The sequence below is a fragment of the Streptomyces griseus subsp. griseus genome (genome assembly GCF_003610995.1).
Classification (GTDB): Bacteria; Actinomycetota; Actinomycetes; order Streptomycetales; family Streptomycetaceae; genus Streptomyces.
In genome coordinates this window covers 3,557,246-3,672,588 of sequence record NZ_CP032543.1, presented here as the reverse complement: position 1 = coordinate 3,672,588, position 115,343 = coordinate 3,557,246, and the positions used below count along the sequence as shown (strand labels likewise).

General features: G+C 72.3%; 87 protein-coding genes and 11 pseudogenes (2 of these 98 running past the window's edge). 36 read left to right on the top strand and 62 right to left on the bottom strand.

What is annotated here, in order from left to right; translation table 11 throughout:
• Window positions 1-865 (bottom strand): annotated as a pseudogene (locus D6270_RS16330) (alkyl/aryl-sulfatase); it reaches 591 nt to the left of the window's first position.
• A 158-nt stretch (window positions 866-1,023) separates the two neighbouring features.
• Between D6270_RS16330 and D6270_RS33135 the strand changes: the two are divergent.
• Together D6270_RS33135 and trpS are read left to right on the top strand one after the other, a co-directional pair.
• A complete protein-coding gene (locus D6270_RS33135) occupies window positions 1,024-1,170 on the top strand; it encodes a DUF6126 family protein (protein WP_202418689.1) in 147 nt (48 codons plus the stop codon).
• A gap of 239 nt (window positions 1,171-1,409) precedes the next feature.
• Entirely contained in the window at window positions 1,410-2,462 is a 1,053-nt protein-coding gene (gene trpS, locus D6270_RS16325; RefSeq protein ID WP_109167410.1) for a tryptophan--tRNA ligase, read from the top strand.
• Between the two features lie 90 nt (window positions 2,463-2,552).
• Here the strand turns inward: trpS and D6270_RS16320 are convergent, their stop codons facing one another.
• The 4 genes from D6270_RS16320 to D6270_RS16305 form a co-directional block, all read right to left on the bottom strand.
• Window positions 2,553-4,562, bottom strand: a complete 2,010-nt coding sequence (locus tag D6270_RS16320) for an NAD-binding protein (protein ID WP_109164750.1) — start codon at window positions 4,560-4,562, stop codon at window positions 2,553-2,555.
• 30 nt (window positions 4,563-4,592) lie between these two features.
• Window positions 4,593-9,773: a DNA repair ATPase gene (locus tag D6270_RS16315; RefSeq protein ID WP_109164751.1), complete on the bottom strand. Its 5,181-nt coding sequence runs from the start codon at window positions 9,771-9,773 to the stop codon at window positions 4,593-4,595.
• Between the two features lie 315 nt (window positions 9,774-10,088).
• Window positions 10,089-12,215 (bottom strand): hypothetical protein, encoded by a 2,127-nt coding sequence (locus D6270_RS16310; protein ID WP_109164752.1) that lies wholly within the window; start codon window positions 12,213-12,215, stop codon window positions 10,089-10,091.
• Between the two features lie 275 nt (window positions 12,216-12,490).
• Entirely contained in the window at window positions 12,491-13,171 is a 681-nt protein-coding gene (locus D6270_RS16305; RefSeq protein ID WP_109164753.1) for a hypothetical protein, read from the bottom strand.
• Between the two features lie 466 nt (window positions 13,172-13,637).
• On the opposite strand from D6270_RS16305, the gene D6270_RS16300 reads away from it, so the two are divergent.
• Window positions 13,638-14,711: a PucR family transcriptional regulator gene (locus tag D6270_RS16300; RefSeq protein ID WP_109164754.1), complete on the top strand. Its 1,074-nt coding sequence runs from the start codon at window positions 13,638-13,640 to the stop codon at window positions 14,709-14,711.
• A 50-nt stretch (window positions 14,712-14,761) separates the two neighbouring features.
• Here D6270_RS16300 and D6270_RS16295 read toward each other — a convergent pair whose 3' ends face one another.
• The 7 genes from D6270_RS16295 to D6270_RS16260 all read right to left on the bottom strand — a co-directional run bounded on the left by D6270_RS16295 (window position 14,762) and on the right by D6270_RS16260 (window position 20,107).
• Window positions 14,762-15,217 carry a tellurite resistance TerB family protein gene (locus tag D6270_RS16295; protein WP_084747439.1) on the bottom strand — a complete coding sequence of 152 codons (456 nt, stop codon included), beginning with the start codon at window positions 15,215-15,217 and terminating at the stop codon, window positions 14,762-14,764.
• Between the two features lie 210 nt (window positions 15,218-15,427).
• Window positions 15,428-16,696, bottom strand: a complete 1,269-nt coding sequence (locus D6270_RS16290; protein WP_109164755.1) for a cation:proton antiporter — start codon at window positions 16,694-16,696, stop codon at window positions 15,428-15,430.
• 2 nt (window positions 16,697-16,698) lie between these two features.
• Window positions 16,699-17,169, bottom strand: coding sequence for a cation:proton antiporter regulatory subunit (locus tag D6270_RS16285; protein ID WP_109164756.1), 471 nt, complete (start codon window positions 17,167-17,169; stop codon window positions 16,699-16,701).
• A 194-nt stretch (window positions 17,170-17,363) separates the two neighbouring features.
• Window positions 17,364-17,927, bottom strand: a complete 564-nt coding sequence (locus D6270_RS16280) for a hypothetical protein (protein ID WP_109164757.1) — start codon at window positions 17,925-17,927, stop codon at window positions 17,364-17,366.
• 188 nt (window positions 17,928-18,115) lie between these two features.
• Window positions 18,116-18,439 (bottom strand): hypothetical protein, encoded by a 324-nt coding sequence (locus tag D6270_RS16275; protein ID WP_109164758.1) that lies wholly within the window; start codon window positions 18,437-18,439, stop codon window positions 18,116-18,118.
• Between the two features lie 301 nt (window positions 18,440-18,740).
• Window positions 18,741-19,298, bottom strand: coding sequence for a flavoprotein (locus D6270_RS16270; RefSeq protein ID WP_109164759.1), 558 nt, complete (start codon window positions 19,296-19,298; stop codon window positions 18,741-18,743).
• A 374-nt stretch (window positions 19,299-19,672) separates the two neighbouring features.
• Window positions 19,673-20,107, bottom strand: coding sequence for a pentapeptide repeat-containing protein (locus D6270_RS16260; protein WP_109164760.1), 435 nt, complete (start codon window positions 20,105-20,107; stop codon window positions 19,673-19,675).
• 281 nt (window positions 20,108-20,388) lie between these two features.
• Here D6270_RS16260 and D6270_RS16255 point away from each other — a divergent pair, with 281 nt between their 5' ends.
• Window positions 20,389-21,447 (top strand): hypothetical protein, encoded by a 1,059-nt coding sequence (locus tag D6270_RS16255; RefSeq protein ID WP_109164761.1) that lies wholly within the window; start codon window positions 20,389-20,391, stop codon window positions 21,445-21,447.
• 136 nt (window positions 21,448-21,583) lie between these two features.
• Here the strand turns inward: D6270_RS16255 and D6270_RS16250 are convergent, their stop codons facing one another.
• From D6270_RS16250 to D6270_RS16240, 3 genes are all read right to left on the bottom strand, one after another.
• Window positions 21,584-23,035: a flotillin family protein gene (locus D6270_RS16250; protein ID WP_109164762.1), complete on the bottom strand. Its 1,452-nt coding sequence runs from the start codon at window positions 23,033-23,035 to the stop codon at window positions 21,584-21,586.
• Between the two features lie 175 nt (window positions 23,036-23,210).
• Complete coding sequence (locus tag D6270_RS16245) at window positions 23,211-23,720, bottom strand: NfeD C-terminal domain-containing protein (RefSeq protein WP_109164763.1); 510 nt, start codon at window positions 23,718-23,720, stop codon at window positions 23,211-23,213.
• Between the two features lie 105 nt (window positions 23,721-23,825).
• Window positions 23,826-24,326 carry a peroxiredoxin gene (locus D6270_RS16240; protein ID WP_109164764.1) on the bottom strand — a complete coding sequence of 167 codons (501 nt, stop codon included), beginning with the start codon at window positions 24,324-24,326 and terminating at the stop codon, window positions 23,826-23,828.
• 168 nt (window positions 24,327-24,494) lie between these two features.
• Here D6270_RS16240 and D6270_RS16235 point away from each other — a divergent pair, with 168 nt between their 5' ends.
• Both D6270_RS16235 and D6270_RS16230 read left to right on the top strand, forming a co-directional pair.
• Window positions 24,495-25,244 (top strand): alpha/beta fold hydrolase, encoded by a 750-nt coding sequence (locus D6270_RS16235; protein WP_109164765.1) that lies wholly within the window; start codon window positions 24,495-24,497, stop codon window positions 25,242-25,244.
• A gap of 268 nt (window positions 25,245-25,512) precedes the next feature.
• Window positions 25,513-27,210, top strand: coding sequence for a SpoIIE family protein phosphatase (locus D6270_RS16230; RefSeq protein WP_109167411.1), 1,698 nt, complete (start codon window positions 25,513-25,515; stop codon window positions 27,208-27,210).
• A gap of 135 nt (window positions 27,211-27,345) precedes the next feature.
• Here D6270_RS16230 and D6270_RS16225 read toward each other — a convergent pair whose 3' ends face one another.
• Together D6270_RS16225 and D6270_RS16220 are read right to left on the bottom strand one after the other, a co-directional pair.
• Window positions 27,346-27,597: a hypothetical protein gene (locus D6270_RS16225; RefSeq protein WP_109164766.1), complete on the bottom strand. Its 252-nt coding sequence runs from the start codon at window positions 27,595-27,597 to the stop codon at window positions 27,346-27,348.
• Window positions 27,598-27,780: 183 nt separating this feature from the next.
• The gene (locus D6270_RS16220) at window positions 27,781-29,220 is read right to left on the bottom strand and encodes a hypothetical protein (protein WP_109164767.1); all 1,440 of its coding nucleotides are present in this window, start codon (window positions 29,218-29,220) and stop codon (window positions 27,781-27,783) included.
• Window positions 29,221-29,466: 246 nt separating this feature from the next.
• Here D6270_RS16220 and D6270_RS16215 point away from each other — a divergent pair, with 246 nt between their 5' ends.
• Window positions 29,467-30,762 carry a molybdopterin-dependent oxidoreductase gene (locus D6270_RS16215; protein WP_109164768.1) on the top strand — a complete coding sequence of 432 codons (1,296 nt, stop codon included), beginning with the start codon at window positions 29,467-29,469 and terminating at the stop codon, window positions 30,760-30,762.
• A 388-nt stretch (window positions 30,763-31,150) separates the two neighbouring features.
• On the opposite strand, the gene D6270_RS33825 is transcribed toward D6270_RS16215, so the two are convergent.
• Genes D6270_RS33825 through D6270_RS16195 form a run of 3 tightly spaced genes read right to left on the bottom strand, consistent with a single transcriptional unit; the run spans window position 31,151 to window position 33,512 of the window.
• Entirely contained in the window at window positions 31,151-32,053 is a 903-nt protein-coding gene (locus D6270_RS33825) for a methyltransferase domain-containing protein (protein WP_318780021.1), read from the bottom strand.
• Window positions 32,050-32,751 (bottom strand): TIGR04282 family arsenosugar biosynthesis glycosyltransferase, encoded by a 702-nt coding sequence (locus D6270_RS16200; RefSeq protein WP_109164770.1) that lies wholly within the window; start codon window positions 32,749-32,751, stop codon window positions 32,050-32,052. The genes D6270_RS33825 and D6270_RS16200 overlap by 4 nt, the downstream gene beginning before the upstream one ends.
• Window positions 32,748-33,512, bottom strand: a complete 765-nt coding sequence (locus D6270_RS16195) for a glycosyltransferase family 2 protein (RefSeq protein ID WP_109164771.1) — start codon at window positions 33,510-33,512, stop codon at window positions 32,748-32,750. The genes D6270_RS16200 and D6270_RS16195 overlap by 4 nt, the downstream gene beginning before the upstream one ends.
• A gap of 124 nt (window positions 33,513-33,636) precedes the next feature.
• Here D6270_RS16195 and D6270_RS16190 point away from each other — a divergent pair, with 124 nt between their 5' ends.
• From D6270_RS16190 to D6270_RS16180, 3 genes are all read left to right on the top strand, one after another.
• Window positions 33,637-34,530: a response regulator transcription factor gene (locus tag D6270_RS16190; RefSeq protein WP_225976876.1), complete on the top strand. Its 894-nt coding sequence runs from the start codon at window positions 33,637-33,639 to the stop codon at window positions 34,528-34,530.
• Window positions 34,531-34,535: 5 nt separating this feature from the next.
• Window positions 34,536-35,642 carry a sensor histidine kinase gene (locus D6270_RS16185; protein WP_109164772.1) on the top strand — a complete coding sequence of 369 codons (1,107 nt, stop codon included), beginning with the start codon at window positions 34,536-34,538 and terminating at the stop codon, window positions 35,640-35,642.
• Window positions 35,643-35,857: 215 nt separating this feature from the next.
• A complete protein-coding gene (locus D6270_RS16180) occupies window positions 35,858-37,384 on the top strand; it encodes a ParB/Srx family N-terminal domain-containing protein (RefSeq protein WP_109164773.1) in 1,527 nt (508 codons plus the stop codon).
• A gap of 32 nt (window positions 37,385-37,416) precedes the next feature.
• Here the strand turns inward: D6270_RS16180 and D6270_RS16175 are convergent, their stop codons facing one another.
• Window positions 37,417-38,511, bottom strand: coding sequence for an NAD-dependent epimerase/dehydratase family protein (locus tag D6270_RS16175; RefSeq protein ID WP_109164774.1), 1,095 nt, complete (start codon window positions 38,509-38,511; stop codon window positions 37,417-37,419).
• A 134-nt stretch (window positions 38,512-38,645) separates the two neighbouring features.
• Window positions 38,646-39,248, bottom strand: a complete 603-nt coding sequence (locus tag D6270_RS16170; protein WP_109164775.1) for a hypothetical protein — start codon at window positions 39,246-39,248, stop codon at window positions 38,646-38,648.
• 355 nt (window positions 39,249-39,603) lie between these two features.
• Between D6270_RS16170 and D6270_RS16165 the strand changes: the two genes are divergently transcribed.
• From D6270_RS16165 to D6270_RS16150, 4 genes are all read left to right on the top strand, one after another.
• On the top strand, window positions 39,604-39,930 hold the full coding sequence (locus tag D6270_RS16165; RefSeq protein WP_109164776.1) for a MerR family transcriptional regulator: 327 nt from the start codon (window positions 39,604-39,606) through the stop codon (window positions 39,928-39,930).
• 333 nt (window positions 39,931-40,263) lie between these two features.
• On the top strand, window positions 40,264-40,467 hold the full coding sequence (locus tag D6270_RS16160) for a cold-shock protein (RefSeq protein ID WP_015609674.1): 204 nt from the start codon (window positions 40,264-40,266) through the stop codon (window positions 40,465-40,467).
• A 245-nt stretch (window positions 40,468-40,712) separates the two neighbouring features.
• Window positions 40,713-42,281 (top strand): DEAD/DEAH box helicase, encoded by a 1,569-nt coding sequence (locus tag D6270_RS16155; RefSeq protein ID WP_109164777.1) that lies wholly within the window; start codon window positions 40,713-40,715, stop codon window positions 42,279-42,281.
• A gap of 92 nt (window positions 42,282-42,373) precedes the next feature.
• Complete coding sequence (locus D6270_RS16150; RefSeq protein WP_109164778.1) at window positions 42,374-42,724, top strand: SCO5918 family protein; 351 nt, start codon at window positions 42,374-42,376, stop codon at window positions 42,722-42,724.
• 79 nt (window positions 42,725-42,803) lie between these two features.
• On the opposite strand, the gene D6270_RS16145 is transcribed toward D6270_RS16150, so the two are convergent.
• Entirely contained in the window at window positions 42,804-43,889 is a 1,086-nt protein-coding gene (locus D6270_RS16145) for an acyltransferase family protein (RefSeq protein ID WP_109164779.1), read from the bottom strand.
• Window positions 43,890-44,063: 174 nt separating this feature from the next.
• Between D6270_RS16145 and D6270_RS16140 the strand changes: the two genes are divergently transcribed.
• Entirely contained in the window at window positions 44,064-45,290 is a 1,227-nt protein-coding gene (locus D6270_RS16140) for a cation:proton antiporter (protein WP_109164780.1), read from the top strand.
• 84 nt (window positions 45,291-45,374) lie between these two features.
• On the opposite strand, the pseudogene D6270_RS34015 reads toward D6270_RS16140, so the two are convergent.
• Window positions 45,375-45,476: pseudogene (locus tag D6270_RS34015) on the bottom strand (ATP-binding cassette domain-containing protein); the annotation flags it as partial.
• A gap of 375 nt (window positions 45,477-45,851) precedes the next feature.
• Here D6270_RS34015 and D6270_RS16130 point away from each other — a divergent pair.
• Window positions 45,852-48,824: a glycine--tRNA ligase gene (locus tag D6270_RS16130; RefSeq protein WP_109164781.1), complete on the top strand. Its 2,973-nt coding sequence runs from the start codon at window positions 45,852-45,854 to the stop codon at window positions 48,822-48,824.
• Window positions 48,825-48,903: 79 nt separating this feature from the next.
• Here D6270_RS16130 and D6270_RS16125 read toward each other — a convergent pair whose 3' ends face one another.
• Together D6270_RS16125 and D6270_RS16120 are read right to left on the bottom strand one after the other, a co-directional pair.
• A complete protein-coding gene (locus D6270_RS16125; protein WP_109164782.1) occupies window positions 48,904-49,338 on the bottom strand; it encodes a universal stress protein in 435 nt (144 codons plus the stop codon).
• A gap of 1 nt (window position 49,339) precedes the next feature.
• A complete protein-coding gene (locus D6270_RS16120) occupies window positions 49,340-50,878 on the bottom strand; it encodes an APC family permease (protein ID WP_109164783.1) in 1,539 nt (512 codons plus the stop codon).
• Between the two features lie 170 nt (window positions 50,879-51,048).
• Here D6270_RS16120 and D6270_RS16115 point away from each other — a divergent pair, with 170 nt between their 5' ends.
• Entirely contained in the window at window positions 51,049-51,822 is a 774-nt protein-coding gene (locus D6270_RS16115; RefSeq protein WP_109164784.1) for a peptidoglycan recognition protein family protein, read from the top strand.
• Window positions 51,823-51,834: 12 nt separating this feature from the next.
• Here the strand turns inward: D6270_RS16115 and D6270_RS16110 are convergent, their stop codons facing one another.
• From D6270_RS16110 to D6270_RS16050, 13 genes and pseudogenes are all read right to left on the bottom strand, one after another.
• The gene (locus D6270_RS16110; RefSeq protein WP_109164785.1) at window positions 51,835-52,200 is read right to left on the bottom strand and encodes a PH domain-containing protein; all 366 of its coding nucleotides are present in this window, start codon (window positions 52,198-52,200) and stop codon (window positions 51,835-51,837) included.
• Window positions 52,201-52,318: 118 nt separating this feature from the next.
• Window positions 52,319-54,267, bottom strand: a pseudogene (locus D6270_RS16105) (ABC transporter permease).
• 72 nt (window positions 54,268-54,339) lie between these two features.
• Window positions 54,340-55,161 carry a molybdate ABC transporter substrate-binding protein gene (modA, locus tag D6270_RS16100; protein WP_109164787.1) on the bottom strand — a complete coding sequence of 274 codons (822 nt, stop codon included), beginning with the start codon at window positions 55,159-55,161 and terminating at the stop codon, window positions 54,340-54,342.
• A 189-nt stretch (window positions 55,162-55,350) separates the two neighbouring features.
• Window positions 55,351-55,746, bottom strand: a complete 396-nt coding sequence (locus D6270_RS16095; RefSeq protein ID WP_109167413.1) for a TOBE domain-containing protein — start codon at window positions 55,744-55,746, stop codon at window positions 55,351-55,353.
• A gap of 108 nt (window positions 55,747-55,854) precedes the next feature.
• A pseudogene (locus tag D6270_RS33125) lies at window positions 55,855-56,089 on the bottom strand (VOC family protein); the annotation flags it as partial.
• A 186-nt stretch (window positions 56,090-56,275) separates the two neighbouring features.
• Window positions 56,276-57,280, bottom strand: coding sequence for a TerC family protein (locus tag D6270_RS16085; RefSeq protein ID WP_109164788.1), 1,005 nt, complete (start codon window positions 57,278-57,280; stop codon window positions 56,276-56,278).
• A 24-nt stretch (window positions 57,281-57,304) separates the two neighbouring features.
• Window positions 57,305-58,129, bottom strand: a complete 825-nt coding sequence (locus tag D6270_RS16080) for an enoyl-CoA hydratase/isomerase family protein (protein ID WP_109164789.1) — start codon at window positions 58,127-58,129, stop codon at window positions 57,305-57,307.
• The gene (locus D6270_RS16075; RefSeq protein ID WP_109164790.1) at window positions 58,126-59,256 is read right to left on the bottom strand and encodes a cytochrome P450; all 1,131 of its coding nucleotides are present in this window, start codon (window positions 59,254-59,256) and stop codon (window positions 58,126-58,128) included. Before D6270_RS16075 ends, D6270_RS16080 begins: the two co-directional genes overlap by 4 nt.
• Window positions 59,257-59,545: 289 nt before the next feature.
• Window positions 59,546-60,955, bottom strand: a complete 1,410-nt coding sequence (locus D6270_RS16070; RefSeq protein WP_109164791.1) for a cytochrome P450 family protein — start codon at window positions 60,953-60,955, stop codon at window positions 59,546-59,548.
• A gap of 82 nt (window positions 60,956-61,037) precedes the next feature.
• Window positions 61,038-61,628 carry a GTP-binding protein gene (locus D6270_RS16065; RefSeq protein WP_109164792.1) on the bottom strand — a complete coding sequence of 197 codons (591 nt, stop codon included), beginning with the start codon at window positions 61,626-61,628 and terminating at the stop codon, window positions 61,038-61,040.
• On the bottom strand, window positions 61,603-61,977 hold the full coding sequence (locus tag D6270_RS16060; RefSeq protein WP_109164793.1) for a DUF742 domain-containing protein: 375 nt from the start codon (window positions 61,975-61,977) through the stop codon (window positions 61,603-61,605). Before D6270_RS16060 ends, D6270_RS16065 begins: the two co-directional genes overlap by 26 nt.
• Window positions 61,974-62,378: a roadblock/LC7 domain-containing protein gene (locus D6270_RS16055; RefSeq protein ID WP_018514044.1), complete on the bottom strand. Its 405-nt coding sequence runs from the start codon at window positions 62,376-62,378 to the stop codon at window positions 61,974-61,976. The genes D6270_RS16060 and D6270_RS16055 overlap by 4 nt, the downstream gene beginning before the upstream one ends.
• Entirely contained in the window at window positions 62,375-63,643 is a 1,269-nt protein-coding gene (locus tag D6270_RS16050) for an ATP-binding protein (RefSeq protein ID WP_109164794.1), read from the bottom strand. The genes D6270_RS16055 and D6270_RS16050 overlap by 4 nt, the downstream gene beginning before the upstream one ends.
• Window positions 63,644-64,173: 530 nt before the next feature.
• On the opposite strand from D6270_RS16050, the gene D6270_RS16045 reads away from it, so the two are divergent.
• The 4 genes from D6270_RS16045 to D6270_RS16035 are packed head-to-tail and all read left to right on the top strand — an operon-like array spanning window position 64,174 to window position 67,221.
• Window positions 64,174-64,602 carry a hypothetical protein gene (locus D6270_RS16045; RefSeq protein ID WP_109167414.1) on the top strand — a complete coding sequence of 143 codons (429 nt, stop codon included), beginning with the start codon at window positions 64,174-64,176 and terminating at the stop codon, window positions 64,600-64,602.
• Window positions 64,602-66,311 carry a hypothetical protein gene (locus D6270_RS33120; RefSeq protein ID WP_225976875.1) on the top strand — a complete coding sequence of 570 codons (1,710 nt, stop codon included), beginning with the start codon at window positions 64,602-64,604 and terminating at the stop codon, window positions 66,309-66,311. Before D6270_RS16045 ends, D6270_RS33120 begins: the two co-directional genes overlap by 1 nt.
• Window positions 66,308-66,682 carry a hypothetical protein gene (locus D6270_RS32540; protein WP_225976874.1) on the top strand — a complete coding sequence of 125 codons (375 nt, stop codon included), beginning with the start codon at window positions 66,308-66,310 and terminating at the stop codon, window positions 66,680-66,682. Before D6270_RS33120 ends, D6270_RS32540 begins: the two co-directional genes overlap by 4 nt.
• A gap of 26 nt (window positions 66,683-66,708) precedes the next feature.
• The gene (locus D6270_RS16035) at window positions 66,709-67,221 is read left to right on the top strand and encodes a hypothetical protein (RefSeq protein ID WP_158650526.1); all 513 of its coding nucleotides are present in this window, start codon (window positions 66,709-66,711) and stop codon (window positions 67,219-67,221) included.
• Between the two features lie 205 nt (window positions 67,222-67,426).
• Here the strand turns inward: D6270_RS16035 and D6270_RS33115 are convergent.
• Both D6270_RS33115 and D6270_RS16025 read right to left on the bottom strand, forming a co-directional pair.
• Window positions 67,427-67,705 (bottom strand): annotated as a pseudogene (locus D6270_RS33115) (cytochrome P450); the annotation flags it as partial.
• Between the two features lie 21 nt (window positions 67,706-67,726).
• Entirely contained in the window at window positions 67,727-68,854 is a 1,128-nt protein-coding gene (locus tag D6270_RS16025) for a LacI family DNA-binding transcriptional regulator (RefSeq protein ID WP_109164797.1), read from the bottom strand.
• A 140-nt stretch (window positions 68,855-68,994) separates the two neighbouring features.
• Here D6270_RS16025 and D6270_RS16020 point away from each other — a divergent pair.
• Together D6270_RS16020 and D6270_RS16015 are read left to right on the top strand one after the other, a co-directional pair.
• A pseudogene (locus D6270_RS16020) lies at window positions 68,995-69,938 on the top strand (carbon-nitrogen hydrolase).
• Between the two features lie 248 nt (window positions 69,939-70,186).
• Complete coding sequence (locus D6270_RS16015; RefSeq protein ID WP_109164799.1) at window positions 70,187-71,125, top strand: oxidoreductase; 939 nt, start codon at window positions 70,187-70,189, stop codon at window positions 71,123-71,125.
• A gap of 79 nt (window positions 71,126-71,204) precedes the next feature.
• On the opposite strand, the pseudogene D6270_RS16010 reads toward D6270_RS16015, so the two are convergent.
• The 12 genes and pseudogenes from D6270_RS16010 to D6270_RS15955 all read right to left on the bottom strand — a co-directional run bounded on the left by D6270_RS16010 (window position 71,205) and on the right by D6270_RS15955 (window position 84,050).
• Window positions 71,205-72,514 (bottom strand): annotated as a pseudogene (locus D6270_RS16010) (LLM class flavin-dependent oxidoreductase).
• Complete coding sequence (locus D6270_RS16005) at window positions 72,511-73,953, bottom strand: NtaA/DmoA family FMN-dependent monooxygenase (protein WP_225976873.1); 1,443 nt, start codon at window positions 73,951-73,953, stop codon at window positions 72,511-72,513. The pseudogene D6270_RS16010 and the gene D6270_RS16005 overlap by 4 nt, the downstream one beginning before the upstream one ends.
• A gap of 134 nt (window positions 73,954-74,087) precedes the next feature.
• Window positions 74,088-75,038 (bottom strand): fumarylacetoacetate (FAA) hydrolase, encoded by a 951-nt coding sequence (locus D6270_RS16000; RefSeq protein WP_109164800.1) that lies wholly within the window; start codon window positions 75,036-75,038, stop codon window positions 74,088-74,090.
• Between the two features lie 66 nt (window positions 75,039-75,104).
• Window positions 75,105-76,415, bottom strand: coding sequence for a pyridoxal phosphate-dependent aminotransferase (locus tag D6270_RS15995; protein WP_109164801.1), 1,311 nt, complete (start codon window positions 76,413-76,415; stop codon window positions 75,105-75,107).
• Window positions 76,416-76,472: 57 nt separating this feature from the next.
• Window positions 76,473-78,206 (bottom strand): AMP-binding protein, encoded by a 1,734-nt coding sequence (locus D6270_RS15990; RefSeq protein WP_109164802.1) that lies wholly within the window; start codon window positions 78,204-78,206, stop codon window positions 76,473-76,475.
• Window positions 78,206-79,342 (bottom strand): Glu/Leu/Phe/Val dehydrogenase dimerization domain-containing protein, encoded by a 1,137-nt coding sequence (locus tag D6270_RS15985; RefSeq protein ID WP_109164803.1) that lies wholly within the window; start codon window positions 79,340-79,342, stop codon window positions 78,206-78,208. Before D6270_RS15985 ends, D6270_RS15990 begins: the two co-directional genes overlap by 1 nt.
• Before the next feature lie 43 nt (window positions 79,343-79,385).
• Entirely contained in the window at window positions 79,386-79,949 is a 564-nt protein-coding gene (locus D6270_RS15980; protein ID WP_109164804.1) for a type 1 glutamine amidotransferase, read from the bottom strand.
• On the bottom strand, window positions 79,946-80,767 hold the full coding sequence (locus tag D6270_RS15975; RefSeq protein ID WP_109164805.1) for an amino acid kinase family protein: 822 nt from the start codon (window positions 80,765-80,767) through the stop codon (window positions 79,946-79,948). Before D6270_RS15975 ends, D6270_RS15980 begins: the two co-directional genes overlap by 4 nt.
• Window positions 80,764-81,819, bottom strand: coding sequence for an N-acetyl-gamma-glutamyl-phosphate reductase (gene argC, locus D6270_RS15970; RefSeq protein WP_109164806.1), 1,056 nt, complete (start codon window positions 81,817-81,819; stop codon window positions 80,764-80,766). The genes D6270_RS15975 and argC overlap by 4 nt, the downstream gene beginning before the upstream one ends.
• Window positions 81,816-82,670 carry an ATP-grasp domain-containing protein gene (locus D6270_RS15965; protein ID WP_109164807.1) on the bottom strand — a complete coding sequence of 285 codons (855 nt, stop codon included), beginning with the start codon at window positions 82,668-82,670 and terminating at the stop codon, window positions 81,816-81,818. The genes argC and D6270_RS15965 overlap by 4 nt, the downstream gene beginning before the upstream one ends.
• Window position 82,671: 1 nt before the next feature.
• Complete coding sequence (locus D6270_RS15960; RefSeq protein WP_093689889.1) at window positions 82,672-82,857, bottom strand: lysine biosynthesis protein LysW; 186 nt, start codon at window positions 82,855-82,857, stop codon at window positions 82,672-82,674.
• A 38-nt stretch (window positions 82,858-82,895) separates the two neighbouring features.
• Complete coding sequence (locus D6270_RS15955) at window positions 82,896-84,050, bottom strand: hydroxymethylglutaryl-CoA lyase-like TIM-barrel protein (protein WP_109164808.1); 1,155 nt, start codon at window positions 84,048-84,050, stop codon at window positions 82,896-82,898.
• A 227-nt stretch (window positions 84,051-84,277) separates the two neighbouring features.
• Between D6270_RS15955 and D6270_RS15950 the strand changes: the two genes are divergently transcribed.
• On the top strand, window positions 84,278-85,036 hold the full coding sequence (locus D6270_RS15950) for a maleate cis-trans isomerase family protein (RefSeq protein ID WP_109167416.1): 759 nt from the start codon (window positions 84,278-84,280) through the stop codon (window positions 85,034-85,036).
• A 128-nt stretch (window positions 85,037-85,164) separates the two neighbouring features.
• On the opposite strand, the gene D6270_RS34010 is transcribed toward D6270_RS15950, so the two are convergent.
• From D6270_RS34010 to D6270_RS33665, 4 genes and pseudogenes are all read right to left on the bottom strand, one after another.
• Window positions 85,165-85,854 (bottom strand): response regulator transcription factor, encoded by a 690-nt coding sequence (locus tag D6270_RS34010; RefSeq protein ID WP_109164809.1) that lies wholly within the window; start codon window positions 85,852-85,854, stop codon window positions 85,165-85,167.
• Between the two features lie 600 nt (window positions 85,855-86,454).
• Window positions 86,455-87,105 (bottom strand): annotated as a pseudogene (locus D6270_RS34005) (transposase); the annotation flags it as partial.
• A gap of 335 nt (window positions 87,106-87,440) precedes the next feature.
• Window positions 87,441-88,736 carry an MFS transporter gene (locus tag D6270_RS15935; RefSeq protein ID WP_109164811.1) on the bottom strand — a complete coding sequence of 432 codons (1,296 nt, stop codon included), beginning with the start codon at window positions 88,734-88,736 and terminating at the stop codon, window positions 87,441-87,443.
• A 55-nt stretch (window positions 88,737-88,791) separates the two neighbouring features.
• A complete protein-coding gene (locus D6270_RS33665) occupies window positions 88,792-89,556 on the bottom strand; it encodes an SDR family oxidoreductase (RefSeq protein ID WP_264081512.1) in 765 nt (254 codons plus the stop codon).
• Window positions 89,557-89,723: 167 nt separating this feature from the next.
• On the opposite strand from D6270_RS33665, the pseudogene D6270_RS33660 reads away from it, so the two are divergent.
• The 6 genes and pseudogenes from D6270_RS33660 (at window position 89,724) to D6270_RS15895 (ending at window position 98,926) form a co-directional block, all read left to right on the top strand.
• Window positions 89,724-93,025 (top strand): annotated as a pseudogene (locus D6270_RS33660) (BTAD domain-containing putative transcriptional regulator).
• A gap of 409 nt (window positions 93,026-93,434) precedes the next feature.
• Window positions 93,435-94,310 (top strand): endonuclease/exonuclease/phosphatase family protein, encoded by an 876-nt coding sequence (locus D6270_RS15915; protein ID WP_318780034.1) that lies wholly within the window; start codon window positions 93,435-93,437, stop codon window positions 94,308-94,310.
• 17 nt (window positions 94,311-94,327) lie between these two features.
• Complete coding sequence (gene cseB, locus D6270_RS15910) at window positions 94,328-95,083, top strand: two-component system response regulator CseB (protein WP_109164812.1); 756 nt, start codon at window positions 94,328-94,330, stop codon at window positions 95,081-95,083.
• Window positions 95,084-95,174: 91 nt separating this feature from the next.
• On the top strand, window positions 95,175-96,440 hold the full coding sequence (locus D6270_RS15905; protein ID WP_109164813.1) for a sensor histidine kinase: 1,266 nt from the start codon (window positions 95,175-95,177) through the stop codon (window positions 96,438-96,440).
• A 73-nt stretch (window positions 96,441-96,513) separates the two neighbouring features.
• Window positions 96,514-97,270 (top strand): annotated as a pseudogene (locus tag D6270_RS15900) (S8 family serine peptidase).
• Between the two features lie 429 nt (window positions 97,271-97,699).
• The gene (locus tag D6270_RS15895) at window positions 97,700-98,926 is read left to right on the top strand and encodes an IS701 family transposase (RefSeq protein ID WP_109164814.1); all 1,227 of its coding nucleotides are present in this window, start codon (window positions 97,700-97,702) and stop codon (window positions 98,924-98,926) included.
• A 40-nt stretch (window positions 98,927-98,966) separates the two neighbouring features.
• On the opposite strand, the gene D6270_RS15890 is transcribed toward D6270_RS15895, so the two are convergent.
• Complete coding sequence (locus D6270_RS15890; RefSeq protein WP_225976869.1) at window positions 98,967-100,787, bottom strand: helix-turn-helix domain-containing protein; 1,821 nt, start codon at window positions 100,785-100,787, stop codon at window positions 98,967-98,969.
• 482 nt (window positions 100,788-101,269) lie between these two features.
• Entirely contained in the window at window positions 101,270-103,963 is a 2,694-nt protein-coding gene (locus tag D6270_RS15885; RefSeq protein ID WP_109164816.1) for a helix-turn-helix transcriptional regulator, read from the bottom strand.
• A 179-nt stretch (window positions 103,964-104,142) separates the two neighbouring features.
• Between D6270_RS15885 and D6270_RS15880 the strand changes: the two are divergent.
• A pseudogene (locus tag D6270_RS15880) lies at window positions 104,143-105,215 on the top strand (alkene reductase).
• A 95-nt stretch (window positions 105,216-105,310) separates the two neighbouring features.
• A complete protein-coding gene (locus D6270_RS15875; protein WP_109164818.1) occupies window positions 105,311-106,534 on the top strand; it encodes an MFS transporter in 1,224 nt (407 codons plus the stop codon).
• 71 nt (window positions 106,535-106,605) lie between these two features.
• Here D6270_RS15875 and D6270_RS15870 read toward each other — a convergent pair whose 3' ends face one another.
• The 3 genes from D6270_RS15870 to D6270_RS15860 all read right to left on the bottom strand — a co-directional run bounded on the left by D6270_RS15870 (window position 106,606) and on the right by D6270_RS15860 (window position 111,158).
• Window positions 106,606-107,490: an arylamine N-acetyltransferase family protein gene (locus D6270_RS15870; protein WP_109164819.1), complete on the bottom strand. Its 885-nt coding sequence runs from the start codon at window positions 107,488-107,490 to the stop codon at window positions 106,606-106,608.
• A 54-nt stretch (window positions 107,491-107,544) separates the two neighbouring features.
• Window positions 107,545-109,401, bottom strand: coding sequence for an asparagine synthase (glutamine-hydrolyzing) (gene asnB / locus D6270_RS15865; RefSeq protein WP_109164820.1), 1,857 nt, complete (start codon window positions 109,399-109,401; stop codon window positions 107,545-107,547).
• Window positions 109,402-109,469: 68 nt separating this feature from the next.
• Complete coding sequence (locus D6270_RS15860; RefSeq protein WP_109164821.1) at window positions 109,470-111,158, bottom strand: carboxylesterase/lipase family protein; 1,689 nt, start codon at window positions 111,156-111,158, stop codon at window positions 109,470-109,472.
• Between the two features lie 498 nt (window positions 111,159-111,656).
• Between D6270_RS15860 and D6270_RS15855 the strand changes: the two genes are divergently transcribed.
• From D6270_RS15855 to D6270_RS15840, 4 genes are all read left to right on the top strand, one after another.
• Window positions 111,657-112,835 carry a 3-deoxy-7-phosphoheptulonate synthase gene (locus tag D6270_RS15855; RefSeq protein ID WP_109164822.1) on the top strand — a complete coding sequence of 393 codons (1,179 nt, stop codon included), beginning with the start codon at window positions 111,657-111,659 and terminating at the stop codon, window positions 112,833-112,835.
• Window positions 112,836-112,920: 85 nt separating this feature from the next.
• Complete coding sequence (locus D6270_RS15850) at window positions 112,921-113,691, top strand: 2,3-dihydro-2,3-dihydroxybenzoate dehydrogenase (RefSeq protein WP_109164823.1); 771 nt, start codon at window positions 112,921-112,923, stop codon at window positions 113,689-113,691.
• Window positions 113,692-113,764: 73 nt separating this feature from the next.
• Window positions 113,765-114,388: an isochorismatase family protein gene (locus D6270_RS15845; RefSeq protein WP_109164824.1), complete on the top strand. Its 624-nt coding sequence runs from the start codon at window positions 113,765-113,767 to the stop codon at window positions 114,386-114,388.
• On the top strand, window positions 114,388-115,343 hold the 5' portion of the coding sequence (locus D6270_RS15840; RefSeq protein WP_109164825.1) for an anthranilate synthase family protein. 934 nt of this gene lie beyond the right edge of the window; the window shows 956 of its 1,890 coding nt (coding positions 1-956); its start codon is at window positions 114,388-114,390; its stop codon lies beyond the right edge, outside the window. Before D6270_RS15845 ends, D6270_RS15840 begins: the two co-directional genes overlap by 1 nt.

Genomic DNA, 115,343 nt, shown 5'->3' with positions numbered 1-115,343 from the left:
CCTCGTCGAGATAGCGCGACCAGATCCGCGCGTCGCGGACGACGGCCCCGCGCAGGGTCACGATGTTGTGCATGTTGTGCGTCGCGTTCTCGGCCAGGCAGAGCGCGCGGCGGTCCGGGAAGAGGAAGTTCATCTCGGCCGGCGCCTCGGTGCCCGGGGTGAGCTGGAAGACGATCCGTACGCCGTCGAGTACCTCCTCCTGGCCCGTGTGCGTGATGTCCACGGTCGGCGGGATCAGCGTCATCGTGCCGGTGGAGGTGGTCATGCCGAGCCCGGCGCCGATCTGTCCGTCGGGGGCCTTGGCGAGCCGGTCGCCGTACATGTACATGGCCCGCCGCGTCATGGCGTTGCCCGCGTAGACGTTCTCGCTGACCGCGTGCTCCAGGAAGCCGGCGGGGGCGAGCACCGGAACGCCGTCCTCCGTCCCGCGCGGCAGCACCCCGCGCGCGCCGCCGAAGTGGTCGCCGTGGGAGTGGGTGTAGATCAGCGCCGTGACGGGCCGGTCGCCGCGGTGGCCCCGGTAGAGCGCGAGCGCGGCGGCGGCGGTCTCGGCCGAGATCAGTGGGTCGATGACGATGATCCCGCGCTCGCCCTCGACGACGGTCATGTTCGACAGATCGAGTCCACGCACCTGGTAGATGCCCTCGGTGACCTCGTACAGCCCCTGCCGCGCACAGAGCTGGGCCTGCCGCCAGAGGCTCGGGTGGGCGGTGTCCGGGCACGCTGCGTCGAGGAAGGCGTAACCGTCGTTGTCCCAGATCACCCGGCCGTCGTCCGAGGTGATCACGGCGGGGTTGAGGGCGGTGACGAACCCGCGGTCGGCGTTCGTGAAGTCGGTCGTGTCGTCGAACGGAAGGTGGCTCATGAAATCTCAGTAGAGCCGAAGGCGCTGACCGGTGCATGTCGTCACATTCCGCCGGTACGGGCGGGGGTCCGGCGTACGCTGTCGGGGCCGTTCCGCGCGGTGCCGGGCACGGATCGGTACCGGCCGGGACGTGCGGGGGAGGGGGAGGGACGCGGATCATGAGCGAGAGAGACAGCGGCAGCGACAGCGAGAGCTGGAAGGCGCGGGGCGTCGCCCTGCGCGTCTTCGTCTACATCTTCGCGACGCACCTCTTCGCGGGCTTCATCTGGATCCTCTTCTACGTGGGCGGGCACGCGGACAAATAGCCGCCGCGTGAGCCCATGGTGGATACACTGACCATATGAACTCCGTACCGTGCCGAAACTGGTGGCGCTCCTCCTAGGAGCGGCCGCAGCATCTGTCTGCACGGAAATCAGGGCCGTTCACCATGGACGGCCCTTTTCGCTGCCTTCTTCCGAGCGCGATGTACGGGAACGGGGCACCGCACGCCCCCACCGCCCGGGCCGTCCTCCACGCACCCACCACCCGCGAGGAGACCCCCGCCATGACCGCGACCGTGACCACCGCCCCCGCCGAACTCCGCAGCGCCGGCCTGGAGCATCGCATCGCCCAGGACCCCGGCCGCTTCCGGGTCCTTACCGGCGACCGCCCCACCGGCCCCCTCCACCTCGGCCACTACTTCGGCACCCTGCGCAACCGGGTCCGCCTCCAGGACCTCGGCGTCGACGTCATGATCCTCATCCCCGACTACCAGGTCCTCACCGACCGGGACACCGCCGAGCGACTGGGGGAGTACACCGACGGGCTGCTCCTCGATCATCTGGCCCTCGGTATCGACCCCGCCCGGTCCACCGTCTTCAACCACAGCGCCGTCCCCGCGCTCAACCAGCTCCTGCTGCCCTTCCTGAGCCTCGTCTCGGTCGCGGAGCTGAGCCGGAACCCCACGGTCAAGGACGAGATCGCGCACTCCCGGCAGTCGGCGGTCAGCGGGCTGATGCTCACCTACCCGGTCCACCAGGCGGCCGACATCCTCTCCTGCAAGGGCAACGTGGTCCCGGTCGGCCAGGACCAGCTGCCCCACCTCGAACTCACCCGGACCATCGCCCGCCGCTTCAACGAGCGGTACGGGAACCTCTTCCCGGAACCCGACGCCCTGCTCTCCGCCGCGCCCCTCCTCCTCGGCACCGACGGCACCAAGATGAGCAAGAGCCGCGCCAACTCCATCCCCCTCGGCGCCACCGCCGACGAGACGGCCCGCCTGATCAAGGGCGCGACCACGGACGCCGACCGGCACATCACCTACGACCCCGACACCCGCCCCGGCGTCTCCTCCCTGGTCCTGCTGGCCGCGCTCTGCCTGGAGCGGGACCCGCACGAGGTGGCGGCGGAGATCGGCAGCGGCGGAGCTGCCGCCCTCAAGCGGACGGTGACCGACGCGGTCAACAGCCACCTGGCGCCCTACCGGGCCCGGCGGGCGGCGTACACGGCGGACCTCACGTACGTACGGTCCGTCCTGCGCACCGGCAACGAGCGGGCGAACGCGCTCGCGGAGACCACGCTGGAGGAGGTACGGGAGGCGATGAGCACGTTCAGGTAGGCACATGCGCAAGCCCTCACGAGGTGACGGGCCCGCTCCGGCAGGCGCCCGGCCCCGGAAACGGACCTTGCCCCACCGAACCGTCCGCCTCTACTGCCTCGGCAGCACCGACCGCTGCCGTCGCAGCAACTCCGCCAGTCCCCGCCGGGTGGCCGCGATCACCACCCGGTCCTGGGCGCGCAGCACATACCCGGGGTGCAGGTCCCAGACCAGGCCGGAGGGCGGCGGGGTGCCGCCTTCCGGGGGGTACGGGGGGAGTGCGGCGAGGTCCGGGTTGCGGTCGGCGGGCGGGGTCGCGTCGATGGCCAAGACCCGCCACGCGCCCGCCCGGAACGCCTGCTCCACCGTGCGCCCCTCCAGCTGCGGATGGCCCGCGACCTCCAGGGCGGCGAAGAGCATCACCTTCCGCTCCACCGGGACCGCGCCGATGATCTGACGGCCCATCATGGCGACCGCGAAGGAGGGCGCGGCCAGGTGGGAGACGGACCGCGAGCGGGTCAGGGCCTGGGGGTGCGCGGTGCGCAGGGTGCGGTAGACGGCGGTGGCGAACTCGTCGTCGTACAGCCGCAACGCCACCCTCAGGTCCGGCTTCACCGAGCGCGCGTACAGCGTCGCCTCCAGGTTCGTCGTGTCGATGCTGGTGAGCGCGAGGAGGGCGTGGGCGCGGCGGATCTTGGCCGCTTCCAGGACGCCTTCCTGCGTCACATCGCCGATGACGGTCGGCACGTGCATGGAGCGGGCCAGCGGGATGCCCCGCGCCTCGGGGTCCTCCTCCACGACGACCACCGGTATGTCCAGCTCGCGGAGGCGTACGAGGACGCGCGTACCGATCTTGCCGAGTCCGAGCAGCACCACATGCCCGGACAGACCGCGCGGCGGGCGGCGCAGCGAGGAGGCGGTGCGCAGGGTGCCGAACGCCTCCAGGACGGCGGCGATCAGCAGCGGGAGCAGGAGGATTCCGGCGACCCCGGAGAAGATCTGGATGATCTTCCGGGCCGTCGTGCCGTCCTCCGACGGGTCGTTCATGCTCAGCAGGTCCAGCAGGATGAGGTAGGCGGAGTGCAGCAGGCTGTCCTCGGTGGTGAGGACCGAGACGACCACCAGGGCGACCGCGGCCAGCACGAACCCTAAGGCGGACCAGCGCAGCCGCCGGGAGAAGATCTTGGCGAGCGGGGCGCCCCGGCCGCCCATCCGGGTCGCGGGACGGTCCGGGCCCGCCTGGCTGATCGCCTCCAGGACGACGGTCCCGCGCCCTTCGGCCGCGGCCACGGACTCCTCGTCGGGCAGGAGCTGGGGCGCCTCGTCGCCGCTGGTCTCCGAACCCTCCGCCCCTGCCGGGTCGTTGGTGGTGGAGGAGAGCAGCGCGAGCGTGCACAGGCCCGGGTCGGACGTCTGGCCGGGGCGCGGCGGCGGGCGTTCGGCGGCGCGCAGGAGCAGCCCCTCGGCCTGGACGACCTTGCTGCTGCCGGTGAGCGCGGTGGCGGCGAGGGCGGGGGCCGCCGTGTCGGCGTCGGACAGGACGGTGGTGGAGGCGTCCAGGGTGGCCGGGTCGATGCCGGGCATGGCGACGGCGGCCGCCTGGTCCAGCAGCTCCTCCAGGTGGAGGCCGAGCTTGCGGTTGTAGAGCCGGATCACCAGCCGAAGGCGGGGGTTGAGGCGCCGGGCGGTGAGGGCGGCGCGGATGTTGCGCTCGTCGTCGTCGTAGACGAGGGCGAGGGCGGCCGCCCGGTCGACGCCCGCCTCCTCCAGCACGTCGTCGGAGGGCTCGGGCGCCTCCATGATCCGGACGGCCTCGACTCCGGCGTTGGTGTCGTTGCCGCCCCCGTTCCCCGTGGCTGCGGTGCGGTTCATCGCCGCCGACATCCGCCCGAACAGGGCCGCCGCGCGCCCCCGTTGGGTCAGCGGCGTCTCGGGGCTGTTGGCGTCGCGGCCGGGTGGCAGGAGCAGGGTGACCCGCTCCCCGTAGACGAAGCGCAGCTCCACGGCGAGCCGGCGCGCCAGCGCGTCGTCACCGCAGACGATCATGTGGCCGGTGGGAGAGGGCCGCCCTGGCTGCGGACGTCCTGGCTGCTGAGGAAGTGGGGGCACGAAACCCAGCATGCCGCGCTCCTTCCGGCTCGGTCTTCCTGCTCAGTGTGGAGTGTTTGTGATCTTCGCACGGTGGTTCTGGAGCGCTGGCCGGTTCTGATCCCCAGGAGGCTGGTTCATCGCCCCTTCCTGACTCCGTTCCCCGGGAGGCCGGTTCATGGCCCCCTGCTGACTCGCGGGCCCTGGGGTCTGGTTCACCACGCCCTGCTGACTCGGACTCGGCTGCCCCGCCAGCAGATGGCGTGGGTCCGCCGCCCGCTGGATCGCCGTCTCCACCGCCGCGATCCGGTCCGCGAGCAGCCCCAGCGCGGCCACGGCCCGGGTCATCGGGTCGCCGTCCGGGCCGCCGAGCGCCTGCGTGCGGACGTACGAGGCGGTGATCGCCGCCCACCGCTCGGCCTGCTCGACGGTGAGCGTGCCCCGCAGGGCGCCCAGCTTCAGCAGGTTGGCCTCGGCGCCCGTGGTGAGCGTCTGGGCCTCGCCCGCGTAGTGGTCGCCGACGACGGCGGAGAGCTCGGCACCGTTCATGACGGGCACGATCCGCTCCGCGATCTTGTTCATGTTGCGGTACGAACCCTGGAGCCGGAACGGTGGCTCGGTGCGCGTCGCGTCCGTCTGCGCGGCCGATGCGATGTACGCCGCGTTCACCGCGAGGACGGTGTCACGGGCGGTGAGGAGATGACGCAGTACGGCGAGGATGGCTTCCAACTCGCTCGCCGAGTAGGGGTGTTCCAGGTGTTCGGCGCGGGCCGCCGGATCGCTGCCGCCGGCCAGCCGGACCAGCAGCGCCAGGTCGTCGCGTGAGCGGGCGGCGAGCGGGGCGAGGACCGGGTTGGCGGTCAGCGCGTTCTCCACGAAGCTCAGCGCGAAGACGTCCTCGCGCCCGCTGAGCACCTCGCCCAGGTTCCACACATCGGCCCGGTTGGCCAGCATGTCCGGGATCCGGAACTGCTCGCCGGACTCGGTGTACGGGTTGCCCGCCATGCAGACCGCGAACCGCTTGCCCCGCAGGTCGTAGCTGCGCGGCTCCCCGTCCCGTACGCCCTCGATCCGGCGCGTGGCGTCGCACAACGGAATGAACTTCTGGAGGAGTTCGGGCGAGGTGTGCTGGATGTCGTCCAGATACAGCAGCGTGTTGTTGCCCGCCTCCAGCGCGAAGTTGATCTTCTCGATCTCCTGCCGGGCGGTCGCGCTCGGTGCCTGGGCGGGGTCGAGGGAGGTCACGTCGTGCCCCAGGTTCGGCCCGCTGATCTTGACGAGGACCATCCCGAGCCGGTCGGCGACGTACTCCATCAGCGTCGTCTTCCCGTAGCCGGGCGGTGAGACGAGCAGGAGCAGCCCCTGCGAGTCGGTGCGCCGGTCGGCGTCGGCGGTGCCGAGCTGCTTGGCCAGGCTGTCGCCGATCAGCGGCAGGTACACCTCGTCCAGCAGCCGGTTGCGGACGAACGCCGACATCACGCGCGGCCGGTGGTCGTCCAGCCGCAGCCGCCCGCGCTCGGCGGCCACCAGCGAGGTGCGCAGCCGCTGGTACGCGCGGAAGGCGGGCACGGTCCGCCTTCGGAACTCCCCCGCACGGGCCAGGAGTTCATCGATCCGTACGGTGAGGGCTCCGCCGCCTCCGATGCGCGGGTGGTCCCCGAGGAGGCCCTCCACCCGCTCCGTGAGCGGCGCGTCGCACCCGTACCGCTCCAGCTCCGGGCAGAGCTCGACCGCCACGGCCTCCGCGAGGTCCCCGGGTTCGACGGCGGCGCCGGTGGCCTCCGCGTACGGGGTGAGCCAGCCCTCCACGAGCTGCTTCCGGGCGGCCAGGTCACCGCCGAGAGCGGCGAGGTCGTCCCCGTACGCACCGGGCCCGGCGGCCCGGTGGAACGCGTCCAGGAACGCGCGGATCGAGGACCCCACGACGAACCCGGCGGGCCCGCCGGTCAGCTCCTCGAAGAGGTACGCGGCCACGGCGTCGGGCCGCACGACGTCCCCGGACTCGCCCATGGCGCAGGCCCACTCCTCCTGGAGTACGGCGATGGCCGGGGCAAGGCCGAAGGTGTCACGGGCCCGGGCCAGGGAGACCGCGCGCCGGGTCCAGGAAGCACGCAGCTCCTCCTGCGTCCCGTACGCCCAGAAGAGCTGGGCGGCCGCGCGGACGGCGGGCTCGTGGCGCAGCAGCCCCGCGTCCGTGTGCAGGCGCAGCAGGGCGCGGAGGATGGCGGTGGCGTCCTCGTCGTGGACGCCTCGGGTGTACCCCTCGTCGTACGCTTCGGCAGCCGACTCCCGTACCAGCAGAGCCAGTTCGCTGTCGTCCAGCGCGGCGAGACGGGCGACGCCCCGCTCCTCCAGCAGCCGGGTCGCCAGATACTCGCCCCGGTAGACGGCCGCCGACTCCGAGGGCAGCAGCTGCTCCCAGTACGGGCGGGTCGCCTCGAAGGCCGGGTCGGTGACCGGGGCCCGGTAGTCGGTCCCGGTCAGCGCGAAGGCGAGGCGGTCCCCGGAGGGCACCAGCGTCAGGTCGAACGGCTGGGTGTTGACGGCGAACCGGTGCCGCCCCAGCTTGATGACGGAGCCGCCGTCCGCGTACAGCTCACTGCGGTCCCGCAGCGCCCGCCCGGCCTCCTGGCGGGCCGCCTTGAGTCGCCCGTCCAGCTCCTCCGCCCGTACCGGATCGCCCAGCTCGCGCAACTCGTCGGCGGTCCGCCGAACTTTGGCGACCATCGGGTCGGAGGCGAAGTACGTGTGGACGGCGTCCAGATCCGCGAGCGCGGCCACACGCCGGCCGATGGTCTCCAGCACCCGCTGCGCCGACCCGGCCAGCCGCTCGGCCCGCCGCGCCCGCTCGTCCTGGAGCGTCTGCTTACGGGCCGAGAAGGCGTCGTACACCTCACTCCGCCGCTCGGCCAGCTCGGCGAGGAAGTCGTCGAACTCCGCGAACCGCGACTCCAGGTTCTCCAACTGGAGAAGCAACCGCGCCAGTTGGTCGTCACACGCCTCCGGCGAGTCGGCGGCGGCCAGCGCCCCCGTCACCGCCTGCCCGAGCAGCGCGAACTCGGCGGCGAACTCGGCCCGCCCCTCCTTCGACAGCAGCTCCCGCCGCCGCGCCTCCAGCGTGGCGCGGGCCCGGTTGGCCCCGCCCAGCACCTCCGCGATCCGCTCCAGGATCGACGTACGCACGGTGGCGTCACCGATCTCCAGCCCGGCCACCACATCGGTGACCGTGGCCAGCCCGTCCGTCATGGCGGCGAGCCGGTCGGTGACGGCGGAGGCGTCCCGCACGGTCGCGAGCGCACCCGCATCGGCCACGAGCCCCGAGATGTCCTCGTGGTACCCGTCGAAGGCGTCCTCCCGGGCGAGGAACGACACGGCCCGCTGGGCGGCGGAGTCGATGTCGTCCTCGGTCCGGGCGGACAGCTCCGCGATGCGCTCGGTGTCGGCGTACCGCATCTCGCTGATGGTCGCCAAGTGCCCGTGTGCTTGGCGGAGTTCGGTCAGCCGCTCCACCCACGCGGCGGCCGACCCCGGCACCTCGCCGCGCACGCGGCGAACGAGCGCGGTGATGCGGGTGGAGGTCTCCTCCAGCGCGTCGGCGGCCCGCCGCGTCAGCTCCTGCACGGCGGTGAACTCGGCCAGCACCTGCTGTGCGGTGGTCCGCAACTCCCCCAACGGCTGCGCGAGCGCCCCGAGTTCGGGGTCGGACAGCCAGTGGTAGCGGTCCTGGGCCCGGGCGCAGTCGGCGGCGAGCTGCCCGTACACGGCGGTCGTCGGCGTCATGTCCCGTACGCCATGGGCGAGCGCGAGGCAGTCGGAGATGCCGCGTACGAGGTCGGCGTTGCCGGTCCGGGCGAGCGGCCCGGTCCCGGCCGGGCGGGCGGCGGCGTAGGTCTCGGAGACGTACGGCGTCTGCCAGCGCTGCAACGGGTGCACCCGCGCCGGCCCGTCCGGGTTGTCCCGCAGCAGGATCAACGTTCCGTCGTCCAGAAGGGCGTGGCCACGTCCGGTGAGTGGGGTGGCGACCTCCTGGCGGATCAGGTTGTACGGGAGGAGGAGACTCCGCCCCCCGTCGCGGGAGCGGAAGACGTACAGCACGTCCTCCCCGTTGGGCGAGCGCACCACACCCTCGAAGACCGGCTCGGTCAGCTCCTCCGCCGTGTCGAAGGTCTTCGCGGTGCCGGTGGTGAGGTAGTAGCCGCCGGGGAAGATGATCCCCTGGTCCTCGGGGAGCCGGTGGCAGGCGGGCCCGATGGAGTCGAGGCGCTGGACGGTGGAGAGCAGCGAGTTGAAGACCAGATGCCGCCAGCCCGTCTCCTTGTACGGCCGCACGCGCAGCAGCACCAGCGGTCCGACCTCCGCGTACTCCACGTCCGCGTCGGCCAGCGACTGCAACGGCTCGTCGACGGGCTCCTCGTAGATCCCGTCCGGCGACTCGGTGTCATCGCTCACCTTGACGGTGAGCGTCCCCCCGAGCGTGTCGACGAAGAGCCCGCCGCCCTTGCCGATGGCGATGTGCGGGTGGCGCCCCGGGACGTGGGCGTCGCGCCCGGCGACGGTCCACTCGAAGTCGTGCGAGGGCGGGAAGACGTGATCGCGCTCACCCTGGGCGTCGATGAAGGCCCCGGCCGACCCGTCCGCACCGAGCCCCCACCGGAGCACCCGGATGTCCTCGGCGTTCTCGCCGGTGCGGAAGACGGCGAGCAGCTTCCCGTTGACGCGACGCAGCCGGAGCAGCCGGGCGTCGCGGAAGTATCGGTGGAGGGAGGAGAACTCACGCCGGAAGCCGTCGTCGTCGAGGAGGGTGGGCGTGCGGCCCGGTGCTCCTTCGGCGTCCGGACCCTCGGCATCCGGGCCCTCGGCATCCGGGCCCTCGGCATCCGGGCCCTCGTTGTCCGGGCCCTCGGATTCGGCGTCCTTGACGAGGAGCACGTCGTCGACCCCGGCCTCACCCCGGGCGCCCGGCCCCCGCTCGAAGCCGAAGAGCAGCTGCCCGCCGACGGCGATGAGGTCGCGGGGGACGGAGGCGTGCTCGGTGCGCACCTGCTCGGTGGCCAGCAGCCGCAGCTCGGTCGACCCGAACTCCTCGGTCCGCCGCGCGTTGAGCGCCTCGGCCCGCCGCACGAGCTCCCCGGCCTGCGCGGAGAGCCGCCGCCGCAGCACCTCATAGGCACCGGCATCCACATCGCCCTCCCCGCCCTGCCTGTCCTGCGGCGCGGTGGCGGTGCCGGTGATGTCGCTGTCCATGCGTACGGCTCTCCCTATGTGTTCGTTTCTTGCGACGGGACGGGACGCCCATTCCAGCCCGTCCGGCGCACCCATTCCAGCCCGTCCGGCGTTGAGGCCGGACACCGACGTGTGGGGGCGGGCCGAGGTCCCAGCCCGTCCGGCGTTCGGGGGCGGAACCCCCGGCCCGCTGGGCTCGCCCCCGATGCGCGGGGCGGACCCGGTGAACCCGGCCGGTGAGGCGCCCACCCCCGTGGGGCACCCCACCCGGCCCGGCCCCCGATCAAGGGTTCCGCCCTTGAACGCCGGACGGACTGCGGCAGACAGGAGGCGGAACTACCCGGCCGCCGCCCCGGCCCCGTTCCGGGCCACCACATCACCGGCGGGGGCACCCCGGAGACCACCCACGGAGGACACCGGCAGATCCGCCAGCCCCAACTCCTTCGCCGCCGCCAGCAACTGCTCCACCTGCCCGGACGCCGCCCCCGACGACCCCATCAGCCGCATCAGCAGCGCCGACACCGTCAGGTTCTGCACATCCCCCGTGGAGACCGACCCCAGCACCCGGCTGAGGTCGTCCGTGAAGGACGACGACCCGTCCAGCCACGGCCCCGCCAGCGCCTGCGCGGTCTGTGAGTTGTCCACGAACCCGTCCACCGCCTTGCCGAGCGAGATCGACGAGACGAGCCGGTCGAAGAAGACGGACTCCCCGCCGACGATGTCGATGTCGGCGTTCTCCAGACCCGTCGCCAGGACCGTCGCCTGCGCCTCGGCCACCTGCCGCTGCACTTCGAGCCCGGCCAGCCGGATCTCCTTCTCCGCGTCGAGGCGGAGCCGGTACTCCTCGTGCCCGCGCGACGCCTCGTCCAGCGCCGCCATCGCGGCCGCCTTCTCCGTGAGCCCCGCGGCCTCCGCCTTCAGCTTCTCGCCGATGACCGCCGCGTCCGCCGACGCCTGGGCCTGCGTGCCCTCGGCCTCCGCGAGCGCCTTGAGCCGCGCGCCCTCGGCCTCGGCCTTGAGCCGGGCCGCCGTGGCCTCGGCCTCCGCGAGACCGGCCTTCTCGGTGACGTCGGCCTCCGCGTCGCGGACCTGCACCGCGGCGAGCCCGGGCGCGGCCGTCTCGGCCTGGATGCCCTCCGCCAGCCGCAGCTTGGCCTGCGCGTCGAGGTCGGCCGTCTTGAGCCGCGCCTCGGCGAGCGTGAGCTGCTCGGCCGCGAGGTGCGTGGAGGCCGCCTCCGCCGCCTCGGCCGCCTTGATGTCCTTGACCAGCTTCTCCTGGGCCTCGGCCTCGGCGGCGATGATGACCGACTTACGGGAGCGCTCGGCGTCCTCGACAGCCCGCAGGGTCAGGATCGACTCCTCCTGCTCGGCGACGGTACGGTCCACCGCGATCCGCTCCCGGATGACGTCGGCGACCTCGCGCCGCTCGGCCTCGACCTCCTTCGTGGCGGCGATCCGGTTCAGCTCGGTCTCGCGCTCGCGCCCGATGACCTCCAGCATCCGGTCCTTCTCGATACGCTCGCTCTCGACGGCGATGACGCGCTCGCGGTTCTTCTGCGCGACGGCGATCTCGCGTGCCTGGTTCTCGCGCTGGATGCCGAGCTGCTCCTCGGTCTTGATGAACGCGGTCTGCGCGCCGAGCCGCTCCTCCTCCTGCACCCGTGCGGTGGCCGACTCCTCGCGGGCCCGCAGCACCTCGACCTCGCGGCGCTGCTTGATCTCCGCCTCGGCCTGCCGGCGCTCCAGCTCCAGGATGGTCTCGCGGGCGTCGACGTCCTGCCGGGTGATCTCCTTCTGCTCGGTGCGCTGGAACTCGTTGGTGCGCACGTGCTCGATCGCCGTGAGTTCGGTGATCTTCCGGATGCCCTGGGCATCGAGGATGTTGGAGCCGTCGAGTTGCGCCATCGGGGTCTGCTCGAGGAAGTCGATCGCGGCGTCGTCGAGGTGGTAGCCGTTCAGGTCGGTCCCGATGACCTGGATGATCCGGTCCCGGAACTCCTCGCGCTTGGTGTACAGGTCGACGAAGTCGAGTTGCTTGCCGACGGTCTTGAGGGCTTCGGAGAACTTCGCGGCGAAGAACTCCTGGATGGCGACCCGGTCACTGGCCCGCTCGGTGCCGATGGCCTGGGCGACCTTGATGACGTCCTCGACGGTCTTGTTGACCCGGACGAAGAAGGTGATCTGGATGTCGGCGCGGATGTTGTCCTGGCAGATCAGCCCCTCGCGCCCGGCGCGGTGGATCTCGATCTTCTTCACCGAGATGTCCATCGTCTCGGCCTTGTGGAGCACGGGCAGGACGACGGCACCGGTGAAGGTCACGTCGACCTTCTTGGTCTTGGAGATGATCAGCGCCTTGCCCTGCTCGACCTTGCGGAACAGCCGGGTGATGACGAAGGCGATGGCGACGACGATGAGCAGGACAACGGCGATGAGCACGCCGATGCTCAAGGAGATGGCATCCATAAGAGTCCTTGGCAGCTGGAGGGCAGGAAAGTTGAGGACAGGCGAAGAACGGAGAGGAGGAGAAGGACACACGAGAGGCAGCGAGTGAGGGCCCGCCCACCCCGGGACAACCACGTCCACGGAGGACCCCGGCACCCACCGACAGGCACCGACCGACAGGTATGCACGGACAGGCACTCACCGGCCGGCACACCGGCCGGCCCACCCCGACAGACAGGCACCCACCCGACCACCGGCCACTCGGCCGACCGGTCCGGGCGCACGCCCCGCCGGCGTCAGCCGTTCGTGGCCTCCGGTAGCCCCAGCCCGCCCGGTTTCGCCTTCGGACCGGGGTCGAGGGCCGCGTCGTACGGCGACACCCAGAAGAACTCGCCCTCTTCGTCGTAGGCGTAGAGGAGCCCCGTGCTGCCGAAGGCGAGGCGCTCCTCGGCGTGCAGCTCGGCGAGTTGCGCGACTCTGGGGGCCTGGCGGACCTGGACGATCGCCGTCGAACCGTCGGCCGCGGCGACCTCGGCCTGACCGAAGACGGAGCTGACCGACCCGGTGCGGATGGTGCACACGCGTCCGACGAAGTCCAGGCGCGATGGCGGAGGTTCCGCCGGGAAGTACCGGCGGAAGAGGTGTGCGAGAAGGCGGACGGTTCCCCAGGCGAGGAACAGCGATCCGGCGAGTACGGCGACGGCGAGCACCGCGCGGGTGGCGCCCGTGGCCGGGAGCCGGTGCACCAGGACCGTACCGGTCAGGCTGCCGAACCAGCCGATGACCACGACCAGCGATACGGAGACGGTGACGGGTACCCCGCCGAAGCCGACCGTGCCGGAGTCGAGGTCCGAGTCGAAGGAGTGCTGGTCGGCGGCGCCGGCCAGCACGAGCAGCCAGAAGCAGACGACGACCACGAGTGCGGCGCCGAAGATGACGGCGGGGAAGCCGAGTGCCGCGTCCAGGAACTCGCCCATCGGTCCCACCCCCCTTTGCCGTTCTGCGCGCCGGCCCGGTGGCGGGCGCGAACCTCTTCCGTTACGGGGGAGTTGTGCCGGCCCTACGCGCCCGTCACGTCCGAAGACACGCCCGTCACGCTCGGTGCACGGCCCTGTGGGAGGCCGTGTTGCGAGGCCCGGTGGTGGGGCCGGCGCTGCGCCACCGCGAACTGTGCCGCAGCAACCGGTTCGTTCCCCTCAAGGTGCCCACCGTCGCATCCCGAATCCCCCGTGGACCCCCCGTGGACCGTCCGGTGGGGCGCCTGCTCTCCCCGTTGTCCCCCGTGTTCCCCCGTTGTGTTGCTGACCTGATCCTGTCATCCGGACCCCACCCGCCGCATTGCCGGTTTCCGGCAATCTTTACGCTTTGCTGATGCCGGGCACCGGCACCGCCCGGTGTGCGTTGGTGAAATGACAGAACCGTTGCAAGGCTGAAGGAGTGTGCGTGGCCGAGCCAAGGATTCCCGAGGAAACGCTGGGAAATTATGCCCATATTCTGGGCGAAGTCGCCACCACGGGACGGCGCCTGACGCGTAACGAACTGGAGATGCGACGAGCGTTGGGCCGCGAGGCGGCCGACGCCGGCCATCAGCTGCGCGCGCTGGTGACGATGCATCTGGCACAGACCCGCGAGGCCTGGCCAAAGGCGGCTGCCGGAAACAGCCCCGCCGTGACCGATGCGGTGCTGGCCGCGGTGGAGCAGGCGGTCGACGCGTTCGCCGAGGGGTTCGAGCGCGCACAGCGGCTCACCGTACGGCGGGAGGAGGCGGCTCGCCGTGAGTTCATCGACGATCTCCTCTACGGGCGCAGCGATCTGGTCCGGCTCGCGGAGCGCGCCACCCGCTTCGGCCTGCGGCTCTCCCGGGCGCACGCGGTCGCGGTGGCGTCGGGCCCGGAGGCGTACACGGAGACGGACGCGGTGCCGCGGAGTGTGGAGGCGGCGCTGCTGACCCGGTTCAGCGGCCGCAAGATCCTGCTCACGACGAAGGACGGGCGGATCGTCTGCATCGCGCCCGGCAGCCAGCCCGACGTCCTGCGCTACTTCGCCAAGCAGTCGCACGCGGCGACGGACGGCGGCCAGGTCGCGATCGGCCGCCCGCACAAGGGCCCCGGCGGGGTGGTCCACTCGTACGACGAGGCGCTCGAAGCCCTCGACCTGGCGGACCGGATGGGGATGGAGGACCCGGTGCTGTACGCCTCGGACCTCCTGGTCTACCCGGTGCTGACCCGGGACCGGCAGGCGATGGCGGATCTCGTACGCAGCGAACTGGGTCCGCTCCAGAAGGCGCGGGGTGGCGCGGAGCCGCTGCTGAAGACGCTGGCGGTCTACTTCGACGCGGGGTGTGTGGCGGCCGAGACGGCCCGCCGCCTGGCGCTGAGCGTACGGGCGTTGACGTACCGCCTGGAACGCATCCACCAGCTCACCGGCTCCGACCCGGCGGACCCGATGCACCGCTACAGCCTGCAGACGGCGGTGATCGGCGCGCGCCTGCTGGACTGGCCGGCCAAGGAGCTGTGAGGCCCCCGGCCGGCCCGTGAATACGTAGGGTCAGGCCCCTACGGGTCGACCTACAGGTCGAACTCGTGCGGCGGCAGGTCCAGGGCGAAACACGCCTCACGCACGACGGCCTGCTCCGTCTTGTCGAAGTCGCCGTCGGCGCCGCCGATGATGATGCCGATCTGGATGACGGCACGCGCCTCGGCGGGCTTCTTCTTCGCCTTGGCGATCTCCTGGAGCACGCTGACCTTGCCGAAGTCGAAGTCGGCGGTGAGCTTGTTCAGGTAGTCGTTGAACCGCCGCTGGAGGTCGTCCGCGGGAAAGTTCTTCAGGACGTCGTTGTTGGAGATGAGCGCCGCGACGCGCTGACGCTCGGACGCGTCGATGGAGCCGTCGGCGGCGGCGACCAGAGCGCACATGGCCATGCTCGCGTCCCGGAACGCCCCCGACTTCAGGTCGTTCTTCTTCGCTTCCAGCTGCGTCTGCATAGACGAAGCGGATTCCTTGATCCGATCCCACAGGGCCATGACATCTCCATACGTTGCGGTGCAATGCCGGAACAAAAGAAAACTCTACAGACGTGTAGAAGCTAGCAGGGAGGGCGGCCCCCCGCCCCGGGTTCAGGGGGTCTGACCAGCCCGCAGGGACAAGTTCCGGACAGCATGGACAGCACGACGGCCGGCCCGGGACACCGTGGTGACGGCTGCCCGAACCGGCCGGAGGAGAGCGGAAGCCGGTCAGTCGCCGCGAGCCTCGCCCGCGGGCTCCGGAGTCAACTCGTCGTGGTCGCCGAGCCGTCGCTCGGGAGCGGCCTTCGGCGGAGCTTCCGCCGCGACAGCGGTGGGCTTCACCCCCCGCATGGCCTGGACCTTCGCGGCGGCCGGCTGCGTCCACCGGGCGGTGAGCGGACCGACGATGACGAGGATCAGGACGTACGCGGTGGCCAGCGGCCCGATGCGCGGTTCGGTGGCGACGGCGAGACCGGCGATGACGATGGAGAACTCACCGCGTGCCACGAGCGTGCCTCCCGCCCGCCACCGCCCCGGCGAGCCGACCCCGGCACGCCGGGCCGCGTACCAGCCGGTGAGGATCTTCGTGAGCACGGTGACGACGGCCAGGAGGGCGGCGGGCAGCAGCACCGGCGGGATGTCGGCCGGGTTGGTGGAGAGCCCGAAGAAGACGAAGAACACGGCGGCGAACAGATCGCGCAGCGGCGTGAGGAGCTTGCGGGCCCCCTCGGCGACCTCACCGGAGAGGGCGATACCGACGAGGAACGCGCCCACGGCCGCCGAGACTTGGAGCTGCTGGGCGACCCCGGCGACGAGCACGGTGAGGCCGAGGACGACCAGGAGCAGCATCTCCGGGTTGTCGGAGGAGACCGCGCGGCTGATGAGGCGCCCGTGGCGCAGGGCCAGATACAGCACGAAGCCGACGGTGCCGAGCGCGATCACGAGCGCGAGGCTGCCGCCCGCGAGGCTGACCCCGGCGAGCATGGCGGTGAGCAGCGGCAGGTAGACCGCCATCGCCAGGTCCTCCATGACGAGGACGCCGAGGATGACGGGGGTCTCGCGGTTACCGAGCCGTCCGAGGTCGGTCATCACCTTCGCGATCACGCCGGACGACGAGATCCAGGTGACCCCGGCGAGCGCGACGGCGCCGACGGGCCCCCAGCCGAGGATCAGGGCGGCCACAGCACCGGGCGTCGCGTTGAGCACGAAGTCGACGGCACCGGACGGATACTGCGTCTTGAGACTGGTGACCAACTCCGAGGCGCTGTATTCCAGCCCCAGCAGGAGCAGCAGCAGGATGACGCCGATCTCGGCGCCGACCATGGTGAACTCCTCGCTGGCGTCCAGCGGGATGAGCCCACCATGGCCGAAAGCGAGCCCCGCGAGCAGATAGAGCGGAATCGGCGAGAGCCCTATCCGCCCGGCGACCCGCCCGATGAGCCCGAGCCCGAGGATGACGGCGCCCAGCTCCACCAGCAATGCAGTCGTGTCATGCACGGTCAGCCCTCCGCAATGATCTCGGAGAGCGCGTCGACGCCCTCACGCGTACCGACGGCGACGAGCGTGTCCCCGATGGCGAGTCGAAAGCTCGGTTCCGGCGACGGGTGCGCGCTGTGCGTGCGCAGCACGGCGACGATGGACGCCCCGGTCCGGGTACGCGCCCGCGTCTCCCCCAACAGCCGCCCCCCGTAAGGGGACCGGGAGCCGAGCGGGATGTGCTCGGTGACGAGGTCGATGCCCTCGGTCCGTACGGCGTCGATGGGCGCGGGGTCGATGAGGTGGGCCAGCGCGGTGGCCTCGGCGGTCGTCAGGGGCACGGACAGCCGGCACGAATCGGGGTCGTCCTGTTCGTAGAACCCGATGAACCGCCGCCCGTCGTGGTGAACGACGACGGAGATGTGCTGCCCGGTCTCGGTGGTGAAGTCGTACTGGGCACCCACTCCGGGCAAGGACGTGCGACGGGTTCCCATGACTGCCTCCCGAGACGTGCGTCGGAGTCTCGGCGCACATGGTGATCTATTTATCCGGCCATTACCTTATCGGTCGGCCCGAAACGATCCACTGGTCTCGGCGCCCCGCGCAGCGTTCCCGCCACCCCGCTCCCTCACGGCGGGAACGATCACGAACGGACGCAGGGGTTCCGGCGACGAGCGGGCAGCGAGGATCAGAACTTCCCGTCGACCGGAACCCAGCCGGACCAGGACTCGGGCTGGTAGAACTTCCCGGTGTCACCGTCGTAGCGCAGGACCCGCAGGCGTACGTTCCCGGACTCGCGGTAGTCCTTGTCGCAGGTCGCCCAGGTGTTCACCCCGAGCTTGTTGATGCAGACCTCGGCGGCGCGCCCGTAGTCGGTGTAGACCCCGACGGCCGCGGACATGCCGTCCTTCTTCGTGTCGCCCGCCCACACGATGTCGCCGTTGTGCTGGAAGCACCCCTTGGCACCGTAGGCGGCGGTGGCGCCGAGGCAGGTGTTGGTGGGAGCGGCCTTGGCGGCGGCCTGCGTCGCGGAGGGGGCGTCGGCCGTTTCCGCCTCGGGCTCCAGAGAGGGCAGGTCCGCCCCGGGGTCCGGAGCAAGCCCTTCGACGATCATCACACCCGCGGGCATCTCCACTTCCTGGAGGCCACCCGCCGGCTCCTCGGCGAGCGCGGGCGTCGCCGTGAGAGCCGAGAACGCCAGTGCTGACGCACCAGCGATGGCACTCACCTTTATGCGCCAGTTTTCACGCATATTTCACTACCCCCGCACCTGGCTCCTGTTTAGGAGCCACCCATTGTTGAATGTGAACAGGGTGTGAGGCTAAGGGATCTCTGGGCACGGGGAAAGCTTTCGAAGGTTCTGAACACACGGAAGGAGGCGCCGGCACACGCTTTGGTGCCGGCGCCTCCTGCTGGAGCGCTGCTACTGCTGTCCCGTACCTACCGGGCGTCCGGCGTCCCGGCGGCAAGCTCCCCGTCGCTGCTCCGCTCGAAGGACAGGTCGAGCGCACACTCCGCCGGAATCTCCCCGACCGACCCCGCGCACTCCAGGGACCCGGTCGCGCTCTGCCCCTCCAGCTGGGGCGGTCCGGCCTGACGCTTGCCGGTCTCGATGTTCCCGGCCATGCCCTCGACCGGCGCGGGATCGGCCGAGGCGCCGGGCCGGGCCCCCTCGGGGGAGTCCGACGGGGCCGAACAGCCGACGGCACCCGCCGTAGCGCACAGGACGAGCGCGGCCGAGGCCGCGACGGTGCGAAGACGCATGAAGTTCCCCCTACGCGGACGCTCGGACACCCGAGTCACCAGTCGATCCACCGTGCCACAGAGCGCGGCACGGAAGGCGCGGAAAGTGTGAAGAAGCGCAGCCGAATGGGACGGCGGCGGCTCAGGCCAACAGGACGTATACAGAAGGCTGGTGAGGAAATAACTACCGCATCCAGCACTCGGTCGACTCCACAATTCCCGGCCACATTCCCACCCCCGTGGAGAGGGAGAACGCGGCTCGCGAACCCCCCACCACAGCGCGTCCGCGCACGGCGGCAACGGTCCACCGGGAGAGGGACGGTCAACTCTGCCCGGCCCCCCTGGGCGCAAGCAGCTGCAGCGCCTCCTCCCACCGGAACTGCCCGGCCCCATCCGCGCCCTTGGGTGTATGAGGCTCGTAAGAACTGATCAGGACCCCCATGCCCCGCAGCCGCCGGAGACTCTCGGCGTACGCGGGATGGGCGGCCTGGGCGGAGTTGACGTACGGCAGGACGGCGGTGGGGATGCCGAACCCGTACGCCTCGCACAGGATGCCGAGGGCGAGGGTGTCCGAGATCCCGGCCGCCCACTTGTTGACCGTGTTGAAGGTGGCCGGTGCGACGGCGATGGCGTCCGGATCCGGGAGCGGCCGCGGATCACCGGGAGCCCGCCAGGCGGACCGGATCGGATACCCGGTCTGCGCTTCGACGGCGGCGGCATCGATGAAGGTCAGCCCTCGCGGGGTGGCAACGACACCGACGTCCCAACCACGCTGCTGGGCGGCCGAGATGAGCTGCCCCACATCACCGGCGATGCCCGCCGCGCAGACGACGACGTACAGAAACGGCTTCTTGTCCTGCTGCCCGGACTGATCGCTCACGCGGGGACTCCCAGTTGACGAGGGAAGGGTGCGGTTCCGGCAGCGTACGACGGTCGAAGCCGCCCCCACGGTCGACCGCGGAGACGCGAACACCCGCCGCTATCGGCGCCGGACCACCCCGGCCCGCTGCCGCGGCGCGGAAGGAGTTCAGGAATGTCCCCGCGTTCGGCGCTCTGGAGGAGTTCGGTGATGACCACCAGCTCCGCGAGTCGCCCGGTGCCGCTCGCGAGAATGCCGGACAGCTTCGTCCGCACGCGCTCCGCGAGGCTGTGGGTGTGCAGCAGGGCGGCGTCGTAACCCGCCGGGGCCATGCCTCAGCCTTCCCAGGGTCGATAGCCGGGGGCAGCGTGTCGACAATGACCGCGCACCAGGCCCTACTCGCTCCGCACCGCCCCCGGCGGCCAGCCGATTACCTCGTCTGCCTGGACGTTGCGCAGGGACGTTCCATCGAAGCGGGCGCCTGTGATGTCCGTGGGGCCCAGGCGGGGGATGCCGGTGTTGACGCTGCTCAGTCTGGCGCCCGTCAGGTCCGTGTCGCGGAGGTCGGCGTCGCGGAGGTTGCAGCCGGCCAGGACCGCGCCGCGTAGGGAGGCTCCGCGTAGGTCTGCGCCGGTGAAGTCGCAGAACTTGAACCAACAGCTTTCCAGGGATGCGTAGCGCAGGTCGGCGCCCGCGAACGAGCAACGGGCGAAGCGCAGTTGATTGGTGCGGGTTGAGGCCAGGTTCTGGGCAGTGAAGTTCTCGCCGCTTACGGCCGCGTAGCGGTGGAGCTCGGAAAGGCGTTGGCGCGCGGTCAGTGGCGTGGTCATGGGGACCAGCGTCCCAGCGGGATTCGGGGAGGCATCGAGATTGCGACAATTTGACAGTTCAACAGACGAGGGCTGCGTGGGCGATCACGTGCCCCTGTAGGGGGACTTGAGGCCGTCTCGCGTTGGTTTGGGCGCCAACTCGCTCTTGTCTGCTGTACGGTGACCGTGTCATCACGCTCTGTGTGTGCGCTCTTGCCTGCACATGGGGCGGCCCCCGGTGGTGTTACAGCACCTAGCCGAGGGCCTTCACCCAACTAGTGGAGAACAAGGAGTCCACTGGGATGCTTTGGCATGCTATCGCGCCGGTTCGGCGCTACACGAAGGCCTCGCACGATGTCGTGCGTCATCCGCGTCTCTGCAGTGACGCGAAGATCTTGCTGTTGTACGTGCAGGGGTTGCCCGATGAGCAGACCCATGTGGCGCTGTCCGAGCACGGCCGGAAGCTGGGCATCAAGGGGCGGGCGTTTCAGCGCGCCAAGGAGCAGTTGGTCCTCAACGGGTTCGTTCATGAGCGGAGAGTCTCCGGTGAGCGGGGGCTTTGGGTCACCCATCAGCTGTTCTCCAATGTGCCGCTGAGTGAGGGTGATGCTCTGGCGGTGTGGCGGGATGCTGGAGTGGGGGTGCGGTCGTCGGCTCCGAGTGCGCGGTTTCCGGCCGTCGGTCAGCCGGGGGGTCGGACCGCCGGTCATCAACTACCGGTAGACGAAGAACTGGGGGAGAACGCATCCCGCCCACCCACCGAACCCCCGCCCGAGGCTGACGCCTTGGTGGAGCTGTCTTCCCAAGAGCGCGAGGCCGAGCGGGTGTTGTTGTCTCTCCGGCACTCTCATCGGCAGTTGCATCTTGGGGTCGCCGAGGCCCGTGAGCTTGTCGGAGCCGCCGCAGAGTGGTTGCGGCGTGGCGTTTCTGCCGGGGAGCTTCGGGGCGTGTTGAGCAGTGGTCTGCCGTCGGACGGCGTTCGGTGCGCGGTGAAGTTCCTCAGGCATCGGCTTGTGCAGAAGATGCCCGAAGACCCCGGGGAGCGCCGGAAGGCGGTGCCTGCTCGTGAGGAGGCGCCGTCCGTTCTGCCTGCTCCGCCTCCGTACGTCGCTCCCCTGGTCACCTGTCAGGGGCCGGGGGCCGAGCATGTCTTCCGGTCCTACGACGGCTCCACCGAGTGCCCCCAGTGCCAGCAAGCCGCTGCCTGGGCGCGGTGGGCCGAGTGGCGCGCCGCTCAGCTCGGTGTCGACCTCGCCGAGGACGCTGCCGCTGCCGTCGAGGCCGGGCGGGATCCCGACGGGTGGCGGCCCCGGCTCGCCGCCGCTGCCGCGGCCGGGGTCGCGGGTGGGGACGAGCAGTAGGCGCCCAGGCGCAGTTGGCCGATTCCGGTTTCGGGGGGTGGCAGGGCGGACACGCATGTGCCCGGCGACGTAACGGATCTACGTCGCCGGGCACAGGGAGCGGAGCTGATGCGGGAAGGCGTCAGTCCGTAAAGCGTCAGTCCGTGATCTCGATCCGGTCCTTCTTCTTGTCCTGGGTGCCCTTCTCCGGTGCGGAGGAGGACGTGTCGGCCGGGGCGCCCGTCCGGTTCTTGAGGTTCTGGAGCAGCTGGGCCACGTCCACGCCGGTCGTGGAGCTGAGCAGCTCCACGCCCTGCGCGACGTTGTCGGTGACCGTACGGGCCAGCTGGCCGGCGCCGTCCGTCGAGATGACCGTCAGCTTGTCGATCGCGCTCAGCGGCTCGGAGGCCTTCGCGACGACGTCGGGGAGGACCTCGACCAGCATCTGGAGGACGGCCGCGTCGCCGTACTGCGCGAACGCGTCGGCCTTCTTCTGCATGGCCTCGGCCTCGGCCGCACCCTTGGCTGCGATCGACGCGGCCTCGGCCTCGCCCTCGATGCGCACCGCGTCGGCCAGTGCCGAACGGTGGAGCTTCTCACCCTGACCGGTCAGGCGCGAGCGCTCCGCGTCCGCCTCGGCCTCCTTGACCTGGGCGATGCGGCGGGCCTCCGCCTCCTGCTCCGCCTGGTAGCGGGCGGCGTCCGCGGGCTTACGGACCTTGGTGTCCAGTTCGCGGTCGGTCAGCGCGGCCTGGCGCTCGGCGACCTTCTCCTGCTCCTGGAGCACTTCCTGCTGGCGGGCCGCCTCGGCGAGCGGACCGGCGGCGTTGGCCTTGGCGGCGGCCGCCTCGGTCTCGGCCTTGATCTCGGCCTGCTTCAGGTAGTACGTCCGCTCGGCGATGGCGATCTCCTCGGCCGCCTTCAGCCGGGCCTGCTCCGAGGCGCGCTTGGCGATCGCCTCGGCGATGTCCGCCTCCTGCTTGGCGCGGGCGGCCTCGGGACGGCCGAGGTCCTCCAGGTAGGAGCCCTCGGTGGTGATGTCCTGGATCTGGAAGGCGTCCAGGATCAGGCCCTGGCCGGAGAGGCTGGTCTCGGCCTCCTCGGCGACCTGTCCGGCGAACGCGGCCCGGTCCCGGATGATGTCCTCGACCGACATCCGGCCGACGATCGCGCGGAGCGCTCCGGAGAGCACTTCCTGGGTGAAGCCGACGATGCCGTCCTGCTGCTGGAGGAAGCGCTGGGCGGCGGCGCGGATCGCGTCCTCGCCACCCCCGACCTTGACGATCGCGACGCCTTCGAGGTTCGACTTCACGCCGCGCAGGGTGACCGCGCCACGGACGGCGATCGGGATGTGCCGGCTGGAGAGGTCCAGGGTGAACTTCTGCTGGACGAACGGCACGACGAAGACGCCGCCACCGACGACTACCTTCTGGCCGCTGTTGTCGACGCTGGTGAGGCCGGTGACCGGGTCCGTCGACTTCTTGCCGCGCCGGCCGGTGATGATGAAGGCCTCGCTGGGCCCCGCGACCTTGTACCGCGTGATGACGACCAGGCCGAGCAGGACGAGAAGTACGACGATGCCGATGACGGCGAGTGCTACTGGACTCATATGAGGTGTCCCCCCTGCCTCCCGGGTGGGGGACGGCAGATTGTTGTGGTGCCAGGTGCTGGTGGGGTGCGGGTGAGTAAGTAAGTGAGTACGAGTGAGTAAGTGAGTGGAGGAGGATGAAGGGGGTGTGGGTCTCAGGTCACCGTGGCGGGGAGAGCGGTGCCCGTTCGCGTGGTCAGCGCTCCACGGGGCGGACAGCGACCGACGTGGTCGACAGCTCCGCCTCCACCCAGACCTCGGTGCCCCGGACGACCGGCGTCGGGGACTTGGCCGCGTACTTGACGGGCTGGCCCGCCAGCCGCAGCATCACCTCGCCGTAGCCCTCGGCCGGGATGGCCGTCACGACCATCCCGGACGTGCCGACGAGGTCGCCGCCGCGTGGCGTGGAGGAGGTCTGGTCCCGCATCAGGGCCTTGCTGAACTTCCAGGTCAGCCAGCCGGCGACGACACCGGCCGCGACGCCGACGACGGTGGCCACGAACGGCCCGGCACCCGTGGTGCCGAGCACGACCGCCCCGCCGAAACCGAGCATCGAGATGAAGCCGGCGATCACCGGGAGTGAGAGCAGTCCGTCGAAGAGCCCGTCGAGTACGCCGTCGAGCATCCCTTCGAGGACGCCGCCGAAGATGAGTGAAAGGGCCAGCAGGGCGATTCCCGCAATGCCGAGACCGAGAAAGAAGGTCACGCGATCACTCCCCTGTTTCTCGGCTTCCCCCGCGATATTTCCGTCGAACTGGCTAGATGGTCCCATAGGTGGCCGGTTCGTGACACTGCCGGATCCCGGCAATCTTTACGCGGTTTTGATGCCGGACAGCTGATCGGCAAGGGTGGAGAGGGACTGGAAGGTGGCGCCCAGCAGGGCGACGTGCTTCCAGCGCAGGACGCCGTCCGGGCCGATGAGGAAGACCGCCCGCCGTACGCCGATACCGGGGGCGGCGACCCCGTACGCCTTGGCGATCTCGCGGCCCTCGTCGGCCAGCAGCGGCATGCGGAGTCCGTAGGTGCGGGCGAACGACTCGTGGCTGTCCACACCCTGTGGACTGATTCCCCAGACCTCCGCGTCGAGCCCCTCGAAGGTCTCCATGCCCGAGGAGTACGAGCAGAGCTGCTTCGTGCAGACGCTGGTGTTGTCCCCAGGGTAGAAGGCCAGCACCACGGCCCGGCCCCGGGCGGCGGAGAGCGTGTAGTCGCCGCGTTCGAAGGTGTCCCCGGGCACGGACGGGCCGGACAGGACACCGCCCGGGAGCGTGAAGTCCGGTGCCGGGGTGCCGAGGGGAGGTCCTGCTGCCATGACGACTCCTTCATATGCGTTCGTGGTACGTACATGGATGGGGGTGTGCCCGTACAGTGAACGGCACTTTCCGCCCGTTGACACGTTCGGCCCAATCCGGAACCGGGTCCGCACCGAATACGCAGGGAGCGGGACCACCGGCGCCCGCACCCGGATCTGGAGGTACGTGTGGCCCAACGACCGCCGTCGGCTGCGGTTCTCGTCCTGCACGGGGGCCACGAGAACGGGACGGAGCCGCCGCCCTGGGGCCCCCTCAACCTCCCCGGCGTCCGTATGCGCCCCTTCGTCCACGCCCTGCGCCGGGCCACCCGCGCGTCCCGCGCCGACGGTGACGGTACGGAGGTCCTCGTACGGCAGGTGCGTTACGCCCACCGAGGCTGGAACGGGCCCCGCGCCGACGCCCTCCACGACGCCCTGGCCGCGCTGGACGCCCTCGGCGAGGAGGCCGGGGACGACGTGCCGGTGGTCCTCCTCGGCCACTCCATGGGGGCCCGGGCCGCCCTGCGCGCCGCCGGGCACCCCCTCGTACGCGGCGTCGTCGGCCTCGCCCCCTGGTGCCCGCCGGGCGACCCGGTGACCCAGCTCGCGGGCCGTGACGTCGTCCTCGTACACAGCAGCCGGGACCGGATCACCAGCCCCCAGGCCACCCAGTCCCTCACCGCCCGGGCCCGCCGCGCCGGCGCCCGCACCTGCATGGTCACCGTCCGGGGCGGCGACCACGCCATGATCCGCCGCGCCCCGGCCTGGCACCGGCTCACCACCGAGCTGGTCACCGGGTTGCTGGGTACCGGCAGTCTGCCGGAGCCCGTCACCGCCGCCCTCGGCCTGCCGCGCACCGCCGAGCCCACGGAAGGCACCCTCGACCTGGACCGGCTGCGCGCCGCGCGGGGGCCGGCCGGACTCCTGCCGAGTTCCTGACCCGGGGCGCCTTACGGCCCTGCGCCCGCTCAGCCCGCGTACGCCCATGAGCCGGCCGTACGCCGATAAGCCCGCGAACGGCCGTAAACCCATGCACGCCCGCGTACGCACGTATGCATGCACGCCCCCGCCGCCCACACGCACGTACGTCCCCGGTCGCGCTGCGGATGCGGTGCCGGGGGCCGCCGCCCACGATGGAGGTCCGGAGGCCGGATCTACGGCGGAGGAGAACCCCTTGCAGGGCGAAGCCGAAGCGTGCGGCGACGGTATGCCGTCGTCCTTCGACCCCGCGACCGTGGCCGCCCTGCTGGACGGCAACCCCGCCGGAGTCGCCGTACTCGACGCGGACCTCCGCTACACCTACGTCAACCCCGCGCTCGAACGGCTCAACGGCCTCCGCGCCGGCGCCCACCTCGGCCACACCTTCCCCGAGGTGCTCCCCGAACTCCGCGGCCAGGCCGCCGTCCTGCGCGGCGTCCTGCGGGACGGCGAACCCCGCGAGCAGACCATCACCGGCCGGACCTGGGCCGCCTCCTCCGCCGAACCCCGGTTCTGGCGCGCCACCTACCACCGGCTGGAGACAGGCGGCGCCGTCTGCGGGCTGATGGTGATCGTCGTCGAGATCAGCGACGTCGCCCGGCAGCGGGCGGAGCTGGAAGAGGCCCGGGGCCATGTGGCGCTGCTCTCCACGGCCGCCGTCCGGATCGGCACCACCCTCGACATGGACACCACCTGCCGGGAGCTGGCCGAGTTCGTGGTGCCCGCCTTCGCCGACGTGGCGGCCGTCGACGTCTTCCCGCCCGAGGTGGGCCACCCCGTACGCCGCCCCGAGCCCGGTGTCCTGCGGCTGCGGCGGGCCGCGCTGCGGGGCGAGGGGCCGCTGGACGAGCAGGTGCAGCGGTTCGGACACCCGGGGGAGTACGTCGACTTCGCGGCGGACTCCGCGGTCACCCGCTGCCTCGCCGAGAACGAGTCGGTCCTCGACGACTGGGAGGACCATCAGCGCGGCCGCTCCGCCTTCACCTCGGACCGGATCGCCGCCTCGCAGGCCCTCGGGCTGCGCCAGGCGCTCGTCGTCCCGCTCAACGCCCGGGGCCGTCAGATCGGCTCGCTCAGCCTGGTGCGGGCGCAGGGTTCGCCCGCCTTCAGCGACCAGGACGTGGTCGTCGCCCGGGAGCTCGCCGGCCGGGCCGCCGTCGACCTCGACCACGCCCGCCGCTACGACCGCGAGCACAGCATCGCCCGCGAGCTCCAGGGCTCCCTGCTCGCCGAGCCCCGCGGCCCGCACCCGCACGTCGAGATCGCCACCCGCTACCTGCCGGCGGAGCGCGGCGTCCTGGTGGGCGGCGACTGGTTCGACGTCGTACCGCTCCAGGACGGCCGCCACCTCAAGGCGATGGGCGATGTGATGGGCCACGGGGTGGAGGCGGCCGTGGCGATGAGCCACTACCGCTCGCTGCTGCGGCTCCTGGCCGCCGAGGACCTGCCGCCGCACCAGATCCTGGAGCGGCTGGACGAGATGGTCGAGCGGTCGGGCCTGGACCGGGCGGCGACCTGTCTGCTCGCCGTGGTGGACCGGTTCGGCGGGGTGTGCGAGGTGGCCAGCGCGGGCCACCTGCCGCCGGTCTTCATCGACCCGGGCGCGTCCCGGGCGCACATCGTCTCCGTGGAGTCGGGGCCGCCGCTCGGCACCGGCTTCGGGGGCTACCGGACCACCACCGTGCCGTGCGGGCCGGGGACGGTGCTGTTCATGTACACCGACGGCCTGGTGGAGCGGCGGGGCGAGGACATCGACGTCTCCGTGGCGCGGCTGGCCTCGCTGACCCTGCCGGCCGGCGGAAGCCTCGAAACGCTGCTGGACCAGGTCCTGGACCGGTTCGGCGGGGACGCGGAGGACGACATCGCGGTGCTGGCCTCCCGGATTCGGGAGGGGCCGCCGGTGCTGCGGAGGCCCGACCCGACGTGAGGGGGCCGGGCCTCCGCGTGGGGCGCGCGCTCTGCGCCGTACGGGTGACGCCTGGGGTGGCTGGTGGTGCTCGGCGTGCGGGGGTGGTGCCGGACGTGCGGGGCGGCTGCCGGGCGTACGGCTGCTGCCCGGCGCTCACGCCGTCTCGGGCTCGTTCTCCCGCTTCCGGTTACGCAGCTGCCGCAGGATCAGGGCGGCCGAGGTGATCAGCGGCAGCATCCCGGCCACCGCGTCGGCGGTGTTCAGCTTGTCGTGCGCCCGGTTGGCCCGGCGCACCTGCTTGGAGGCCCGGAGGACGGCGAGTGCGCTGCTGCCGAGGCTGAGCGCGAGCCCCGCCTTGCTGGCGCGCAGGCCCTTGGCGGGTGCGGAGCGGTTCTTCTTCGCCATCGGAGATACCTCCACGGGGTGCGGTGCGGGGTGTTCCGGACTCGCCCGTTCCACGTAACCGGCTCCGCCCGGCGCCCGCAAACGGACCCGCCCGCAGCCGGGCCCGCCTTCACCGACGGGCCCGCCCCCCCCCGCGTGAACGGGCCCGCCCCCGCAAACGGACCTGCCCCCGCGACCGGCCGTTCACCACCCCGTCCAGAGCAGGTGGTTGATCAGCAGCGCCGGGACCACCGACGCGACCAGCCAGTACCGGGCCGTCCGGGCCGGCAGCAGGGCGGCGGCGGGCAGCAGCCAGAGCAGGAACGGCTGCCAGATGCGCTCGGTCTCCGCCTTGCTCATCCCGGAGAGGTCGGCGGCGAGCAGCGCCACCAGCGCCGCCAGGACGAGCAGGGCCAGCCGCTGGGCGGGAGCCGTTGTGCCCGTACGAAGGGTCCGTACGGCCCCGGGGGCGTCCGACGCGCTCCGGCGCACTCCGGCGACCGCCGCCAGGCCCGCCGCGAGGACGGCGCAGGCGAGGTTGGCCCAGACCCAGTACGCGTACGGGCGCACGCCCCCCGCGCCCTGGTAGTAGCGCTCCACCAGCAGGTGGTACGCGGTCCACCAGTTGAACCCGGCCAGGGTGAAGGCGGCCGGGACCACCAGCGCGCCCAGCAGGAACGGGACCACGGGGCGGGCCGTCCGGGCGAGCACCAGAACCACGAGCAGCACGGCCGCCATGAGCCCCAGCCCGTAACTGAGGTAGCAGGTCCACCCGAACAGCAGGCCCCCGCCCACCGCCGCGACGGCCGGGAGGCGGACCCGGCGCGTCGCGGCCAGCGCCAGCAGCGCCACCGACCAGGCGGCGACGGCGGCGAAGTACCCGTCGGCCGAGACGCCCGCCCAGACGGCCGCCGGGGCGAGGACGAGGAAGGGCGCCGCACGCCGGGCCAGCTGCTCGTCGGCCAGGACGCGCACCGTGATCAGGGCGGCCAGCACCGCCGAACTGCCCACGACGACACACCAGACGGCGGCCCAGGCGCCCCCGCCGAGCCCGATCCGGTCCAGCCAGACGAAGGTCAGCGTCGCGCCCGGCGGGTGGCCGGCGACATGGGCGGGCCAGTTGCCGGGCTCACCGATCACGATGTGGTTCGTGAAGTCGCGCAGGGTGGCGGGGATGTCGTCGAAGCGGTCGATGACCCGCAGGTACTCGTGCTTGGTGGTGAGGCGCTTGGCGACGCCCCGGTACCAGCCGTCGATCAGCGCCATCGAGAAGACCCAGACCGTCGACCCGGCCCAGGCCGCCGCGAGGAGACCGCGCCACGGCAGCCGGGCGGCGAGCGGCGGGCCGTACGCGATCACCAGCACGGCCATGGTCAGCGCGGCGGGGGTGCCGGGGCCGAGGTGGGGGTCCCAGGAGGCGAGGAGGGGTGGCCACTGGGCGCGGAGGCTGCCGGTCCGGTTCTGGATGGCGTGGCCGACGAGGATCGCGGCGGTGACGAGCACGACCCCCGCTCCGGCGGCGATCAGGTCGTGCCGGTGGGCGCGTCGGCGGTCGTCGTTCCGGGGCTCGGCCGTCCGCGGGTCCGGGCCGTCCGGCCCCGTGTCCTCCGGGGCTTCCGTACGGGGGGTGTGTTCGGTCTTCACGCTGGCACGCTATGCACGCCGGAGCGCGTTCCGGCGGTACGGCGGGGCCGCGTCACCGAACCGTCAGATCCTGCCGCACGATCGGACGGTAGGCCGCCACCGGGTTCCGGCCGGCCGTCACGGCGGTCCGGCGGTCCGTCACCGAGGCTCGGGAAGCCGCCACCCGGGCCCGGCGGGCCCCGATGTCAGACTTTCGTCAGGAGTCGTAACCACCTTTTGACGGTGTCGTCGGCCTAGCGTCGGGCCATGCCCGAACGCCGCCGGACCTCCACCCTCCCCGCCCGCCCGACCGCCCGCCTCCCCGCGCGCCTCACCGCCCTGCGCACGCCCGCCGATCCCGGCTTCTGGCGCAGCCCGGTGCGCGGAGCGCGCTTCACCGCCGTGCTCGGCGTCATTCTGCTCGCCGGGCTCACCCTGGTGTTCGTCACCGGCCTGCTCTCGTACGCCGCGTACAACCCCGACCTGGACCCGGTCAACGACAAGACGCCCGGCAAGGGGTGGCTCGGCTTCTACCTGTTCGCCTGGCCCACCGGTCCGCACTGGCTCTACCGGCTCACCCAGGGGCTGCACACCACGGTCGGCATCGTGCTCGTCCCCGTGCTGCTGGCGAAGCTCTGGTCGGTGATCCCGCGTCTCTTCGCGCTGCCCCCCGCCCGGTCGGTGGGGCACGCGCTGGAACGGCTCTCGCTGCTGCTGCTCGTGGGCGGGGCGCTGTTCGAGCTCATCACCGGGCTGCTCAACATCCAGCTGGACTACCTCTTCCCGGGGTCCTTCTACACCCTGCACTTCTACGGGGCGTGGGTCTTCCTCGCCGGATTCGTCACCCATGTGGCGCTGAAGCTGCCGCAGGCCGTACGGGTGTTGCGCGGCGGCCTCCCGCGCGGGGAGCCGGACACCCTCGCCGCCCCCGACCCGCTGCCCGCGACCGTCTCCCGGCGCGGCGCGCTCGCCGTGGTGGGGGCGGGGTCCCTGCTCCTGCTGGTCACCTCCGCCGGGCGCAGCTTCGACGGACCGCTGCGCCGCCTCGCGCTCCTCACCCCGCGTGGCGGTACGGAACAGGGGCCGGGCCCGAACGCCTTCCAGGTCAACAAGACGGCCGCCGCCGTCCGGATCACCCCCGCCGACACCGGCGAGCGCTGGCGGCTGACGGTGCGGGGGCCTGCTGGTGAACTCCGTTTCTCCCGGGACGATCTGCTGGCGATGGAGCAGCACAGCGCGGCACTCCCGATCGCCTGTGTGGAGGGCTGGTCGACCTCGGACCAGCTCTGGCGGGGGGTGCGGCTGTCGGACCTGGCGGCGCTCGCCGGGTACCCGGACGATCCGCCGGACGTGTTCGTGGAGTCGTTCCAGCGCAGCGGCTCCTTCCGCAAGGCCGCACTGCGCGACAACCAGGTCCGCGACGGGCGCTCGCTGCTCGCGCTGGAGGTCAACGGCGCCCCGTTGTCGCCCGACCACGGCTACCCGGCCCGGATCATCGTCCCCGCCGCCCCCGGGGTGCTGAACACCAAGTGGGTCGAGACCCTGACGTTCGGAGAGCTGTGATGTCCACGCCCACCGCACCCCGCCGCCCGCGTCTCTCCGTGCCGCGCCTCGTACGCCGGTGGTACGGCGAGGGCCCGCTGCACCTGCTCCTGCTGGTGACCACCTTCTGCCTGGCCGGCTACGCGGGCGTACGTCTCCTGGACGGCGACACCCTCGGCGTCCTGCTCTGGTTCGCCGGGTCGGCGGTGCTGCACGACCTGGTGCTGCTTCCGGTGTACGCGGGCGCCGACCGGGCCCTGCGCGCGTCGCTGGGACCACGGCAGGACCTGGTCAACTTCGTCCGCGTACCGGTGTTCCTCTCCGCGCTGCTCCTGCTGATCTGGTTCCCGCTGATCACCCGGCGGACCGAACAGCGGTACGTGGCCGCCTCCGGCACCTCACCGGATCTCTACCTCTCCCACTGGCTGCTCATCACCGGCGTGCTGTTCGCGCTCTCCGCGCTCTGGCTGCTGGTCCGCACGGTCCGCTCCCGCACGGGGCGGCGGGGGCGGCGCAGGGAGACGAAGGCACGGCCCTCCGCGCTCCACTGATCGGCCGGACGCCAGCCGCACGCGCCGGCGTACCGCAGCAGCGCCGGCGTGCCGATCCGCGCCCAGGGGAACGGCCGCTCCGCCGGGGCGCGCCGGCCGTCGTCGAGGCGGACCTGGACGCGTTCGTCGATGTCGAGCGGTGACGTCTCCGCGATGAGCAGGCCGCCGGTGGAGAGGAGGTCGGCCGCCCGGTCCAGCAGGGCGGCCGGGTCACCGCCGATGCCGATGTTGCCGTCGACGAGGAGCACGGTGCCCCAACGGCCCTCTCCCGGCAGCGGATCGAAGACGCTGCGGAGCAGGGCGGGGCCGCCGATGCGCCGGGTGCGGGCGACGGCCGCCTCGCTGACGTCGATGCCCAGCGCCCGGTGGCCCAGCGCGGTCAGCTCGGCGACCAGCCGCCCGGGGCCGCAGCCGATGTCCAGCACCGGGCCCTCGCAGCGGTGCAGGGCGGAGAAGTCGGCGGCGCCCGCGTCGGAGCACCAGCGCTCGACCTCCAGCGGCAGCAGCCAGCCGTCGCTGCGGCGGAGGAAGAGCGGGCCGTGGCCGTTGCGCAGGGCGTTGGCGTACGGGTCGGTGCCCCAGGGGGCGGTCCGGGCTTCGGCGCCACGGGGGTCGGTCTCGGCGCGAGGGTCGGCGCCGGCGTGGGCGGGGGGTTCGGTGGGCCGGTCGGTCTCACGGGCCTCGGCGGTCGTCCGGGTCTTCTGCGTGGCGGTCCCGGACGATGACGTCCCGGACGACGACGGCGGCAGCATCGTGCTCATCGCGCCCCCGCCCCCGCCCCGGTCAGCCGGCCGAGCGCTGTGGCGAACCGGCCGCCGGGGGCGTCGGCCGCCACCCGGTGGGCGTCGGACGCGGTGTCCACGTCGAGGAGGACCGGCAGGTCCCGTACCGCCAGCCCGGCCTCCACCAGGCGGCGCCGCTGCACCGCACCGGTCTCCGGGACGGACATGGGCACCCCCCGGAGCAGGGCGGGATCGGGTTGCGCGAGGCCCAGCGCCCAGAAGCCGCCGTCCTCGGCCGGGCCGAACCACGCGTCGCAGCCCTCCCAGGCGTCGGGGGCGAGCGCGGGGGCGAGCAGGGCCGGGGTGAGCTGCGGGGTGTCCATGCCGACCAGGAGGGCCGGCCCGGTACACCTCCCGAAGGCCGCCGCGAGCCGCTCGTCCAGCCCGCCGCCGCTCTGCGGGACCACCTCGACGCCCGGCGGTACCCAGGGGCCCGGCCGCCCGTCGAGAACGAGGACACGCCGCCGGGCGGGGAGGGCGAGCACGGTCTCCAGGGTGTCCGCGAGGGCGGCGGCGGCCAGCTCGGCCGCCTCGGCGGGGGAGAAGGGCGGACAGAGCCGGGTCTTGACCCGCCCGGGGACCGGCTCCTTCGCGATGACCAGCAGCTCGGTGGGGCCGTGGGGGCCGTACGCGGCAGGGCCTGGGGGGTCGTACACGGTGGGTCCGTACGCGCTCATCGGGCGGCCCCCGTTCCGCTGGGGACGGACGCCGGTGCCGGGGCCCGGTCCGCCGGTGGCTCACGCAGCACGCCCCGCATGTCGCGCACCGCGTCCCAGGTGCCGCGCCAGGTGCCGGTCACCTTCGACTTGCCCGTACGCGGCCGGTACGGGACATCGGTCTCCGCGACCCGCAGCCCGGCGTCCGAGGCCCGGACCACCATCTGGAGCGGGTAGCCGCTGCGCCGGTCGGTGAGGTCCAGGGCCAGCAGATCGGCGCGGCGGGCCGCCCGCAGCGGGCCGAGGTCGTGCAGGCGCAGCCCCGTACGACGGCGGAGCATGCGGGCGAGCGCCAGGTTGCCCGCGCGCGCGTGCGGCGGCCAGGCGCCCCGGCCCTCGGGGCGGCGGCGGCCCAGCAGCAGGTCGCACTCGCCGTCCGTGATCCGCCGGACGAACCCGGCCAGCAGCGCGGGGTCCAGCGAGCCGTCGCAGTCGCAGAAGCAGACGAACTCGGCCTCGGCGGCGAGCAGTCCGGCATGGCAGGCGGCGCCGAACCCGCGCCGCTCCTCCGTGACGACGTGCGCGCCTAGGGAGCGGGCGACCTCGGCCGAACCGTCGGTCGACCCGTTGTCGACGACGATCGCGCGCCAGCCGTCGGGAATCCGGTCGAGCACCCAGGGCAGGGCGGCCGCCTCGTCCAGACAGGGCAGGACGATGTCGGCCGGGGGGAGAGCGGTGTGCGGGGCGGTGGCATCCGGGAGGGTGGCAGAGGAATCGGTCACCCGCCTCACCCTACGGAGACAACTCCGGCATTCCGGTCTTCAGGTTCTTACGAAACTTGGACGTCGGCCGGATGGCGGCGCACCGCGCCCCGGCGCGCCGGAGCGCGGTGCGAAGGTGGACGCCATGGAGAACACCCCGCACGCCCCCGCCGCCGACGCCGCGCGGGGCCGGGTCCTCGTCGTGGACGACGACCCGACCGTGGCCGAGGTCGTCGCCGGCTATCTGCACCGCGCCGGGTACGCCGTCGACCGGGCGGGGGACGGGCCCGCCGCCCTGGAACGGTTCGCGGCGGCCCGGCCCGACCTCGTCGTCCTGGACCTGATGCTGCCCGCCATGGACGGGTTCGAGGTCTGCCGCCGGATGCGCGCGCACGGGCCGGTACCGGTGATCATGCTCACCGCGCGCGGGGACGAGGAGGACCGCGTCCTCGGCCTGGAGACCGGGGCCGACGACTACGTCACCAAGCCGTTCAGCCCGCGTGAACTGGTGCTCCGGGTCGAGTCCGTACTGCGGCGCGCGAGGGCCGGCGCGCCCGCCGCCGAGGGGTCCCGGTCGCTGTCGGGCGCCGGGTTGCGCCTGGACCCGGTGGCCCGCAGCGCGTCCCGCGACGGTGTGGGGCTCGCTCTGACGCTGCGGGAGTTCGACCTGCTCGCCTTCCTTCTCCGGTATCCCGGGCGGGCGTTCGGCCGGGAGGAGCTGATGCGGGAGGTGTGGGGCTGGGACTTCGGAGACCTGTCCACGGTGACCGTCCATATCCGCAGGCTGCGCGGCAAGATCGAACAGGACCCGGCGCGGCCCCGGTTGATCCTTACGGTGTGGGGGGTGGGGTACCGCCTGGACCTGCCGGGCGAGGGCGAGGCCCGGGAGGACGTGGAGGCCCCGGAGGCCGGGGGCCGTGCGGACGGCCGGGAGGACCGTGCCCGTACGGATGACACGGACCCTGCGTACGGCCCGGAAGCCCCGGCCCGTACGGAGGCGGCACCGGCCGCCGTCCCCCTGCCCCCGGAACGGGGCTGAGCGCCGTGAGCGACCTCCTCCTCATCGCGCTGTTCGCCTTTCTCGGCGCGGTCGCCGCCGGACTGCTCGGCGCGCTCGTCCTGCGACTCCTGCGGCACCGCTCGCTCGTCCTCTCGCTGGCCGTCGTCGCCGGGGTGGCCGTCACCGCGATGCTCGCCGGGACCCTGACGGTCGCCTGGGCGATGTTCCTCTCGTCGCACGACCTGTACGTCGTCACGACCGTGGTCGCCATGGCCGCCGTGGTCTCCCTCGCCACCGCCGTACTGCTGGGCCGCTGGGTCGCCGACCGCAGCCGCGAACTGACCCTGGCCACAAGGTCGTTCGGCGACGGCGGCACCTTCGCGGCGCCCGCAGGACAGCCCACCGCCGAACTGGCCGCGCTCACCCGTGAGCTGGCCGCCACCAGCGCCAAGCTGGACAGCTCGCGGGCACGAGAGCGGGCCCTGGAGACCTCGCGGCGTGAACTCGTCGCCTGGATCTCGCACGATCTGCGCACCCCGCTGGCGGGGCTGCGGGCGATGGCCGAGGCGCTGGAGGACGGCATGGCCCCCGACTCCGGGCGCTATCTGCGGCAGATCCGGACCGAGGTGGAGCGTATGAACGGCATGGTCGGGGACCTCTTCGAGCTCTCCCGCATCCACGCCGGCTCCCTCACCCTCGCTCCGGCCCGGATCTCCCTCTACGACCTGGTCGACGACGCACTGTCCGGGGCCGGGCCGCTGGCGCGCGAGCACGGGGTGCGGCTGGTGGGCGACCGGATCGAGGAGGTGCCGGTGGAGGTGGACGGCAAGGAGATGAGCCGGGTCCTGGGCAATCTGCTGATCAACGCCATCCGCCGCACCCCTGCCGACGGCACGGTGGCCCTCTCCGCGCACCGCTCGGACGGCGGTGTGGTGCTGTCGGTGACCGACGGCTGCGGGGGCATACCGGAGGAGGACCTGCCCCGGGTCTTCGACACCGGCTGGCGGGGCAGCCACGCCCGTACGCCCCCGGCGGGCGCGGGTCTGGGCCTGGCCATCGTGCGCGGCATCGTGGAGGCGCACGCCGGACGCGCCGAGGTCCGCAACGTCCAGGGCGGCTGCTGCTTCTCGGTCACGCTCCCGGCGGTGTGAGGGGGCGGGCGGCTGTTCCGGTCCGGCCACTGGTCCCGGCACCCGGTCCCGTCCCGGGCTCGATCCCGGTCCCGCCGTGGCATGACAGCGTCATCGCCCGTTCACGCCACGTCCGTACAGGCGTCGCCGTGCCTTGCGATCGTCCCCACGAGGAGAACGCGCGGACGGCCGCGCGGGCGGACGTACGGAACTGACACGTGTACGGAGAGGACCCCATGAACAGATCGAGTACCGGCCTGCCGCGGCGCGGGGCCCGGCTGCTGGCCGGAGTGCTGGCGGCGGGCACGGTCGTCGTCGGCGCCTCCACCGGGGCGGTCGCGGCGGGGACCGGCAGCGCGGGGGGCGCGGTCGGTTCCGGGGCGTGCGCCGGGAGCGGGCCGTTGCCGCGCTCCTGTGCCCGGCCGGGCGATCTGATCGACGTCACCCTCGGCGAACTCCACCCGACCCAGGCCGTCCTCGGCTTCGACCAGGTCTTCTACAAGCTCGGCCGGTACGGCAGCGACCGGGACGAGGCGGCGGGCGGCTTCAACAAGCGCTTCGACGACTGGTGCGAGACCAACGGCCAGGGCGAGGCGGCCTCGGTGCGGCCCGGCGCACGGCTGGACGATCCGGCGAGCTTCACCTGCACGGTGAAGCTCGGCCAGGAGACGCCGGAGTCGGTCGCCGCGATGAAGACGGCCGTGATCGGACCGGGCGGGAAGCTGTACCTCACCGACGGGCACCACACGCTGACGTCCTTCCTGGAGGGCCCCGACGGCTCCACCCGGCTGCCGATCCGCCTCCGGGTCACCGACAACCTCAGCTCCCTCTCCACCGCGGCCTTCTGGCAGCGCATGACCGCCGAGAAGAAGGTCTGGCTGCGCGACGAGAAGAACAGGCCCCTGGCCGTGGACCAGCTGCCCGACCGGCTGGGGATCAGCAACTTCCGTGATGACGCCTACCGCAGCCTCGTCTACTTCACGCGGGACATCGGTTACGAAGTCCCGGACGACGCCTCGGAGTTCCTGGAGTTCTCGTGGGGCTCCTGGCTGCGCGGGAAGCACGACACGGCCGCGTACGACCTCACCTCCCCCGGTCCGTACCTCGACCTGGTCAAGAGCGCATCGAAGTCCATGGCCGCGCTCGCCCCGGACGCGGTCGTCGACGACGGGAAGACCGCTGCCCAGCTGGGCCGGATCGCGGAGTGGAACGGCGGCAAGAAGGAGACCGGCGGCGAGTTCGCCAAGCTGGGCAAGCCCCTGACGGACGCCAAGCCGGGCAAGCTCGCCGAGGCGCTCGCCTACAAGGCCCGGGTGGTGCGCGCGCCGGCGTGCACCGCGACGGTCACCGGCGTACGCACCGGCCCGCTGACCGTCACGGACGGCGTCACCTGCGCCGACCGCGCCGCCCTGCGCGGCCCGGTCACCGTGCGCGCCGGAGCCGCCCTCGTGCTGACCGGCTCCACGCTCCAGGGCCCGGTCCAGTCGGACCGCGCCGCCGCGATCCACGTATGCGGGTCGGAGGTCACCGGGCCGCTGGCCATCAGCCGGACGACCGGCCCCGTCCGGCTCGGCGGCCCGGGCTGCACCGCCAACTCCGTGACCGGAGCCGTCGTCCTGACCGGCAACACCGGAGGCGTGCTGCTCGCCGCCAACAAGGTCACCGGCCCGGTGGCGTGCTCCGGCAACCTGCCCGCTCCGGACAACGCGGGCCGGGCCAACACGGTCCACGGCCCGCGCACGGGGGAGTGCGCCAGGGTGTGAGCCCGCGCCGACCAGGCTCTCCCCGTCTGTTCCTACGGCGCCTCAGCCCCCACCGGCTGGGGCGCCGCCGGGTCGGCTCCGCGCAGTCCGGCCCGCGCGAACTCCGCCATGCCCGCCGCGAAGCCGACCTCCGGCCGCCACCCCAGCTCCTCGCGCAGCCGCCGCGAGTCCGCCGTGACATGGCGTACGTCGCCGAGGCGGTACTCCCCGGTCACCACCGGCTGCGGCCCGCCGTGCGCGGCCGCCAGCGCGGTCGCCATCTCACCGATGGTGTGCGGCTCCCCGCTGCCGCAGTTGTACGCGGCGAAGGAGGCGGGGCGGCGCTCCCGGACCGCCTCCAGGGCCACCACGTTCGCCGCCGCGACATCGCGGACGTGGACGAAGTCCCGGCGCTGCCGCCCGTCCTCGTAGACCCGGGGCGCCTCGCCGCGCGCCAGGGCCGAGCGGAAGAACGAGGCGACCCCGGCGTACGGGGTGTCGCGCGGCATCCCCGGCCCGTACACGTTGTGGTAGCGCAGCGAGACCGCCCTGCCTCCCGTCGCCCGGGCCCAGGCGGCGGCCAGGTGCTCCTGGGTGAGCTTGGTGGCGGCGTACACGTTGCGTGGGTCGGCGGACGCGTCCTCGGAGACCAGTCCCGGCAGCAACTCCGTACCGCACTCCGGGCAGTGGGGCTCGAAGCTCCCCGCCCGCAGTCCGGCCTCCGGGCGCGGGCCGGGGCGGACCGTGCCGTGGCTCGGGCAGTCGTAGCGGCCCTCGCCGTAGACCACCATCGACCCGGCCAGCACCAGGTCCCGCACCCCGGCCGCCGCCATCTCGGCCAGCAGCACCGCCGTACCCAGGTCGTTGCACCCCACGTACAGCGGCGCGTCCGCGAAGTCCTTGCCCAGGCCCACCATCGCCGCCTGGTGGCAGACCGCGTCGACCCCGGCGAGCGCCCCCGCCACCGCCTCCCGGTCCCGGACGTCCCCGACGACCAGCCGGGCCCCGGGGATCTCGGGGGCCGTGTCGCCGGGGTGGGCCGAGGGGAGCAGGGCGTCCAGCACCACGCTCTCGTGCCCGGCCGCGGCGAGTGCGGCGACGACATGTGACCCGATGAACCCGGCTCCGCCGGTGACCAGTACGCGCATGGCGGCCACGCTAGGGGCGGGGCAGCCGCCGGGCGGTGCGCCGCGCACCCGTGTCACGGGACCGTAAGGACTACCGCGCGCCGGAGCGTGCGAGGAGGGCCGGGGAGACGACCGCGCGTACGGGAGGGGAACGCTCAGCCGAACGCGTACGCCACCGTCGTCGCAGCCCCCAGCGCCGCACCCGCCACGGTCTGCGCCACCGTGTGGTAGCCGAGGGCCACCCGCGACCAGCACATGGCCACCGTCAGTACGTACGCGGCCAGCCACCACGGGGAGTGCACGACGGAGAGCAGCGCCACCACCGCCGAGGCCACCGCCGCGTCGACCGAGATCTTCCACACCGTGTTGACGGCCAGCAGCCCGATGGTCATCACCCAGAGCGCGAGCATCGCGACGAGGATGCCGTCCGGCGCGTTCCCGAGGACCATCACCACCGAGCCGGTCCCGATGGAGCCGAGGATGACGAAGAAGATCGGGGCCCGCTTCGTACGGTCCACGACATGGCGGTCGCCCCAGGTGCCGCGCCCGCGCTCCCACTCGATGTACCCCGCCGGGACCAGCCCGGCGCAGAGCGCCCCGAGGAACCCCCAGAGCAGCCCGGTCCAGTCACCGGCGGCGGCGAGCCCGATGCCGAGCATCCCGGCCGGCAGGGCGTTGCGGGGCTGGAGCACATCGGTGACGGTGCGCGCGAGGGAGGAGGCGCGGGTGGCGTCCCCGGCGGTGGGGATGGTGCTCATGGGGTCCTCTCCCGCGGGCTCTCCCGCGCGGTACCCCCGGTGGGGAGGGCTCGGACCGCAGCGGCTCCGGACAGGGGTGTAGCCCTTCACGACGGGGGATGCGTGAAGGGCTACGCGTGCATTATGGCCCCGCGGTCCGTCCGACGACAACTGACCAGTCGGTCAGTCCCATCGGCGCGTCGGCCATCGGCCCGCCGCCGGTGGCCGAAACCTGTTCCGGCCGCGATAGACATGACCTTCCCGGGCGATTAGGGTTTCTTGTGCAGTCAGGTGAAACAGCGGTACGCAGCAGAGGGGCACCCCGCAGGCGTACGGCGCCCCGGGCCCTCGGTCATGCGTGACAGAAGAGGTGCAGATGCCCCCGGATACCCCCTCGCACGCCATCGATCGACTCGACGACGACGACTACCCCGCCTACACGATGGGGCGCGCCGCCGAGATGATCGGGGCGACGCCGGGTTTCCTGCGGGCGATCGGTGAGGCGCGGCTGATCACGCCGCTGCGGTCCGAGGGCGGCCACCGCCGCTACTCCCGCTACCAGTTGCGCATCGCCGCCCGCGCCCGCGAGCTGGTCGACGCCGGCACGCCCGTCGAGGCCGCCTGCCGCATCGTCATCCTGGAGGACCAGCTCGAAGAGGCGCTGCGCCTCAACGAGGAGCTGCGCGGCGGCGCGGACCGCTGAAGGCGCCCGGCGCCACCCCCGGCCGACCCCCGGAACATATCTGCATTCGCCAGCACAGAATTTCACGCAATGTGCGATGAGGCTTTTTCTTCCGCGATTTTGTTCCGCCATGCCGGGTGATATTCCGTTCAGTCTCTCCCGGCGCTCCCGTGCTACTGTTGATCTCAGTTGCAGTTGTGGTTCCCAAAAACTTCAAGTGCATCAGCCGACTCGATGTCGGTGGATGCACTTTTGTATTTCCGGTGTTCTTCCGGACGGGGTAATCATCGCGGCGACGTGGGGTCCGCACAGTGTGGGCCCGCGGGCACTGCCCCTCCCCTAAGGAGATATGACATGGCTACTGGCACCGTGAAGTGGTTCAACGCGGAAAAGGGCTTCGGCTTCATCGAGCAGGACGGCGGCGGCGCCGACGTCTTCGCCCACTACTCCAACATCGCCGCCTCCGGCTTCCGTGAGCTGCAGGAGGGCCAGAAGGTGAACTTCGACGTCACGCAGGGCCAGAAGGGCCCGCAGGCCGAGAACATCACCCCCGCCTGATCACTCAGGTAGTTCTGCGCAGCTGGGGCCCGCACCTTGGGGTGCGGGCCCCAGCTCGTTGCTGTTTCCGGGGCCCGCCGAGCGCGCCCCCCGACGAAGCCGCGTCCGGTGCACTGATTCCCGGCGGCCGGGCTTCGCTCCCCTTTGTCATTTCATCGGCTCGTTCTTGCGATTCTGGGTGCCGTTCACGGCCGCTTCCCGAAAAAGAATCCCTCGATACGTGCCCCATCGAGGAAAGGTTCTGCATGAACCGCGAACGTACCCCCCGCTCGAACGACCGATTCGCCCGCACCCGCTCCGGCGGCCCCTCCGGCGCCCGCAGCGGCGGCGCCCCCCGCTACTCCGGTGGCGGCGAGCGCCGCGCCGCCGGGTTCGGCGGCGGACCCAAGCGCTCCGGCGGCGCCGGCCGGCGCAGCTCGGCACTGAAGGGCGAGTTCGCCCTGCCGGTGACCATCACCCCGGCGCTGCCCGCCGCCGAGACCTTCGGCGAGCTGGAGATGCCCGCCACGCTGAAGGCGGCGCTCGTCGCCGAGGGCATGACCGTCCCGTTCCCGATCCAGGCGGCCACCCTGCCGAACTCGCTGGCCGGCCGTGACGTGCTGGGCCGTGGCCGCACCGGCTCGGGCAAGACCCTCGCCTTCGGCCTGGCGCTGCTGGCCCGTACCGAGGGCCGCCGCGCCGACGCCAAGCGTCCGCTCGCCCTGGTCCTCGTCCCCACCCGGGAGCTGGCCCAGCAGGTCACCGACGCGCTCACCCCGTACGCCCGGTCGCTCAAGCTCCGTATCGCCACCGTCGTGGGCGGCATGTCCATCGGCCGCCAGGCCAGTGCGCTGCGCGGCGGTGCCGAAGTCGTCGTCGCCACGCCGGGCCGCCTCAAGGACCTCATCGAGCGCGGCGACTGCCGGCTGGACCGGGTCACCATCACCGTCCTCGACGAGGCCGACCAGATGGCCGACATGGGCTTCATGCCGCAGGTCACCGAGCTGCTGGACCAGGTGAACCCGGAGGGGCAGCGGATGCTCTTCTCGGCGACCCTCGACCGCAATGTCGACCTGCTCGTCAAGCGCTACCTGAACGACCCGGTCGTCCACTCCGTCGACCCGGCCGCCGGTGCCGTCACGACGATGGAGCACCACGTGCTCTACGTCCAGGGCGCCGACAAGTACGCCACCACCACGGAGATCGCCGCCCGCGACGGGCGCGTGATCATGTTCCTGGACACCAAGCACGCGGTCGACAAGCTCACCGACCACCTGCTGCACAGCGGCGTCCGGGCGGCGGCGCTGCACGGCGGCAAGTCCCAGCCGCAGCGCACCCGCACCCTGGAGCGGTTCAAGACCGGGCACGTCACGGTCCTCGTCGCCACGAACGTCGCGGCCCGCGGCATCCACGTCGACAACCTGGACCTCGTCGTCAACGTCGACCCGCCCAGCGACCACAAGGACTACCTGCACCGCGGCGGCCGTACCGCCCGGGCCGGGGAGTCCGGCAGCGTCGTCACCCTGGTGCTGCCCAACCAGCGCCGCGAGATGACCCGGCTGATGGCGGACGCCGGGATCACCCCGCAGATCGCCCAGGTCCGCTCCGGCGAGGCCGAGCTGAGCCGGATCACCGGCGCGCAGGCGCCCTCGGGCGTCCCGGTGGTCATCACCTCCCCGCCCAAGGAGCGCTCCGCCCGCGGCGGCGGCGCGTTCATGGGGCGCGGCACCAAGCGCGGCGGCGGGGCACCGGCCCGTCGCGGCCGTGGTCCGGCCGTGCCGACGCCGGAGGCGCGTGCGGCCGCCTCGCAGCGCCGGGCCAACCGCGCCGCGTAGCCCGCGCGGGGCGGCGGTGCAGGTGTGCCGCCGTCCTCCCCGTACGGCTCCGCCGTGCGGCCTCCCGAGCCACTCGACCCTGTTGAGGACCCATGCGCTGTGTCATCGCCCGCTTCCCCTTCGATCTGTTCAAGAACGAGGTCGAGGAGTCGATGAAGGGCATCAAGCCCGAACCCGTCACCGGCGACGCGGTGGTCATCAGCCGCCGTGTCTACCCGGTCAAGCAGGTCGGTGAGGTGATCACCCGGCAGGACCGGCGTGACTTCTCCTCCGCCGAGGTCGTCCGGGCGCTCTCCAAGCTCGGCTTCACGTGCCGTACGGCGGAGGCGGCGCCCGCCCCGGCCACCGCCCGCACCCCGCTGGAGGAGGCGTCCGCGCTTCTGGGCACCCCGGCGGTCGCGGCCCCGGCACCGGGTCCCGTGCAGGGGTTCGGCGCCCTCTAGCGGCTCCTGCCACGTCGAAGGCCCCCGGCGCGGACCCGCCACCTCACGGTGGGGTCCGCCCCGGGGGCCTTCCGTGCGTTCAGGGCTGCTTCGCCGCCGGCCGCTGCCTGGCCCACTCCATGCGGGGCTCCAGGAGCGGCCGCAGCAGGCTCCGTACGTACGGAGTGCAGAGCAGGGTCACCATGACCGCCGCGCCGGCGGTGACCGTGACCGTGCCCAGCGTGGTGTCGAAGAACGGCCGGTCGTAGAAGCCGCCGTAGAACAGGCCCCGGATGACGAAGCCGTGCAGCAGATACCCGTACAGCGTGCACTTGCCGAGCGCCGTCATCCAGCTGTGGCCCTGGGGCACCCAGGCCAGGAAGCACGCCCCGAGCACGATGGCCGCCGCGAAGAGCAGGAGCGTCGCCATCGGGCCGGTCCACTCGGCGCTGTCCATCTCCACGGTGCTGTTCTTCCGGAAGAACCACGACGTCGAGGTCCGGGGCACCAGCCAGTACGCCACCAGCAGCCCGAGCGCGAAGACCGGCACGGAGACGACACGCACCCAGGTCCGCCGCACCAGCGCGAAGTGCTGCGGGCCCAGCCGCAGCCCCAGCACGTAGAACGGCAGGAACTGCAGGGTGCGCTGGATGGGGAGCGAGCCGTCGGCGGCCGGTGACACGGTCGCCACGGCGGCGATGGCGAGGGCGACCAGCACCGGGGCGCGCACCGCCTGCCAGACCGGGGTGGAGAGCCGCCAGAAGAACAGGGCGGGCAGGAACCACAGCAGCCAGTACGGCGAGAGCAGGGACAGCGAGTAGTCCGGGTCGCGGGTGAGCCGCTGGAAGGCCGTGTAGAGGACCTCGAAGATCAGATACGGCACCAGCAGGCTGGTGATCAGCTTCCACACCCGGTCCGGCCGCAGCTCGAAGCCGCGCGAGAAGTAGCCCGCGATCAGGATGAACACCGGCATGTGGAAGGTGTAGATCAGCGTGTACGCGGCCTCCACCAGCCGCCCGCTGGGCAGCGGCTCCCACGCGTGTCCGATCGCGACCAGCACGATCGCCAGGTACTTCGCGTTGTCGAAGAAGTGGTCCCGGCCGCCGGCGGGCGGCTTGCCGGTCTCCGGTGCGGTGGCGGCAGCCGCGGTGGGGCGCGGCTGCTCGGAGGTGAGGGGGGAAGGCATCCTGACACCCTAGGCGGCGGAGGCGTTCCTTCCGCCCGCTGTGTCCCTCATCACTCCCGCAGGCGGGCCGTGATGCGGCCCGCCCCCGGGACACGCGCCGACCGGACTGACCGGGTGTCACCGGCCGGGTGTCATAACGGGTTATTCCGGGGCGCTCCTTGCTATACACGAGCGATGGAGCACCCCGGGACCCTCGTCCTGATCATGGCCCTGGCGGTCCTCGCCCCTCTGCTCGGATACGCCACCGGGCGGTGGCTCTCCGTCCCCGTCGTCATCTTCGAGATCGTGCTCGGCGTCCTGGTCGGGCCCGATGTGCTCGGCTGGGCCCACCACGACCAGGTCATCGACGCCCTGTCCGACCTCGGCCTCTCGATGCTGATCTTCCTGGCGGGGTACGAGATCCGGTTCGCCGATGTCCGCGGCTCCACCCTGCGCCGGGCCGGCGGGGCCTGGGTCCTCTCGCTCGCCGCCGGGCTCGGGGTCGCCCTGCTGCTCAGCGGCGCGGACCTGGCGAAGAGCCTGGTGATCGGCACCGCGCTCACCAGTACGGCGCTGGGGGCGGTGCTGCCGATCCTGCGGGACTCGGGGCGGCTGGAGGGGAGGTTCGGGTCGGTGGTGATGGCGTTCGGCGCGGTCGGTGAGTTCGGGCCGATCGTGGCGATGGCCCTGCTGTTCAGCGGCCGGAGTCCGGGGGCGGCCGGCGCGGTCCTGGCGGTGTTCGCCGTCATCACGGTGGGCGCGGTGTTCTGGGCGATGCGGCCCAGGCCCCCGTGGTTCGCGCGGATCATCGCGATGACCCTGCACAGCAGCGGGCAGTTCGCCGTGCGGTTCGTGATGCTGCTGCTCGCGGGGATGCTGGGCCTGGCCCATGTCTTCGGCCTGGACACGCTGCTGGGCGCGTTCGCCGCCGGGATGCTGACCCGGCTGGTCCTCCAGGGGGCGGTGCCCGAGCGGAGCGGGGAGATCCTGGGGCGGATCGAGGCCATCGGCTTCGGCTTCCTGGTCCCGTTCTTCTACGTCGTCACGGGGATCGACTTCGATCTCCGGGCGCTCCTGGACGGCGGCCGCCCGCTGTTGCTCCTGCCGGTGTTCCTGCTGCTTTTCCTGCTGGTGAGGGGCGTACCGGTGTATCTCCTGGCCCCCCGCGACCTGACCGGCCGCGCGCCCCGCTCCGCGCTGGCGCTGTTCTCCTCCACGTGTCTGCCGCTGGTGGTGGCGATCACCGCGATCGGCCTGGACGAGAAGGTGATCGGGGCGGGGGAGGCCGCCGCGCTGGTGGCCGCCGCGATGGTGTCGGTGCTGGCGTTCCCGCTGCTGGCGTTCCGGCTGCTGGGGCGGGAGGGGGGCGGTGCGGGCCGGGACGCGCCGAGCCGGGCGGCGGAGAGCGGGGAGGCGTGGTGAGCCACGGCAACGCCTCCACTCCAAGCGCATGAAGTCCTGGAAGCCTGCCGATATCCGACTCCGCCAGAGGTCCGGGCTGATCCGGCCGAGGTCCACGCCGTCCACCAGGATCGATCCGCACCTCGGTCGGCAGAGCCCGCACAGGAGCTTGACGAGGGTGGACCTGCCCGCGCCGTTGTCACCCACGGTGGCCACCGTCGAGTTCGCCGGAAATGCTGACGGTCACCCCGTTCAGGACGTCACGCTCGGCGCCCGGGTATCGGAACGCGACCTCCTTGCGTTCGATACCGAAACGGAGCGTACGGGGGCACGGGGGGCTGTCCTGCGCGCCGGCCGAGGAACTGGACATGGGAGAAAATGGCGCCGGCCTCACGGTGACCGGCAGCAGGGCGACACGGGGTGCTGTCCCGGTGCATGCCCGCCTCATGGGGTATCGCGCAGGGCGAGTTGAGCGTGGTCGGAGCGGTAGACTCTGGCGTCACCTACGACCTGCGTGTGCCGCTCGACATGCGGGCGTGACGCATCCGGCCGTGTCCTGGAGGACCGTTCCTCGTGTTGACTATGCAAGCAGCCCTGCTGGCCCTCAATGAGTATTGGACACAGCAGGGTTGTCTGGTCGCTCAGCCCATGAACACCGAGGTGGGGGCGGGGACGCTCAATCCCTCGACCTTCCTCCGGGTGCAGGGGCCCGAGCCTTGGCGCGTCGCCTACGTCGAGCCCAGCGTCCGCCCCGACGACTCGCGTTACGGCAAGAACCCCAACCGCCTCCAGACGCACACGCAGTACCAGGTCATCCTCAAGCCGGAGCCCGGTAACGCCCAGGAACTCTTCCTGGGCAGCCTCAGCGCTCTCGGAGTCGACGTCTCCGCCCACGACATCCGCTTCGTGGAGGACAACTGGGCCTCGCCCGCTCTCGGTGCCTGGGGCCTGGGCTGGGAAGTATGGCTGGACGGGCTGGAGATCACCCAGTTCACCTACTTCCAGCAGGCCGGTGGCCTCGCCCTGGACCCGGTGTCCGTCGAGATCACCTATGGCATGGAACGCATCCTGATGGCCCTGCAAGAGGTCAGTCATTTCAAGGATCTCGCCTACGCCCCCGGGATCACCTACGGCGAGGCGTTCGGCCAGAACGAGTACGAGATGAGTCGGTACTACCTCGACGAGGCGGATATCGACGTCCAGCGGACCCTCTTCGACGCCTATGCGGCCGAGGCCCAGCGCATGATCGAGGCGGGTCTGCCGGTGCCCGCCTACTCCTACGTTCTGAAGTGTTCCCACACGTTCAACGTGCTGGATGCCCGGGGCGCCGTCTCCACCACCGAGCGGGCCCGGTCCTTCGCCCGTATGCGGCGGCTCGCCCACGATGTCGCCGGCCTGTGGGCCGCCCGGCGCGAGGAGCTCGGCCACCCCCTGGGCACCGTGGTGGCGGAGGCCGGGGCCGAGGCGGGGGCTCTGCCGGCTCCGACCGGCGTGGCGGCGGATCTCGTGTTCGAGATCGGCTTCGAGGAGCTGCCCCCGGCCGAGGTGACACGTACGGAGGAGGCCGTCCGCACGGCACTCACCACCAAGCTCGCCGCGACCCGGCTGCGGCACGGTGACATCGACGTCATCGCCTCCCCCCGGCGGGTGGTGGCGACCGTCGCCTCGGTCGCCCCGCAGGAGGAGGATTCCGAGCAGACCTCGCGCGGCCCCAAGGCCGCGGCGGCTTTCGACGCGGACGGCAGGCCCACCAAGGCGGCCGAGGGGTTCGCCCGGGGGCACGGCGTGGGCGTCGAGGAGCTGACCCGGGTGGAGGCCGGCGGGCACGAGTACGTGGCCGTGGTGCGACAGGTGAAGGGCCGCTCGGCGGCGGAGCTGCTCTCCACCGTCCTGCCCGCGATCGTCACCGAGCTGCGGGCCGAGAAGAACATGCACTGGAACGCCCCCCAGCTGTCCTACAGCCGCCCGATCCGGTGGATTCTGGCGCTGCTGGGTGAGGACGTCGTCCCCTTCGCCGTGTCGACCCTGGTCGCGGGGCGGACGACGCAGGTGCACCGGGACGCGGCCGCACCGAAGGTGGACGTTCCCACCGCCGTCGGCTACCGGGAATTCCTGCACGGTCACGGCATCATCGCGGACGCCGCCGAGCGCCGTGATCTCGTCGTCCAGCAGGCCCGCGAACTGGCCGGGTCGGTGGGTGGCACGATCGACCTGGTCAGGCACGACGCGCTCGTGGACGAGATCACCAACCTGGTCGAATGGCCCACCCCGATCCTGGGCGGCTACGACCCGTCCTACCTCGATCTGCCGGGTGACGTCCTCGTCACCGTCATGCGCAAGCACCAGCGCTACCTGCCGGTGCAGGACGCCTCCGGCGCCCTCCTGCCGTACTTCGTGACCATCGCCAACGGAAACTGCGACCACGACGTGGTCCGCCGGGGCAACGAGGCGGTACTGCGCGCCCGCTACGAGGACGCGGCCTTCTTCTGGCGCGCCGATCTCGAGACGCCGCTGGAGACCATGAGGGCCAAGCTCTCCCTCCTCACCTTCGAGGAGCGTCTCGGATCGATGGCCGACCGGGCGGACCGCATCGCGGTCATCGCCGCCGGCCTGGCCGATGCCGTGGACCTCCAGGGACCGGAGAGGCGCACCCTGGACCGGGCGGCGTCCCTCGTGAAGTTCGACCTCGGCTCCCAGATGGTGACGGAGCTGTCGAGTCTGGCCGGAATCATGGCCAAGGAGTACGCGGCGCGGGGAGGCGAGACCCCCGAGGTGGCCAGCGCGATCTTCGAGACGGAGCTGCCGAGGGCCGCGGGTGACGCGCTGCCGACGTCCACAGCCGGGGCGCTGCTGGCCCTGGCCGACCGCTTCGACCTGCTCGCCGGGTTGTTCGCGATCGGGGCCGAGCCGACGGGGAGTTCCGATCCGTTCGGTCTGCGCCGCTCGGCGGTCGGGCTGCTCAACATTCTCCGGACCTGTCCGGGAGTGTCCGGGATCAGCCTGGAGGAGGGCCTCGCGCTCGCGGCCTCCCACCAGCGGGTGCCGGTCGGAGCGGAGGCGCTCGGCAAGGCCTCGCAGTTCGTCGTGCGCCGCTTCGAGCAGCAGCTGCTCGAAGCAGGTCACCCGGTGTCCGCCGTTCGCGCGGTGCTTCCCCTGGTCGGTACGCGTACGCCGCAGTTCGCCGAGCAGACGCTCGGGGAACTGCTGGAGGTCCAGGAACAGCCTCACTTCGTCGCGCTTCTGGCCGCGGTGCAGCGGGTACGGCGCATCGTCCCCGCCGATGCCCCCGTCGGTTTCGATGTCGCACTCTTCACCGAAGCGGCGGAGGAGGAGCTCGCGGCCTCTCTCTCCAAGTTCCAGGAGCTGCTCGGCGACGAGCGAGGGCTCGCCCAGGTCGCGGCTCACTCGAGTGTTCTCGTCGGCTCGGTCAACAGGTTCTTCGACGAGGTCCTCGTGATGGACAAGGATCCGCAGGTGAAGGCCAACAGGCTCGGCCTGCTGGCCTCTGTCAAGGCAACGACCGACGGCGTCGTCGACTGGGACGTGCTGGACTGACGGATGTCCTGAGGATGCTCAGGGAAGCCCCGGGCCGGTTCCTTCGGCCCGGGGCTTTCCGCTATCCGCCGGAGCGCGTTCACCTCCGGAGCGCGTCCTCCTCCGTCGGGACGCACAGCACGGGGACCTTGGACATGTGCAGCAGCTTGTGCGGGGTGGAGCCGAGGAGGGCGCCGCGCATCGGGCTCTCGCCCCAGGTGCCGACCACGATGACCCGGGCGGCGTGCCGTTCGGCGGCGTCCAGGAGGGCCTGCGCGGGGCTCTCGTCCAGCACCTCCACACCCGCCGGTACGCCGGCCTCCTCGGCGGCCGTCAGCGCGTGCTCCAGACCGGTGCGGCCGGCCTGCCGGATCGCGTCGTAGTGGCTGCGGTACTCGGCCCCGTCGCGCAGGCCCGGCGCCGCGGCACCGTAGACGAGGACCAGCTCCTCGCCGTACGCCGCCGCCACCTCGATGGCGATGCGCAGGGCGCGGGCGGCGCCGGGGGACTCGTCGTAACCGAGGACGACCGACATCTCAGTGCCCCTTCCCGTCGGCGGACCTCTCGGCGGACTTCGCGGTGGTGGCGTGCACCAGCTCCGGATCGGCGACCCCGGGCCGCTCCTGCCAGAACACCGCGTCGCACAGCCGCCACACCACCATCAGGACCACCCCGACGAGGGAGATCACGATGCCGATGACGAGTGGCGGGCCCAGCCCGAACCAGGAGGTGCCGCTGTAGGAGTTGGCCGGGTTGGACATGTCGATGACCGACCGGACCAGCAGCCAGGTCAGCAGCCCGGCGCCGACCACCGGGCCCAGGCCGATGAGGACGAAGTTGCGGACGCTCTCGGTGAGATGGCGCCGGTAGTAGACCGCGCAGGCCACCCCGGTGAGCGCGTAGTAGAAGGCGATCAGCAGGGAGAGGGCGGTGAGCGAGTCGAAGAGGGCGTTGGTGGAGATCTGGTTGACCACCAGGTACCAGGCGACGGCGATCCCGGCGACCCACCACGTACTGACGTCCGGGGTACGGAACCGGGGGCTGATGTGGCCGAAGTGCTGCGGCAGCGCCTGACGGCGGGCCATCGACAGCGCGGTCCGGGACGCCGGGATGATCGTCGTCTGGGTGGAGGCGATCGCGGAGGTGGCGACCGCGAGCAGCAGGATCCAGTCCCAGCCGCCCAGCACGTCCCCGGCGAGCTGCGCGAAGATGAACTCCTCCTCGCCCGCGTTCTCCGCCAGGAACGCCGTCCCCGCGAAGGCGACGACCGCGACGGCCACCGACAGGTAGGTCACCAGGAGCACCACCGTGGACCACAGGCCCGCCCTGCCCGGCGCGGTCGCCGAGTCCTCGGTCTCCTCGGTGAGGTTCACCGCGGACTCCCAGCCCCAGTAGATGAACACCCCGAGCAGCAGCCCGCCGGTCAGCGCGGCCCCGCCCGCGCCGAACGGGTTGAGCCAGCTCCCGGACGGTTCTACGGAGTCGAAGCCGGTGGTGCCCGCGTACACCCGGTAGAGCGCCACCACGACGAAGACCAGCAGGAACGCGACCTGGAGCAGGATCAGCGCGTTCTGCACCTTGGCCGACAGCTCGGTGCCGATCACACAGAGCCCGGTCATCACGATGATCAGCAGCACGGTGAGCAGCTGCCGCACGAAGTCATTGGCCACCCAGCCGTCGAGCCCCACCGCCAGCAGGGTGAAGCTCACCGCCACATCGGCCAGCGAGCCGACGACCAGCACGCCGGTCATGGTGATCGCCCAGCCGCCGAGCCACCCGGCCCACGGGCCCATCGCCCGGGTCACCCAGGAGAACGTCGTACCGCAGTCCTGGTCGACCTTGTTCAGGTAGTAGAACGCCGAGGCGATCAGCAGCATCGGGACGAAGGAGGCGAACATGACGCCCGGGGCGTAGATCCCCACCAGGGCCACGATCGGGCCGATCACGGCGGCCAGGGAGTAGGCCGGGGAGGTCGCGTTGAGGCCGATGACGAGCGCGTCGACGAACCCGATGGCGTTCGGCTTCAGACCGGCCGCCGAGCCGTCGCGCCCGACCTGCGGAGCGTCGTGGGCCATGCGTTCCTCGATCCGGCCAGGCTCGCCGCAGGGCGCGGCGGATCATCCGGATCTCATCGTAGGAACACCCGTCCCGGTGCGCATTCCGGGCGGAAAGGCCCTACCGGGCGGGGTCACCCGATCGGCCCGCCCCTCTGCGAAGGCCTAGGTCAGGGCGCAGGGTGGAGTCCATGTGGTCCCGCCGAACCGTCGTCCTGGGCGCCCTGCTGCTGCCCCTGGTCCTCCTGGTGTTCCGGGACGGCCCGGCGCTCCACGAGCAGCACCGCGAGCTGGCCGCCGGACCGAGGCCGCCGCGCGGGCTCCCGCAGCCCGCCGTCGTCGGCCGCCAGGAGTGGCACGCCGACGAGGGCCTCGTCCGGGAGCGCCCGCACTACACCGGCCCGGCGAAGGCGGTCTTCATCCACCACACCGGCAACCCCAACGACTACGACTGCGCGGACGCCCCCGAGCTGATCCGGGCCGTCCAGGCCGACCATGTGGAGAAGGACGGCTGGGACGACATCGGCTACAACTTCCTCGTCGACCGCTGCGGCACCATCTACGAGGGCCGGGCGGGTGGCATGGGGCGGTCGGTGCTCGGCGCCCACACCAAGGGGTTCAACGCCGACACGGTCGGCATCGCCGCGATCGGCACGTTCGGCGAGGGCACCGAGGTGCCGAAGCCGATGATGGACGCGCTGGTGGAGCTCGCCGCCTGGAAGCTGCGGCCCGGCGTCGACCCGCTCGCCACGGTCGAACTGGTCTCGACGAACGCCGAGAGCCGCTTCGACGAGGGCCAGGTGGCCCGGCTGAACGTCATCTCCGGCCACCGCGACAGCTTCGAGACCCGCTGCCCGGGGGATGTGCTCTACGGGCTGCTGCCCCAGATGCGCGAGCGGGTGGCCCGGCTGCGGGACTCCGCCCCGGGGCACGCGGCGACCTCGCGGCTGCGCCCGTACTTCTGAACCGCCGCCGGGCTACCGCGCCACGAACTGCGTCAGTATCGCCTGCACCTCGTAGATGTCGACGCCCTTCGTGAACGTCTTCTGGAGCGGTGTGGAGCTGCCCGAGATCCAGATCTTCAGCTCGGCGTCCAGGTCGAACGTCCCGGCCGTCTCCACCGAGAAGTGCGTGATGCTGCGATACGGCACGGAGTGGTACTCGGTCTTCTTGCCGGTGATGCCCTGCTTGTCGACGAGGATCAGCCGGCGGTCCGTGAACAGGATCGTGTCGCGGATCAGCAGGAACGCGGCGTGCACCTGCTCGCCCTGGCCCAGGAGACGTTCGTAGTCCTGCTGGGCGGTGGCCGGGTTGATCGTGTGCGCGTTGCCGAACAGTGCCATGGATGCCCCGTCTCTCGGATCTGTCGTACAGGAGTACGCGTACGGCAGTTGTCTCGTTCCCGCTGGGGACCGCGCCATGCTTTCGGGCGACCTGGGCCGTTTCCGGGAACCCGCCGGCTCAGAGCGGGACGACGGTCACCTCGGTCGCCTTCACGCCCGTCCAGACCTGGGTGCCGTCCGCGATGGACAGCTCGGCCGCCGCCTGCGGGGTGATCTCCGCGACCAGGTCCGGGGCCCGGTCGGAGGTGATGAGGAGGCGGAGCCGGCTGCCGCCCGAGGTGATCTCGCGGACCGTGCCGGGCCAGACGTTGCGGGGGGAGCCGGTGGGCTTCTCGCGGTGTACGGAGACGGCTTCGGGGGCGATGACCGCGAGGGCCTCCGTGCCCGGGGCGAGGGGTTCGGCGACGACGAGGTGGCCGCCGCCCGCCAGCTCCAGGCCGTCGGCTGTTGCGGTGCCGGGCCAGGCGTTGCGGCCGAGCATCCGGGCCACCCAGGGGAGCGGGGGTGGCGGGTCACCTCGGCGGGCGGCTCGTCCTGGAGGACCCAGCCGTCGTCCAGGACGAGGACCCGGTCGGCCAGCGAGACCGCCTCGACCGGGTCGTGCGTGACGATCAGGCAGACCCCGCCGAAGTCGTCGAGATGGCGGCGCAGGGTGTGCCGGACATGGGCCCGGGTCGTCTGGTCGAGGGCGGCGAGCGGTTCGTCCAGCAGCAGGAGGCGGGGGCGGGCCGCCAACGCGCGGGCCAGGGCGACGCGTTGGGCCTGGCCGCCGGAGAGCTGGCCAGGCTTGCGGTGGGCCAGGTGGCCGACGCCGAGCCGGTCCAGCCAGGACTGCGCCTCGCGCCGGGCCTCCGCGCGGGGGACGCCCTGGGTGCGGAGCCCGTACGCCGTGTTGGACAGGGCGCTCAGGTGCGGGAAGAGCGCGCCGTCCTGGGGGACCCAGGCGACGCCCCGGCGGTGCGGCGGGAGAGCCGTCACATCGGTCCCGCCCAGGCGGAGCCGGGCGTGGGCGCGGGGGGTGAGGCCGAGGAGGGCGCGCAGGAGGGTGGTCTTGCCCGCGCCGTTGGGGCCGACGACCGCGATGGTGGTGCCGGGGTCCGCGTCGAGGGCGAGGCGGGTGAAGCCGGTGACGTCGGCGTGCAGGGGCCAGCGCTCCTGGGGGGCCTTCTCCAGGGCGTACGCGGGCGGTTCGGGCAGGGCGTCCGGTGGGGTGCCGGTCGGCTCCTCAGGGCGCGGTGCGGGCCGGTCGCGGTGGTCGCCCGGGGTGCCCGTCCACCGGCCGCGCAGCGCGATCAGCACGACCATGGCGATCGCCAGGAGCAGCAGGGACACCGACGTCGCGGCCTCCGGCGACTCCTGGAGCAGCAGATAGACCTGGAGCGGCAGGGTCTGCGTGGTGCCCGGGAGGTTTCCGGCGAAGGTGATGGTGGCGCCGAACTCACCGAGCGCCCGCGCCCAGGTGAGGGCCGCCCCGGCGACCAGACCGGGGGCGACCATCGGCAGGGTCACGGTGAGGAACACCCGTACCGGAGAGGCTCCGAGGGAGGCGGCGGTCTCCTCGTACCGGGGGCGCAGTCCGCCCAGCGCGCCCTCCAGCGAGATGACCAGGAACGGCATCGCGACGAACGTCGCCGCCAGCACCGCCCCCGAGGTGTGGAAGGGGAGCGTGATCCCGAACGTGTCCTCCAGCCACGGCCCGAGCAGCCCGCGCCGCCCGAACGCCAGCAGCAGCGCCACCCCGCCGACCGTGGGCGGCAGCACCATCGGCAGCAGCACCAGCGAGCGTACGAACGCCTTGCCCGGGAACGGCACCCGGGCCAGCAGCCACGCCAGCGGCACCCCGAACAGCAGCGAGAGCCCCAGCGACCAGAGCGAGACGAGCAGGGAGAGCCGGAGCGCCTGGGTGGTGGGCCCGGCGGTGAGGTGTGCGCCGAGGTCGCCCCAGGACGTACGGGCCAGGATGCCGACCAGCGGCAGCATCAGGAACGCCACGGCCAGCAGCGCGGGCACGGTCAGCAGGAGCGGGGCGCGGGCCCCCGGCGTACGGCGGAGTGCCGGTCGTTTCATGGGTGACCTCGGCTGCTGGAGGTGAAGGGCCCGCCGGACGGTGCGGGCCCCTCGGCGGGTACGGAGGTGCGGCTACGGCTGCTGGAAGCCCGCGCCCTGGAGGATCTTCTGCGCGGCGGGCGTGGAGAGCCAGGCGACGAAGGCGGCGGCGGCCTCGCTGTGCTGGGACGCCTTCAGGGTGGCGGCCGGGTAGGAGGCGACGGCGTTCTCCGCGTCCGGGATGTCGATCGCGTCGACCTTGTCGGTGGCGGTCTCGGCGTCCGTCTTGTAGACGAGCCCGGCGTCCGCCTCGCCCAGCTCGACCTTGCTGAGGACCGCGCGGACGTTGGGCTCCTGGGAGACCGGCTTCACCGCGATCTTCTGCGCGTCGAGGATCTGCTTGCTGTAGCGGCCCACCGGCACCTCGGGGGCGGCCAGGACCACCTTCAGCTTGGTGTCGGCGAGGTCCTTGAGGTTCCCGACCTTCTCCGGGTTGCCCTCGCCGACGGCGATGACCAGGCGGTTCTTGGCGATGACGGTGGGCGTGCCGGTCTCGCCGGTGAGGCCGTCCATCGTCTTGGTGTCGGCGGTGACCAGGGCGTCGGCGGGGGCGCCCTGCTTGACCTGGGCGGCCAGCTCCTGGGAGCCGGCGAAGGAGAACGTCACCTTCGTGCCCGGGTTCTCCTTCTCGTACGCCGCTCCCGCCTCCTTGAAGACGTCGGTCAGCGAGGCGGCGGCCAGCACGGTCAGCTCGGCGGCCGGGGCGCCCGACGACGCGGGGTCGGACGGCTTCGCGCCGGAGGCACTGTCCTTGCCGGTGCCCGGGTCGTCGTTGCCGCAGGCGGCGAGCGGGACGAGGAGGGCGGTCGTCAGGACGGCGGCCGCGGCACGGCGGCGGGTGATCAGGAGGGACATGAGGGCGGGGCTCCTTGGCTGCGAGCCCGGTCGGCCAGGTGCCGTCCGGGCAGGGACGAGTTCGCGCGGGGCGCATGGTGCTGCGGTGCGGTGGCGGTACGGGGTGCGGTTCTGACGGGGCGCCGGCGTCCGGAGGCGGTGCGGGCGGGCAGCGCTCGCGGCCCGGTCACCGACGGCGTCGGCCGGGCTTCAGGTGCGGTCGATGTGCACGCTGGTCGACTTCACCCGGGCGGTCGCCTGCATGCCGACCTCGAGCCCCAGCTCCTCGACGGCCTCCCGGGTCAGGAGCGAGACGAGCCGGTGCGGGCCTGCCTGGATCTCGACCTGGGCCGCGACGTCGCCGAGCTTCACCGCGGTGACGATGCCCGGGAAGGCGTTGCGCGCCGAGGTGTAGGGGGCCTCGTCCTCGCCCGTGGCGCCCTGGCCGACCTCGATCGAGAAGGCGGCGAGCGCACGGCCGTCGATCAGCCGGCGGCCGGTGTCGTCGCGATGGGTCGCGACCCGGCCGGCGTCCGCCCAGCGTCGGGCGGTGTCGGGGCTGACTCCGAGGAGGCGTGCTGCCTGACCGATTGTGTAGGACTGCATGCGCGACACGCTAGGCCAATTCAGCTCGCATTTACCATTCTCCAGACGATTGCCCATCGCAGATGCGAGCTTCTCGGAGAATCGTACAGAGCCCCTGGACCCCGGGTCTCAGGCCGTCAGCCGGGTCGCCGGCGTCTCGCCCTCGGTCGTCGTCAGGTCGATGACGGAGACGTGGCGCGCCCTGTGGGTCGGTGACGGCCGCGAACCGGCCGGAGGGGCTGTCCATCGGACCGCACCGCAGCCGCGCGCCCCGCCCGGTCGCCCTGGCCGCAGCCGCGTCGCCGTCGGGGGCGGCGAAGCGCACCCTCGCGAAGGAGCCCGCCTCGGGCGGGAAGTCCTCGCCGGGACGGAGATGCCGGGGGTCTTGTGGCGCCCGATCTCGGAGCGGACGGGATTCTTGCAGGTCGGGCGCGGGAAAGCGGCCCGCTGTCGGTTCTCACGCTCTTTGCCGGCCATTCACCGGCGATAGGCCGGGCATCGCACTTGGGAAACTCTTTCCATCTGCTTTGCCCGGCCATTGCCCACCCGGTTACTCGGCGGGTTTACCGTTGGGGGACTTCTCCGCACTCTGCGTACCACCCGCACCCGCCCCGGTGTCCGCGTCCGGCGGTGGGCGCCGGATACTGAGCACGATCGAGGCCGTCAGAATAGTGACGATCACCGCCAGGCTGATCGGTGAGGGAATCTCCGGAATGGAGGTACTGATCATCTTGTGCGAGGCCTGGAGAATGAGCTTCACGGCGATGAACGCCAGAATGATCGCCAGGCCGTTGCTCAGGTAGTGGAAGCGGTCCAGGAGTCCGGCCAGCAGGAAGTAGAGCGCGCGCAGGCCGAGGATGGCGAACGCGTTGCTGGTGTAGACGATGAACGCGTCGTCGCTGACCGCCAGGACGGCGGGCACGCTGTCGACGGCGAAGAGCAGGTCGGCCGCCTCGATCGCGGCGACCACCGCGAGCAGCGGTGTGGCGACCCGCTTCCCCTCCTCCTTGATGACGAAATGCGTTCCCGCGTACTCGTCCCGGACCGGCATGATCTTCCGCAGCATCCGCACCGCGAAACTCTTGCCCGGGTCGAAGTTGTCCTCGTCGCCCTTGATGATTTTGTAGGCGCTGTAGAAGAGGATCGCCGCGAAGAGGAACAGCACGAAGGTGAAGCGGTTCACCACCGCGACGCCGGCCGTCAGGAAGATCGCGCGGAATACCAGAGCGCCGATGACGCCGAAGAACAGCACCCGGTGCTGATATTCCCGGGGCACCTTGAAATACGCGAAGATCAGCGCGAAGACGAAGAGGTTGTCGACCGAAAGGCTCTTCTCCAGGAGCCAGGCCGTCGTGTATTCCGTCCCCGCGGTCGTCCCGAGGACGAAGAAGACCACACCGCCGAAGACGAGCGCGAGGGTCACCCAGAGCACGCTCCACCAGGCGGCTTCCCTGAAGCCGATGACATGCGCGTTTCGGTGAGCAAGCAAGTCGACTGCCAGGGAGACGACCACCGTTACGGCGAACGCCACCCAGAGCCATACCGGTACATCCACGCCCGAGACCTCCCCAGTTGATTGTTACGAGTGTGACGTGTCGGGCCCAGGAGTGCGAGGGGGTGTGCGCCGGCCGGCTGCCGCGACCGAGGCCATCAGCTCCGCGTCGAGGAAAGATGGATCGGCCATCCGGGTGGCCGCCGCATAGGAGTTGAGCAGGGCTTTCGTCACCCTGAGGGCGGCCTCGGGACGGCGCACGACGGGCTTCGCCCAGGCCTGGACGGCCTGATCCAATTCATTTTCCGGAACGACCCGCTGGAGGACGGAGAGCGCTTGCGCCTCCGCCGCGTCGAACGCCCTTCCGGTCAGGATCAGTTCGCGGACGCGGGCCGCGCCGACCTCGTGGATCAGCCGGGGCAGCAGTCCGCCCCAGGCGGTCGGCAACCCGAGCGCCAGCTCCGGCAGCCGGAAGGAGGCGCTCTCCGCGCCGACCCGCAGATCGCAGGCGAGGGCGAGCGCGAGGCCCGCGCCGATCGCCTTGCCCTGGACCCGGGCGACGGTGACGGCCCGGTTGCCGGAGATCGCCTCGCAGACCCGGCGGGCCTTCTCCCCGGCGACCCGGATGCCCCGCCCGGTCGGGTCCTCCTCCAGCCAGTCGGCGAACTCGGTGCGGTCGCCGCCCAGGCAGAAGTCGTCCCCGGCACCGCTGAGCACCAGCACCCGCACCTCGGGGTCCGGTGCGGTGACGGCGTCCAGCAGCTCGTCCAGCATCGCCTCGGTGACCGCGTTGCCGGTCTCGGGGGCGTACAGCTCCACATGCAGGACGGGGCCCTCGCGCCGGGTGCGTACCGTCGCGGGAGGCTCGTACGAGGAGGAGGGGGTCAGGAAGTCGGGCAGCGAGAGCTTCACAGCGCCACGCCCAGCGAGGTGATCCGTCGGAAGACCATCCGGGGGGCGTACACCGGCGGGGATGCGGCCCGCAGGGAGGGAAAACGATCCAGCATGCGGGCCAGCAGCGTCCGCGCCTCCAGCTTGGCCAGCGCCGCGCCCAGGCAGTAGTGCACCCCGCCGCCGAAGGTGAGGTGGCTGCCGCCGCGCAGGATGTCGAACACGCCGGGGTCGGGGTTGCGCCGGGGGTCGTGGTTGGCGGCGCCGTACAGGACGTGGACCATGCTGTCCTTCTTGATCGGGACGCCGGCCAGGACGGTGTCCTCGGCGGCGACCCGGGTGTTGAGGTGGATGGGCGGGTCGTAGCGCAGCACCTCGTCGACGGCCGCGTCGATGTGCTCGGGGTGGTCGCGCAGCCACTGCCAGCGGCCGGGATCGGCCAGCAGCAGGGAAGTCATCGACGTCAGCAGCGTCGCGGTGGTCTCCAGCGAGGCGATGGTGACGAACATGGTGAGCCGGTACAGGATCTCGTCCGCCCGCTCCCGGTCCGGCTCCATCGCGTCCCACGTGTGGATCCAGCCGGTCAGCACGTCGTGGCGGGGCTCGGCCCGGCGGCGGGCGACCAGGGCGGTGAAGTACGCGCGCAGCTGCGCGGTCGCCCCGGCGGAGATCGCCAGCTGGCTCTTGGTGGGCAGCAGCTCCTGGGCGTACACCTGGTTGTGGGTGATCTCCAGGATGTGGGGGTAGTCCGCGGGCGGCAGCCCCAGCCAGGAGCCGACCGTGTGGACCGGCAGCTGTTCGCCGACCGTGGAGACGAAGTCCGCCTCACCCCAGCGGAGCTTCTCGGCCAGCTCGTCCAGGAGCCGGTCGGCGTCGCGCTCGACGTCGGGGGTGAGGCGTTCGATGGTGGAGCGGTCGAAGAGGTTTCCGAAGGAACGGCGCTGGCAGGTGTGTTCGGGGGCGTTCAGCCGGGCGAGGGTGCCGGTCATCTCCCGGGTCGCGATCGCGTCCCACTGCTTGGAGTCGTCCTGCCGTTCCTGCCAGGCGAAGTCGGGGACGAGCCAGTTGCGGCCGCGCAACACCTGGCCGCAGGTGTCGAAGCCGGTGACGAAGTAACCGTTCCAGGGAGCGCGGACGACGTCACCCATCGTCCGCAGCTCCGCGAGTATTCCGTAGGGCTCGGCCTGCCCTTCGGGTGAACCGAGCCTACGGAGAAGGTCGATGACCGCGCGGCGTCCGTCGGGGGTCCTGGTGGTACCGCCAGTGATGCTCACGCAGAGTCCCTTGACCTAGGCCCATGGTTACCGACCAGAACCTACCCTTCCGGATAGCTGCGCCAAGCATCGCTCTCTGTTGCCCCCGTCACATACAATCGTTACAAATGCCCGTTTTCCTATGCGAATTGTCTGCCTGTGAACCATACGCGTGCGATGGTATTCAGACCCGGAAGACGTCCAGGAACGAACTCCACCAGCCCTTCTGCTTCTTGGCCGGCTCCGCAGCGTGACGACCGGCGGGAGCCTGCTGGGGCGCCGCGTTCCGGTACGGATCGGACAGCTGCGCCGAGGTCGGCGCCGGCGGCTGCGTTCCGGTCGCTGTGCGGCGGGCGGCGGTCGGGGTGAACCGTACGGGCAGGGAGACCAGGGCCCGGTGGAAGGGGCCGGGGCGCCAGCCGACGCCCGAGGCCGGGACGGCCAGCGAGAGGTCGGGCACGGTGTTGAGGATCTTCTCGATCGCGGTCAGCGCGATGAGGGTGGCGGGCGACTTCGCCGGGCAGACGTGCGGGCCCGCGCCCCACGCCAGATGGGCCCCCTTGCTCAGGGTCTGGCGGGCGTCGGTGAGGGACGGGTCGCTGTTCGCGGCGGCGAAGCTGATCAGGACCGGGGTCTCCGCCTTCAGCACCACCCCGTCCAGCTCGATGTCCCGCACCGGGTAGTGCGTGGCGTAGTTGGCGATCGGCGGGTTGTTCCACAGGACGTCGTCCAGCGCGTCCTCCACGAGCATCCCCGAACCGCGCCGCTCCGGCGCGCCCGGCTGGTCACCGGAGAGCATCAGCAGCAGCGCGTTGGCGATGAGGTTGCGCTCCGGCTCCACCCCGGCGCCCATCAGCATCACCAGCTGGTCCTTCAGCTCCTCGTCCCGCAGCCCCGCCGGGTGCTGGATCAGCCAGGAGGTGATGTCCTCACCGGGCTGGCGCCGCTTGAGCGCGACCAGCTCCATCAGGCACTCGGTCAGCTCCGCGTTGGCGCGCAGCACGTCCTCGCCGTCGAAGATGGCCGACATCGACCGGGTCAGCCGGTCGCCGATCTCGCCGGGGCAGCCGAAGAGCTGGTTGAAGAGCAGCAGCGGCAGCAGCTTGGCGTACTCGTTGAGCAGATCGGCGGTGCCGCGCTCGATGAACTGGTCGATCAGGTAGTCGGCGATCCGCTCGACGTCCCGGCTGACCCGGCTGCTGTTGAGCCGCGCCAGCGACTCGGTGACCGCCTTGCGCAGCCGCAGGTGCTCGGCGCCGTCGGTGAACAGGCAGTTCGGCCGGTACATCATCATCGGCAGCACCGGGCTGTCCATCGGGATCGCGCCCTCGCGCAGCGCCGCCCAGCGGCGCGAGTCGCGGGCGAAGAGTGCCGGGTTCTGGAGCACCCGCAGCGCCGCCTCGTGCTGCACGATCAGCGTGGCGTCCACCCCCGGCGCCAGCTCGATCGGGGCGGCGGGGCCGTGCGCCCGGAACGCGTCGTAGGCGCGGTGCGGGTCGGCGGCGAACTCCGGCCCGTACAGCGAGGTCTGCTGCTGGTGCATGGGGCACCCGGCGGGGGCGCTGTACGGGGTGGCTCCCGGGGACGGGTCCATGGTGGGCTTCCTCGGTGTGATCGCGGGGTCGGGTGGGCCCCGGCTTCTGTATACGGCGGGGGTACGGCGGTGGGTACGGGGATCAGGCCGCGTGGGCGAGCAGGTGACGTACGAGCGTGATCAGGGCCTGTGCGGAGGACTTCTGGTCCCGGGCGTCGCAGTAGACGACCGGGGTGTCCGGCAGCAGGTCGAGTGCCTCGCGCAGCTCGGCCTCGGCGTGCTGGGAGTACGGGTCGAAGCTGTTGACGGCGACCGCGTACTCCAGGCCGTACGTCTCGACCAGGTCGATCACCGGGAACGTGTCGGCCAGCCGCGCCGGGTCGACCAGGAGGAGCGCGCCCAGCGAACCGCGCGCCATGTCCTCCCACAGCTCCACGAACCGCTGCTGCCCCGGCGTACCGAACAGGTACAGCACCAGCTCGTCGCTGAGGGTCAGGCGCCCGAAGTCCAGGGCGACCGTGGTCGTCTTCTTGTCGGGCGCCCCGCGCAGGTCGTCGACCTGGGCCGCGGCCTGGGTCATCCGCTCCTCGGTGCGCAGCGGGGTGATCTCGGAGAGCGTGCCGATCAGGGTCGTCTTGCCCACGGCGAAGTGCCCGACGACGAGGATCTTCGCCGCGCGCTGGACCGCGTCCGGCACATAGATGCTCTCAGCCGAACCGGACTTGGAGTCCATGCAACACCTCTTCGAGGATCTTTCTGTCGACGAGCTGGGCCGGTGGCGGCGCCTTGCGGCGCAGCAGATGTCCCTGCTGGTTTAAATCCTGGAGCAGCAGCCGGGCCACCCCGACCGGCAGGCCGAGGTGGCCGGCGACCTCGGCCACCGAGAGGTAGCCGCCCGAACACAGCTCCCAGATCGCCTTGACCTCGGGGCTGGGGTTGGGCGGCGGCTGCCGGTCGGGGGCGAGGGTGACCAGGGTGACGAGGGAGAGGTCCTCCGCGTCGGGCAGCCCCCGTCCCCCGGTGATGACGTAGGACCGGACGAACCCGCTGCTGACGTGCTGCTCCTCGCCCGGTGCCGTCATATCTCGCTGCCCGCGTTCTGGCGGGGCGGCGTGGTCATCGCCTTCCCCAGCGCGGTGACCTGCTGCTGCATACGGAAGGACATCGCTTCCATGTCCACATCGGCGGCGGCGGTGGCGGCCAGGTAGGCGCCGGTGCCGGCCGCGATGAGGAAGATCCAGCCGTCCTCGTACTCCAGGAGCGTCTGCCGCCAGCGGCCCGGGTTGCGGGTGCCGATGAAGGGGGCGACGGCCCGGCTGAGGGACTGCATGGAGCTCATGGCCGCGGCGACGGTCTCCGCGTCGTCCCGGCCGATCTCGCTGGAGTTGGCGAGCAGCAGGCCGTCGGCGGATACGAGGATCGCGTGCCGGGCTCCGGGTACCTGGAGCACATCGTTCAGTACCCAGGACAGATCGGGGTTCACTGGATCTCGGATCCTTCCGTGGTCGTCGTCGTGTCCCGCCCGGAGCGGGTGCCGCGCTGGAACGCACCCAGGCGGGAGGCGGTCTCCTCGTTGCTGCGGACCGGCTGCGGCGCGGCAGGCGGCACGGCGGAGACCGGGCTCTTGCGACGACGCTTCGGCAGCCCGCCGGAGGTGGTGGTGATCTGGGCCAGCTGCTGGGTCGCGGTGTCCTGGCGCTGGGCAGCCGGCGGGAAGAGCGGGGTGGGCGCCGGGGCGGGTGCCTGCTGCCACTGCTCGGGCTGCGGGGCGGCCTGCGGCTGCTGCTGGTTTCCGTACGGTTGGTATGCGTCGGGCATCTCGGCGGGTGCGGCGTGCTGCGGCACCTCCGTGGTGAGCAGCTCGTCCGGGATGAGTACCACCGCGCGTACGCCTCCATAGGGGGAAACGGAGTCCACCGAGACCCGGAAGCCGTAGCGGGAGGCGAGCATCCCGGAGACGGCGAACCCGAACTGCGGCGGGATGCCCAGGCTGGAGACGCTGATCGCCGCCTGGGGGGAGAGGAGGGCCGCCGCGCGGTCCTTCTCCTCCTGGCCCATGCCGAGTCCGGCGTCGTCGACGATGAGGCAGACGCCTGTCGGTACGGCCTGGATGTTGATCTCCACCGGGGTTCCGGGGGCGGAGTAGTTGGTGGCGTTGGCGAGCAGCTCGGCGAGGACCACCGCGACCGGTTCGACGGCCCGGCTGACGACCGAGAAGTTCACCTGGCCGTTGACCCGGACCCGGTCGAAGTGGCGGATACGGCCCTGGGCGCTGCGGGCCACGTCGAAGACGGAGGCCACGGTCTCACGCCGGCCGAGCCAGCCGCCGCAGAGCACCGCGATGCCCTGGGCGCGCCGGCCGAACTGGCTGTTGGCGTGGTCCATGGCCATCAGGTCGGCGAGGATCCCGGGGTCGTCCCCGTACTTGCGCTGGGCGTTCTCGATCACGACCTGCTGCTCGTCGGCGAGGCCCTGGAGGGTGCGGACGGCCGCCTTGAGGACCGCCTTGGTCTCCTCCTCGGCGTCCTTGCGGACCTCGGCGAGCTCGGAGGCCTGCCGCTGGAGGAGGCCGTTGTGGACGACGAGGAGCTCGTCCCGCTGACGCAGGAGCGTGTCGTGCTCCCCGCTCAGCTCGGCGTTGCGTCTGCGCAGTTTGATGTTGGTCGCGCGAGCCCGCAGGACGGCACCCACGGCGACCAGTGCTACGACAACCAGTGCCCAGATGACGGGGCCCTGTGGAAATGTCATGAGACTCACTTCAAGTGCCATGGCTGGAAACGGCTTGACACCCCGTCAGGCGGCACGCAGCCAGGGCTCGTTCGCCACGACCGTGCGCCGCTTCGGGAGGTGCCCCTCCGAAGGTGGGGCCGAGGAATTCATCCCTCCCGGAATGCCCCCATACGCCATCAGCCCACTGGAAGTAAGATGATCTTATCATTGGCCGGACGGCGAAATGTCAAGCTCGCCACACCAGTTGCCACTCGACGCAGAACGTTCACATTGCGGAGACGTGGAGGAGGCGTTCCGGGCCGTATTCCCTTCATCGGACGCGGTGTTGGGCGCGGAGGCCCCGCGCCGGGAGCGGCTGCGCCCGCGCTCCATCGCCTACGACAGAAGCCGGGCGTACGGGGGTGGCGCGGGTCCCGAAACCGGCGGCCCAGGGCCCACGGCGGCAGGCGCCCCAAGGCTTGATCGCCGTCGGAGTCCTCTTGGTACGTTGAGAAAATCGGACGTACGAGGAACGCGCGGGGGCAGTGCGCACGGGGGAGGAAGCCTTCATGGCATGGGACGAGTGGGAGCAGCTGAAGAGCCAGGCGGCCATGCAGCTCAACCGGGTACCCGATGAGGGTGGCGGACCGGCGCCGGGCGGCGACCTCAAGGTCAGCCAGAAGGACCTGGCGGCCGTGGGCGACAGCGCCTTCAAGCTCTTCGAGAGGCTGGGCAAGGACGGGCGCGACGCCTGGTCCGCGAGCCGGAGCGCGGCCAAGGACCTGACGACCCAGGGGTTCGCCGTCGGAGGCGGACTCGACCATGTACAGAAGCGGTGGGAGGAGCAGCTCACCTCGCTGCTGGACGCCTGCGCGCACATCTCCAACCACATGGACTACACGAAGAACGCCCACGCCGGCGACGAGTACCACATCTACTCGACGGTCAGCAGCATCTCCACCCTGGACGAGGGGTTCACGGAGAGGACCCAGCGCTGATGGACCTCGACACCCTGCGGCACGGCAACTTCGCCCAGCTCAACGAGGCCATCACCGCCTGGAAGGGGATGGCCGACAAGCTCAAGGCGCTGGACACCTATGCCCGGGACGACCTCAAGGCGAAGGCGGACAAGGCGAACTGGGCCGGTCTGAACGCCACAGTCTCCCGGGAGTTCATCACGAAGACGGTGGGCGAGTTCAGCGACGCCCACACCCAGGCGACGACGATCCACAACATCCTCAAGGACACCCGCGACGAGCTCGTGGAGTACAGGACTGAGCTGGACCAGGCGCTGGAGCGGGGCCGGAAGAAGAACATCACGGTGGTGCCGACCGGCAACGGCGGCTTCACCGTCACGATGGTCGTCCACCCCGACCGGGCGGCCAAGGGCACCCAGGTCGCGGACCACTCCCAGCAGGACGTGGACCACCTCCGTGACGACGTCCAGCGGATCCTGAACCGGGCCACCGAGAGCGACACGAGCGCGGCGAAGGTCCTGAAGGCCATCGCCGACCAGGCCGAGGTGGGCTTCTCCGGCGCCCAGTACAAGGACCGGGACTCCGCGGCCGACGCGCTGAAGAAGGCGGAGGAGGCGGCGAAGCTCATCAAGGAGAAGGGCGACGAGATGACGCCCGAGGAGTTCCAGCGGCTGAACTCCACGCTCGGCGCGTACAAGAACGACCTCCTGTTCCAGGAGAAGTTCGCCACCAGGCTCGGCCCGAAGGGCGTGCTGGAGTTCTGGGCGGACCTCACCGAGGTCTCCTCCCCCGATGACCTGGCCCGCACACAGCTCGACCAGCTCGGCGACTTCCAGAAGAACCTCGGCCTCACCCTCGCCGGCGCCACCCAGTCGGACAGCCCCGCCATGCGCGCGTGGGAGAACGACATGGTGAAGTTCGCGGGCGAGCGGTACCAGACCCGCGGTTCGCAGGTGTGGGGCTTCCAGCTGATGAGCAACCTGATGCGGGTCGGCGACTACGACGACTCGTTCCTCGACAAGTACGGCAACGCGCTGGTCGAGACCGAGAAGAAGATGAAGCTCCCCGGCAACTTCTGGTCCGGCGGTGTCGGCGGCCCGAACATGCCGAAGATGAACTTCATGGGCGACGAGGACTTCGGCCGCGACCCGATGACCGGCTTCATGACGGCCCTCGCCAACAGCCCGGACGCCTCGACGGAGTTCTTCAACACCAAGGAGCCGCAGGACAACGCGGAATGGGTGCTCAAGGAGCGCAAGTCCTTCGACGACACACCGCTGGACGACGGGCCCAATCCGGCGCTGGAGGCGACGGGGAAGGCGATGTTCGCGGCGGTGTCGGGGGTCGGTGACCCGGACGACGGAGGTGCCACGTTCGTCGAGCACACGGAAGCCCACCGCGAGGCGCTCAAGCGTTCCCTGGGTTTCCTCGCCGAGACGGGCGACGATCTCCCCCCGGAGCTGCGTCGCGACATGGCCTGGGCACTCGGTAACCACGGCGAGACGGTTCACAAGGTGATGAGCGACCCGCTGGGGTCCTCGGTGATGGACGAGGACCAGCTCCTGGAAGTCACCAAGCAGATTTCCAGGAACAAGGATTCCTACGCCCTGCTGAACGAGCAGATGAACTATGCGATTCTCGCCGACATCAACCTCAACAAGGAGCACCCGAGGACACTCTGCGGGACGCCGGACGTACCGTCGGATTCCTGGAGCAGGCACGGCAGTTGACCATCAACACCGACGAGTCGAAGGACCTGCGCGACACCTCGTGGGACCAGCGTTGGGGTTACCACGTGGTCGGGACGATCGCCAACCAGTTCGGCGGCGACATCGCGCAGCGCGGAGTCGACGTGATCACGGCGGCCTGGGCCGAGGAGGAGGGGAACCGCATCGGCGAGAAAGCCACCGACGACCGTAAGGCCAATCACGAGGAGCGCAACCTCCAGCTCCGGGCCATCGCCGATCACTGGTACGCGGAGAATTCCGAGTGGGCTCAGAACGAGAAGGACTTCTCCAAGGACCGAGGCGTCTACACCCAGATCAGGGACGCGGCGGACCACGGAAATCACAAGGCCGACGGGGTCGGAGGCGAGAAGTAGTGAACAGGTTCCCCAGGACCGCCTCGGTGGTGCTTGCCCTCCTGCTCGCGGGCGTGACAGCCGGGTGCGGTACGGAGGCGAAGCGAGAGTACGGCCTTCCGGAGAATCTCTGCGAGGTCCCCGTGAAGGAGAATGCCGTCGACCCCGTTCTTCCGCCGGGCAAGACCCTTGAGCAGCAGGCCGAACCGCTCGAACCGCCGGTGAGCTCCTGCCGTGTCCTCGTGGACAAGCGTCGCATCCTGTTCCTGTCCATCAGCCAGATCGACGAGTTCGCCGATCCGATGGGTGAACGGGAGAAGGAACCCTTCCGGAACCGGAAGCAGATGAAGGACCTGCCGTTCGAAGGCAAGGGCGCGATCGGCGACACGAATGCGATGGTCGCCGCAGAGTGTGATTCGGACGCCTCCCGCTACATCCTTGTCGAGTTCACCGTCGGCGAGGGCCTGGACGAGGACACGGCTCGGCGTCGCGAGAAGATCGATCGCTTCGCCAAGGAGTACACGAAAGCGGTCAAGAAGGCGGTTTCGTGCATCGGATAGCTGCGCGAGCGGGCGCGCTGTGAGGTTCAGCCGCCGGCCGGGCGCGCGTCGAAGATGAGGCGGTCCGACCGGCCTTGTGGCACGGTCACTCTCAAGGTCCCGCCGGTGGTCATCGTGGGACGGGACCGGGCAGTACGGCTGCGCCACCTGACCGCCGTCGACCGGCCACCGGGCGGAAGCGGAGCGGCAGGCTCTTCGTGCCGCTGGCGATGACAGCTGTGTACCGGCCGGGGGATCGCGCGTTGTCGGCCCTGTCGAGCCCCGGCATGTCGGCGATGGCATTGACCGGGAGACGGCTCGCGTGGTCGGCGACCAGGTCGACCGACCCGGAGGCACGGAAACCGTCGGTCAGCTCGCGCCAATCCCGTTAAGTGACGGGCAAGAACTTCTCCCGCAGGTCACTGCCCCGGAACGCGGGCGCCACCAGTGCCCGGCGGCGCACGGTGTGCTCGTCCCCGCTGAGCTGGAGGACCGTGCGGCCGTGTCCGTGGTGTCGCTCCACCGCTCAGGTGGGTGTGACGGTGGAGGGCCGTGTCTCCAGCGCCCAGGCGTGGCCGCGGACGGTGTCGGGGGCGGCGCGGCCCGCCAGGATGTCGCAGAGCAGCTCGGCGCAGGCGCGCCCGTACGCGGCGGGGCGCAGGTCGACCGCGGTGACGGGCGGCTCGGCGGAGCGGGTGGCGGTGCCGTCGACGCAGGAGGCGACGAGGAGGGGGGTACGGGGTTGGGCCCCGGTCCCATCACCCGTGCCGGCCGCATGGCCCGAGGCGCTGTCAGACGTACGGGCAGAGGTGGCGCCCACCGTGCGGGCAGAGGGGCCGCCCACCGAACGGGCAGAAGCGCCGCCCACCGTACGGCCCAGCGCTGCCGCCGCCCGGAGGACGCCCGGGGCCGCGCCGTCCGGGGCGCAGATCACCGCGTCCACCGTCGGGTCCGCCCGCAGCAGGGCGAGTGTCGTCTCCTCGGCCTCGCCCGGGGTGGCGGCGAACGGTACGGTCCGCAGCGCCACGTCCACCCCGTGCTCCTGGCCCCAGGAGGCGGCGGTGGTCCGCAGGGCGGTGGCCCACGCCGAGGTGCCCGCGGGGGCGAGGACGGCGGGGCGGCGGGCGCCTCGCTCGGTCACGTGGTCCAGGAGTGCGGTGAGCGAGGCGGCGTTGTCGCAGACCACGGCACCGGTGGGGGCGGCGGAGGGGCCGAGATAGCGCTCCCCGGTCACCACCGGAACGCCCGCGTCCAGCAGCCCCGGCACAGCGCTGTCGCCCACCTCGGGGTCGATCACCAGCAGCCCGTCGACCCGCGAGGCGACCGGCCCGCCGGACGCTCCTTCCGGGGCGAGCAGCACCACGTCGAACCCTTCCTCCTGGGCGCGCGCGACGGCTCCGAAGGCGAGGTTCATGTAGTAGTCCAGCCGGGTCGCGGTCTGCGGCAGGTGCAGCCCGATCGCCCCTGTGCTGGAGCGGCGCAGCCGCCGGGCCGCGCTGTTGGGCCGGTAACCGAGCTCCTCCGCCACCGCGCGGACCCGGTCCCTGGTCGCCTCCGCGACGCGCCCCGAGCCCTGGAGGGCGTCGGAGACGGTGCTCTTGGAGACCCCGGCGGCGCGGGCTACGTCAAGCAGGGTCACGGTCCGGGAGGTCACGGGGGTGAAGTCTAGACGGTCGTGATCGTACGAGGTGGAGGGTTGCCGGAACGTTCCGGCAGGGTTAGATTCGGTGCCATGCCGGAACGTTCCGGCATCTTCCTCGTCCGCCCTGCCGTCCCACGCCCCTGGAACTGGTCATGCGTCTGATCACCGCGTACAACCCGCCCGCCTCCCCGACCCGGACCCGGCCCGCCGAGCGTGCCCCCCTGCGCGTCGCGGTCGTCCAGCAGCGGTGGCACCGCGACCCCGCCGAGCACCGCGCCGCCCTGCGGGAGGGCATCCGTCTCGCCGCCGCCGAGGGGGCGCGGGTCGTCTGCCTCCAGGAGCTGACGCTCTCGCCGTACTTCGCCGTCGTCCGCCGCGCCGACCACCCCGCACCGGCCGGGCCGGAGGAGCTGCTGACCGGCCCCACCTTCACCTTCGCCGCCGAGGCCGCCCGCGAGCACGGGGTGTACGTACACGCCTCCCTGTACGAGAAGGCCCCGGCGCCCGGCGGCCAGGACGACGGCCTCGGCTACAACACCGCGATCCTGGTCGCCCCCGACGGCACCCTCGCCCAGCGCACCCGCAAGACCCACATCCCGGTCACGGAGGGGTACTACGAGGACGACTGGTTCCGGGCCGGTCCTGCGGGCGACGACGCCTTTCCGCTGGTCACCGTCGACGAGGCCCGCTTCGGTCTGCCGACCTGCTGGGACCAGTGGTTCCCGGAGCTGGCCCGCGCCTACTCGCTGGCCGGGGCCGACGTCCTCGTCTACCCGACCGCCATCGGCTCCGAGCCCGGCTTCCCCGGCTTCGACTCCCAGCCGCTCTGGCAGAAGGTGATCACCGGCAACGCGATCGCCAACGCCACCTTCATGGTCGTGCCCAACCGGATCGGCGCCGAGAACGGGCTCACCTTCTACGGCAGCTCCTTCATCGTCGACCCGTACGGCCGTGTCCTGGCCCAGGCCCCCGCGACGAGCCCGCCGTCCTGGTCGCGGACCTCGACCTCGACGCCCGTCGTGACTGGCTGGAGCTGTTCCCCTTCCTGACCACCCGCCGCCCGGACGCCTACGGCCCGCTCACGGTGACGGACTGAGGGACCGGCGGGACCTGGGGGCTTCCGCAGGGCAGGGGTCCGGTCTGCCTCAGTTCCGGCGGGGCGGGCCTCGGGACCCGGGGTGCGGTCTGCCTCAGGCCCGGAGGGGGGTGGGCCTCAGGACCCGGGTCCGGCGGGCCACAGGCCCGGAGGGGGCAGACTCCGGGACTCAGGTCCGGCGGGCCGCAGGGTGGATCGGCGGGGAAACCTCATGGCACGGGGGCACGACGGGCGGAGATCATTCAGGCATGACTTCCACGAGCTCCGCGAGCACCACAGCACCGGTCACCGCGGCCGCGTCCGGCCGTTGGACCCTCGGCGATCTGCCGGTCAACCGCATCGGCTTCGGCACGATGCGGTTGCCGCAGACCGGCGGTGCGCTCGTGCCCGACGCCGTCCCCCGCGACCGTGCCGACGCCCTGGCCGTGCTGCGCAGGGCCGTGGACCTCGGTGTGAACCACGTGGACACCGCCGCCTTCTACTTCTCCCCGCTGCGCTCGGCCAACGAGCTGATCAACAGCGCCCTCGCGCCGTACGCGGACGACCTGGTGATCACCACCAAGGTCGGCCCGGCCCGCGACGGGACAGGGCGGTGGGCGGACCACGCCCGCACCCCCGAGGCGCTACGCGGCCAGGTCGAGGAGAACCTCCGCCAGCTCGGCCGCGACGACCTCGACGTGGTGAACCTGAGGATCGTCGGTACGGACTCGATCGCCGAGCGCTTCGGTGCCCTGGCCGAGCTGCGCCAGGCCGGGCTCATCCGCCACCTGGGCCTCTCCAACGTCACCCCCGCCCACCTCGCCGAGGCTCAGGCCATCGCCCCGGTGGTCTGCGTGCAGAACCGGTACGGGATCGGGGTGCGGCCCGAGGACGACGCGTTCGTCCGGGAGTGCGGCGAGCAGGGGATCGCGTTCGTCCCCTTCTACGCGATAGCCGCGGCCGGCGGGGAGCGCGGCGCGACCGGGGCCGAGGCCGCCGAGGTGCTCGCTGTCGCCCAGGCGCACGGGGTGAGCCCGGCGCAGGTCCGGCTGGCGTGGACCCTGCACCGGGGCCCGCATGTGCTGGCCATCCCCGGCACCGGCGACCTCGACCACCTCGCCGCCAACGTGGCCGCCGGAGCCCTGCGGCTCTCCGAGGACGAGCTGAAGCTTCTGGAGACCTCGCACCGGAGGGCGGCGGCCGGCTGACCCTGCCGGTGCGCCTCTGTCCTTGCCGGTGACCCGTTGGCCTTGTCGTCGACCCGCCGGCCTCGGCCCCCGCCGCGTCTCAACCCGCCTTCGTGTAGCGGCTGGTGGGCCGGGGCAGGCCCAGGTGGTCGCGGAGTGTGGTGGAGGTGTACTCCGTACGGAACACCCCGCGCCGTTGCAGCTCCGGGACCAGGCCCCGGGTGATCGCCGTGAGGTCGTGCGGCAGGGTGCCGGGGCGGAGGCGGAAGCCGTCCAGGCCGGTGGAGCGCCAGTCGAGGAGGAGGTCGGCCAGTTCGGCGGGTGTGCCGGTGAAGACCTCGGCGTCCGAGGCCAGTTCGGCTCCGGCCACGTCGTCCAGGCGGGCCTTGCGGCGGGCGGCCGCGCCCGGGTCCTCGTCCAGGAAGACGATGAGGTCCGCGAAGGTCCGCAGCGGGCGTTCCACCACGTTCCGGCCGGTGCGCTCCACCGCCTCGGCGACCTGGGCGAGGATCGCCGCCGCGCCCGGCCGGTCGTGCGGGGTGACGGCGACGACGTCGGAGCTGAGCGCGGCGAACTCGTACGGGGTCGTGGCGTGCGCGAGGCTCACCACCAGCGGCTGGCCCTGGGGGTGCGTGGGGTGATGGACGGGCCCTTCACGCTGAAGTCCGCACCCTGGAAGTCGATGTGGTGGACCTTGTCGCGGTCCAGGAAGCGGCCCGTCGCCGCGTCCCGTATCTCGGCGTCGTCCTCCCAGCTGTCCCAGAGCTGCCGCGCTGCCTCCACCACCTCGGCGCCCTCCGCGAACAGCGCCCGCAGCGGCTGGGAGATCAGCTCCGAGTCGGTGACGTCGTCCTCGGTGAGCTGGGGTGTGGTGCGGCGGCCGAAGTGGGCGGCGTCGGCCGCGCGGGACGAGATCTGCGGGCGCCACCCGGCCCGGCCCTTGCTCGCGTGGTCGAGGGTGGCGATGCCGATGGCGAGGTGGAACGGCTCGGTGTGGGTGACGTTGGTGGTCGGGACCAGGCCGATGTGCGTGGTGAGCGGGGCGAGGTGGGCGGCGAGCAGTACCGCGTCGATGCTGCCCCTGACCTGGTCGGTGCGGTCGTCGGGCAGGTGGAAGGCGGCGGACTGGAGGCCGAGCGCGTCCTCGAAGGTGACGAAGTCGAGCAGGCCCCGCTCGGCCTCGGCGACCAGACCGGCCCAGTAGGCGGCGTCGAGGAGCTCACCCGGCCGGGCGCCCTCCTCGCGCCAGGCCGCCGGGTGCCAGCCCGCGCCGTCGAGGGCGACGGCCAGGTGCAGGGGCGCGCCATCGGGGGTGCCGGAGGCGGTGGCCGGGGCGCTCTTCGGGTCGGTGGCGCCGGCCTGGGTGCCCTTCGGGTCGGTGTCGCCGGTCGGGCCGGTCGTGCCGGTCATGCGGAGGTCTCCTTCTGGTCGCGCAAGGGCTGGTCGCGCAGGGGCTGGTCGCGCAGACGCTCGTCGCGCAGGGGCTGTCCGGGGCCGCCCCAGCCGGCCGGGCGGGGTGCGGTGGACAGGCCCAGGTGGTCCCGGAGCGTGGTGCCGGTGTAGTCGTCGCGGTGGACGCCCTTCTCCTGGAGGATCGGCACCACCCGGTCCACGAAGTCGTCCAGGCCGCCGGGGGTCAGATGGGGGACCAGGACGAAGCCGTCGGCGCCCTCGGTCTGCACGTAGTCGTCGATGGCGTCCGCGACGGTCTGCGGGCTGCCCACGAACGTCTGGCGCCCGCCCACCTCGATGACCAGCTCCCGGATGGAGAAGTTCCGCTCCTCGGCGAGCTTGCGCCACCGGCGGGCCGTCTCCGCCCGGCCCTTGCGGAAGACGGAGTGCCCCTTCAGGAAGTGGGCGTCGTCCTCGGGTTCGATGTCGGGGAGGGGTCCGTCCGGGTCGTACGCCGACAGGTCGCGGCCCCAGACCGCCTCCAGGTGGGCGATCGCGGTCTGCGGGCTGACCAGCTCCCGGCTGATCTCCTCCGCGTAGGCCGCCGCCTCCTCGTCGGTGTCCGCGACGACCGCGTTGGCGGTGGGGAGGATCAGCAGGTCCTCCGGGCTCCGGCCGTACGTCGCCAGGCGCCGCTTCACGTCCCGGTAGAAGTCCCGGGCCACGTCGATCCGGTTGTGCTTGCTGAAGATGACCTCGGCGTCGGACGCGGCGAACTCCCGGCCCGCTTCGGACTCCCCGGACTGGATGATCACCGGGTGGCCCTGCGGGCCCGGCGGGGTGGTGAACCGGCCGGAGATGTCGAAGTGCTGCCCCCGGTGGGCGAAGCGGCCGGCCCCGGGGGCGGTGAACTCGCCCGTCCTCGCGTCGGCCTTGAGGTCGTCGGTCGACCAGCTGTCCCACAACTCCCTAGTTGTGGTGAGGAATTCGGCGGCACGGGTGTAGCGGTCGGCCTCGGGGAGGAAGCCGCCCCGGCGGAAGTTCTCGCCGGTGAAGGCGTCGTAGCTGGTGACCACGTTCCAGGCGGCCCGGCCGCCGCTGAGCCGGTCCAGGGTGGCGAACCGGCGCGCCACCTCGTACGGCTCGTTGAAGGTGGCGTTGACCGTGGCGGCGAGGCCCAGGTGGGTGGTGACGGCGGCCAGGGCGCTCAGCACGGTCAGGTTCTCGGGGCGTCCCGCGATGTCCAGGTCGTAGACCTGCCCCTTGTGCTCGCGCAGCCGCAGCCCTTCGGCAAGGAAGAAGAAGTCGAACTTGCCGCGTTCGATGGTCTGCGCGAGCCGGATGAAGGAGTCGATGGCTATCTGGCTCTCGGAGCGCGGGTCCGACCAGACAGTCACATTGTGGATGCCGGGCAGCTGCGCTGCGAGATGCACCTGTTTCTTGGCGGTGGCGGGCACGGTGCGGTCTCCTCCTGGGAAGTCCGGCGGGGGCGGGGGGCGAGCCGGGGATCGGGTGGGGAAGGACGGTTCTCAGAGCGTGCCTGGGGCCGCTGGCGTCTGCACAGGTCAACCGGCCCTACTTCACGAGGTGTTCATGGTGCGGCGACAGGCGCCGGAGCGGCGGCCGGGGTGGTGGCCGGGGCCGGGGAGACGTACCGCACCTGGTTCTCGAAGGCGACCCCGTGGCTCTTCACGTCGATGGCGATGCGGTCGCCGTCCTCGATCCGGAACCCGTCGTGGAAGCTGGCCTCGTCGGCGCCCAGGAGCACGTAGTTGACCAGCCCGGGCCGCCGTACCGCCGGGAAGGTGAACAGGTGGTCCGCCATGTCCTGGATCCGGTGGTAGAGGGCGTCGTCGCCGCAGTCGAAGGGTCCCTCCCAGGCCGTCGTGCCGTCCCGGACGATGGTGACCCGGCCGGTCACCGTGCGCGGCGGCGGGCCGAGGAAGAGCCACGGGGTGAGGGCGGTGTCGCACAGCTTGCAGTACGGGTTGTAGCCCGGGTCCTGGCGGTGCAGGCCGATGTCGCACAGGTCGTTGCCGAAGGTGTAGCCGGCGTAGTGCGGGGTGCCGTCGGCGTCGTTGACGTAGACGAGGGCGATCTCGGGCTCCTCGATGAGGGCGACCGGGCGGGCCGGGACGACCAGGTCCTCGCCGGGCAGCTTCACCCAGTCGCCGAACCCCTTGAAGAACCACTTGGGCGGCGTGAACTCACCGCCATCCGGAGCGGTTTGGCCACCCCACTTCTTCTTGTGCGTGCCCATGAAGCCGCTCAGCAGGGCGTTGCCCGTGGCCTGCGGGAGCAGGGGCGGCAACAGGCGCAGTTCCGGGTCCCCGGCCGTGACGACGACCGCCGCCGCACCCTCGGTGAGCGCGGCCCGCAGCGCCCCCTCCGAGCCGTCGGTGGCGATGAAGGCGGCGGCGACCTGGCCGTCCGCCACCCGGTACAGGGTCTGCTGCGTGCCCTCCTCGGGGCGGCCGAAGCCGACATGGCGTTCGCCGCCGTACAGGGCCTCGAAGAGGACGGGGAGGTGGGAGTGGGGCATCGGTGACTCCTATGACGTAAGAGGTGCGTGTGACATACGGGGTACGCGGGTGGGGGCGGGGTGACATCAGGCGTGCGGGGCGGGAGCGGGGACCGGCGTCCCCGTCAGGTCGGCCAGGACCTCGCCGACCCGGTCGACGGACTCCCGTATCCACGGCAGGGCGAGCGGGTCCGCCGATTCCAGGGCCGCCCTGCGCCGCTCGGCGGTCTCGCCGTAGAAGTGGCTGGTCGCCGCGCGGATGCGCAGGGGGCGGGCGGCCTCCCCGAACGCGGTGGCGGGCAGGACGCCGACCCCGTACCGCTCGGAGAGCAGCGCGGCCAGACCGTCGCCGCCGTGCACGCCGTGCGCCTGGGCCAAGTGCTCGCGCAGAGGCTCGAAGTCCGGGTAGAGGTAGCAGGTCGCGGCCACGGGGGCGAGCTGCGCGCCCACGGCGGTGAAGCGGGCGGCGACCGCGCGCACCACCGTCTCGTGCAGCCGCCGGCTCGCCGCGACGCGTTCGGTGACCTCCGGCGGCTCACCGAAGGCGTACGCGGCCGCCGTCTGCACCGGTGCGGGTGGGGAGGACCAGATCTGGCTGGCGACCGCGGTGAGCCGGGTGTGCAGAGCGCGCCCCGGCTCACTGTCGGGCAGCCGGGCCACGCCGGTGCGCCAGCCGCCGAGCGCGAGGTTCTTGGTGAGCCCGGTGGTGACGACGGTCCGTTCGGGGGCGTGCAGGGCCGGGGAGACGGCGGGCCCGGAGCTGTCGTACACGAGATCGCAGTAGATCTCGTCGGAGACGATGACCAGGTCCAGTTCGCGGGCCGCCTGTGCCAGCCGCCGTACGGTGGCGGCCGAGGCGACCGTCCCGGTCGGGTTGTCCGGCACGGTCACGACCACCGCCCGGGGGTGCTGCCCGGCCGCCCGCGCGTCGGCGACCGCCTCGCGCAGCCGGTCCGGGTCGGGCACCCCGCCCTGCCCCGGCAGAATCGGTACGGGGATGGGCCGCGCCCCGACCAGCCGGGCCTGGGCCGCGTAACTCACCCAGCTCGGCACCGGCACGATCACGTCCCCGCCGATGGCCAGCAGCAGGGCGAAGAGGAGCGACTTGCTGCCGGGGCCCGCCACGATCAGCCCCGGGTCGATGCCCAGGCCGCGCCGCTCCCAGTACCCGGCGACGGCGGTGCGCAGGGCGGCGGAACCGGCGACGGAGCCGTACGCGTTCTCGTCGGCCGCCGCCGCGAGCCGGTCCCTGAGGGCCGGGAGGACGGGCAGGCCGATCTCCCCGCTCGCCATCGACAGGACCCGCTCCCCGGCCCGGCGCCGTCGGGCCAGGGCCTCGTCGGCGGCGAGGGTCGCCGACATGGAGACGGGGGCGGAGACCGGTGGGGGTTCGGGCATGACAGCGACTCCAGTGATCGGTAAGGGTGTTGAAAGCCAAGGAACGGGGTGTACGGGTCAGGGAGCTGAGGGGCTCGTCGCGTACCGCTCCCGCAGTTCCGCCTTGCGGACCTTGCCGGTGAGGGTCTTGGGAAGCGCGGGGACGAGTTCCAGCCGGTCCGGCAGGAAGCGGGCGTCGTGGCCCGCATCCGTGACCCGGGCCCGGACCTCCTCCAGCGTCGGGCCCGGGCCGCCGCGCGGGACCACCACGGCGACGATCACGTTGCCGGGGCCCTCCCCGCCGGCCGTCTCCAGCCCCACCAGCGCCGCCTCCTCCGCCCTGGGGTGGCTGCCGATCACCGCCTCCAGCTCCGTCATCGGCGCCACCCGCCCGTCCCGCAGCACCGCGTCCCGGGCCCGGCCGATGATGCGGATGCCGCCCTGGCCGTCGTCCCGGGCGAGGTCGCCGGTGTCGAACCAGCCGTCCTCGTCCAGCTCGGCCGCGAACGCCTCGGGCCGCCGGTGGTAGCCGAGCGCCAGCGACGCGCCGCGCACCTTGAGCCGGCCGACGGGGCCCGCCGAGCCCCCGTACGCACCCGACGCCTCGATCCGGGTCTCCATCGCGTCGATCGCGCGGCCGTTGCTCCGCGCCGACCAGCCCTCAGGGTCCTCGGGCCGGGTGGTGGTCACCGGGCCGTTCTCCGACATGCCCCACAGCGAGTGGGCGCGGGCGCCGAGCGTCTCGTGGACCTCGTCCGCCAGCTCCTGGAGGACCGGCGCCGAGCCGATCACCACATGCCGCAGCGTGCTCGTGTCCCGCCGCTCGGCCCGCTGGGAGGCGGCCACATCGGCGAGGGTGGCGGGCGGCCCGTAGAGCAGGGTCGCCCCGTACCGCTCCACCAGGTCCAGGAGCGCCTCGTTACGGCGTACGTCCTGGAAGGCGACGGTCCCGCCCAGCATGACCCCGGCCAACACCCCTTGGGCGAAGCCCGAGTAGTGGACCAGTGGCGTGGAGACCGCCGCCACCCACTCCTGGCCCTCGCCATCACCCGCTCCGAACGCGTCGACGTAGCCGCGTACCGCCGAGTGCACCGTGTTCTGGCTGTGCAGCACCCCCTTGGACAGGCCCGTGGTGCCGGAGGTGAACAGCACCACGAACGGGTCGTCCGCGCCGAGCGCCAGCCCGTCCAGCCGGGCGGCGGCGCCTTCCCGCTCCTCCCGCTCCTGCGCCACGAAGTGCTCGTGGAAGGGGAGCGCGCCTTCGGGCGGCGGGCCGTCCACCACCAGCACATGCTTCAGGGAGGGGAGTTCGGCCTTCAGCCGGGTGGCGGTCTCCGCCAGCGGTGTGCCGGACCACTCCGGGAGCGTGACGCACACCCGGGCCTCGGTGAGGCCGAGACGGTGGCGCAGCTCCTCCTCCGTGCAGATCGGGGAGATCGGGATGATGACCGCGCCGACCCGGATGGAGGCGAAGATCAGCGGCACCATCTCCCACCGGTTGGGCAGCTGTACGGCGACGAAGTCCCCGCGCCGCAACCCCAGTTCGAGCAGGGCCAGCGCGAACCGGTTCGTCAGACGGTCCAGTTCGGCGTAGTCGAGGGTGTCCGTACGCGACTCCGCCACGCGCCGGCCCGCGATGGCCAGCCGGCGTGGGTGCTCCCGGGCCTGGCGGTGCAGATCGTCGAGGAAGGTCTCGTCCCGCCACCAGCCCCGACGGCGGTATGCCTCGGCGCGCTCCACGTCGGTTCCGGCGCGCCCCTGCGCACCGGCCCCGGCGACAGGGGCCGGCCGCTCCCTCGCCGCCGTGCTCATCAGCGCTCCTTCCGGCGCGCCGCCAGCAGCTCCGGCAGCGGGTCGCCCGCCCGGGAGGCCGCGATCTCCAGCAGGTCCCGGGTGTTCCGGCGGACCCGGTCGCCGACCCAGTCGAAGACCCAGGCCTTGCGCGCCTCGGCCGCCAGGTCGAACGGGACGACCCGGGTGACGGCCAGGGCAGCCGAGGCGGCGCCGCCGATGTTGGCGATCACGCCCGGGACCAGCCCGGCCCCCGAGGCGGCCACCTTCTCCTTGGCCGCCGCGCTGGAGGCGAGGTTGGCGCCCTCCACCACCAGGCCGGCCCGCAGTCGGTGGGCATTCTCCGCGTTGATCGCGTACTTCTGCGCGGCCAGGATCAGGATGTCCGCGTCCACGTCCAGCCAGGCGTCCGGTTCACCGGAGAGCTTCACGTCCTGCGGCAGGCGGGCGCGGTCGATCGCGCCGAACTGGTCGGTGACGGCGACGAGTTCGGCGACCGGAAGCCGGTCCGCGCTGATCGTGCCCTGGATGTCCGCGATGCCCACGACGATGTGCCCCCGGTCCTCCAGGAACCGCGCCACCGCCCGGCCCACCGCGCCGAACCCCTGCACCACCACCCGGGCGGGCTCGGTGCGGCCGCTCGCCTCCAGGGCGGTGATCGCGGCGACGCCGACGCCATGGCCGGTGGCGTCGATCAGGGGCTCGTAGTACGTACGCCAGTCGATCGGCATGTCGGGGGCGCCGAGCCGGTAGCGGGGGTCGTACTCCGCCTCCTCGAAGAAGACGGCCCGGTCGGCGGGGGTGACGCCCATGTCGATGCCGAGGTGGATGCCGCCGTGCAGAAGCGGCTTCACCGTGCGGCCGAAGGTGCGGAAGGTCTCCTCGCGGGCCGCGCCCCCGGAGTTCGTACCGTCGGCGACGATCCCGGCCTTGGCGCCGCCGATGCGCAGCCCGGCCAGGGTGAACTTCTCGGTCATGTCCCGTGCCAGGCCGGCGACTTCCTCCTCACTCACCCCGGTGGTCATCCGGGTGCCGCCCATCGCCAGGCCGTCGACGAGTGTGTCGATGACCACCCATCCCTTGATGGCACCACCGCTGCCGTTGAGGTGGACGGTGAGGGCGGGGTCCTGCGGTTCTTCCGGTACTGCTGCGCTCATGGCGAAGTCCTTGTCCTGTACGAAGGGTCGGTGGAGGGCTCGGTCACTGGTAGAGCCGCGCGAAGCCCCGCAGGATCTCCAGGCCGTCCGTGCGGAACTCCAGGTGGGCCTGGGCGCCGTGGATCCGGCCGTCGTCCGAGCGGAGGAACTCCACGGGCGCGTGCTCGGAGCGGCCGATGGAGCGGTAGCCCGCCGGGGCCTCCTGGAGGTAGAGGGTGTGCCGGTGGAAGACGGTGACCGTGGGCTTCACATAGGTGAAGAGCGGCTCCTCCGTGTCCACCCGCACCTCGTAGCCGCCGACCCGCTGCGGCCCCTCCGCGAGTCGGCCGCCTGCCGCGACGGCGAGGATCTGCATCCCGCCGCAGATGCCGAAGACCGGCACGTCCGCTGTCGTGACCAGGTCGATCAGGGGCTTGTAGAACGCGCTGTCGTACGCGCGCACCTTGGTGCCGCTCAGCACGATGGCCTGGTAGCGGCCGCCCACCCGGGCGGGTACGGAGGAGGCGTCGACCGCCTCCGTATCCGAGCCCAACTCTTCAAATCGGGCGCGGAGTTGCCTGAGCGACAGCGTTCCGTTGTTGACGACCAGCACACGGGACCGCGTCATGCCTCTCCGCCTTCCGACCGGGTGATCAGCGTGCCGGTGGAGCCGTCCAGCAGCTCCGTGACGGCGGCGCTGCCGATGACGACCCGCTCCACCCCGCCTTCCAGGGCCTCGCCGGCGGCCCGCAGCTTCTTGCGCATGCCGCCCTTGGCGCCCTGGTCGCGGAAGGCGGCGGCGTCCGCCGCGCTGATCCGGCGTACCGGCCGGTCGTCGATGAGCAGATGGCCGACGTCGGTGACCAGGACCAGGTCGGACGCGCCGGTGGCCCCGGCGATCGCGGCGGCGGCCCGGTCGGCGTCGGTGTTGACCTCCTGGCCCGCCGCGTTCCGGGCGAGCGGGGTGACCAGGTAGGCGTGGCCCGGCTGGAGGTTCTTCAGCGGGGCCGGGTCGACACCGGTGATCGGGCCGACGAGGTTCTCCAGCTCCACGAGCCGCTTCTCCCGCCACCACCACCGCTCGCCCTCGGCCGCGCTGACCAGGCCGTCGCTGCCGAGCAGCCGTTCGGCGGTGATGCCACGGCTCTCCAGCCGTGCGAGGACGTCCTCGGCCAGGACGGCGCTGACCGCCTTGATGTCGTCGATGACCTCGGGGGTAGTCCACCGGCTCTGGTTGCCGTACCGGTCGCGCAGGATCGCGGACGGCTCGCGGTAGCGGGCGTCGAGTCTCCTGAGCGGCTTGGACCAGCCGTGCACGAGGACTAGGGGCCGGTCCTGGCCGTGCCGGGCCAGGTCGTCCCACCAGGTGCCGTCGAGGTCGTCGAGGCAGCTGCCGCCGAGCTTGACCACCGTAGGCACTGTGCGGAGAGGGGAGGATGCGCTCATGCCGGCATCACCGGCTGCTGGGTCAGCCCCGTCTCCTCCGGCAGCCCGAACCGCAGGTTCGTCACCTGCACGGCTTGTCCCGCCGCCCCCTTGACCAGGTTGTCGAGTGCGGCGAGCACGACGATCCGGCCGCCCTCCTCGTCCAACAGCACGGTGACATCGGCATAGTTGGAGCCGAGGACCACCTGCGGGTCGGGAACCGGGATCAGCGTCTCGTTGTGCCGCCGCACCCGGACGAAGCGGCGCCCCTTGTAGAAGCGCAGATAGTCCCGGTTCAGCTCCCGCTGGTCCACCTTCTCGTCGGTGAACACGTACGAACTGGTCAGCAGGCCACGGACGTTGGGGACGCCGTACGCCGACATGGAGAGGTTCCCGATGGTGCCGGGCTTGCTCCGCTCCAGGAAGTCGCCGACCTCGGCGGCGTGCCGGTGCCCGGTCGGGGAGTACGGGGCGATGGCCCCGGCCCGGAACGGGTGCAGGTCGGAGGTGCGCAGCTGGACACCGCCGCCGCTGGACCCGCTCTTGCCGTCCACCACCACCGTCTTCAGGCCGAGTCCGAGACCGAGGGTGAGCGGCGCCAGGCCCAGGGTGATCGCGGTGGCGTAGCAGCCGGGCAGCGAGATGAGTGCGGCGTCCTTCAACTGGTCGCCGATCAGCTCCGGTACGCCGTAGACGAATCGGTCCGCCAGATCGGTGCGGCGCCTGACCTTCGGGTACCAGCGGTCGTGCAGCTCCGGCGTACGGATGCGGAACGCGCCGCTGAGGTCGACGACGGCCGGGATGCGGTCGGCGAGCAGCGAGGACAGCTCCGCCGAGACCGGTGCCGGGGTGGCCAGGAAGAGGACGTCGACCTTCTCCGCAACCTCCTCGGTGACCGGCTGGATGGTCAGGCCCCGGTCGTCGCGGAGGCCGGGGTGGAGCTCTGAGGGGCGGCGGCCGATGTTGGAGGAGCCGCCCAGGAAGGTGAGTTCGAGGTCGGGGTGCTGGGTGATGAGGCGGATGAGTTCGCCGCCGGCGAGCCCGGAGGCGCCGACGACTCCTGCACGGATCATGCGAGTAGCTCCTGCACATGACGGGCGATGGCCGAGGGGATGTCCGCACCGGTGGCCGAGGCCACGGCCCGGAAGCCGGGGGCGTGGTTGACCTCGTTGACGACATGGCCGTCGGGGGTGGCGAAGAGGTCGACGCCGTAGATGCCGGGTCCGAGCACGTCGACCACACCGTCGACGATCTTGACGACATCGGGGTCGTGGGCGATGGCGCGGTTCTTGTTGCCGAGGGCCGCGTTGTTGCGCCAGTCGCTGCCGCCGCTCTCGAACTCCGCCGCCCCGATCAGCTCCCGCCCGACGACCAGGCAGCGCACCGAGCTGCCGCCGAGGTACGGCTCCACCACACTGGCCTGCTCGAAGGCGTGGGCCAGGTCCTCGATGTAGTCGTACACGGAGTGGGCGGTGTCGGCGTGCCGGATCAGCGTGACCCGCTTGCCCATCCCGCCGAAGACGGGCTTGAGGACGAGGGGGAGCGGCAGGTCGGCCAGCGCCTTGTCGAAGTCCTTGCGGGAGAGCACGAGCCGGTGGTCGGGGACCGGCACGCCGGCGGTCCGGAGGAGGGCGCGCAGGACGGCCTTGTTCTCGCAGGCGTGGATGGCCCGGGCGGTGTTCAGCGTGGGGACGCCGGCCGCCTCGGCGAGGGTGGCGATCAGGCCGCCGCGCGTGTAGCTGCGGCTGCGGATGAGGAGGGTGTCGTACCCCTTGACCGACGGGGCGTCCGGGTGGCCGAGGGAGAGGGACTCGTCGTTGACCCAGTCGATACGGAGGCCGAAGGCCGGGGCCGCCTCGATGAGCAGGCGTTCCTCCCAAGCGATCCGGTCCGCGACGAGGGCGACGGGACGGAGTGCTGCCATGTCACTGGCCCCAGTCGCGCAGTTGCACCTCGACCATCTCCAGCGTCAGCCGGCCGTCCTCGACGGCCTCGACGCGGAGGGTCAGGATGCACTCGGGGCAGGAGAGCGTCTCACCCAGGGCGACCGGGGGGACGGTCAGGTCGGTCTCGCACTCGGGGCATACGCCGGTCAGGGTGGCGGTGGACATCGTGAACTCCGTAGATCGGTCGGGAGGGTGGGGGTGGGTTACGCGGGCACCGGGCGGAAGTCGATGGCGGCCTTGCGGATCGTGTCCCGGTCCAGCAGCGGGCGGCCGTCCCGCTCCTGCCGCTCGGCCAGCCACGGGGTGAAGGCGTCGACGTCGACCTCCAGGCCCGAATCGGCCAGGGCCCAGCGGACGAGAGCGGTGGTGAGGCGGGTGCGTACGCGCAACTCGCGGCTGTTGCCGACGAGTTCGGCGGGCAGCGTCTCGTACGCGTGCGGGTGGCTCAGCTGGCCCGGCAGCTCGTACGCGAAGGCGTGCGGGGTGGTCGGCCCGGACTGGAAGGCCTCCCCGAGGCCCGCGCCGCGCAGGGCGATCCGGGACAGCTCGGTGAGATGGGTGAGGTCGAAGCGGGTGTCGCCGTGGATGACACGCAGCGAGGTGAGCAGCTCGGCCAGCGGCGCGTTGCCGCCGCGCTCCCCGATGCCGCCGACGGTCGCGGAGATCCACTGGGCACCGGCCCGTACGGCGGCCAGGGAGTTGGCGACGGCCATGCCCAGCATGTTGTGCGAGTGGATCTCGATCTCGGAGCCGTCGATCGCGGTGATGTCCGCGATGACCTCCTCCATCTGCCAGGGCGAGAGGTACGCCACGGTCTCCGCCAGCCGGAACCGGTCGGCGCCCGCCGCGAACCCCGCCTCCACATAGGGGACGAGCCGCCCCCGGGGCGTCCGGGCGCCGTCCTCACCGCTGAACGTGACGTGGAAGCCGCGGTCCTTCGCCTGCTGGATCGCCGAACGTGCCAGCGCCTGAAGGAACTTGGGGCTCGCCGAGTCGAGTTTCAGCTGCGCGTGCTGCTCGGAGGTGGGGATCGAGTACATGATGTGCCGCACGCCCAGGCGCTCGGCCTCGTCCAGCGCACGGGCGACCTGGCGGCGGTCGCGTACGACGACGAGCGTCATGCTGCGCTCGGGGGTGACCGCCTCGTGGGTGGCGAGGACGAGGTCGGCGTCCTTGGAGTCCGGTCCGGAGACCATCCCCACCTCGACGAGTTCGACGCCCGTCCGCACCAGCAGGTCCGCGATGGCGGCGGCGTCCGCGGGGCCGAATTCCACCCCCGCCATGTGTGCGGAATCGCGCAGCGTCGCGTCCGATATACGGGGCGGCCTCTCCAGTTTCTCAGGGTCTTCTGCTGCCATTTCCTTTGCTCCTCTCTCCGTGAAAGGGGTGGGCAATCAGGGCTGCATTCGCTGATCCATATCCTTCGGCGGCTGGCTGAAAAGAGCAATGCCAACCGTGTCAGGGCTGTGTGGCGGAGTGTCAGGGAATGTCAGGAAGGAAAGGCAGTGCAAGGGTGGCGTCCGGGCGTGCCAAATAGCGGACGAGGAACACCCGGTGGTGCGGCGTACGCCCTACGGTGCTGGGCATGGATCTCTTCTCGCTGCCCCGGCTGGGGGTCGTCGTGCCGCCGGAGAACCCCACGGCGGAACCTGAGTTCAACCATCTGCTCGGTGCCGGAATGAATGTGTATACCTCCCGATTCCCGGTGACTCCGGGAGCGGAACTCCGGGCCATGCTGGAGACGTACAACGAGGTGCTCCCCGGGCTGCTCGGCAGCTTCGGCGCGCTGCGTCTGGATGCCACGGTGGTGGCGTGCAGCGCGTCGCACTACCTGCTGGAGCCGGCGGGCGACCGGGCCTTCTGCGACGAGCTGTCCGAGCGGACCGGCTCGCCGGTGCAGTCCTCCACCCAGGCGATCCTCGCGGCCTGCGAGGCGCTCGGGGTGAGCCGCCTGACGCTCGTCTCCCCGTACGAGCCCTGGCTCACCGACACCTCCCGGGCCTTCTGGGAGGGGGCCGGGCTCACCGTCGACGGGGTGGTGCTCGTGCCGGCGGAGGAGGCCGCGCGCCCGGGCGGGGACGCGCGCTTCGACCCGTACACGGTGACGACCGGGACCATCCTGCGGCGGATACGGGAGCGGGAGCTGCCCGCCGGCACGGCCTTGCTCTTCACGGGCACGGGCATGGGCACGCTCGCCGCGCTGACCGAGCTGGCCCGCCGCGAGCCGCACCGCACCCTGCTGACCTCGAACCTGGCCTCGGCGTGGTGGGCGCGGCGGGCGGTGGGGGCGACGGGCGAGGCGCACCACCCGCTGCTGCGGCGGCTGGAGGGGGCGAGGGTGTGACGGGCGGGGGCCGGGGGAGTGGGCCCGGTCCGCGCAGGTCCCTGGTCCGCTCGGCCCCGGTCCGCGCAGGTCCCTCGTCCGCTCGCCCCTGGTCTGCTCGGTCCCCGGTCCACTCGCCCCCGGTCCGCTCAGCCCGCCGTCGTCTCCGGCATCTGCCAGGCGTATCCCATCCGGTATCCGACGCCCCGGACCGTGATGATCCAGCCGCCGGAGCCGAGCTTCGCCCGGAGGCTGCTCACATGGGTGTCGATCGTGCGGCTGGTGTGACCCCAGTTGCTGCCCCAGACCCGGGCCATCAGCTCTTTCCGGGTCACGACCGTCTCCGGGGTGGCGGCCAGGGTGTAGAGCAGTTCGAATTCCTTCGACGTGACACCGACGAGCCGTCCCCCGAGCCGTACTTCCCGCCGACGCGGATCGATATGCAGATCGCGCAGGGAAATGGTGCCCGGAAGGTTCTGCCGGGGCCGGGCCCGGCGCAGTACCGCTTCGATACGTGCCCCGACCTCCCTGAATCCCCAGCTTCTCACCACACAGTCGTCCGCGCCCGCGTGCAGTACGAGGACGCGCTCCAGTTCGGCGTCGGCATCGGTGACCGCTATCAGGGCCGTATCCCCGCCGCCGCGCAGGGAACGGCACAATTCCAGCCCGTCGATATCGGGCAGCTCCAGGGAGAACAGCACCAGATCCGCGTCGCCGTACACGCGCAGCGCCCGCTCTCCGGTGGAGACGCTGCGGGCGGCGAATCCCTGCCGCCGCAGATCGCTCACCATGGCCGCCGCTGCGGCCGCGTCCTGCTCCACCACGAGTACCTGTCTCATGCTGCCCCACCCACCCCTTCTCTTCGGCTTCACGTCGATTCGCGGTGCTGCCATGTCAGTTGGAGGCACCGGTGAGTGCGACGGAGGGGGTGGGGCGGGCGGGTTACGGCGGCGGGGCGGTGCTTGCGGCGGGGCGGCGGCGCCCCCGGGGCCGCCGCCGGATGCGCCGGGCAGGCGCTGGTAGACGTAGGCGGCCGAGGCCATGGTCATGTGGTGGTGCCAGCCGGGGAAGGAGCGGCCCTCGAAGTCGAGGACGCCGAACCTGCGGCCGAGCGTGGTGACGGCCGAGAGGGCGGCGGCATGGCCGCGCGCCAGCCGGAGGACGTCCTCCACCCGCCGGTCGGTGAGGGTGGTGAGCCAGTACCGGGCGGGTTGCCGGCCGTCCGGGTCGGGCCGTTCCAGGATGCGGTACGGGCGTGCGCCCACGTCGTCGCCGAAGCCGGGCCGGGGCGCCCCCACCGTGCCCGCGTAGGTGTGGACCGGCACGGGACGGACCCGGCCGTCCGGGGTCTGCCGGAGCAGGACGTGGGTCTGCCGGGCGTGCCGGACCTCCATGAGGGCGCTCACCGTGGTCACGGCGGGCGTGTGCTGCCCGGTGAGGAGCACCAGGTGGTGCGGGGCGACCTCGCACACCACATCGGCCCGCTGCCGGGTGAGGCCCGCGAGGACCCCCGCCGCGTCGTCGCACCGGGTCAGGTCCAGCACCCAGGGCAGCCCGGCGAGTTGGGGCTGTGCGGCGGCCTCGGCGGCGTACCCGACGACATGGTCGGCAGGGGTGCGCCCGGCCTCGGATCCGGGGATGCGGGCCCGGCGTCTGCGCTCCCGGTCCGAGTCCCACGCCCCGCCGAGCACGAGGCTCCAGTCCACCGGGTAGCACTGGGTCCCCGAGACGAGGAAGAAGACCAGCGCCCGCTGACAGTTGACGGTGCGTCCGGTGACGGGGTCGAGGCGCCGGTGCACACCCACCGAGTGCTCACCGCGCTTGGGGATGATGAGTTCGGCGACGGTCCAGGCGTGCGGGGTCGTCCGCGCGGCGACCCGCCGGGCGAGCCGGCGGCGTACCGGGGTCCACTCCCACGGGCTGGCGTTGATGAACTGGTGCAGGCCGTGTGCCGCGGCCGGGGGCAAGGGCTTCGCCAGGGCCATGCGGCGGGGCGTCTTCTTGCCTGATACATGGATCAGGGCCCATAGATAGGCCTGGGCCCAGCGGCGCTGCTCCGGCCGCTGGAAGGCCCGGAAGATCTCGTCCATGAACGTCTGCATGTATGCGCCGTCGCCCGGCACCCCCGCGCGCACCTCACTTGACGACATGTAACGCTACGCCCCCTCGATACTCGTCACCGCTCGCACCCGAGTGGATACATGGCACATCAGTACGAGGTGAAAGTACCGCCCGGAAGGGAGTTTGCCCGGGTCGGCCGTCTATTTTGCGAGTTCGGGGTCTGACCTGCGAAAACACCCCTCGGTGGGGTGCAGGCGGCGGGCGCGTGGAGCGGAAGGACCCGGCTCCGCCACTGGTGGGGCCGGGTCCCGCGGTCGCCCGGTGAAGTGTCAACAAATCATGAACATGGTCCGGGCACGCTTCCTCAGGCCGCCGGGTCGCCGCCGGTGGGGGCCGGGACGCCGGCCGGGGCCGACGCCTCCTCCGCCTCCGCCACCGGCCGGTGGGCGGGGAAACCGGCCTGCCGGGCGTAGAGCACGACCGCGATCACCGGCAGCAGGAGCAGCAGGACCGTCCACGGGAAGGACTCGCTGCCCACGGTGTCCAGCAGGATGCCGCCGACGATGCCGCCACCCGCCATCGCGACGTTCCAGAGCGTGACGAGCATCGCCTGCGCGGCATCGGCCGACTCGCCGCCCGCGTCACCGACGGCGGTCTGGAGCAGGGTGGGGACACCACCCCAGCCCAGCCCCCACAGCACCGCCGCCACATAGACGAGGGCGGTGGTGTCGGAGAGGACGGCCAGGAGCAGCGCGGCGACGGCGACCAGCAGCGCGCCGCCGACGGTGAGACCGCGCAGCCGGCGGTTGATCTGCGCGCCGACGATCCAGATGCTCGCCAGCGAGGCGGCCCCGAAGACGAGGAGCACCAGGCCGGTGGAGCTGCCGAGGCCCAGGTCCTTGAGGTAGGTGGCGATGTACGCGTACAGGATGGTGTGCGCCAGCACGAAGACCAGCGTGACGAACAGGACCGGGGTCACGCCCGGGATGGTCAGGGTCCGCAGCAGCTTCGGCCGCTCGCCGCGCCCCTGGCCCGGGAAGTCCGGCACGCCCACGAAGATCCACACCAGCAGGACGACCGTGAGCACCGTCATCGACAGGAACGCCACGCGCCAGCCGAGCCACTCGCCGAGGAACGTTCCGGCGGGCACCCCGAGGGAGAGTGCGACGGGGATACCGGCCATGGCGATGGCCATCGCCTTGCCCTGGAGGTGTGCGGGGGCCAGGCGGCGGGCGTAGCCGGCGAGCAGGGCCCAGGCGAGACCGGCGGCGACACCGGCGACGAACCGGGCGACCATCGTCAGCTCGTAGACGGACGACAGGGCCGTCACGGTGTTGGCGAGCGCGAACCCGGCCATGGCCGTGAGCAGCAGCTTCTTCCGCTGCCAGCCCGCCGTGGCGGCGGTGAGCGGGATCGCGGTGAGGGCGGTGCCGATCGCGTAGACCGTGACCGTCTGGCCGGTCGCGGACTGGCTCACCCGCAGGTCCTCGCTCATCGCGGGCAGCAGACCGGCCGGGAGGGTCTCGGTGAGGCAGGTGATGAAGACGGCGGTGGCCAGGGCCAGCAGGGCGAAGAGCGGAAGCTTCTGCTGGTCCTCGCCCCCGCCCTTGGGGTCCGGTGCCGCAGCGGCGGCGGGCGCCGTGTCGGGTGCGGTGCTCATGGGGTGTGCTCCAGGTTTCCGGATGGGAGGTGTGGGGTGCGGGGACGGAGAGGGGTCATGGGTGGCCGAGGCCGCCGTCCACGGGGAGCCGGGCGCCGGTGGTGAACGTCGCCTCCGTGGCCAGGAAGAGCGCGGCGCGGGCCACCTCCTCTGCGGCGCCGAGACGCCCCAGCGGAGGCAGGGGTACGGCGCCGGAGCCCGGCGCCTCGATACAGCCCGGTGCCACGGCGTTGACGCGGATGCCCCGGGCGGCGAGTTCGTCGGCGAGCGCCCGTACGGCGTCGGGGCACGGGGTGGGCGCGGTCAGGACGACCGCGCCGCCGTCCTCGACGTACGGGAGCAGGGGGCGCGCGGTGGGGATGGCGTCGGCGAAGAGGAGGCCGACGGTGGTGGGGCCTGTAGGGCTGGTGCCTGTGGTGCCTGTGGGGCTGGTGGTGCTAGTGAGGCCTGTGGGGTCTATGGCACCAGCGGCGCCTGTGGGGTCGTGTACGAGGCCGGTGGGAGCGGTGGAACCGTCCCCGAGCCTGGTGGTGCCTGTGGGGCCGTCCCCGAGCCCGGTTGGGCCGTCCCCTAGGCCGGTGGAATCGTTGGTGTCGGCACCTGCGGGGCCGGGGGCCCCGGTGAGGGCGGCCTCCACGGCGGATGGCGAAACGACGCGGGCGGCGGAGCCGAGTTCGGCGACCGCGTGGGCGCGCTCGGCCTCCGTGCGGGCGGTCAGCAGGACGCTCGCCCCGCCCTCCACCAGCCGCTTGGCGATGGCCAGGCCGATATCGGTGGCCTCGCCGACGACCAGGGCCTTTCTGCGCGCGTACTTGGTCATGGTTGCCGCTCCCTCCAGGCGCCGCCCGCGGGGTCGCATCGCGATACCGCCCGCGAGGACGACTCTGCGCCCCGGCGCTTCGGGGAACCTTCGGGAAACCTTCGGGCCGGGGGCGGTGGGTGGCGGGAGCCCCGGGGGCCGGTGCCCGGACCTGTACGGTGGCGCCTATGCGGTTTGGGGTGCTCGGGCCACTGGCGGTGTGGGACGGCGAGGGACGGGAAGTCAGGGTCCCCGAGGCCAAGGTCCGGGCGCTGCTGGCGGATCTGCTCGCGAACGACGGGGGGCCGGTCTCCGCCGACCGCCTCATCCACGACCTGTGGGGCGACGCGCCTCCGGGCAGGCCCGCGGGCGCGCTCCAGGCCAAGGTCTCCCAGCTGCGCCGGGCCATCGGCCGGGACCGCGTGGTGCGTCAACCCCCGGGCTACCGGCTGCGGTTCGACGACGGCGACGAGGTGGACGCCGTACGCTTCCGGGCCCTGGTGGCGCAGGCCCGCCCCGTCCAGGACCCGCGCGCCCGGGCCGCGCTGCTCACCGAGGCGCTGGAGCTGTGGCGCGGCCCGGCGTACGCCGACTTCGCGGACGGCCCCTTCGTGCGGGCGGCCGCCCAGCGCCTCGCTGAGCAGCGGCTCTCCGTGCTGGAGGAGCAGGCCCGGGCGCGCCTGGAGGCGGGGGACCACACGCTCCTCGCCGGGGAACTGGCCGATCTCGTCGCACTCCACCCGCTGCGGGAGCGCCTGCGCGCCGTCCAGATGAGGGCCCTGTACGCGGCGGGCCGCCAGAGCGAGGCGCTCGCGTCGTACGAGGACCTCCGCACCCGCCTGGCGGAGGAGCTGGGGGTCGACCCGAGCCCCGAACTGGCCGCGCTGCACGGGGCGGTGCTGCGGCAGGAGCCGGGGCTGAGTGCGGCGCCCCCCACCGAAGCCGTGGCCCGGGCGACCGGCACCCCGCCCCCCGGACCGACCGCACCCGCCACCGCCATCCCACCGCCCCACTCCAACCTCCCCGCCCCCTTACCCCCCTCGTGGGCCGTCGCGAAGCCCTCGCCGACCTGTCCCGACTCCTCGCAGAGGCAAGGCTGGTGACCCTCACCGGACCAGGTGGCGTGGGCAAGACCCGGCTGGCCGTGGCGGCGGCCACCGCCGGGCGGGACCGGGCGCAGGCGGGCGAACTGGCCGACGGCACCTGGCTGGTGGAGTTCGCCGGCATCCGCTCCGGCACCCCCGCCGACCTCGCCCAGGTCGTCGCCGCCACCCTCGGCATCCGCGACGACGCCCCCCGCTCACTGCCCGGCACCGGCCCCGCCACCCCCTCCCTGCCGCACCGCCTCGCCGCCGCCCTGCGCGACCGCCGGACCCTGCTCGTCCTGGACAACTGCGAGCACGTGGTCGACGCCGCCGCCGAACTCACCGACCTCCTCCTGCGCACCGCCCCCGGCCTGCGGGTCCTCGCCACCGGGCAGGAGCCGCTCGGCCTGGCGGGCGAGGCGATGTTCCTGGTGGAACCGCTGCAACCCGCCGACGCGGTCAGGATGTTCATGGAGCGCGCGGCCGCCGCCGCCCCCGGGTTCCCGCGCGACCCGGAGGCGCCGGAGGAGTCCGAGCGCCGGGCGGTCGCCGAGATCTGCCGCCGCCTCGACGGCATCCCGCTCGCGCTGGAGCTGGCCGCCACCCGCGTAAGGGCCCTGGGAGTAGAGGAGTTGGCGGAGCGGCTCAACGACCGGTTCCGGGTGCTGACCTTCGGGCAGCGCGGCGCCCCGGCCCGCCAGCAGACGCTGCGGGCGGTGATCGACTGGAGCTGGGAGCTGCTCAGCGCGCCCGAACGCATCGTCCTGCGCCGCCTCGCCGCCCACACCGACGGCTGCGACCTGGCCGCCGCCGAGGCCGTCTGCGCGGGGGACGGCGTGGCCCGGGACGAGGTGCTGGACCTGGTCACCCGGCTGGTCGACCGGTCGTTGGTGGTCGTGGTGGCCGGGCCCACCGGCCCCCGCTACCGGCTCCTGGAGTCCGTCGCCGCGTACGCCACCGAGCGGCTCCACGAGATGGAGGACCTCACCGCCGTACGGGACCGCCACCTCCTCCACTACCGGGCCCTGGCCGAACAGGCCGAGCCCCAGCTGCGCGGCGCCGGGCAGCGGCCCTGGCTGGCCCGGCTGGACGCGGAGGCCGGCAACCTGCGTACGGCACTCGACGAGGCGGTACGCCGGGCGGGGGCGGGGGAGCCGGAGGAGGCGGCCCGGCTGGCCACCGCGCTGGCCTGGTGGTGGCTGCTGCGCGGCCGCCTGACGGAGGCCCGCCGGAGCCTGGGCGCGGTGCTGGCGGTGACGGACGGGCCGCCCGAACTGGGTTTGCTCCAGGCCGCGTTCACCCTTCTCACCGGGGACCCGGCCGCAGCCGCCGGCACGGCGGACGGCCCTGGCACCGCCCCCGCGTCCGAGGCCATCCCCGACCCCGTACGCCGGGCCCGCGCGCTCTGGCTCTGTGCGTACGGCCTGTTCAGCGCGGGTGACGCGGCCGGGAGCGGGGAGCTGAACGCCCGCGCCCTCACCCTGTTCACCGCGGCCGACGACCGGTGGGGAGCGGCCGCCGCCCTCGGTCTGCGCGCGACGCTCGCGCTGGTCCGCGGCGACCTCGCCGGGGTCGGCCGCGACGGAAGCCGCAGCGCCCTGATCTTCCGCGAACTGGGCGACCTCTGGGGTGAGTTGCAGACCCTCTCGCCGCTCGCCGCGCTTGCCGAGATCAAGGGGGCGTACGAGGACGCCGAGCGCCGGCAGCACGAAGGGCTGCTCATGGCACGGGAGTTGGGGCTGGAGGCGGAGGTGTCGGCCCGGCTCTCCGGGCTCGGCCGGCTCGCGCTGCTCTCCCGCGACTGGGGCCGCGCCCGGGACCTGCACGAGCAGGCGCGTCGGATCGCCGCCGAACAGGGCTACAAGTACGGCGAGATCCACTCCGAGATGGGCCTCGCCCTCGGTGCCCGCCGCTCGGGCGACCTCGACGCGGCCGAGGCCCACCTCCGCCACATCCGCGACGGCTACGGCGACGTCTCCTCCCAGGCGGGCGACCACCTGCTCCTGGCCGAGCTCGGCTTCGTCGCCGAGCTGCGAGGCGACGCGCTCGGGGCGGCGGCCCACCACCTCCAGGGCCTGGAGATCGCCCGCGCCCTGGCCGAGCCCCGCGCCCTGGCCCTCTCCCTGGAGGGCCTCGCGGGTGCGGCCGCCCTGCCCGGCCACGCTCCCGCCGCCACCCGTGCGGCCGTCCTCCTGGGCGCGGCGGCGGCCGCCCGCCGCCGGGCCGGGGCACCGCTGCCACCCGCTGAACGTGCCGACGTGGACCGCATCACGGCGGTGGCGCGGGGTGCGCTGGGGGCGGCGGCGTTCTCGGAGGCGTACGCGAGGGGCGGACGGCTGGACCCGGAGGAGGCGGGCCGCCAGGCCCGTACGGCACTGGAGGGTGTCCGGCCGATACACAGCTGAAACAGACCCGCGCGGTCCTCGAAGCACACCCCTGACCGGCCGGAAGCGCGGACCCCGGAGGCTGGGGACGTACCCGACCTCCGGTGTACGCGACCGTGACCGTAGGGAGCCCCGCGCCGTGCTGACCACAGAGGAGGACCCGGGGAGGGGGGCTGCCCCGAGCGCCCGGGAGACCGCCGTCCCGGGCGCCGGGGAGACCGCGAGCCCCAGGCAGGCCCCGAGCACCGAGGAGGCCGCCCCGAGCCCGAGTACCCAGGAGGCCGCCCCGAGCCTGAGCGCCGGGCAGGCCCCGAGCCCCGGGCAGCCCCTGAGCCCCCCGGAGCTCCCGAGCCCCGGGGCCGACGCCCCCGCCGAGGAGTCCCTCACCTCCACCGGGAAGCCCCCCGGCCGACGGCTCGCCCTCACCGCGCTGCTCGCCGCCGTCCTCATCGCCCTGCACGCACACCTCCCCGACACCGCCCTCAACCTCGGCAGCCTCTTCCAGACCCTGTTGCCCTGGACCGGTCTCGCCGTCCCCGTCCTCCTCGCCCTGGCCGCCGTCCGCCGCTCCCGGCTCGCCGCCGTCGCCGTACTCGCCCCCGCCCTCGTCTGGGCAACGCTCCTCGGCCCCACCCTCATCGACAAGCGGTCCACCGGACACGGCCTCACCGTCCTCAGCCACAACGTCGACGAGGCCAACCCCGACCCGGCCGGGACCGCGCGTGCCCTCGCCGGGGCCAAGGCCGACCTCCTGGCCCTGGTGGAGCTGTCACACGAGTCCGCACCGGTCTACGAGCGCGAGCTGGCCGCCGCCTACCCGCACCACACCGTGCTCGGCGGCGTCGGCCTCTGGAGCAGATACCGGCTCTCGGCGGTGGCCGTGGTGGAGATCATGCCGTGGACCCGGGCGATGCGGGCCACAGCCGCCACCCCGAAGGGGCCTGTCGCCGTGTACGCCGCCCACCTCGCCTCCGTACGCGTGTCGGCCGCGGGCTTCACCACCGGCCGCCGCAACGAGGCGGCCCGCGCGCTGGCCGCAGCCGTACGGGCCGAGAGCACGCCCCGCGTCGTCGTGCTGGGCGACTTCAACGGCACGTACCAGGACCGGGCGTTGGCCCCCGTCACCTCGCAGCTGCGCTCGGCCCAGCGGGAGGCGGGGAGCGGCTTCGGGTTCACGTACCCGGCCGGGTTCCCGGTGGTCCGCATCGATGACGTACTCGTCAAGGGCCTGACCCCGCTCGCCTCCTGGACCCTGCCCGCCACGGGCAGCGACCACCGCCCGGTGGCGGCGACGCTCAGGCTCTGACCCGCAGGCGGCCTACGATGCGCGAAGCACCCCGTTACTCTCCCCATGACCAGGCAGGAACCGTGCCGGAACCCCGGGTCCCCGACCCCGTCAGCGTGCTCGTCGTCGAGGACGACGCCACGATCCGGCGCGCCGTCCAACTGGCCTTGGAGCGCTACGGCTACCGCGTGGCGGTGGCGGCCGACGGGCTCAGCGGCCTGGAGGCTTTTCGCGCGGGCGCGTACGACCTGCTGATCCTGGATGTGATGCTGCCCGAGCTGGACGGCATCGGCCTCTGCCACCGCATCCGTGAGGAGAGCCTGGTGCCGGTCCTGATGATGTCGGCGCGCGGCGACGCGCTGGACGTGGTGGCGGGCCTGGAGGCGGGCGCCGACGACTACGTCATCAAGCCCGTGGACACCCCCGTCCTGGTGGCCCGCATCCGCGCCCTGCTGCGCCGCGCCACCTTCGCGCCGTCCCAGAGCCCGCCGCCCGGGGCCCCCGGCCAGGTGCTGGTCTTCGGCGACCTGACCGTCGACACCCTCGGCATGGAGGTGCACCGCGCGGGGACGCCCGTACCGCTGACCCCCACCGAACTGCGGCTGCTGCTGGAGTTCGCCGCCGCGCCCGGCTCGGTCCTGGACCGCCGCCGGCTGCTGCGCGAGGTGTGGGACTACGGCTGGGAGGGCGACACCCGGGTCGTCGACCTGTGCGTGCTGCGGCTGCGCAAGAAGATCGGCAGCGGCAGGATCGAGACCGTACGCGGCTTCGGCTACAAACTCGTCCGCACCTGACGGCAGACCGGCCGACTGCGGACCGACCACCGGCGGACCGACCACTGACCGACCGACCCATGACCGACCAACCCACGACCGACGGATCACCATGGGCCTCCTCAACCCCCGCGCCCTGCGCTGGAAGATCGCCGCACTCACCGCCGCGGCCTGCTGCGCGGTGGCGGCGGCCATCGGCTTCCTGGTCCACGACGCGACCCGTGAGCGCGGGCTGCGCGTGGGCCACGAACGCACGATCACCCGGCTCGTCGCGGCCGAGCGCGAGCTGGGCCGTACGGGAAAGGCGCCGCCGGACGTCGACGTACGGTCCCGTCAGGAGCTGCCCGAGCCGCTGGCGCGCGATCTGGCCGACCAGCCGGACACCGGCGGCGAGTACGCCACCTGGTACGACGCCGATCCGCCCAACTGGTACTGGATGTGGGGCGCCGTGGCCGTGGGCGACGGTCAGGTCCTCGTCGTACGGGACGACATGAGCACCGAGGTCCGCAGCCTCCAGCTCCTGGACCGCTCCATCGTGAAATCCGTCCTCGCGGCCCTCGTCTTCGTCGTCCCGCTCGCCGCCCTCGTCACCGAGCCCATCAACCGGCGGCTGCGCCACGGAGCCCGTACCGCCCGGCGGATCGCGGACGGGGAGCTGGACGCGCGGATCGGCTCCACCGGGCGGGCCCGCGATGAGATCACCGAGATGTCGGCCGCCGTCGACGACATGGCCACCGCCCTCCAGCGCAAGCTGGAGAACGAGCAGCGCTTCACCGCCGACGTCGCCCACGAGCTGCGCACCCCGCTGATGGGCCTGGTCACCGCCGCCGGGCTGCTCCCGGAGAGCGACGAGGCGACGCATCTCGTACGGGACCGGGTGCGCGCCCTCAACGCCCTGGTCGAGGACCTGTTGGAGGTCTCGCGGCTGGACGCGGGCGCCGAGCGGGCCAGGCCGGACGCGGTGCCGCTGGGCGAGCTGGTGGCGGACGTGGTGCGGCGCACGGGGACGGAGACACGGGTGAGCGCCGGGGCGGCCGGGACGGTGGAGACCGACCCGCGCCGGGTGGAGCGGATCGTGGTCAACCTCGTCACCAACGCGCACCGCCACGGCGCCACCCCCGTCGAGATCACCGTCACCGGCGCCCGGATCTCCGTACGCGACCACGGCCCCGGCTTCCCCGCCGACCTGCTCGAACAGGGCCCGCGGCGCTTCCGCACGGGCGCCAGCGAACGCGGCCGGGGCCACGGGCTCGGCCTGACCGTCGCCCAGGGCCAGGCCGCGGTCCTCGGCGCCCGCCTGACCTTCGCGAACGCCCCGGACGGGGGCGGCGCGATCGCCACCCTCGACCTGGCACCGGGGTCGTCCGGCGGGCTCTGAGGGCCCCACACGGTCGGCGGGGGCGGCGCATGCACGGCAGAGGACAGCTGTATTGCCTTGCGGGTGAGACAAGATGACGTTCCGTCAGGCAATTGTCGTCGGAGCCGGAGCGGCCTCACCGGCGCAGGCGGCTCCCGCTCCCGCGCCCGCGGGCAGATCAGGCGGACCTACACCATCGCGCTGAACGGGTACGCCGCCCAGCTCAGCGGCGCCCGGGCCGAGCGGCTCGCCGCCGATCCGGCGGTGGCCTCGGTGGAGCAGGACCGGAGGGTCCGCTCGACCGCCACCCAGACCGACGCGCCCTGGGGGCTCGACCGGATCGACCAGCCCGACCTGCCGCTGAACGGCACGTACACCTACCCGGACTCCGGCGGGGCAACAGCACCGTCTTCGTCCTGGACACCGGTGTCCGCATCACCCACCAGGACATCGCGGGCCGGGCCTCGTACGGCTGGGACTTCGTCGACAACGACGCCACCGCCCAGGTCGGCAACGGCCATGGCACGCACGTCGCCACGACCGCCGCCGGAACCACCTACGGCGTCGCCAAGGAGGCGAAGATCGTCGCCGTGCGCGTTCTCGACAACAACGGCTCCGGCACCACCGCCGGGGTCATCGCGGGCGTCGACTGGATCACCGCCACCCACACCGGCAACGGCACCTCCTTCGCGGCGCCGCACGTCGCCGGTGCGGCCGCCGTCCACCTGACGAACCACCCCGGCGCCTCCCCGGCCGCCGTGGGCTCCGCCCTCGTGAACGGCGCGACCAGCAATGTCCTGACCGGCATCGGGTCCGGCTCCCCGGACAAGCTGCTCCGGCTGGTTCCGTAACGCGGCGGTCCAGTGAAGCGGTGCTCCGAGGCCGTGGCCGGTACAGGGGTGATCCCCTTGCCGGCCACGGCTTTCGGCCGATCCCAGGGGCCGGTGCACGCAAGGTGAGCGGACGCCCGGCGCGGGTCACGCTCCGTGCAAGGGGTCCGGGCACACCCGGTGGGCCATGCGCCCTGTCGTGCGGTGATGCGGCCCGCCGCCGGGGTCTCCCTGTGTTGTCGGGGTGTAACAGACCGGTTGCGTGGTGCCTCACCACCGCCTCCCACGTGACGCAGGTCGCAGTCGGCCCACCCGAATTATGGCGTCGGTGGACCGGGCACCGCATCGGCGGGCAAACCGGTGTCCGGAGCACCTAGGCATGCCGCCCGCCCGGCCCGCACCGTAGGTAAAGAAATTCCCACGAGCGCCGCCTAGAGGGAAGGTACAGGGATGAGTGCCGCTGCTCTTTACACAGACAACCGATTATCGGGCGAGCAGCCCTGCCTGCCACTCGACGCGTCCGGAGTCGAGGACATCGTGCTCGGCGAACTCGGATCACGCCTGTTCCTCTCCCTGCCGCGCAGTGACCAGCGCCGCCGGGGCATGCACTACCTCCAGGCGCTGATCGCGGCGGAGGGCCGCAAGTCGATACGGAACATCGCCGGCGTCCTGGGCGGCAGCGCCACCGAGCAGAGCCTGCACCACTTCGTCGCCAGCTCCACCTGGGGGTGGACGCCGGTCCGCCGGGCGCTGGCCGAGCACGTGGTGCGGGTGGCACCGCCCCAGGCGTGGGTGGCCCGGTCCATGGTCATCCCGAAGGCCGGGGAGAACTCGGTGGGGGTGGAGCGCCAGTTCCTGCCGTATACGGGCCAGGTGCTCAACGCCCAGTACGCGGTGGGGGTGTGGGCCGCCTGCGAGGCCGGGAGCTTCCCCGTCAACTGGCGGCTGCACCTCTCCGACGCCTGGCTGGAGGACGGGGCCCGCCGGACGCAGGCCTCCATACCGGACGCCGTTGCCTCGGAGTCGCCCGCCGACTGCGCCCACGAGGCGTATCTGGGCATGATGCGGAAGTGGGGGCTGCCGGACTGCCCGGTGGTCCTCGACGGCCACGGCGCCGACGCGGCGGACGCGGCGGCCACCGTGCGGTCGTACCACGCGGCGGGGGTGCAGGTGCTGGCCCGGGTGCCGGGCAGCATCCGGCTGGACGTCACCGACCCGCTGCTCCGCGGCCGGACGGGGGTGTCGACCGCGCACCAGATCATGGCGGCCGCCCGGGATCTGCGCCGGCCGGTGGCGTGGCGGGCGCACGGACCGGGGCGCCCGGCCCGCAGGAGCCTGGTCGCGGCGGTACGGACCCGGATACCGAGCCCGGCGCGGATGGAGCGCCGCCACCACGGTGAGCTGGTGCTGCTCGGGGTCGGTGAGCACGGGCGGGCCTGGCCCGGCGAGCTGTGGCTGACGAACATGACGGATGCCGCGCCCGGCGAACTCCTGCGGCTCACCCGGCTCGTGGACCGGGTGGACCACGACTTCCGGGAGATCGCCGAGCGGGTGGGCATCCGGGACTACACGGGGCGCTCCTTCGCGGGCTGGCACCGCCATGTCACCCTCGCCTCGGCCGCGCACTCCGTGGTCGCCCTCAGCCGGCTGGGCGGGGAGGCCCGCCCCCTGTGGTGAGGCGAGGACCGGCGGGCCGCACCCCTGCCCGCCGGTTGGTTCACTCCACGTCCCCGCCCGGGCGGGCGCTGCCCGAGTGCAGCTCCCGCCCCATCAGGGCGGACCGCATCCGGCGCAGTTTCAGGGCGAGTTGGACCTCCAGGGCGCGGTCGGGGTGCTGCCAGCCCTCGCCCAGCAGTTCGTTGACCCGCTCCAGCCGGCGAGCGACCGTGTTGGGGTGTACGTGAAGCTTCTTCGCGGCGTGGGTGGGGGAGCCGCAGGCGTTGAAGAAGGCCTCCAGGGTGTCGGTGAGCTGGGTGAGCCGCTGGTCGTCGTAGCGGGCCACCGGGCCGATCACCGAGTCGATGAACCCGTCCACATCGTGGTCGTCGGAGACGAGCAGCCCGAGGAAGCCCAGCTCGGAGGCGGCGGCCGAGCGGCCGGAGAGGCCCAGCGCGGACATCACCTCCAGACAGCGCAGCGCCTCCAGATAGCTGCGGTGGATCGGGCCCGCACCGGAGACCGGCCCGGCGGCGCTGACCGTCACCAGGTGCCGGAGCAGCGGGGAGAGGTCGTTGTGCACCTCGCGGGCCACCTCGGCCGCGTCGGTGCCGGGCAGCAGGAAGACCACCCGGCCCGACTGCTCCGACTTCAGCCCGTCGTTGCGGTGGGCGTAGGAGGAGGCCCAGATCATCGCCTTGCGCCGGGCGTCGCCGACCGGGCTGGCGACCACGATGACGTACGACTCCTCCAGGGCGACGCCCAGCTTGCGGGCCCGCCGGTCCAGCTCCCGGGTGGAGCGGGTGCGGTTGACGAGGTCGTCCAGGAAGCCGTCGCGGGCCTGGCTCTCCATCACGATGCCGTGGCGGTTCTGCATGAGCAGCAGCACGGCGGTGGCCTGTGCCACCAGGCCCAGCAGCCGGACCCCGGACTCCCACAGCGGGCGCTCGGTGCGCAGCAGCACCGCGCCCAGGTTCTCGTCGCCCATCATCACCGGCGCCGCCCACACCGTGTTCTTCACCCGGACCGCCTTGCCCGCGGCGTGGGCGTCCATCATCGCCCGGGAGATCATCAGGTCCTCGTCGGGCTGCGCCCCGGCGGTGCTGGCCAGGACGGTGCCGTCGCCCGCGCAGACGGTCAGCACCCCGCCGAGGCCGTCGGCCGCCTCGTCGGCCAGGCTCTGCAGATCGCACCCGGAGAGCACCTGCGACATCAGGAAATCGTGGATGTCGCCGACCTCCTGCCACTGCCGGTAGCCGGCCTCCGCCTCCTCGGTGCGCCGCTGGAGCATCTCCACCTCGGCGGCGGTCCGGTCCATCAGCCATGCCTTCTCGATGACGGCACCCGCGAGATCGCCCAGCGAACTCATCAGGGACACCTCGTCCGCCGAGAAGTGGCGCGGCTCCCGGTCGGCGACGTGCAGCACCCCGAACGGCCCGCTGCCGTGGCTCAGGGGGACCGCCATGATGCCGCGCAGCTCCTCGGCCCGCACCATCTCGTCCAGGCGCTCATGGTGGGGGAAGCGGGCGTCGCTGAGATAGTCCGCGCTCCAGAAGGGGGCGGAGGTGGTGAGGACGTCGCTGCTCCCGGCCCCGTGCGGGATCTGCATCCCCACGTGGAACGACGACACATGGCCGTCACTGGCCTCGACCCGGGCCGTGCCCTTCTCCGAGGTGAGCAGCGTGATGTACGAGATGTCCGCGCCGAGCAGCATCCGGGCCCGGCGGGTGGTCACCTTGAGCAGGGTCTTGAGGTCATAAGGGGCGGACAGCTCCCGGGCTATGTCCACCAGCGCCGACAGACTGGCCTCGCGCTGCTGCCTGCGGTCGAGCTGTGAATAGATGTGCAGCCCAAGTTTCCGCGCGTTCTCCAATCGGTCCAATTGCGGACCCGGCATTCCCGCGGAACGGGCGCGCGTGAGGAGCGATTCGAATCGGTCCGGTGGTGCGTCGGAGGCCAGCAGTTCCAGTATGGCGACAGCGTCTATTTTCGCCTCGGCTTCGTGTCTTAACACGTGATCCCCCGTTGTGCGGCCTGGCGGCATCTCTGGTCAGCCACCTCGGCGCGCCCGTGCCGCGGCGTCGCCTGGCTGCCTCCCGCGCCGGTCAGCAGCGTAATATGCCCTGATCGTCAGAGGGAGGTGGTCCGGGCACCGTAGAACGGCCCGGAGCGGTAGGCAGCGCACTTTTCGCCTTGTTCGCGGGGGCGGTAGGAGGTGGCCGGGCACCCGTCCGGAGCGCGGATCGGGGGGCTGAGTAGCGGCCTGCTACGGAAGTGGACCGGGGCGTGACCGGGGCCGGGCGGGGACGTGAACATCGGCCGTCGGAACAGGCCGTCGCAGACGTCGTCGTTGCGGTGCCGTGCTCAGGTCAGATCGAGGAGTACGAGTTCCTGCCGCGAGCCCACCCCGAGCTTCGGGTACGCCTTGTAGAGGTGGTGCTCCACCGTGCGCGGGCTGAGGAACAGCTGCGCGGCGATCTCCCGGCTGCTGCTGCCGTCCTTGGCGAGCCGCACCACCTGGAGCTCCTGCGGGGTCAGCCGGTCGATCAGGTTGTCGGCCAGCATCCGGGCCGTGACCAAGTGCTCCCCGGCGGCCTGGAGTTCGGCACCCGCCCGCCGCATCCAGGGCTCCGCCTGGAGCCGCTCGAAGGTGGCCAGCGCCGAACGCAGCACGCCACGGGCCTCGTTGCGCCGCCGGGCCCGCCGCAGCCACTCCCCGTACAGCAGCTCGGTACGGGCGCGCTCGAAGGGCCGGCCGCCCTTCTCGTGCAGGAGCAGCGCCCGGGTGAACTCCTCCGGGCGGTCGCTGAGGAGCGCCCGGCATCTGAGGGCCACCGCCTGCGCCCAGGGGGCTTCGGCCGCGCCGCTCCCGGCCGACGCCCAGTTCTCGAAGTGGCGCAGCGCCTCCTCGGCGCGCTCCGGTCTGCCGAGCCGGACGGCGGCCTCGACCTGGTCGGCGGCGGTGGAGAGGGAGAGCCAGGTGTACCGGTCGGGGCCGGGCGGCGGCGGGTCCAGCCGGGTGAGGGCCGCGTCGAAGTCGCCTAGGCCCAGGTCGAGGAGGACGCGTGCGCAGTCGACTCCGGTGCGCAGCGCGGCCGGTGTGGCGTCGGCCAGCTCGCGTACGCGCTGCGCGTCGCCCTCGATGGCGGCCACCCGGGCGCGCACCGCGCCGAGCCGGACCAGGCGCTGCCGCATCCCGGTGTCACGGGCGATCTCCTCCGCCTCGGTCACCGCCGCCTCGGCGTCCCGGTGGCGTCCGGCCAGGACCTGGTTCTGCGCCAGGATGTCGAGGGCGTACGGGAGTTCACCGATCAACGCCTGGGAGCGGCACCAGCGCACCTCCGCCGAGGCCAGGTCGAGCGCCGCCTCGTCGTCGCCGAGGATCGTGCCGCAGGTCAGCGTGAGCATCCGGACGGCCTGCTCGTCGGCCTCGCGGGTGTCGGGCGCGTCGAGGCGCCCGGCCAGGAACCGGGCGATCAGCGGCAGCCCGTGCCCGGCGTCGTCCTCGCAGAGCCGGTCGAGACCCTCGGCCAGCGGATCGGCGCACCCGCCCGCCGCGAGCCGGCCCGCCGCCGCGCGCACCGCGTCCGCGTCACCGGCCAGCCAGCCGTAGGCAGCGGCGGTACGGAGCAGCCCGGCCGTCTCCGCGGTGGCGGCGTCACCGACCCGGGCCAGCAGGCCGTGGGCCGCCTCGCTCTGGTCGCCCAGCTCGAAGACGACGGCCGCCCGCACCGAGGCGGCCTGGGCCCCGGCGGCCGGGTCGTCCGTGAGCGCGTCGGCCTCCTGGGCGAGCCGGTCCGCCTGCGCGGCGTGACCGGCGGTGAGGGCCAGCACGGCCGCTTCGGCCAGCCAGGAGGCGCGCTGGTGGTCGTCGGTGGTGATCCGGGCGGCGTGGCCGAACAGGCCGGAGGCCGCCGCGTACGCCGTACGGCCCCGGGCGCGCCCGGCGGCGGCGGCCAGCTCCAGGGCCACCTCCTGGTCGGGTCCGGTGGCCACGGCCAGCAGATGGCGGGCGCGGCAGTCCGGGTCCGCGGCGGCCTCGCCCAGCGCCCGGTGCACGGCGATCCGGCGGGCGAGCACCGATCCCTGGTACGTGGCCGAGGCGATCAGCGGATGCCGGAAGGTGACGGTGCCGTCCATGACGTACATCAGGCCCGCCCGCTCGGCCTCCTCCAGATCGCCGATCCCCACGCCGAGCAGCTCCGAGGCCCGCAGCAGCAGCGGCAGATCGCCCCGCCCCTCGGCCGCCGCGATGAGCATCATCAGCCGGGTGCGTTCGGGCAGTCTGCCGATCTGTGACCGAAAGGCCGAGAACACACGGTCCGCGACGGGCAGGGGGGCATGCTGGTGCGGCTGGTCACGCCGTGCGGCGTCGAACTCGATGAGGGCCAGCGGGTTCCCCGCGGACTCGGTGATGATCTGGGAGCGCAGGGCGGGGGCGCGGCCCCGGTCGGCCAGCAGGCGCGAGGAGTCCTCGAAGTTCAGCCGGGAGAGCTGGAGTTCCGGGATGCCGGGGGCGGTGAAGCCGTCGTCCCGGCCGGCCAGCACGATCGCCACACCCTCGGCGGCGAGCCGGCGGGCGGCGAAGAGCAGGGCCTCGGCGGTGGCCTGGTCCAGCCACTGGGCGTCGTCGACCAGGCACAGAAGGGGACCGTCCTCGGCGAGGTCGGCCAGGACGGTGAGGACCGCGAGCCCGGTCAGGAAGCGGTCGGGTCCCCGCTGCTCACCGCCGGTGCCGAGCACCGCGCGTAACGCGGCGGCCTGCGGCTCGGGCAGGGCGTTCAGCCGGTCCTGCACCGGCCACAGCAGCTGGACGAGGCCGCCGAAGGCCAGATCCGCTTCCGGCTCCACCCCGGTGACCCGTAAGATGCGCAGCTCTCGGCCGTCGGTCGCGTCGGCGGCGTCGGTCTGGGAAGCTGTCTCGGCGAGCCAGTCCAGCAGTGCGGTCTTGCCGATGCCCGCCTCGCCGCGCACCAGAAGAGCCCCGCTGCACCCGGCACGCGCCCCGGCCACCAGCTGAGCCAGCCGCTCCTGTTCGGTGGTTCGCCCGTACAGCACCGACGTCCCCCTCCACCCGCTCCAAGATCCGTCCGCACGCCCTCGGTATACGGTCCCATGGTACTTACCCGTGAATACGTACCGGGAGCAGTAGAGACTACGGATTCGAGGAGAGAGCGCCGTTCCTACCGTTGTGATCAGGACATCCCACCGATGATCACAACCCGATGGAGGACGCCATGGACGAGCTGTTCACGCCGCTGCGAGTGGGCAAGATGACCCTGCCGAACCGACTGGTGATGGCACCCATGACCCGCAGCCGCTCCGCCGACCGCTCCGTCAACGGGCTCACCGCCGAGTATTACGCCCAGCGCGCCGGGGCCGGGCTGATCATCACCGAGGGCACCCAGCCGAGCGTGATCGGCCAGGGTTACATCGACACCCCCGGACTGCACTCCCCCGAGCAGGCCGAGGCCTGGCGGGGCGTGACCGACGCGGTGCACGCCGCCGGCGGCCGGATCTTCGTCCAGCTCATGCACTCCGGCCGGGTGGGCCACCCCAGCCTCTACCCGGACGGCGCCCTTCCGGTCGCCCCCTCGGCCATCGCCACCGGCGGGCAGATGTACACCCCGACGGCATGGTCGACCACCCGGTGCCGCGCGAGATGACCCTGGAGGACATCGCGCGGACCGTGGAGGACTTCGTCTCCGCCGCCAAGCACGCGGTCGACGCCGGGTTCGACGGCGTGGAGCTGCACGGGGCCAACGGCTACCTCATCCAGCAGTTCCTGGCCGACGGCTCCAACCACCGCACCGATGTCTACGGCGGCTCGGTGGAGAACCGGGTGCGGTTCGCCGACGAGGTGGCGCGGGCCGTCAGCGACGCGATCGGCCCCGAGCGCGTCGGCATCCGGATCTCCCCCGGCTCCACCAGCGAGGGCGTCAGCGAGAGCGACCCGGCCGAGCTGTACCGCACGCTGATCCGCACCCTGGCCCCGTACAACCTCGCCTACGTCCACATCATGGAGTTCGGCCACCGCGCGGTCACCGAGCTGATCCGGGCCGAGTGGCCGGGCATGCTCATCCTCAACCCGCACAAGACGGGTACGGAGGCCTCGGTGACCCCCGAGGCGGCGCAGGAGGTCCTCCAGGACGACCTCGCCGACGCGGTCTCCCTCGCCTCCCTCTGGCTCGCCAACCCGGACCTGCCGCGCCGCATCCGGGCCGGCGGCCCGTACAACCAGGCCGACCCGTCCACGTTCTACGGCGGCGACCACCGCGGCTACACCGACTACCCGACGCTGTCCGCCTGACCCCGGCCGAGTGACCGCCCGGCACACCGGGCGGTGCCGGGCCGGGTCCGCCCCCGCGGAGCCCGCCCGGCCCGCCCCCCACCTCTGGAGAACCGATGAGTGAATCCCTCGCGGGCCCGGGCACCGCGCGTCCGGCGGACGCGGACCCATCCGGACCCGACACCCCGCGCATCCCCACCTACTGGCTGGGGCTGATGGCCGGACCGCTCTCGTTCGGCATCGCCGGACCCGCGCTGGTCCTGGACGACATCGCCCGCGACCTGTCCACCACCACCGGAACCGTCACCTGGGGCGTCACCGCCTTCGGCTGGGGCATCGCGGTGGGCACCCCCCTGATGACCGGGCTGCTGCGCCACCGGGGCGCCCGGGCCGCGCTCAGCGCCTGCGGGGCGCTGGTCCTGCTCGGCGCGCTCCTGGTGCTGACCGTGCCGGCGCTGCCGGCCGTCATCATCGGCTGCGCGCTCCAGGCCCTCGGCACCGCGGGCCTCACCTCCATCGCGATGAGCTTGACGAACTCCGCCCGCTCCATGGGCTTCGTCACCGCCTCCCTCGCGGTGGTCGGCTCCACCGCGCCGCTGGTCGGCTCGCTGGCCAACGACGCCCTCAACTGGCAGGCGACCCTCGCCCTGCCCGCGCTCAGCCTGATCGCGCTGCTCGTCATCATCGGGCGGGTCTCCACCCGGCCGACCTCGACCGCCGCCTTCGACGGGCTCGGCGCGGTGCTGCTCACCGCCGTGGTCACGGCCCTGGTCTTCGTCCCGCACTACCCGCCGGTCGCCGGGGTCCTCTCCGTACTGACGATCGCGGCCCTGGTGTGGCATCTGCGGCGCAGGCCGCAGGGGTTCGTCCCGGCGGTGGTGGTACGCAGCCCCGTCTTCCTGATCTCCTCGGTGCTGGCGTTCCTGCTCGCGGCGGTCAACTTCGGGCTGATGTTCGCGGTGCCGGACGCGCTGTCGGACCACACGACGTGGTCCAGCGGCAAGATCGGCGTGGCGATGGTGTGGCCGCTGCTGCTGGGCGGTGCGCTCTCCTGGCTGGTGGTGGCCCTCTCGGCGAAGGTGGGCCGGCAGCCGGTCATCATCACCCTGGTCGCCCTGAGCGCCGCCGGGGTGCTGCTCGCCTCGGTGAGCACCGTCGCGATCCTGCTCCTGCTGGCGCAGGCCCTCGCCTCGATCGCGGCCGCCTCCGGACAGGGCGTCTTCGCGGTGCACTCCACCAAGGCGGTGCCCGACGAGGAACGCCCGGCGGCGATCGGGCTGTTCAACCTCTGCTATCTGCTCGGCGCGGCCTTCGGACCGGCGATCGTCTCGCTGCTCTAGGGCGGGAAGAGGTACGGCGAGGGCCCCGGCACCAGGTGCCGGGGCCCTCGCCGTGTCGCAGCGGGCGTTCCTCAGGAGGCGGGGCCGTCGTCCCCCCGGTGCAGGAACCCCAGGAGCAGCGAGACGTCCTCGTCCGTGAGGGTGAGGCCGAACTTCTCCCGCAGCGCGGCCACCACCTGCTCCGGGCCGAGCACCGCACGCTCGGTGCGCCCGTCCGGATGGTCGGTGATCAGGACGTCGTTGCGCAGCCGGTGCCGTACGGTCTCCGAACCCCGCTGCGCCACCAGCCGGTTGACGAACGGGGAGCCGGGCCGGGTGGAGCTGACGTAGTGGGCCGCCTGGTAGTCGACCTCGTACTGGCGCTCCGGCCGGAAGGCGTACAGATCCGTCCAGCCGCCCTCACGGGTCCGCGACCGCAGCACCCAGTGGTCGTCGTCGACGCCCAGTTCCCAGCTCCAGCCCGCCACGGTGGACCGGGCGCCCTCGCGCAGCGGGATCGGCTCGATGAGCCCGGCGTAGCCGTAGCCGGGGTCGGCCAGCCACACCGTCTCCGGCTCGTCCCCCGTCCTGACCAGCAGGGAGGTGTGCGAGCGGAAGCGGCGCCTGGTGTCGCCCTCCCGGATGCGCGAGAGCATCCGGATCACGGGGAAGCCGAAGCGGTCGAGTACGGCGGCGAACAGCAGGTTGTTCTCGTAGCAGTAGCCGCCGCGTCCGGAGCGGACCAGTTTCCGCTCCAGCTCGGCCATGTCGAGGGAGACCGTGCGGCCCACCGCGATGTCGACGTTCTCGAAACAGATGGTGCTCATGTGCGCCCGGTGCAGCTGCTGAAGGGTCTTCAGCGAGTCGTCCCGGGCGCCTTCGTAGCCGATCCGCAGCAGGTAGGCGTCGAGGTCGAGTCGGTCCGCTCCCCACTCGGGCGAGCGGTCGACGTCGACGGGCAGCCCGGTGGCGTACATCGGGTCATCACTCCTTCAGGGGGTCGGGGACAGCGGCGGGGTGGCGGGGCCGTGTCACGCCTCGACCCGGACCCCGTACTCGGTGACCCAGGTGTTGAACTCGACCAGCCGCTCCATCACCGCGCGCGTCCCCCAGAGCCCGCCGAGACCGGCGTACGACTCCAGCGGCTTGTCCAGCAGCCGCTGGATGCCCGCGGCCGGGACCAGCTCCAGCACCGGTGAGCCCTCGTGGAGCAGGGCGGCGACCTGGTCGCGCAGGGCCCGGACGTACTCCAGGTCCTGGGTGGAGGGGTAGGGGCTCTTCTTGCGGGTCAGCACCGACTCCGGGAGCACGTCGGCGACGGCCGCGCGCAGCAGGCTCTTCTCGCGCCCGTCGAAGTTCTTCATCTCCCACGGAACGTTGAAGACGTACTCGACGAGCCGGTGGTCGGTGAACGGGACCCGGACCTCCAGGCTGGCCGCCATGCTGATCCGGTCCTTCCGGTCCAGCAGGAAGTTCTCCCAGCGGGAGATGTTGAGGTAGACCAGCTCGCGCATGCGCTCCTCACGGCCGGACTCGCCCTCCAGCCGGGGCACCTCCGCCAGCGCCTCGGCGTACCGCGTCTTGACGTACTCCTCCAGACCGAGCCGGTCCCACAGCCCGATCTCCTTCATGGTGTCCAGCCCGCCGAGCCGTCGCCAGGCGTCGTACCAGGGGAACGTGTCCCCTTCGACGGCCTCCTTGTCGAAGAACCAGTTGTAGCCGCCGAACAGTTCGTCGGCGGTCTCCCCGGACAGGGCCACGGTCACCTGCCGCTTCAGCGCGGTGCACAGGTGGAGCAGCGAGTGCTCCATGTCGCCGGTGGAGATGGGGAGGTCCTGGCAGCGCAGAACGCGGGCGCGGATGGACTTGTCCAGGACGTCGGCGTTCTCCAGCTCCACGATGATGTGCTCGGCGCCGCAGTGCTCGGCGACCTCGACGGCGTACGGGGTGTCGGGGTCCTGCCAGATCCCGTTGCCGGCGAAGGCCTCGTCGTTGCCCTTGAAGTCGATCGAGAACGCCTTGACGCGCTCGGAGCGCCCCTGGTCCCGGAAGGCCTTGGCGGCCAGTGCGGTCAGCGCGCTGGAGTCCAGTCCGCCGGAGAGCAGGGTGCCCACGGGGACGTCCGCGATGAGCTGGCGCCGCACGATGTCGTCGAGGAGTTCACGGACCTGGGCGATGGTGGTGTCGAGGTCGTCGCCGTGCGGCCGGGCCGTCAGCTCCCAGTAGGCGCGGGCGGTGTGGCCGTCCTTGGTGAAGCGGACGACCGTGCCGGGGACCACCTCGTGCATGCCCTTGAAGACCGCGTGCCCGGGGGTGTTGATGATGGCGAAGATCTCCGCCAGGCCCTCGCGGTCCACGACAGCCTCGGCCTCCGGGTGGGCCAGGATCGCCTTCGCCTCGGAGCCGAAGAGGACCCCGTCGCGGGTCGGGTAGTAGAAGAGCGGCTTGACGCCCATCCGGTCCCGGACCAGCAGGAGTTCCTCGGTGCGCGGGTCCCAGATGGCCAGCGCGTACATCCCGTTGAGCCGCCGGGCGAAGTCCTCGCCCCACTGGAGGTAGGCGTGGAGCACCACCTCGGTGTCGCTGGAGGTGCGGAACTCATGGCCGAGCCCGCTCAACTCCTCCTTCAGCTCCAGGAAGTTGTATACCTCACCGGTGTAGACGACGGTCGGGAGCCCGTCGTCGGGCGCGGTGACGTGCATCGGCTGCCGGCCGCCCTCCAGGTCGATGACCGAGAGCCGGCAGTGGCCGAGCGCCACATGCGGGTCGGTCCACACCCCTTCGTCGTCCGGGCCCCGGCAGGCCATCGTGGCGGTCATGGCCTGGGCGGTGGCGCCCAGTCGGGTCAGATCGCGGTCGTAGCCGATCCAGCCTGCGAGTCCACACATAGTGCCTCGGTTCCTTTCCTCGTGTTCAGCCGTGTCAACAGCGCTGTGGGGAAGTCGGGCCGTGCGAATCAGGTACGGGGCACCCAGCCGGCCCGGTCCCAGTAGCGGAGCTGGCGTTCCTTGAAGGTGGTGGAGAGGCGGGCGACGTCCGGGCCGCCGACCACCATCGTGCTGGCGGTGCGGGGCGCGAACTCCGGCCACGCGGGGGCGTGCGGGGAGACCGGCCTGCCGTCGCGGGCGAAGGAGGCGACCAGGTCGATCAGGGTGTCGGAGACCTGGCGCTCCAGCGGGCCGTCGCCGTACGCGGGCTCGTTGACGGGCAGCGCGTGCGAGCCGAACAGGAACTTCGACGTCGCCTCGTGGGGAGTGCCGGAGTAGGGGGCCCGCACCGGCTGGGCGAACTCCATCAGGTACTGCGGCGACCGGCCCTGGCGGGCGTGCCGCTCGGCGAGCCGGATGATCTGGTAGCGGAAGAGCCCGTCGCCCCAGATCTCCGTCCAGAGCGACATCGGGTCCTGCGGCAGCCCGTCGGCCACGGTGGCCTTGCGGTAGAAGGCGATGGCCTGGTCGGCGTCGCGCAGGCCGACCCGGGCGCCGCCCTTGCGCAGCACCATGAAGACGGCCTCGCGCAGCTCGGCGTCGTCGGTGGGCAGCGGACCCGGGTAGGGGTAGCCGGGCCCGCCGGTGAAGAACGAGCCCTCGGTACGGGCGTACACCGGCATGATCGGTATCCGTGGGGTGGGCAGCTCATGGTCGTACCCGCGCATCCACTGCCCGTCGGGCACCGGCCCCCGGTACTCGCGCCAGCCGGTCACCGGCCGCTCGGACGGGTCGCCGGAGTACAGCGTCTCCCAGGCGGCCTTCAACTCCAGGCCCGATACGCCGCGCAGTCCGGCGACCGTGGTGCCGAGCCGGGAAGCGAGCAGCGCGTAGACCTCGCGGGACTCCTGGGGGGTGGTCGAACTCGCGGGATTCCAGACGTGCTTGACGCTGATGGGCACCGCGCGCCTGATCACCCCGCGGAGCTGCGGCAGCAGGCTGAGCTGCCAGGTGCTGGAGCCGCCGGCCGAGGTCCCGGCCAGCGTGATGTTGCCCGGATCGCCGCCGAAGGCAGCCGCGTTCGCCTGGACCCACCGCAGCAGCGCCGCCTGGTCCTGGAGGCCCCAGTTGGCGAAGGACGAGGTCCGCCGGTCGGTGAACTCCTCGTGAAGGCCCCAACCCAACAGCCCAAGGCGGTAGTTGAAGTTGATGACGACCATGTCCCCGCGCACGGCGGGCTTGGCGCCGTCGTAGTCGGGCTCGCTGCCCGCCCCGAGGAACCAGCCGCCGCCGTGGATGTAGACCACCACTGGGCGGCGGCCCGTGGTGCCCGGCGTCCAGACGTTGGCGTACAGGCAGTCCTCGCTGCTGTCCGGCAGGTAGTCGGTCTGCAACGCGGGCGCGCCGAAGGCGGTGGCGTCCCGTATCCCGTTCCACGGTTCGGGCGGCCGGGGGGAGGCGAAGCGCAGCGGTCCCACGGGCGGGGCCGCGTAGGGGACACCGCGGAAGACGGTGACGTCGTCGAGTCGCTGACCGGCGATACGGCCCGCGGTCGTACGGACCACCACCGATCCGGTACGGGGACGCGGGGCCCGGTGCGCGGCGGTCGCGGCCGCCGCGGGAACGGCCGGGCCGGCGGTCGCCGCGGCGGCCGCGGCAGCGGCGGCGGTGACCACGAACGTACGCCTGGGAAGGCCGGAACTGGTGCGTGATGTCATGAGGAGAGGTCTCCAGGGGCCTGGCGCCGATACGGAAGCAGCCGGTTCGGACGCGACCGGTACGGGCGTGGCCGGTAGGGCGCAGCCGGTACGGGCGTAGCCGGTGTGGACGCGACCGGTACGGACGCGGAGCAGGGGTCGGGAGCGGCCTCATGGTGCAACGCGTCCGTGATGTCCGCCCAGGGGTGCCCGGCTAGTCCGTCAGGTCCGGCCCGCTGGACGCGGGTAGACCTGATGGAATGCGCGTCACCTGACGAACTGCTTCCCCGCCGGTTGGCAGCCGCCCCGATCCGGCCCAGGATCGGCAGCCGGACCAGGGCGGGACGGCCGCCCCCTCCTGACCTGCGGGCTCGGGTCGTCCATGGAGTGAGCGGCGCGGGGAACCCCCGGGACGCCGCTCGACACCGACGACGCCCGCGACGGGCTTGCCGACGCCGCACCGACTCACACCCGACAGCGAGCGTTCCCCGCTCGCGCCATGCGACCGTGGAGGCACCAGTGGACAACGTCGTGTCCGAGATCCGGCTCAGGCCCGCACTCCAGCAGCCTGACTGGCCCGATGCCGAACACCTTGAGGACGTGCGCAGAACGCTGTCCGGCCGCCGGGCCCTCGTCCGGTACGAGGACGCCCAGGCCCTCCGGCAGATCCTCGCGCAGGTGGCCCGCGGCGAGGCGCAGGTGGTCCAGGCGGGCGACTGCGCCGAGGACCCCATGGAGTGCAGCGCCGGGTACGTGGCCCGCAAGGCGGCCGTACTCGACCTGCTCGCCGGGGCCATGAAGATGGCCTCGCACAAACCGATCGTGCGGATCGGCCGGATCGCCGGCCAGTTCGCGAAGCCGCGTTCCAACCCGCTGGAGCGGATCGGCGGAGTCGAACTCCCGGTCTACCGGGGCCATATGGTCAACAGCCCCGAACCGGCCCCCAAGGGCCGCGTGCCCGACCCGGCCCGGCTGCTCACCGGCTACGACGCGGCGGGCGAGATGATGGGGCACCTCGGCTGGCTCGCCACCCCCCGCGAGCGCACCCGGTCCATCGACCCGCCGGTGTGGACGAGCCACGAGGCGCTGCTCCTCGACTACGAGCTGCCGATGCTCCGCCGCGACGAGTCGGGCGCCTTATGGCTCGCCTCCACCCACCTGCCGTGGATCGGCGAGCGCACCCGCGCGCTGGACGGCGCCCATGTGGAGCTGTTCGCCGCCATCGCCAACCCCGTGGCCTGCAAGGTCGGCCCGTCCATGGCCGTCGCGGACCTGCTCGCCCTGTGCGAGCGCCTGGACCCCTCCCGCGAGGCCGGGCGGCTCACCCTGATCTCCCGGATGGGCGCGGACACCGTGGGCGAGCGGCTGCCCGCCCTGGTCGCGGCGGTCCGGGCCGCCGGGCACCCGGTGAGCTGGCTCTGCGACCCGATGCACGGCAACACCGTGACCACCGGCGAAGGGCTGAAGACCCGCTACCTGGAGCACGTGGAGCGGGAGGTGCGCGGCTTCCTCACCGCCGTCCGCTCGGCCGACGGCACCCCCGGAGGCATCCACCTGGAGACCACCCCCGACGACGTGACCGAGTGCGTGCGCAACGAGACCCGGGCGCACCAGGTCGGCGAGAAGTACACGAGCTTCTGCGACCCCCGGCTCACCGCCTCCCAGGCGGTGTCGGTCATCGCCGCCTGGCGCGACTGAGCCCGGGCCCCTCCCGCACGCACCAGCAGACACCCGTACATCCAGCACGCACCCCCGTACACCCCTCGTACGAAGGAGAGTTCAGGTGGAAGAGCAGACAGCACTGGTCACCGGGGCCGCCGGCGGCATCGGCGCGGCCGTGGTCCGGCTGCTCGCCGAGCAGGGCACGGCCGTGGCCGCGGTCGACCGCGACGCCGGCCGGCTCGCCGAGGAGGTCGACAAGCTCCGGGCGGAGTCCCTGCCCGTGACGGCCTTCCCGGTCGACGTGTCCGACAGCGCGGCGGTGGACGCCGTGGTGGCGGACGTGGAGGAGCGGCTGGGGCCGGTGCACCAGCTGGTCAACGCCGCCGGGGTGCTGCGGCTGGGGCCGGTCAGCGAGATCACCGACCAGGACTGGCGGGCCATGCTGGACGTCAACATCACCGGTGTCCTGAACGTGTCCCGCGCGGTCGTGAACCGGATGATCCCGCGCGAGCGGGGCGCCATCGTCACCGTCACCTCCAACGCGGCCGTCACCCCCCGGGCGGGGATGGCCGCCTACGCCGCCTCCAAGGCCGCCGCGACCCTCCTCATCAAGTCGCTCGGCCTGGAGGTGGCCCGGTACGGCATCCGCTGCAACACCGTGGCCCCCGGCTCCACCGACACCCCGATGCTCCGGTCGATGTGGCACGACCGGGCGGCCGAGCAGCACACCCTCGACGGCTCCCCGGCGGCGTACCGCGTCGGCATCCCGCTGCGCCGGATCGGCCGGCCCACCGATGTGGCGGAGGCGGTGGCGTTCCTGCTCTCCGACCGGGCCGCCCAGATCACCCTGCACGACCTGACCGTGGACGGCGGCGCCTCGCTGGGGGCCTGACCGGCCGGACACCGCCTCCCCGGGGGTGTCCGGCGACCCCGACCCACCTCTCCCGAAAGGATCAGGACCACCCATGGCCGGCATCGCCCCCATCCCGCCGTACCCGCTCCCGGACCGCGGCGACCTTCCCGACAACACCGCCCGCTGGAGCATCGACCCCGACCGGGCCGTCCTGCTCTTCCACGACATGCAGCGCTACTTCCTCCAGCCGCTGGCGCCCGAGCTGCGCGATCCGCTGCTGGTGAACGCGTCCCGGCTGCGGGCCTTCGCCGTCGCGGCCGGGATGCCGGTGGCGTACACCGCCCAGCCCGGCTCCATGACGCCCGAACAGCGCGGCCTGCTCAAGGACTTCTGGGGTCCGGGCATGCGCGCCGAGCCGGCCGACCGCGAGGTGGTCGACGAACTGGCCCCCGCACCGGAGGACTGGCTGCTGACCAAGTGGCGCTACAGCGCCTTCTTCCGCACCGACCTGCTGGAGCGGATGCGCGCGGCCGGCCGGGACCAGCTCGTGATCAGCGGGGTCTACGGGCATGTCGGGGTGCTGATGACCGCCGTCGAGTCCTTCACCCACGACATCGAGACCTTCCTGGTCGCCGACGCCGTCGCCGACTTCTCGCCGGAGCGGCACCGGATGACCGTGGAGTACGCCGCGCACCGCTGCGCCGTGGTGCTCACGACCAAGGAGGCGGTGGGCTGATGACCGATCTGCTCGGGCAGGTGCTGGCCCCCCACCCGCCGCCCTTCGCTCTGCTGTACCGCCCGGAGTCCACCGGCGAGGGCACCCTCGACGTGCTGGTCGGGGACGTGCACGCGTACGAGACCCTGGCGGACATCCCGCTCCCCTCGGACCCCGGTGGCTCCGGCCGGGAGCGCCACGACGCGCTCGTCCTCGTCCCGTACCGGCAGATCGCCGAGCGCGGCTTCATCGGCACCGAGGACGGCTCGCCGCTCCTGGCGATGACCGTCACCGGCCAGGAGACCCGGACGGTCGCCGAGGCGCTGCGCCGCATCCCGGACCTCCCGATCGCGCTCACCGACGGCGGCTTCGACACCGACGACGAGACGTACGCCGAGACCGTACGCCAGGTCGTCACCGAGGAGATCGGCACCGGCAAGGGCGCCAACTTCGTCATCAAGCGCTCCTACTCGGCGGACATCACCGACTACACCCCCGGCGCCGCGCTGACCTTCTTCCGGCGGCTGCTGGAGCGGGAGTCCGGCGCGTACTGGACGTTCGTCGTCCACACCGGCGAGCGCACCTTCGTCGGCGCCACCCCCGAGCGCCATGTCAGCCTCACCGGCGGCCTCGCCGTGATGAACCCCATCAGCGGTACGTACCGGTACGCGCCCGGCGGCCCGAGCCTGCCCGCGATGATGGAGTTCCTCGCGGACCGCAAGGAGATCGACGAGCTGTACATGGTCGTCGACGAGGAACTGAAGATGATGTCCCGGATCTGCCCGGACGGCGGCCGGGTCATCGGGCCGTTCCTCAAGGAGATGGCCCGCCTCGCCCACACCGAGTACTTCATCGAGGGGCACAGCGACCGCGACCCGCGCGACATCCTGCGCGAGACGATGTTCGCGCCGACCGTGACCGGCAGCCCGCTGGAGAGCGCCTGCCGCGTCATCAGCCAGTACGAGCCCGAGGGCCG

Coding starts and splice junctions, on each gene's coding strand:
- D6270_RS16180 (WP_109164773.1), top strand. CDS start 35,858: ATGAACAGATCGAGTACCGGCCTGCCGCGGCGCGGGGCCCGGCTGCTG.
- D6270_RS15955 (WP_109164808.1), bottom strand. CDS start 84,050: ATGGCAGCAGAAGACCCTGAGAAACTGGAGAGGCCGCCCCGTATATCG.
- D6270_RS16310 (WP_109164752.1), bottom strand. CDS start 12,215: ATGGATGCCATCTCCTTGAGCATCGGCGTGCTCATCGCCGTTGTCCTG.
- D6270_RS34010 (WP_109164809.1), bottom strand. CDS start 85,854: ATGAGACAGGTACTCGTGGTGGAGCAGGACGCGGCCGCAGCGGCGGCC.
- D6270_RS16215 (WP_109164768.1), top strand. CDS start 29,467: ATGCCCGAACGCCGCCGGACCTCCACCCTCCCCGCCCGCCCGACCGCC.
- D6270_RS15950 (WP_109167416.1), top strand. CDS start 84,278: ATGGATCTCTTCTCGCTGCCCCGGCTGGGGGTCGTCGTGCCGCCGGAG.
- D6270_RS16070 (WP_109164791.1), bottom strand. CDS start 60,955: ATGGACCCGTCCCCGGGAGCCACCCCGTACAGCGCCCCCGCCGGGTGC.
- D6270_RS16140 (WP_109164780.1), top strand. CDS start 44,064: ATGGAGCACCCCGGGACCCTCGTCCTGATCATGGCCCTGGCGGTCCTC.
- D6270_RS16170 (WP_109164775.1), bottom strand. CDS start 39,248: ATGAGCACCATCCCCACCGCCGGGGACGCCACCCGCGCCTCCTCCCTC.
- D6270_RS16110 (WP_109164785.1), bottom strand. CDS start 52,200: ATGGCACTGTTCGGCAACGCGCACACGATCAACCCGGCCACCGCCCAG.
- D6270_RS33135 (WP_202418689.1), top strand. CDS start 1,024: ATGAGCGAGAGAGACAGCGGCAGCGACAGCGAGAGCTGGAAGGCGCGG.
- D6270_RS16225 (WP_109164766.1), bottom strand. CDS start 27,597: ATGGCGAAGAAGAACCGCTCCGCACCCGCCAAGGGCCTGCGCGCCAGC.
- D6270_RS15935 (WP_109164811.1), bottom strand. CDS start 88,736: ATGAGCACCGCACCCGACACGGCGCCCGCCGCCGCTGCGGCACCGGAC.
- D6270_RS16095 (WP_109167413.1), bottom strand. CDS start 55,746: ATGCAGTCCTACACAATCGGTCAGGCAGCACGCCTCCTCGGAGTCAGC.
- D6270_RS16145 (WP_109164779.1), bottom strand. CDS start 43,889: ATGCCTTCCCCCCTCACCTCCGAGCAGCCGCGCCCCACCGCGGCTGCC.
- D6270_RS16125 (WP_109164782.1), bottom strand. CDS start 49,338: ATGTCGGTCGTCCTCGGTTACGACGAGTCCCCCGGCGCCGCCCGCGCC.
- D6270_RS16015 (WP_109164799.1), top strand. CDS start 70,187: ATGACTTCCACGAGCTCCGCGAGCACCACAGCACCGGTCACCGCGGCC.
- D6270_RS16315 (WP_109164751.1), bottom strand. CDS start 9,773: ATGGACAGCGACATCACCGGCACCGCCACCGCGCCGCAGGACAGGCAG.
- D6270_RS16160 (WP_015609674.1), top strand. CDS start 40,264: ATGGCTACTGGCACCGTGAAGTGGTTCAACGCGGAAAAGGGCTTCGGC.
- D6270_RS33665 (WP_264081512.1), bottom strand. CDS start 89,556: ATGACCAAGTACGCGCGCAGAAAGGCCCTGGTCGTCGGCGAGGCCACC.
- D6270_RS15975 (WP_109164805.1), bottom strand. CDS start 80,767: ATGAGCGCATCCTCCCCTCTCCGCACAGTGCCTACGGTGGTCAAGCTC.
- D6270_RS16060 (WP_109164793.1), bottom strand. CDS start 61,977: ATGACGGCACCGGGCGAGGAGCAGCACGTCAGCAGCGGGTTCGTCCGG.
- D6270_RS33120 (WP_225976875.1), top strand. CDS start 64,602: ATGGACCTCGACACCCTGCGGCACGGCAACTTCGCCCAGCTCAACGAG.
- cseB (WP_109164812.1), top strand. CDS start 94,328: ATGCGCGAAGCACCCCGTTACTCTCCCCATGACCAGGCAGGAACCGTG.
- D6270_RS16200 (WP_109164770.1), bottom strand. CDS start 32,751: ATGAGCGCGTACGGACCCACCGTGTACGACCCCCCAGGCCCTGCCGCG.
- D6270_RS16130 (WP_109164781.1), top strand. CDS start 45,852: ATGCAAGCAGCCCTGCTGGCCCTCAATGAGTATTGGACACAGCAGGGT.
- D6270_RS16260 (WP_109164760.1), bottom strand. CDS start 20,107: ATGACCACGCCACTGACCGCGCGCCAACGCCTTTCCGAGCTCCACCGC.
- D6270_RS15980 (WP_109164804.1), bottom strand. CDS start 79,949: ATGACGCGGTCCCGTGTGCTGGTCGTCAACAACGGAACGCTGTCGCTC.
- D6270_RS16320 (WP_109164750.1), bottom strand. CDS start 4,562: ATGCTGGGTTTCGTGCCCCCACTTCCTCAGCAGCCAGGACGTCCGCAG.
- D6270_RS16000 (WP_109164800.1), bottom strand. CDS start 75,038: ATGCCCCACTCCCACCTCCCCGTCCTCTTCGAGGCCCTGTACGGCGGC.
- D6270_RS15965 (WP_109164807.1), bottom strand. CDS start 82,670: ATGGCAGCACTCCGTCCCGTCGCCCTCGTCGCGGACCGGATCGCTTGG.
- D6270_RS15845 (WP_109164824.1), top strand. CDS start 113,765: ATGGCCGGCATCGCCCCCATCCCGCCGTACCCGCTCCCGGACCGCGGC.
- D6270_RS16305 (WP_109164753.1), bottom strand. CDS start 13,171: ATGGGCGAGTTCCTGGACGCGGCACTCGGCTTCCCCGCCGTCATCTTC.
- D6270_RS15985 (WP_109164803.1), bottom strand. CDS start 79,342: ATGAGCGCAGCAGTACCGGAAGAACCGCAGGACCCCGCCCTCACCGTC.
- D6270_RS16295 (WP_084747439.1), bottom strand. CDS start 15,217: ATGGCCCTGTGGGATCGGATCAAGGAATCCGCTTCGTCTATGCAGACG.
- D6270_RS16175 (WP_109164774.1), bottom strand. CDS start 38,511: ATGCGCGTACTGGTCACCGGCGGAGCCGGGTTCATCGGGTCACATGTC.
- D6270_RS16255 (WP_109164761.1), top strand. CDS start 20,389: ATGCTTTGGCATGCTATCGCGCCGGTTCGGCGCTACACGAAGGCCTCG.
- D6270_RS16275 (WP_109164758.1), bottom strand. CDS start 18,439: ATGCGTCTTCGCACCGTCGCGGCCTCGGCCGCGCTCGTCCTGTGCGCT.
- D6270_RS16115 (WP_109164784.1), top strand. CDS start 51,049: ATGTGGTCCCGCCGAACCGTCGTCCTGGGCGCCCTGCTGCTGCCCCTG.
- D6270_RS15905 (WP_109164813.1), top strand. CDS start 95,175: ATGGGCCTCCTCAACCCCCGCGCCCTGCGCTGGAAGATCGCCGCACTC.
- D6270_RS16065 (WP_109164792.1), bottom strand. CDS start 61,628: ATGGACTCCAAGTCCGGTTCGGCTGAGAGCATCTATGTGCCGGACGCG.
- D6270_RS16155 (WP_109164777.1), top strand. CDS start 40,713: ATGAACCGCGAACGTACCCCCCGCTCGAACGACCGATTCGCCCGCACC.
- modA (WP_109164787.1), bottom strand. CDS start 55,161: ATGTCCCTCCTGATCACCCGCCGCCGTGCCGCGGCCGCCGTCCTGACG.
- D6270_RS16045 (WP_109167414.1), top strand. CDS start 64,174: ATGGCATGGGACGAGTGGGAGCAGCTGAAGAGCCAGGCGGCCATGCAG.
- D6270_RS33825 (WP_318780021.1), bottom strand. CDS start 32,053: ATGAGCACGATGCTGCCGCCGTCGTCGTCCGGGACGTCATCGTCCGGG.
- D6270_RS15990 (WP_109164802.1), bottom strand. CDS start 78,206: ATGAGCACGGCGGCGAGGGAGCGGCCGGCCCCTGTCGCCGGGGCCGGT.
- D6270_RS16150 (WP_109164778.1), top strand. CDS start 42,374: ATGCGCTGTGTCATCGCCCGCTTCCCCTTCGATCTGTTCAAGAACGAG.
- D6270_RS16250 (WP_109164762.1), bottom strand. CDS start 23,035: ATGAGTCCAGTAGCACTCGCCGTCATCGGCATCGTCGTACTTCTCGTC.
- D6270_RS15870 (WP_109164819.1), bottom strand. CDS start 107,490: ATGTACGCCACCGGGCTGCCCGTCGACGTCGACCGCTCGCCCGAGTGG.
- asnB (WP_109164820.1), bottom strand. CDS start 109,401: ATGTGTGGACTCGCAGGCTGGATCGGCTACGACCGCGATCTGACCCGA.
- D6270_RS15995 (WP_109164801.1), bottom strand. CDS start 76,415: ATGCCCGAACCCCCACCGGTCTCCGCCCCCGTCTCCATGTCGGCGACC.
- D6270_RS16280 (WP_109164757.1), bottom strand. CDS start 17,927: ATGCGTGAAAACTGGCGCATAAAGGTGAGTGCCATCGCTGGTGCGTCA.
- D6270_RS15860 (WP_109164821.1), bottom strand. CDS start 111,158: ATGACATCACGCACCAGTTCCGGCCTTCCCAGGCGTACGTTCGTGGTC.
- D6270_RS15960 (WP_093689889.1), bottom strand. CDS start 82,857: ATGTCCACCGCCACCCTGACCGGCGTATGCCCCGAGTGCGAGACCGAC.
- D6270_RS15875 (WP_109164818.1), top strand. CDS start 105,311: ATGAGTGAATCCCTCGCGGGCCCGGGCACCGCGCGTCCGGCGGACGCG.
- argC (WP_109164806.1), bottom strand. CDS start 81,819: ATGATCCGTGCAGGAGTCGTCGGCGCCTCCGGGCTCGCCGGCGGCGAA.
- D6270_RS16050 (WP_109164794.1), bottom strand. CDS start 63,643: ATGACATTTCCACAGGGCCCCGTCATCTGGGCACTGGTTGTCGTAGCA.
- D6270_RS16165 (WP_109164776.1), top strand. CDS start 39,604: ATGCCCCCGGATACCCCCTCGCACGCCATCGATCGACTCGACGACGAC.
- trpS (WP_109167410.1), top strand. CDS start 1,410: ATGACCGCGACCGTGACCACCGCCCCCGCCGAACTCCGCAGCGCCGGC.
- D6270_RS16075 (WP_109164790.1), bottom strand. CDS start 59,256: ATGGGTGACGTCGTCCGCGCTCCCTGGAACGGTTACTTCGTCACCGGC.
- D6270_RS16230 (WP_109167411.1), top strand. CDS start 25,513: ATGCCGTCGTCCTTCGACCCCGCGACCGTGGCCGCCCTGCTGGACGGC.
- D6270_RS16240 (WP_109164764.1), bottom strand. CDS start 24,326: ATGGCAGCAGGACCTCCCCTCGGCACCCCGGCACCGGACTTCACGCTC.
- D6270_RS16190 (WP_225976876.1), top strand. CDS start 33,637: ATGGAGAACACCCCGCACGCCCCCGCCGCCGACGCCGCGCGGGGCCGG.
- D6270_RS16120 (WP_109164783.1), bottom strand. CDS start 50,878: ATGGCCCACGACGCTCCGCAGGTCGGGCGCGACGGCTCGGCGGCCGGT.
- D6270_RS16285 (WP_109164756.1), bottom strand. CDS start 17,169: ATGGGAACCCGTCGCACGTCCTTGCCCGGAGTGGGTGCCCAGTACGAC.
- D6270_RS15895 (WP_109164814.1), top strand. CDS start 97,700: ATGAGTGCCGCTGCTCTTTACACAGACAACCGATTATCGGGCGAGCAG.